Consider the following 115,343-nt stretch of genomic DNA (forward strand, 5'->3'; position numbering starts at 1 on the left):
GTTTGTCGCGTACGGGTATACTCCTTCCGCTAACGTTTCAATAAGCGTCGCTTATCCCACCGATGCCGACAGCCCCGTTTTTGTCGTCTATCATTTCAAGGGGGATAAAAAATATTTTATCTATCCGAACAATTCGGTAATAAGCGTGTCAATATAATCTGTTGTAATGTCAATGGCGGCAAAAGCCTGTTTTTGAACGCCGAATGTTAACGCCTCATTCATATCAAGGAGACTTTTAATGGTTAAGGAAATTTTTTATAACATCATAGATTTTTTACATCATATCTGGAGTCAGATAACAACTTCGATAAACGACGATTATGATAATGGTGGCTTGATCAATGCCGCCAAGAATAAATTTTCTATCGCATTGATTGTGATAGTAACAATTTCAATGTGGTTTGCATGGTCTGGTTCTCCGTCTGTCGCCATCCAGATGCAAGGCAATGCAAAAGATTCGCAACTGCCCGAAGAAACAATAAAAAGCGCGATCTATGTAAATGCGTTTTCAACAATGAACAAAGACGGCGACGTAACGATAGGCGAGATGAAAGTGAACGAAATTTCCAATAAGCAAATGGAAGGCGTTGATGCGAATGTGGTGAGCTACGAAATGAAGGTCGCCAAGAAGGGCGAAGGCAAGCGTACGCTTTCCGGAATCGTGGCGCTTGCGAAGAAGGGCGGCGCATGGGCGGTATTTAACGAAAACAGCAGGCAGTGGTCACCCATCAACTGAATCTTTCTGAAAAATTGCGTTTTTGGCTTGGATGCAAAAGAGCGCCGGATAATCAAATCCGGCGCTCTTTTATTTTTTACTGGCCCTTATGAATGCTGCCTTTATTGGAGAAAATGTCAGCCCAGAATGGCTTTAAGATCCTCGTCCGGGGTCTTGATGGGCATGATGTTGAAGTTTTCGACCAGCACGTTCAGCACGTTGGGGGTGATGAAGGCCGGAAGCGACGGCCCGAGACGGATGTCCTTTATTCCAAGGTGCAGAAGGGTCAAGAGAATCGCCACGGCCTTCTGCTCGTACCATGAAAGGATCATGGAAAGGGGCAGGTCGTTCACACCCACGCCGAAGGCGTTCGCAAGGGCCACGGCCACCTGGATGGCGGAATAGGCGTCGTTGCACTGGCCCACGTCCAGAAGGCGCGGCAAGCCTCCCAACTCGCCCATCTCCTTGTCGAAAAAGCGGAACTTGCCGCAGGCAAGGGTTAAAACGATGCAGTCAGAGGGCACCTTTTCCACGAACTCGGTGTAGTAGTTGCGTCCGGGCTTGGCCCCGTCGCAGCCGGCCACCAGGAAGATGTGCCGGAGGGCCTTGGCCTTCACGGCGTCTAGCACGGTTCCGGCCACGCTCATCACGGTGTTGCGGGCGAATCCCACCGTCACCACCTTGCCGTCCTCATCCTCGGCGAAGCCCGGAAGCGCCTGGGCCTTGGCGATCACCGCCGAAAAGTCGCGGTTTGAAATATGGGGCACGTTGGGCCAGCCAACCAGGCCGGAGGTGAAGATGTTGTCCTTGTACATTTCCTGGGGCTTCTGGATGCAGTTGGTGGTCATGAGAATCGCGCCCGGAAAGGCCGAGAACTCCTTGCCCTGGTTCATCCACGCCGTGCCGTAGTGTCCGTAAAAATGGGCGTACTTCTTCAGTTCCGGGTAGCCGTGGGTGGGCAGCATCTCTCCGTGGGTGTAGACGTTGATGCCCTTTCCCTCGGTCTGCTTCAGAAGCTCGGCCAGGTCCAGGAGGTCGTGACCTGAAACCAGAATGGCCTTGCCCTTTTTGTGTCCAAGGGGCACCTTGGTGGGGACCGGATGCCCGAAGGTTCCGGTGTTGCCCGCGTCAAGAAGCTCCATGGCCTTAAGGTTCACCTCACCAACCTTGAGGGCCAGCCCCACCCAGTCGCCCAAGGCCAGTGCCTTGTTGAAGGGCGCGATAAGGGCCTCGTGGATGAAGGCATAAACGCCGTTGTCGCTCTTGCCAAGGATATGGGCGTGATCCATGTAGGCGGCCACTCCCCTAAGCCCGAAAAGCACGATGTGCTGGAGGGACAAAATGTCCGGATCAACGCTGGTGTCGCTTTTGAGGCCCACTCCCTCCCCTTGGGCGATCATGCCCGCAAGGTCGCTGGCGGGGGTGAAGCTGGCCGCGCCTTCAAAGGAGCCGCCCGCCTTGGCTTTCAGGCCCTCGCGCAGGGTTACGGCCTTTTTGATGAATTCCACCAGGGCCGCATTGTCGAAATTGACGTTGGTCAAGGTGGAGAAAAGGGCCTCGCAGGTGAAGTGGTTCACCGCGTCATCCTCGATTCCCTTTTTCCTGGCGGCCACCGCCGCCTGGGCCAGGCCCCGCACCGCGTAGGTAAGAAGGTCCTGCAAAGCCGCCGTCTCGCCGGTTTTTCCGCACACGCCGATTTTGGTGCAGCCTTCACCCTTTGCCGTCTGCTCGCACTGGTAACAAAACATGGTGTTTCCTCCCTTTTGGTTTTTTATGAAGCGTTATTTTGGTTTTGCAGCACGTACCGCCTTGTTCGATCAATGAAACCGGCTCTGAGCCATTGCTTCGCCCGTTTCGGTCCTGAAGACCTTTGAAATGAATCGGGAAAGCTCCTCGCCCTTCTTGTCCGGGAACTCCTCCTTAAGGTTCACCAGCCAGTCCGCGTCCCACAGGATCCGGAATTCCTTCGTGTCGATGTCTTTCGCCGAATGATGGTTGGCGATTATCTTTTCAACGTGGTCCACGGTGTCGGGGTCCAGTTTCAAACCTTCCATTATGGGCCGGGCAATGGCCGGGCCTTCCATCTCCTGAAAGCGCCCCGCGTTCGACCCGTGCTTTTTTTCCGCCTCCTGGATGCCTATGTCGTGCAGAACCGCCGCCGCCACCACCACCTTGGGGTCGCCGCCCTCCTTCTTCAAAATGGCCTGGGCGTTTTCCAGCACCGTAAGGGCGTGGGTGATGCGCTTCTGGTCAGCGCCGAAAACCTTCTTCATTTCGGCTATCAGCCGGTCCACCAAAGATTCCTGGGCAGGGTCGGCAAGGCCCAGTTTTTCCTTGGGATCATATCCCAGGCACTCCTTGGCGTGCTCGCACCACATGGCGCAGCCAAGGTTGAGTTTCGGGTTTGCGATCAACTGGCCGCAGTTTCGACAGCGCCTGCGGGAATCGTCCTTGAAGAACTCCACCTCGGCGCCGCAGCCGCTGCATTCCACGTCGAAAACATCTCCGGCCCGCCAGAAGGCGGTATCTTGTCCGGGGCACATTGTTTTGCTCATTTTTGCCTCCATATTCCGTCGCGCAATCTAAAGGCCGCGAATCTCTCGTTCGGTTCGGCATTTTGAATGAAATCGTCCAGCATTTTTTCCATCACCACTATCATTGGCTCCGGCGAGGTGAAATTTCCCGCGAAATCGCCAAGATGCGGGTGGCGGCCAAGCTTTCCGCCCACGGTGAGCCTAACCCCGCGCTCGCCAAGAATAATGGCTCCTGCGGCGCAGGCCTTGGAGCAGGAAAGGCAGCCCTGGCAGGCGTCGGCGTTCCAGGCAACCGGCCCGTCTTCGGGAAGCGTTAGGGCCGAATCCGGGCAGGCTTTCACGCAGGCCCCGCAAGCGGTGCAGGCGTCGGCGTCGAAAACCGGCGTAACGCAGCCGGTAAGGCCGAAGTCGGCTATCTGGGGCCGCGAGCAGCCGTTGGGGCAGCCTGAAATTGACACCTTTATTTTATGGTGCATGAAAATCGTGTCGCCCGTGACGCGCTTACGAAGCCTTTCGCTCATGCCCGAATCCACCACCCATAAGCTTATGGCCGATTTCCAGATATCGGTGTCAACCAAGGGGTTCGGGCAGCCAGCCGCCTTGTTGTGGCAGGCGTTGACCAGAATCATGGAAACGCCTTCCCGGTTGGGGACGGGCATGGCCGATTCCAGGGCCGGCAGCATTCCGCTTTTGCCGGACGCGAAATTTGACCAGGCCGCAAGGACGTCCGCAGTGGATACGCTGGCCGCGCCGCGTTTTGCGGCGGCGTCGGCGATCTTCCTTTTGGCCACCGCCCGCACCGGTAGCGGAATGCGCTTGGCCGCAGCTTCGGCGTCGGCTTCCCAGGGAAGATCGGGGGATTTTGTCCACGGAAATTTCATCAAGGCCCCTCCCGGATCAGGCTATGGCCTTTTGTTCCAGAATTTCGCCGTTGCGGGCGATGGTGACGACCTTTGCGGGAACCGCAACGCCGCTCGCTTCAATGGCCTTCTGGGCCGCGAATCCAAACCCGCCGCAGCAGGGAACTTCCATGATGGCCACGGTGAGGCTCTTGGGCTGCGCCGCTTTTAATATGGAGGCGAGCTTTTCGATGTATTCCGCAGGGTCATCGAACTTGGGGCAGCCCATTACCACGGCCTTGCCGGGCAGAAGATCGGCGTGAAGGGCCGGGTAGGCGCAGGCCGCGCAATCCGCCAGAAGCAGAAGGTCCGCGCCGCGCAGAAATGGGGCCTGGGGCTGAACCAGCTTCAGCTTCACCGGCCAGTGGCCAAGGGCCGAGCCGCAGGAAGCAGCGCCGGGGACCGTGCGGGCCGGTTTCAGGGTTGTGGTCTGGGAGGACGGGCACCCGCACTCCATAAGCGGCACCAGGGGCTTTTTGCCCGCCTGGGCCTTTTTCTTTTCCAGCATGGCGTGGACCGCCGCCTCGTCGAAGTCGTCAGCCTCGCGCTCGGTAATGGTGAGCGCACCCGTCGGGCAGCCCGAAAGGCAGGCCCCAAGGCCGTCGCAGAAGATTTCGCCAACCAGCTTCGCCTTGCCGTCAATGATTTCTATGGCCCCTTCGGCGCAGTCCAGAACGCACTGGCCGCAGCCGTTGCATTTTTTCTCGTCTATGTTGATGATTTTTCTCATGATTTTTTTGGTCATGGCGTCCTCCCCTTAACAGGCTTATTAATCCGGTTTTTCCAACGGGCTGTTCCGTTGGCTTGTTTTAGCCTGACAGATTTTCAATCAGCCTGTTCGGCATCAGGCAGCGCGGCTGCCACGTCGCCCAGGTTCTTTTCGGCCAGAAACTCGCGGGCCTTCACGTCCACGTCACTTAAAAGAGATTGAAGCAGGCACTCGCCGCCGCACACGGGCTTGGACAAAAGGCACCGGGTTGGGGTGAGCGTGCCCTCTATGGCCTCGTAGACCTCAAGAAGGGTTATGCCCTTCGGGTTCTTGGTCATGACGAAGCCGCCCTTGGGTCCCCGCGTGGAGGATATGACCCCCGCCTTCACCAGCCTTTGCAGGGCCTTGGCAAGGGTGGCCTCGCTCACCGTCAGGAGCTCGGCCATATCGTGGGCCGTGTGGCTTTTTCCCGGAGCCTTGGCCATTAAAAGCGCCGCGTGAAGGGCCACCGAACTTGCTTCACTCATTTTCGCAAAATGTGACATGATCGCCTCGCTGTGTTAATCGTTATTTCGGTATTAAAATACCACAATAATTTTATGAGTCAAGAGATTTTTTTGCGCCGATTGAAAATAATTTTTCAAAAAGGGTCAGGTTTCCGGGTTGACTATGATTATTGCTGTGATTTCAGGGGGATTGAAAAAAATTGAGAGCTTTGAGAGGACCAGCGGAATGACTATAGCCTAAATGCCCCACCCGGTCAACAGGGGAGGAAGTCGGCAAGGGGCTGACGTAGGTTGGGTGGTTCTGCGCGCAACGCAGGTTCACCCAACACCATTCAGCCATGGGAAAAAAAATGTTGGGTGAACCCGGTCCTTCGGACCGGAACCACCCAACCTACGAATTACGAACTATCCCCCCGGAAAAATGTTTTCACATCTTGGCTTTCAGCTTCTCCAGCCCGTTGCGGGCGAATTCGATTGAAGGGTCGAGGGCAAGGGCGCGCTGGAAACTTTCCACGGCTTCGGCGCTGATCGGCGGCGCTTGGCTCACTGAAAGCTTAACAGGCTGTTTTAATGGGTTGTTACGGATCAAAGCCCGGAGCAATGCCGTCAACGGTCATGGCGTCAGGGTTTTCTTTTTTGCGGTTCTGCCATGCCAAATCAAGATCATAACCTCTATCCCTGGCGACTTCCTTGTAAGACCCGCTGGACAGCCGCACCGCGTCCTCGGATGTAACGCGTATCGCCGGTGTGGTTTTAACCGGGCAGGCGCTTTCACAGGCTCCACAGCCAGCGCAGGAACTTGATTTCACCCTGGGGACTGCAATGGGATGGCCCTTGGGATGAAAAAATTTGATGGCGTCGTAAGGGCATACTTCGTCACATGTCATGCACGCCTTTTTTCCTGCCCAGGCAAGACAGTTTTCCTTGGTGATTTTGGCGGTGCCGATCTTGACCCAGGGGCGCTCCTCATTACTCAAAGGCCGGATAGCCCCGGTGGGACAGGCATGTCCGCAGCGTGTGCATTTAGGGTCACAGCGCGCGATTTTTGTGTTAAGGCCCGGCGAGAAGAGTCCGGCCACCCCGGCTTCCAGCCACAGGGGCCTTAAGGTGTTGGTGGAACATGCGGCCATGCAGAGTCCGCACCGGGCGCACCTGGCCAGAAATTCATCCTCGGGAACCGATCCCGGCGGGCGAACCGGTATGTGGGAAGCTCCGGGCGCTCCAGCCTCGGAATTTGAAACAGCGGGAAGCACGGCAGCAGCAGTCCCTGCAACGGCAACGGCCAGTATCCTTCTTCGGGAGGGATTTTCCGGCTCCGCAGATTTTTTTTCCCCGGCCTTGAATCCGAAAGACACCGCATTGGTCGGACATAGCTTTTCGCATTTTCCGCACAAAATACAGTCATAATAAAGGGTCTTTGAAGGCTCTTTCACAGGAATTGCCGCCATGGGGCACGCCCTTGCGCACTTGCCGCAGCCGGTGCATGAATCTGCTATTCTGCGTGACAGCAGGGGCTTTCTTGCAAATATGGAAAACAGGGCCCCGGCGGGGCACAGGAACCGGCAGAAAAATCTGGTCCGGAAACGCGCAAGAAAAACAAGCCCTGCAAAAAACGCCACCAGAAAAAGTTGAGTGGGAAAAACCGGGGTGGCGACCTGGGCGAACACAGCGGACTGCCAGCCAAGCATTCGGGCCAGGGGCCGGAAAACATCCAGGGCCAAGCCTGAAATAAGAGCCGCCATAGGTAGAATGACAAGGCCATAGAAACGCGTGGACAGCGAAAGCGGAGACAATCCATAAGAAAAATTCATGCCGAAAACGGCCGATACGACAAGGGCCGCAAGAAACACGAATCGGACGGTTTTGGTGCGGGCGGAAAATGTGCCGGGCCGTTTGGCGACCCCCTTGTCGATAAAGTCAACGGTGGCGCCCATTGGACAGATGTGCCCGCAAAAAGCCCTGCCAAAAAGCAGCATGGACAACATGACAATTAATGCCGGAAAACCGAACACCTTGAAACTGCGGCCTGCTATGGCGGCTATTCCCATAAGCGCCGGATCAAGCCTGCTGAAGATATTCAGGGAAACTGGATCAGCCTGGGTAAAGGAAACAGACGACAACAATGCCAAAAACAATATGAAAGAAGCCGTTTGCGCGACTTTTTTGAAAGTGTTCATATGCGGATTTCTTTAATCATGAGATTTTCGATGTCCATTCTGCCAAGTCCCCGCTCATGGGCCAGACGCAGGTGGCGGACCTGTCGTGGCGCGTATTTTTTGCCGTACCAATCGAAGGACGCTGTAGTATAGGCGTCTGCGGCCACCATGTCGGCTGATGCGATGACCTTGCCGGGCCTTAGTATCTTGCCGGGACCGCCGGGTCCGTTGGACGACAGAACCCGCGTGGCGTCCACCACGGTAAGGTCCGCTTTTAATACGGTGTGAAGATCAACAATGCTTTCGTGGAGGCCATTGCGGTGGAATGCCTTTCGATCCAGGACAAGCCCCATCATCCCCTTCATGGAAAGGCTCACCCCTGCCCCGGTATGGGACTTGGCAACCGGCGCGGCAATGATCTTGTCGGCCAGAAGAACATCTTTCATCAACAATGTTGAATTAAGGACGCGCCCGCTCTGTATCCTTTTTTCCGAAAAAAAAGGCTCCTGATATAAAACCCGGACATTCACCCTGGGAAGGGAGGAGCATGCCTCTCTAATACGTGTGGTATCCAGACAGCCCAGGGGATTGAACAGCGGATTGTCCACCACAAGAACTGAAAAGGCGCCTGCTTCAAGACACAAAGCCGCCAACGCCGCCACCACCTCCGGGTGGGTGGTTGTCGCCGATTCCGGCGGCTCGGCAAAGCTCATATTGGGCTTGATGACCACCCTGTCGCCATTTTTGATGAATCTTCCCATGCCCCCCAAAACCTTGATCGCCGCCCGAACCGCCGCTCCCGGCGGGCCTTGGGCCACGGCGATGTCCGGAACGGCCGCCGACGAAACATCATCAGGAGAAAAAAGCCCGACTCCCGAAGCAGCAGCGGCGGCCATCAGGCCGAGTTTGGCCTGAAGTTTTAAAAATTCCCTTCTATCCATCACAATGCCCCTTATTGTTGATTATGCCTCCATCTGTATTTAGCTTGAGAGAAGCATATGTCAAGCAGTTTAGACAGCAATTTCCGGTTAGTAAGTTGCCTGCAAACTGTGACGATTCCGCAAAAGCCTTGCCGGGTTTCCTTAAGGCTCGCATGTCGCAGTTATTAAGTAAGCAAACATCAATATGTGGTGTGTCAAGCTCGCAGTCAGTGGGTTTTTACGAAGCCCTCAAAATTCTTCAGCCCTTTGCAGTCAGCTTCGAAAGCCCGTTGCGGGCGAATTCGATTGAAGGGTCGAGGGCAAGGGCGCGCTGGAAACTTTCGGCGGCTTCGGCGTTCTTGCCAAGGGCCGCCAGGTTCACGCCCAAGTTGGCGTGGTCCATGGCCGAGCCCGGGTCAAGGGCAAGAACCTTGGTGAAGGTTTCCGCCGCCGCCTCGTGGTCTTTTAGCTTGAACTGGCAGAAACCCAAAAGGTTCAGGCAGTCGGTGCGGTCGGGGTCCAGGGACGCCGCTTCCTCAAGGGTCTTTTGGGCCTCGTCGAAGCGTTCCATTTCCTTCAGGGCCATGCCCTTGTAAACAAGGATGCTCCCCAGGTCCTCGCCCTCCGGGTTGCGGGAAAGGGCCTCGTCAAAGGCGGAGAGGGCCGATTCCGGGTCTGAGAGGGCCAGATTCACGGTCCCCCGGTAAAAGGGCAGGTAATGGGTGGGGCCGAATTTCGCCTCCATTTTGCCGATAAGGCCCAGGGCCTCGAAGGGCCCGGCGTTCCGGCTTGCCATGCGGGCAAGGAAGAGTCCCACCGAAGCCTGCTGCGCCCGCTCCCGGAAGCGGGTTCCCGGAATCATGGTGTAAAAGGATGGGATTTGAAGGCCCTTATGGGTTGTCTCGACGGCGTAAATGCTGAAATTGCGGGATGAAAGCGCCCCAAGAAGATTTTCCACCTCAATTTTCACGTTGTCGTTTGAAAGATCGGGAAGATTTGAAACCGTGGAAAGCTCGGCGGGATTTATCACCGCCCCGATTTCCGCCATGCTCTTGGGCTTGGGAAGCCCGGAGGCCACGTAAACCCTGCCGGAATTGAAATCCCCGGCGAGCTGGGCCACTTCCGTCAAGGCGCGGTTAAGGGCCTTTTGGGGATGCGGGCAGGTCCCGGCGGTCCACACTATTTCGCTGGTGCGGCCAAGCGTTACGGGGTCGAAGCCAAGGGCCGCCACCGTGGGTATGCCCATATCAAAAGTGAAATCGGACAGATAGATCACAATTCCCGCCCCGTCGTAGCGGGAAAGAAGGTCGAGCGCCACGGGGTCGTCTATGCCTTCGCGGGTGAGGCCGGGAAAGGGCCGCCCAAGGGAGGCAAGGGCGCTTGTGTGGCGCTCCACGACCTCGCAGATGCCCTGGCACAGGGCCTCCTCGGTTCCGTTTCCTGCGCTCGTGCCGTTAAACTCGTTTATGGCGAAAAACCAGTCAAAGGGAACCAGCACGTTTTTTCCCGTGGATAGCTCTGTTGACCAGGCCCAGCGCTGGGGGTAGAGGCGGAAAAATTCCAGCGCCGCATCACGATCGCCCGATTCGTCGTTCACCGAGGCCGCCACTTGGTCAAGCGGCAGGGCGTCCGTTTCGAAATCCGCGTGGGTTCCGAAACGGAAATTGTCGGGGTCGTTCATAAAGGCGTAAAAGCTGAAGCGCTCGGAAAGCTCCATGACGGCGCTGGCGCGGGCCTGTAGGTCGGTTCCGCCTTTGCCCATCTGCTTTCTTATGCCGGTGAGAGCGCGGGCGTCCTTGCCGTAGATGGAAAAATAGACCGGAATCCCAAGCCTGCCGTTGTCAACCCGCACGACCTTATCGAAAACCGAGATTCCAAGGTTTTCCACCCGGCTCATGAAACGGGCAAGGGTTTCCTCCTGGGTGGCGGTCTTGTCCTGGTCCACCCGGCTCTTCTTGAACACGTCTTTAAGGACGATGGTTTTCATTGTGAATCCGATATGTTGTTGATGGAATCGATTGGCCGGTTGAGGCTTCCCGTGCGATAGCCTTTAAGATCGATGGCCGAATAAATAAATCCGACGGATTCCAGAAAGTCCGCCACGCAGGCCCGAAAGAGCGGATCTTTGAAGCGCGGAAAATCGGCCTCCGTAACCTCTATCCGGGCAGTGTCCCCGTGATGCCGCACCCTTAGCTGGCCGATTCCAAGATCATGCAGGAAATCCTCGGCCTTTTCAACGGCTGAGAGCTTTTCGGCGGTTATGGGGCTTCCGGTGGGGATTCGGGATGCAAGACAGGCGGAGGAGGGCTTGTTCCACGTGGAAAGCCCCATGGAGCGCGAGATTTCGCGGATTTCCGCCTTGGTAAGGCCCGCCTCCGCAAGGGGGGCGGCAATTCCCATCTCCTTTGCGGCCAAGAGGCCGGGCCGGTAATCCATCGAATCATCCGCGTTGGCCCCGTGGACAAGCGCCGGAAAGCCTTCTTTCCGACCCGCTTCCAGCATGGCCGCAAGGTGCGAGCGCTTGCAGAACCAGCACCTGTCGCGGGGGTTGGACGAAAATTCCGAAAGCTCCATCTCGCGTCCCGGAACCACTATGTGCCTTACCCCAAGGCTTGCGGCGAGAGCCTTGGCCGCTGCAAGCTCCCGGCGCGGCACGATGGGCGAATCGACGGTTATTCCCAGAACGCCTTCGCCGAGCGCCTCGCGGGCCAGGGCCAGGAGCAGGGACGAATCCGCCCCGCCGGAAAAGGCCACGGCCAAAGGCCCGGCTTTTTTAATTATGCTTTCGGCGAGCCTGCGCTTTTCCTCAAGGACGCTCACGGTCTTTTCCCGCAGTGTAGCGCGCCGCCCCGTTAAGGGTTTCGCCGCTTCTTATGGTTTCCATGCCCATCATAAACTCGTTTTCCATGGCCTGATCAAAGGGCAGTGAAAGCCCCTGCAGCATGGCCATGCGGTCGTTTCTCATGCAGGTCTGGGGCCAGCGGGAAATCTGCTCCGCAAGGGCTTCCGCCTCCTCGCGGGCCTTTCCCGTGGGAACCACGCGGTTGGCGAGCCCCATTGAAAGCGCCTCCTGGGCGGCCACGCTTCTGCCGGTGAGCACGAGGTCCATTGCGCGGGACAAGCCGATGAGCCGCGCAAGCCGCACGGTTCCGCCGTCGATCAAAGGCACCCCGTAGCGGCGGCAGAAAATCCCGAAAACGGCGTCTTCTTCCATCACGCGCAAATCGCACCAGATGGCGAGTTCAAGCCCCCCGGCCACTGCAAAGCCGGAAATTGCGGCGATGACGGGCTTAGATAGCACCATGCGGCTTGGTCCCATGGGCCCCACCGCGTTCATGTCTGCCTCCAGGGGGTTGGCGCGGGGAAGGCCGGGTTCGGACAGGGCCTTCAAATCCGCGCCCGCGCAGAAACATCCCCTCGCCCCCCACAAAACCGCCACCGAGGCCGAATCATCGGCGTCAAATTCCGTGAACGCCGCGAAAAGCTCGCGGGCGGTGGGTCCGTCCACGCCGTTTTTGACATCCGGGCGATTGATGATGACCGTCCACACCGGCCCGTTTTTTTCCACCAGCACGTTCATGGGAATCATCCTCGATTTTGGTCTGAAAACTGAAATCCGCCTTGATTCTTCAAATCTACGCAAAAAATCCAAAAACCGCAAACGGGATTTGACACGGACTTCAGCGGCTTTCATCCGCGTCATTTAACCCCCGAAAGCCTCGCCGTAACAAGGGCCGCTATGTACTCGGCCTCGGCCTGGGGAACCGGAATCGTGACCGATGCAACCTTCCTGTCGTTGCGGGCAATGAGGCAGCTGTGCGATTTGGCGAATTTTTTAAAAAGTCCCAGCATGTTTTTAAGGCTCTCCCGGCCATGGTCACGGGCTGATCGTTCCGTGAGCCATGCAGCAGCGAAGAATTCCTCCATCAGTTCCGCCTTCATTTTAACAACCGTGCGGGAAATCATGCCTTTTTTTCGAATCAAAAGGCCCTGTCTATCTGCGGTTATAATGGTTCGCTCAGACGCATGCTGGAAGACAAAGAAGATGCCCAGAAAAGAAATTATATTGACAGGGTCTATTAACGGTAAGAGCAGGGCATTGACACCGGGCGGATTGACGACAATTAAGGTGCCAGTAAGATATTGAAATAATGTTATTATTCCAAACACTCCCATAATAGCCAAAACGGCTATCTTATGAAAAACGATGAAGCCCATTAACGGGATCTCAATAACAAGCGTCCTGCCGTCGTCCTCAAGGCTGGAGAGCATTTCGGCGGGTGGCTCAGGCAGGGTATCCGGTTTTTCCCTCCTGTGTGATGCCTGCGCGGCCAGGGATTCATTCAAGCGGTCGGGTTCGCGCACCACAAGGGTTCCCTCCGAGCGGTCATGGAGGGGGACTTCCCAGAATCCGGCTATGGCCTCGGCAATACGGCGGGATTCGAGATATTGGAAGGATTTGCTGAACTCTATTTCTTCCGGCCCGCCGGCAAGTATAACCGGATAGCATGGGCGTCTTGACTTGGAACTGTCCTTGTATTTCAGGATGCGGTCTATCTCCACCCGCTCTACGCCTTTTAAAGCGAAGGTTTTGGACTTGAATTTGACGGAGGGCCACAGGCCCCACCAGATTTCACCCATTTCGTGGACGCGGTCGAATTCGGCATTTATCCGCCCCAAAAGCATTCCAAGCCCGATCAATAGAAAACCGCCGGCAGGAAAAAGCGAGGCGAATTTCTCTGAAAGGCCGGCAGGACCCACCCACTGTATGATTATGAAAGCCGCCGAAACCACCGCAATCAGAAAACCTGCAACCGCGAGCAACCCGCCCCCGCTTGTAAGCACCAACTCCTGCCTCGTTTCCCTGGTGACTCGCATGTAAGTCTCTCCTTATTCCGCCTTCTCGAAAAAAGGCAGAGGTTTCCCCGTCCGAAACGCCAGCGCCTGGCAGATGGCGATGAGCCCCCCGCCGTCCTCGGTCACCCTTATTTCATAGCTTGCGGTGCGCTTGGTGAGGCTGGTCTCTTTGGCGGTCGCGGTGAGATTCGCCCCCGGCTCCGGGCTTTTGACGTAGGTGGTGGAAACGTTCAACGCCACCGCCACCGTGCCGTGGGTCTGGCAGGCGGTCTCGAAGGCCTCGTCGATGAGGGCGAAAACCGCCCCGCCGTGGGCCCGGGAAAAGAGGTTGTCCATGCTTTCGGGTTTTAGAAGCATGGCGACCGTGGAGCATCCCTCCGAAAGCTCCACGAGTCTCAATCCCATGGTTTTTGCGAAGGGTTCCTTTTCCACTGCGGAAAATATGGCGGAACGAAGATTTTGATCCATGAAGCCCCCGTGTTGCGGTTTTATTCGGTTGACAACGTGAATATCCGTATTAGTTTCGGAGATTGATAATTGCGCGGATCAAGGGCGTTTGGGCCGGCACCGGCCAGTGAAGGCGCCGGACATTTTTCAAGGTCGTTTTCCGCCAACAAAGCGTATTGCAAACCATTTATCAAGCCCCAAGATTGAGCCATGAGCGAAAAACGCTGTTATTACGAAATACTGGAAGTCAGCCGCGAAGCCACGGACGACGAGATTAAATCAGCCTACCGGAAGCTGGCCTTGAAGTTCCACCCGGACAGGAACCCCGGCGACAAAAAGGCCGAGGACTGCTTCAAGGAAGCCGCCGAGGCCTATGAAGTCCTGCATGACAAGGAAAAGCGCGAAGTCTACGACCGCTACGGCCACGACGGCCTTTCCGGGCGAGGGTATTCGGGTTTTTCGGGCTTCGAGGACATCTTTTCCAACTTCGGCGACATCTTCGAGGAGTTCTTCGGCTTCGGCGGGGCCCGCCGCCGGGGCGGGCGAAGCGCGCGGGGCGCGGACCTTCGCTACGATCTCACCCTCTCCTTCATGGAAGCGGCCTTTGGCTGCGACAAGGAAATCGAGATTCGGAAGCGCGAAATCTGCGCGACCTGCAAGGGCAAGGGAAGCGCCGAGGGCAGCGAGCCTGCCACCTGCCGCCACTGCGGCGGAAGCGGCCAGATTTCCCAGAGCCGGGGCTTTTTCACCGTGCGCACCGGCTGCCCATACTGCCGGGGCGAGGGCCGGGTGATCACCAACCCCTGCCCCAAGTGCCACGGCCAGGGCATGATGGACACCCGGAAGAAGGTCACCGTGCGTGTTCCGGCGGGCGTTGACCGGGGCTCGCGGCTGCGGCTTTCCGGCGAGGGCGAGGCGGGACCCGCTGGCGGGGTTCCGGGCGACCTCTACGTGTTCCTCGACGTCAATCCCCACGAGTATTTCCAGCGCGACGGCAAAAACGTCATCTGCCGGGTCACCATCAGCTTCATCCAGGCGGCCCTTGGCGACGAGGTGATGGTTCCCACCATCAACGGCGAAAAGGCGCTCAAAATCCCCAAGGGCATTCAGCCGGGCGAGATTCTCACCTTCCACGGCGAGGGCATCCCCTCCCTTCGGGGCGGCACAAAGGGCGACCAGATAATGCAGGTTCTCATCAAGACCCCGGTGAACCTTTCAAAGGAGCAGGAAAGGCTCCTTGAGCAGTTCGCGGAGCTTGAGAAGAACAAGTTTACCTCGAAGATCAAGAAACTCTTCGGAAAAACCGCGTGAAGCCGGTCTAAAACGCGAACTGCTGTGTCAGGCATCACCAAAAAGTCGGTCACGTACAAAGGCGTACGCTCCCTCCTTTTTGGCTCGCCTTCCTTGCATTTCATCGTTTTATCCAGGCTTCACGTCGAGACTCTGCCGGAAAGTCGGGGCTGATCTTAACAGGCTTAAAAAACATTAGCAAAAAAGGTTAACGGAAAACTCCATGTACGAATTGAAGGTGAGAACAAGGTTCGCGGCTGCTCACAGGCTGGCCATGGTCGGGCATAAATGCGAAAATCTCCACGGCCACAACTGGACCATTGAAGTGGTGCTGAAGGGCGACAGCCTGGACGGCGGCGGTGTGCTCATGGATTTCGGCATAGCCAAAAAGCATCTTGCGGGCGTCATGGACTCGCTCGATCATAAATTTCTGAACGAGTTGCCCGCTTTCCTTTCCTGTCCGCCGTCTTCGGAAAACATCGCCAGGATCGTGGCGGTAAGCATGGCCGAAAGAATAGATTCGGACAGGGTAAAGGTCTATTCCGCCACCGCCTGGGAATCCGAAGACTCTGCGGCGACCTATATTGCCGCACCCTGACGGGATATCAGCCTGTCTAAAAACGCGAACTGCTTTGTTGCGCTTCAAAGCCAATTCCGTCACGTACATTAAGTACGCTTACTCATTGGCTTTTTGCGCGCCTTGCATTTCATCGTTTTTATACAGGCTTTGCATCTTGCCCTTTTTCAACAGACTGAGAACCACATGCTTCTAAGCGAAATGAAACAGGGCGACCGGGGGACCATAGTGAAGGTGGGCGGCGAGGGCTCCTTCCGCCGCAGGCTCCTTGAGATGGGCTTTCTGCGCGGCTCAATCCTCACCGTGGTGAAGTACGCGCCCCTCAAAGACCCCCTTGAGGTGATCGTGGGCCAAAGCCACGTTTCCCTCCGGGTGGAGGAGGCGGCGCAGATTGAGATGAAATCGGCCTGAAAGTTTTTTCCTGGCATTTTAAAGGCTGTCCACAAGCGATGAGATGCAAGGAAGACGAGCCGAAAGGGAAGGACGCGTACCCCAAGGTACGCGACGCCCCTTTTGGAGAAGTCTGACGCAGCAGGTCGCGCTTGTGGACAGCCGTAAAGGTTCACATGGCAAAACTCACTGTCGCCCTTACGGGCAACCCCAACTCCGGCAAAACCACCACCTTCAACAACCTTACGGGCACCCGCCAGAAGGTGGGCAACTGGCCGGGGGTGACGGTGGAAAAAAAGCTCGGCGCGGTTTCGCACAAGGGCGTTGACCTCACCGTTGTTGACCTTCCCGGCACCTACAGCTTAACCGCCTTTTCCATAGAAGAGATTGTGGCTAGGAACTTCATCCTTGAAGAAGCGCCCGATCTGGTCGTCGACATAATCGATTCCTCCAACCTTGAGCGCTCGCTCTTTCTGGCCACCCAGCTTCTCGATCTCGATTCGCCGGTGCTACTGGTTCTCAACATGTCCGACGTGGCCAAGAGCCGTGGACAGACAATCGACGCGGAAAAACTCTCCGAGCTTCTGGGCGTTCCGGTTGTCTCCACCGTGGGCAACAGGAACGAGGGCACAGAGGCCCTTCTGGACGCCATCGTGTCTGCGGCCAACAAGAACGCCTGCCCGGACCCCGGACGCCGGGTGCGCTACACCCGCGACCTGGAACAGGCCGTGGAAACGGTTCGGGAGCGCCTGGCTGCGGCGCTTTCCGCCGACTGCCCCTTTGATCTGCGCTGGACAGCGGCCAAGCTCATCGAGCATGACTCCATCGTGCGGGAAAACATCGAAAAGGCCCTTGGCGAAAACGCCCCGGCGGTGATGGCCACCCTGGACGCCGTGCGGGAGCGGCTGGCGGACCTTTTCGACGACGAGCCGGAAATAATCATGACCGAGGAGCGCTACGGCTTCATTTCCGGCATAATCCGGGAGGTGGTGAAAAACTCGGTCCAGAAAAAGGTGGACGTTTCCCGCAACATCGATCTCGTTCTCACCAACCGGTTTCTGGGTTTTCCCATTTTCATCTTCTTCATCTGGGCCATGTTCCAGCTTACCTTTACCATAGGGGCCTATCCCCAGGGCTGGCTGGAAAGCCTCATGAACCTCATCATCAGCCTCGCCAAGGACGCACTTCCGCCCGGCGTGGGCGCGGATCTTTTGACCGACGGCGTGCTCTCCGGCGTTGGCGCGGTGATCGTGTTTCTCCCGAACATCCTTATTCTTTTCTTCTGCATCGCGCTTTTCGAAGACACCGGCTACATGGCCCGCGCGGCCTTTTTGATGGACAGGATAATGCATCTTCTGGGCCTGCACGGAAAAAGCTTCATCCCGCTCCTGATGGGTTTTGGCTGCAACGTGCCAGCAATAATGGCGGCCCGCACCCTTGAAAGCGACCGCGACCGCATTTTGACCATACTCATAAACCCGCTGATGTCCTGCTCGGCCCGGCTTCCGGTTTACGTGCTGCTTGCAGGGGCCTTTTTTCCGGGCAGGGCCGGAAACGTGATTTTCGGCATTTATTTATTGGGAATCGTTCTTGCGGTTGTTATGGGCAGGATTTTTTCATCTACGATTTTAAAGGGTTGCGTGGCTCCCTTTGTGATGGAGCTTCCCCCCTACCGGATGCCCATGGCAAAGAGCCTGGCCATCCACATGTGGGACCGGGCCAAGATGTTTCTGAAAAAGATGGGCGGGGTTATCCTGGTGGGCTCCATCATCATCTGGTTTCTGGCCTCCTTCCCGAAACCCGACGCCCCGCCCCCCGGAACCGATCCCGCGCTTGCCGCCGCGCAAGCCGTTGAAACGTCCTTTCTTGGCCGCATGGGCCATGCAGTGGAGCCGGTTTTCGCGCCCCTTGGCCTTGACTGGAAATCGGGAGTGGCCCTCATCACCGGCGCGGTCGCCAAGGAGGTGGTCGTCAGCACCCTTGGGGTTCTCCACCAGTCCGATTCCGAAGGCGGGCTGTCGGAATCCCTGCAAAAATCCGGCATGACTCCCCTATCGGCCCTGGCCCTCATGGCCTTCGTCCTCCTCTACATGCCCTGCCTCGCCACCGTCGCCGCCATCCGCCACGAGACCGGAAGCCGCAAGTGGACCGTCTTCGCCGTAAGCTACTCCACCGCCCTTGCGTGGTTGGTCTCTTTTGGTATATACCAAGGCGGTAGATTGTTGGGCCTGGGGTAGCCGCTTCATCAGGCTCAAGGGTTGGCGCTTGCAAAAAGGAGTTTGGGACATGGCTATTTCACAGCAGTTCATTGTTGACGACAGCGGCAGGAAGACGGCGGTTTTGCTTCCGATAAGGCAATACCGCAAACTGATGGCCGATCTTCACGATCTGGCCGTGGTTGCGGAGAGAAAGGACGAAAAGCCGGTCAGCCTTGAAGAAATGAAAAAGAGGCTTGCCAGCGATGGCGCATTATAGCGTTACTTTCAAGCCTTCCGTGGAGAAGGATTTTCGTGCTCTTCCCAAGGCTGTCGCCCATCGGGTGTGGGCCGCCATCGAAAAGCTCGCCGAAGAGCCATTGCCGCGAGGGGCTTTGAAGCTGACAGGTTCGGAAAGCCTCTATCGCTTGCGTATTGGTGATTATCGGCTCATTTATGGCGTGGATAATGAAAAAAGCCAGGTATTGATTCACCATATCCGCCACAGGCGGGAAGTTTACAGGCAGTTTTAGCAACCTTGTGCCGACGTGCTCAGCGGCCGCCATCCGCCACGAGACCTGAAGCCGCAAGTGGACCGTCTTCGCAGTAAGCTACTCCACCGCTAATGAAATCCATAGGTAACGGAAGGGCTAAAGCTAAATGGATGAAACCCCGATAATGACATATAAGGATGCGTCTATAAGCAGAAAGCAAACGCTAACTTTAACGAACGAAAGTGTTAATGTAAAAGGTAAGGTGTTTTTTAAAGCAGAATATGAAGCCTCTTTTCCCTTGAACATGATTTCTCCTGAATACCATAAAATCTTTATGAGGTATAATATATTTTGGGCTTCTATTTTATTCGCCATTATCTCATTTATCGCTGCAAAAATTTATTATTCAATTCCAGGTGCAAGCATAGAAACTACCATTGGTAGACTGATTACTGTTATGCCTGTGCCTTTTATTGTAACGGCATTATTAACTTATAAAAAAATTAGAGTCGCAGTTTTTAATAACCGACAGGGGCAGGCACTTTTTGTCATTATTGAAGACAGGAAGAAAAAGGACACGTATGGGGATATTGTAGAAGCTATAGCAAGAACAATCAAGAAAAACGAACAAGATCAAGAAAATCTTGCCACCGCGCCTAGGGAGTCTGAAAGCGATGAAATGCAAGGAAGAGTGAAGCGGGCGGGAAGGAATAGTACTTGCCGTACATGACGACCCGCCCGCTTTGCTCTGACACAGCAGTTCGCGCTTTCAGGCACCCTGGATGACTTGCGTACACACCTGATCCAAGATATGCACCGCGAAAATAAGGCGGGCGAAGCGTTCGTCCTTGGTTTCGCCCTTGTGGAAGCGGTAGTAAATCTGCTGGGCGATGACCGCCAGGCGGAAAAGGCCGAAGCAGAAGTAGAAGGGCCAGTCGTCCACCTTACGGCCCGAAAGGGCCTCGTAGAGCGTCACAAGCTTGCTTCGGTTGAGGCAGCCCGGCATGTTGGTGGGCATCATGCGCATGGCCTCAAGCTCCGCCGGGTCCGAAGCCTCAACCCAGTAGCCAAGGGAGCTTCCAAGGTCCATTAAAGGATCGCCCACGGTGGCCATTTCCCAATCCAGCACGCCGATTATCTTCAAGGGGTCATTGGGGTCCAGCACCACGTTGTCGAACTTGTAGTCGCCATGTATTACGGCGGCCCGCGTCACGCCCTGGGGAATCCGGCCCGCCAGCCACTGCATGGCCTCCTCGAAATCCGGGGCGTCCGGGGTGCGGGCGGCGCGGTATCGCCTGCTCCAGCCTTCAACCTGCCTTGTTATGTAGCCCTCCGGTTTCCCGAAGTTTTCCAGGCCCAGGGCCTTGTAATCCAGGCCGTGCAGTTTTACGTGAAGATCGATCAGGTTCTCGCAGAGCTTTTTCGCCATAACGGGTGTGAAGTCTATCCCCTTTGGCGGGTCCTTGCGAAGGATTATGCCCTTTATGCGCTCCATCACGTAAAAGGGCGCGCCTATTATGGATTCGTCCTCTGTGTAGGCAAGGGGCTTGGGGCAGGGGAAATGGGGGGAGAGGGCTGAGAGGATTTTAAACTCCCGGCCCATGTCGTGGGCGGTCTTGGCCTTGGTGCCGAAGGGCGGGCGGCGCAGAACGAGCCCGGTGTCGCCCACCGTTATGAGATACGTCAGGTTCGAGTGGCCGGAAGGGAACTGGCCCACGGTGACGGGGCCGGAAAGGCCCGGTATGGAATCCTTCAGAAAGGGCTCGATCTTTTTGGCGTCAAGCTCCTCGCCCTGCCTTGTTTCCTTGGCCTTGTCCAGATTATCCATGATTTCCTCATTCTATCGGAAGCGGCTTTCCGGGGCAGACAACGGCCTCGATCCAGCCGATGACGAATTTTACGTATTCTTCGACGGTTACGTTCCGCGAGCGGTATTTCCAGCGTTTGACGTACCATTCCTGGAGCATGGCCTTTATGATGGCCGCCGTCATGTCCGGGTTTTCCACGGTAAAGACGCCTTCCGCCCGCCCCTTGACCAGGATTTCCGCAAGCACCTGCTCGGTGAAAATCTCGCTTGCGATGGCCTCCTTCATCTGCTTCTTGTCCAGGTTCCGGGCCTCCATGAAGGAGAAATAGAACCAGGGCTGCATGGCCTCCGAAAGATAGACGTGGGCGGTGATTCCGGCGCGCAGCTTTTCCCGCCAGCCGTCGGCGGCCTCAACCTGGGAGACCATTATGCGGGCGGTGAGGCGGCGGCCCTGGTCCTGGATCATGGCTAAAAGCTCGTCTTTTCCCGCGAAATACGAATAAAGCGCCCCCATTGAAAGGCCCGCGCCCTCGCTAAGATTGCGAAGGCTCATGGCGTGGAAACCCTTCTTGTTGCTGATCGCAAGGGTTGCGTCGAAGATTTTGGCCAGGTTCTTCACCACCCGGTCTTCCTTCTTCACCTTGATCTTGTCGGCGTTTTCCGCGTAAATCTCCTGGCAGATGTCCTTTTTGGACACAGAAACCAGGTTCTTGAATTCGGCAAGGGTTATCATGAGTGTTTCCCCGTAAGTGGTTAATTTTTAACGGGTGTATTAAAGCAGGATGAAAACCTCTTGTCAAACAAGGCCGCCCGGCTCTCGCCGATAGCGGTGTCAAACTTCGCCGGTCTCGGTGCTCACGTATCTCGATACGCTCCGCCCTCGCCCTGCTCGTTTTCCTTGCTCTCGACGATTCCGGGCGGCCTTGGCCTTAGCTGCCATGTATTTTATTACAGCCATTCCAGCCGTCGAGAGACAATATGCGAAGCCCTCAAACTGCGCGTAGCGTGCGCAGCACGCGAAGCGTAAACAAAGGGGGTCCGGGGGCCGTCGGCCCCCGGTCGCCGGAGGCATTCTTTTACTTTTTGTACCGGTCCAGAATCCTTCTTGCCAGCGCCGCCTTATGGACTTCGTCCGCGCCGTCGTAGATGCGGGCCGCGCGTTCGTGGCGGAAGAAGAAGGCTATGGGGGTGTCGTCGGTCATTCCAAGGCCGCCGTGGACCTGGAGGGCCCGGTCAACCACCCGGTTCATGGTGTTGGCCACCACGAATTTTATCATGGACACCTCGTCGCGGGCCTCCTTGTGGCCAAGGGTTTCCATTGCCCATGCGGCGTGGAGAACCATGAGGCGGGCGGCCTGGATTTCGGCGGCGGAGTCGGCGATCCACTGCTGTACGATCTGCTTGGAGGCAAGGTTTCTGTCCGGCCCCATCTTGCGGTAAACGGCGCGTTCGCACATCAGATCGAAACTGCGGGATGCCACGCCGAGCCAGCGCATGCAGTGGTGGATTCGTCCGGGTCCGAGTCTGTCCTGGGCGATGACGAAGCCCGTGCCTTCGGGGCCTAAAAGGTTCGATTGGGGCACCCGGCAGGACTGGTAGATGATCTCGCCGTGGGAAAAGTAGCCGTCGCCGCTGTGGCCCATGACCGGAATGTTGCGCACGAGGTTGAAGCCCGGAGTGTCGGTGGGCACGATTATCATGCTGGCCCTAAGATAGGGCGAGGGGTTTTCCGGGTTGGTGACCGCCATGATGATGGAGAATTTTGAGCCGTCCGCCGCCGTGGAGTACCACTTGTGGCCGTTAATTATGTAATCGTCGCCGTCCTTCACCGCCGTTGCGTCCATCATGACCGGGTTGGAGCCGGGCATGTCAACCTCGGTCATGGAAAAGCAGGAACGGATTTTTCCGTCGGCCAAAGGCTGAAGATACTTTTCCACCTGCTCCGGCGTTCCGTACTTGTGGAGGATTTCGGCGTTGCCCGCGTCCGGGGCCTGGCAGCCGAAAACGTAGTGGCCAAGGGGGCAGCGGCCCAGAACCTCGGAGACAAGGCCGTGTTCCATGAGATTCAAGCCCATGCCGCCGATGTCTTTGGGAAGGTTGGGGGCCCAAAGCTCCATTTTTTTCACCATGTCGCGCTTCTGGTTCAAAATGGGCTCGACCTCTGCGAAGGTCTTTCCCAGGAATTCGCGCTCAAGGGGAATGAGTTCCTTGTCAACGAACTCGCGGGCGAGCTGGCAGACTGCCTGCATCTTTTCTGAAACGGTGAAGTCCATTGTTTGTCCTTTTTCTATCGAAGGGTGAGAAGGTTTCTGTCGCCCGTTATTTCGAGATGCGCGGTGTCGTTGAAGCCCAGAAGGAAGAGGCCGCGCGGGGTGGCCTTTATGCGTGTGACCGAGGCGTTGCGTACGGCGAAGGCGAGCTCCATGGTCTTTTCTTCGGATAGCCCCAGAACCGCCTGCATGGCGGCGGACACCGGGCCTGCCGAGGTGAAGACCGCCACGTGGCGGGCATCCGCGTTTTCGTCGGCCACTTTTTGAAGCCCGTCGCGCACCCTTTGGGTGAAGGCCCGCCAGTTTTCGCCCACTCCGGGGTCGATCTCGCCCCTTGCCCAGGCCTTCATCATTTTCTCGAAAAGCCGGGCAAAGGCTTTTTTGTCGGTAAGGCACTTGGCCACGTCTGCGGCCACGTCGGGGTCTTCCCGGATCATGCGGCTTACCTCGTGATTCCACACCGTTCCCGCGTCGAACTCGTCGAACTCGGCCAGAACAGTCAGCGCCGGGGTTTCGGGCCGGGCCGAAAGGGGCTCGGCGGTCTGCCTGTGGCGCACCATGTTGCCGGTGTAGCAAGCATCAAACCGCATGGAAAGGCGCACCGCGTGGTCCGCGTAAAGGTCTGCCTGACGCCGGCCCACGGTTGATAAGAGGTCGTAGTTGGCGGCCCCGAAGGAGGCCTGGCCGTGGCGAATCAAATGGATTATGACGCTCAATGGACGGCTCCTGTAAATGATCTCAAGCTACCGAAGATTATTCCATAAATCCGGTTCCAGTGTCAAGAAAAAAAGCGAGCGGTCGTTATTTTTTATGGAAGGGGGAAAGACCGGTCCGGGCTTTTGGGGCAAGGAGGATGAAAGGAAGGCAAAAAGACCGGAAAGCGGAATGAATCCGTTTTCCGGATATCGGTCAGGACGGCTGGTTGTCGGAGGGTGCGGGGGAGGGATTTCCCGAAGGATTCCCGCCGGTTTTTCTGCGCCGCCTTCTTTTTGGCCTGGAATCGGCTCCCGGCGCGTCGGGCGAGGGAGTAGCCGGGCGCGGTTCGCTTTCGGCCCTGGGCTTGGGGGCAACGGCGCCGGAAGCCGGTCTCTCCGGCCTTTTGCCCGAAAGGGGCCTTCGGCTCCTGCCCCTGTCCGCTCCCTGGCTTCCCCTTCCGCCCGGCCTTGACGGCCCGGAATCCTTCTTGCGATAAGGACGCCCCGGCTTGGAGAGGTCCTCGCCGTACCAGTCGGGTTCGGGCCAGCATACCGGAATCTTGTGGCCAAGGGAGCTTTCCAGGCCTTCCAGGTAGAAAACCGTGCGGTCGCAGGCAAGGGTTATGGCTTTTCCGGTCTTGCCCGCGCGGGCCGTGCGGCCTATTCTGTGGATGTAGTTTTCAGGGTCCTGGGGTACGTCGTAGTTGATGACGTGGCTTATGTCCTCCACGTGGATGCCCCGTGAGGCCACGTCGGTTGCCACCAGGATGGAAAGCTCGCCGTTTTTAAAGGCTTGCATGAGCGCCAGCCGCTTTTTCTGCACAAGGTCGCCGGTTATGCCTTCCGCCGGAAAGCCGTTTTCGGAAAGACGCCTTGCAACCTCCTCCACAGTGCCCTTCATGTTGGCGAAGATGATGGCCCGTGTCCAGTCCTCGCGCCTCAAAAGCCCCAGAAGAAGGGAGAATTTTTCGTCCACCCCCACGTGGAAAAGGCTCTCTTCGACACCGGCCACCAGGACCGTGGCTTCGGGGGCGTCCAGAAACTCCGGGCAGTTCATGTATTCGTATGTCAGTTCCAGCACCCGGTAGCTCAAGGTGGCGGAAAAAAGCATGGTCTGGCGTCGGTTGTAGGGGGGGAGGTTTTTCAGAATATAGCGCATGTCCTTGGCGAAACCAAGGTCTAAAAGTCTGTCCGCCTCGTCTATCACCGCGATTTTTATGTCTTTTGTGAGAAAGATTTTCTGCTTGAAATAGTCGATCAGGCGCCCCGGAGTGCCGATTACGATGTCCACGCCCTTTTTCAGCTCGCCGGCCTGTTTGGCGTAATCCATGCCGCCCACAACGGCGCAGGAGGAAAAGCCGGTGTGCGCGCCAAGCAGCTGCGCATCGGCGAGTATCTGAAGGGCAAGCTCGCGGGTGGGGGCCACAACGAGGGCCGAGGGGCCGCCGCCTTCGATCTTGGGTTCGGACATAAGGCGCGTGAAGAGAGGAACAAGGAAGGCCGCTGTTTTTCCGGTTCCTGTCTGGGCCTGGCCCGCCACGTCCTTGCCTGTGAGGGCCACGGGGATGACAAGGGCCTGGATGGGGCTCAAGTTCACGAAGCCTGCGTCCGTTATGCCCTGGGCCACCTCCTTTGGAAGGCTGAAATCATCGAAGGTCTTCCGGGTGAGAAAGCCGGGCATGGGGCCCCGCTGCCACGCGGGATCGAAATCGTTCACGTCCTCATCTGTCATGGGAAAATCCTGAACCGTGCGCCGGAAGCGCCACGGCAAAATGTATTATTATCGGAAACAGCCCTGCTGCGGGCTGTACTTGGCGTTTCGGCATCGCATGTTACGGGGGGCTTGGATGGTTGCCGGACACGCGAACGCCGGAACCCGCGCAAAGAGAGGTCATACCATTCTCAATGTATCCTATAATATTTCCCATGTTGTCAACCTTCTTCCCGGAAAAACCCCGACAATAATTCCTGTGAACCTGGAAGGCCCCGTCCATCCGGGCGAAACCGGCCTTTTGCCGCCGCTTGACCGGCGCCGCGAGCGTTACTATATTAAGCGAAGCATGGTTCTTTTCCGTTTTTAAGGAAACCTGTCCGAAGGGCGAAATGCCGTAAGCCTGATCCTCCGCTGTTTTTGGGAGTGAGAAAGATGGAATTAAACCCTGCTCTTAATATTATAAAACTGAGAAGCCGCGCCCCTTTCGGGCCGGCCTCGTTACAGGGAGGGGAAAAAAATGCTGGAGCTGATTCTGGTGGGCGGCTTCATTGCCGCGTATCTTTTTCTGCAGCTTTACCTTCTGCCCAAAATGGGCGTCTCCACCTGAATGCGCGATTCCTGCCAGTTGGCGGGCCCTGAAAAAAAAGCGCCGGGAACGGATGGCGAAAAAGCCGTTGAAAAAAACTGACAAGCCCTCAAAAAGCCGCGCCGCCAGGGATCGCTGCGCGGCTTTTTAAGGCCCCCCGCGCCCAAATACAGGGGAAAACCTCTCGCGGCCTCCCCCAAGCCTTCCATTGAAGCCCCTTGCGAAAAGAGGCTCTGCGGTCTTGGCCGCCGCCAACTGTCCGTTCCTGGTACAACCTGCTAATTTACTTAAAAAATTTACAAAAAATGCCCCTTGACCCAAGGTGTTGTTACATGGTATTGTAACACCCGAATAGTGTGAAAGTTGCATAATCTCCGTCCGTATTTTGTACGACGCCGTCAAACCTTGCTTCCTCGGCATGGGCCAGCCCTTATCCCTCATTCTCCGGCCAAGACTGCGTTTACAGGGCAGTGCTTTTTCCTTTCGGCCCTGATTATCCGTGTATCATAATTCCTTACGATATCAAAGGTTACGGCCATGGTGGTCATTGCCCTCATAAGCAACCTTTCTCTGCTCGTGGCTTTGAGCGTGATTTCGGAATTCATCGGCCAGCGATGGAAAACCGGCGTCACGGCTGCGCTCTTGCAGGGGCTGGTCTTCGGAGGGGCGGCTGTCATCGGGATGCTGGAGCCGCTGGTGCTTGGGCCGGGCCTCATCTTTGACGGCAGAAGCGTCATGATTAGCCTGTGCGGCCTTTTTTTCGGGCCTCTCGCCGTGACAGTGGCCAGCGCCATGGCCTTCACCTGCCGGGTTCTCCTTGGCGGAGTGGGCGTTTACATGGGGGTTCTGGTCATAGCGTCCTCTGCGGTATTGGGAAACATCTATCACGGCAGGCGCATCCGCCAGGGCGGGCACTTGTCCACCCTTCAGATCTTCGAGTTCGGCCTCATAGTCCATCTGGCCATGCTCCTCCTGATGTTCGCCCTGCCCCTCAAGGAGGCGTTTGAAACGCTGAACCGCCTGGGGCTCGCCATCATGCTGACCTATCCTTTGGCCACCGTGGCCATAGGCAGGATTCTTTCCAACGGCATGGAGCGCGACAGTTTTTTCAAGGCCATGCAGGCCGGCAGGGAGGAGTTGGGCGCAACCCTTTACAGCATCGGCGACGCGGTGATCTCCACCGACGGCCATAACCGGGTCACGCGCATGAACCCTGTGGCCGAGCGCCTCACGGGATGGACCGAGGCCGAGGCAAGGGGCAGGGCCCTGGATGAGGTCTTCGCCATAGTCAACGAAAAGTCCCGCGAAAAGGTGGAAAACCCGGCCCGGAAGGTTCTCGCCGAAGGGCGGGTGGTGGGGCTTGCCAACCACACCCTTCTTTTGGCCAGAAACGGAACCGAGTATCCCATAGCCGATTCCGGCGCGCCCATAAGGGGAACGGACGGCAGGGTTTCGGGGGTTGTCCTGGTTTTCAGGGACCAGACCGAGGAGCGCCGGGCCGAGGAGGCGCTCCGCCATAGCGAGCGCAGGCTTTCAACCCTCATCGGCAACCTTCCGGGCATGGCCTACCGGTGCAACATGGACGCGGACTGGACCATGCAGTTCGTGTCCGAAGGAGCCGCCGCCCTTACAGGCTACGCGCCTGAAGACCTTCTTTTCAACAGGCGCATATCCTACGCTTCCATCATCCACCCGGACGACCGTCAAATGGTTTGGGACGAGGTTGTAGCCGCGCTGGACGAAGCCTCGCCCTTCACCCTGGAATACAGGATCGTCACCGCTAACGGCAAAACGAAATGGGTGTGGGAGCGGGGCTGCGCGCTCATGGGCCCGGACGGCGAAGTGGAGGCCCTGGAGGGCTTCATAAGCGACGTCACCTCGCTGAAAAAGGCCAGGGAGGAGGCCCTGAGGGCCAAAAGGGACTGGGAGGACATTTTCCAGGCCATAGGGCACCTTACCCTCATACTGGACAAGGAGCACAACATCCTCGATGCGAACAGGGCCGCGACCCGCATAACCGGCCTTTCCGCAAAAGAGCTCTGCGGCATGAAGTGTTACGAGGTGCTTCACATGTCAGACTCGCCTCCGGCCAACTGCCCCCTCACCAGGATGAGGCGCACCGGGCGGCTGGAAATCGAGGAAATGGAGGTTGAGGTTCTGAACCGATGGTTCCTGGTCTCCTGCACCCCGGTTTACGACGGTGACGGAAACCTCGACAAGATCATCCACATAGCCACGGACGTTACCGAGCGCAAGCAGGCCCTTCTGGCCCTCCGCCAGAGCGAGGAGCATTTCCGGGACCTTTTCCAGCGCGCACCATTGGGCTACCAGTCCCTGGACGCCGAGGGCCGCTTCCTGGAGATCAACGACACCTGGCTGGACATCATGGGCTATGCCCGCGAGGAGGTCGTGGGAAGGTGGTTCGGGGATTTCCTGGTTCCCGAACAGGTGGCGGCATTCCGGGAACGCTTTCCGCTCTTGAAGGAAAAGGGGAGGATTCATTCGGAGTTCCGGATGCTCCACAAGGACGGAAGCGTGCGCGCAATATCCTTTGAAGGCAGCGTGGCCACAACGCCGGACGGCGCTTTCAGCAAGACCCACTGCATCCTCTCCGACGTGACCCAGGCCAAACTTTTGGAAGAGGAAAAGGCCGCGCAGGAGGCCATAAGCGCCCAGATCAGCAAGGCCGAAAGCCTTGGCCGCATGGCCGGGGCCATTGCCCACCGGTTCAACAACCACCTGATGGCGGTCACCGGAAACCTGGAAGTGGCGCTTCTGGATCTGCCGAAAAACTCCAGCCCCGCCGAAAGCCTGTCCGACGCGCTGGATGCCGCCCGCAAGGCGGCGGAGCTATCAAGGCTCATGCTCACCTACCTGGGCCAGACCCCGGCCCGGCGCGAGCCGGTGGACATTTCCGACCTGTGCAAAAGAACCCTGGCCTTTCTGGCGGAATCCATTCCCAGGGACACGGTCCTGGAAGCCGACCTGCCATCGCCCGGCCCCGTCTTGAACGCCAATCCGGGCCAGATAGAGCAGATTGTCGCCAACCTGGTGGCCAACAGCCATGAATCCTTTCCCGATGGAAGGGGACATGTCAGGGTTTCGGTGAAAAACGTACGCTGCATGGATATACCAGTTGCCCACCGCTTTCCCGCCGAGTGGCGGCCCTCCGACGACACCTGCGCCTGCCTGGAGGTTTCGGACACGGGCTCCGGCATAAAGCGCGAGGACATCCCGAACCTCTTCGATCCCTTCTTTTCCAGCAAGTTCACCGGGCGCGGCCTGGGTCTTCCGGTGGTTCTGGGAATCGCCAGGGCGCACCGTGGGGCGGTCACAGTGGAAAGCGAACCCGGCAGGGGAAGCGTTTTCCGGGTCTATTTTCCCTTGTCCGGCGAGGAGATTGCCACCAAGTCGGAAAGGGCCGCCGTGTCAACCGGCGCATCCGAGGGAGGCAGAGTGCTTCTGGTGGAGGATGACGACCTTGTGCGTCAACTGACCTCCGACCTTTTGAAGCGCCTTCATTACGAGGTGGTGGAGGCCAGAAACGGGCAGCAGGCGCTGGAGCTTTTCCAGCAGAACATGGATGACATCCGCTGGGTTTTGTGCGACCTCACCATGCCCGGAATGGACGGCTGGGAGACCATGGCCGCCCTGCGAAGGCTTTCCCCCGGAATCCCCGTGATTCTGGTTTCAGGCTACGACGAGGCCAGGGTGATGATGGGGGACCATCCCGAATGGCCCCAGGCCTTTCTCAGCAAGCCCTACCACATAAAGCAGCTCAAAGACGCCATAGCCCACGCCCTTGCCCACAGGTGATCCGGCTTTCCGGTATTAGGCCCGCCGGAAAACCAGCCGCCCCCCTCCGCCCCAAATGCGTTCGCCCTCGAAAAAATGGTTTGAGACTGGCGAAATTCCGGGTATAGTCAGAAGACAGGAAAAAAGTCGCGGGCGGCCCGTTGCCGCCCCATCAATTTTGACAGCGGTGCGGTTTCGCAAGGAGGGCCTATGTTCATAAAAGACGTCATGACGGCGAACGTGGTGACAATTTCAAGCGACACGTCGCTTTCCGAGGCAAAGCGGGTGATGCAGGCCCACAGGTTCAAGCGCCTGCCGGTGGTGGACAAGGGGCGGCTCATGGGCGTGGTCACCGAAAACCGCCTGGAGCACATTTCCCCGGAAAAGGCCACCAGCCTCACTCTCTGGGAGGTGGGCTTTCTCCTGGAAAAAACCCCGGTGGCCCGGATCATGGAAAAAAACGTGGTCACCGTGGAGCCTGAGATGACGGTGGAGGAGGGCCTTGCCATCGCCCAGAAGAACCGGGTCGGGGCCCTGGTGGTGGTGGAGGGCGGAAAAAACGGGCAGGTGGTGGGAATAGCCACCACCAACGACTTTTTTTACAGCATCGCCAACAAGGTCCTTGGCATCGGCGAGCCTGGAAGCCGCGTTCACGTGGAAAAGGGCGGCGAGGCCGAGGCCCTGGAAAAAATCATGGCCGCCGTGGTTTCGTGCGGCATGAGCCTGACCACCGTCCACATAATCACCAACGCGCCGGGCGCGGACAAGGACGTGGTCATCCACCTTGCCGAAAACGAGCCCTCCTGCCTGGTGAAGGCCCTGGACGCCGCCGGCTTTTCCTCCGCCGTGCGCAAGAGGTGAATTTTCCGCAAGAGCCGCTCCGTCAGCCCGTTGAAAAAGGCTGGACATGAAGCCTGTCTAAAAACGATGAAGTGCAAGGAGTGCGAAAAGCCAATGAGCAAGCGTACTAAAAGTACGTGGCGGAATTGGCTTTGAAGCACGACACAGCAATTCGCGTTTTTAGACAGGCTGTCAGGCATCACCTGGAATACAACATGCGCCATCAGCCCTCCCTTTTGTCCGTCTACCGGGCTCTTACCCTGGCCGCGTCCATTGCGGCGTACCCGGCGGCAGGGAAAGGGCCGCCCGGCGGGGCGGCAAGCCGGTTCGGGCGCTACCCGAAGGTCTACGTTCCAGATACTGCGGGGCCGCGCCTGTGGCTCCACGCATCCTCGGTGGGTGAGGCCGAGGCCGCAAGGCCCCTTTTCGACGCCCTGGCGCTAAGGTTTCCCAGGGCCGCCTTTGTGGTTTCCACCGGCACGTCCCACGGCTTTGAAAGGGCGGAGGCCCTTTTTGAGGGGGCCGCAACGGTGGTGCCCGCGCCCCTGGATTTTCCCCGGTCGGTGAAAAACGCCCTCGATTCATTTCATCCCCACGCCCTCATACTTCTCGAAACCGAGCTTTGGCCCAACTGGATAATGGAGGCCGCAAAAAGGGGTTGCGCCGTGGCCCTCGTTAACGGGCGCATCTCGGCCCGGTCGGTGGGACGCTACGTGGCCCTAAAATCCCTCTTTGCCCCGGTTTTTGAGAGGATGTCCGTCTTTTCCATGATCGCCGCCGAGGACGCGGCCCGCATAAGAAAAATGGGCGCGCCCAAAAATCTAATACGGATTTCCGGCAACGCCAAGTACGACGCCCTGGACGAAAAGGCCCGGCGCGGCCCGGACGAGGGCGTGAAAAGGCTTCTTGGCGATTTGGGCGGCCCGGTCTTCGTGGCCGGAAGCACCCGTACCGGCGAGGAGGAGGCCGCCTGCTTCGCCTTTTCCCGGATGCTTGCGGAGTTCCCCGCCGCCCGGCTGATCCTGGCCCCAAGGCACGTGGAGCGCGCCTCTGCGGTCGAGTCGGTGCTTCACTCCTTCGGCCTTTCCTTTGACCGCTTGAGCGATCTTTCAGCGTCGGGACGCCCCTTTTCGGCCCCGGCGCTCCTGGTGGACCGCATGGGGCCGCTCTTTTCCCTCTACTGGGCAAGCGACTTCGCCTTTCTGGGCGGGAGCCTCGTTCCCAAGGGCGGCCACAACGTGCTTGAGCCCGCTGCCTGGGCAAAGCCCGTTCTCTTCGGACCCCATACCGAGGATTTTTCCGAGGCCGCAAGCCTTCTGGAAAAAACCGGCGGCGGAATAAGGGTGAAGAGCGCGGGGGAGCTGGCCTCTGCGGCCCTCGATCTTTGCAGGAATCCCCGCCACGCGGAACTCATGGGGCAGAAAGCCCGGAAGGCGCTTTTTGCCCACCAGGGCGCGGCGGACAGGCACGCCCAAGCGGTGGCTGACGTTCTTAACAAGCCTGTCTAAAAACGCGAATCGCTGTGTCAGACATCGCCGGGCGGGTCGAAATGTACGAAAAGTACTATTCCTCCCCGCCCGGCTTGTCTTCCTTGCGCTTCATCGTTTTTATCCAGGCTTTCGGGAACTTCAGCTTGCATAAAAATGAATTGGGGGCTTTTCCCCTGGGAGCGCGGGCGTCCCGCCCGCTTTTGCCTTTAATGCGGGCAAGATGCCCGCGCTCCCAGGGAAAACCATGCCATGCTGGGAACGGATTTCAAACGCCGGGGGGATGACATGAAGGGCGAAGCAGACGGAAAGAGCGGAAAAGCGGGAACCGACATGGACCGCAGGGACTTTCTCAAGCTGGCAGCCACAGCGGCGGGCACGGCGGTTCTTGCCGGATGCGGCCTGTCGAAGGACTCCAAAAAATTCGCCGTCCCTGAAAGCCCCGCCGCCCGGAGCGGGAAGCCCAGGGCCATCTTCATAGCCATCGATTCCCTGCACCCGGCCTATCTCAACTTGAACGCGCGCGGTTTCGCCGGAGGCCGGGAGGGCGACTTTCTGATGCCCAACGTAAACAGGTTCCTCAAAGACGCCGCCTTTTACCCAAGGGCCGCCTGCTATCTTCCCTCGGCCACGGACATGAACCACTTGAACGCCCTTTCCGGCGCGAATTCCGGGTCCACCGGGATTCTTGGGGTTTACTGCCAGCCCGTGGGCTGGGATTCAAACGGGAAAATCGCGCTTAGAAACCTCCATCTTTCAATGGCCCGCGACAATCGGGGGGAAAGGGTGGACACCCTTTTTTCCGCGTTCAAGAGAAGGTGGCCGGACTCGGTAACGGCAATGGTTTCGGGAAAATTCTGGATAAGCGACATGTTCCGCTCTACTCCGGATTTCGACACGGCGGTTGACTGGCCCATAAGCGCCATGAACTTTCCGGGCTTTATCGCACCCCCCAAAAAGGGCAGCTTCGCGGACCCGGCCACGGATTCGGACGCTGACTGCGACCCGGAATCCCCCAGCCCCTTTCTTATCGCCCCGGACAACAAGGCCTTTGACCTTCAGACCATGATAAACCGCCGTCTTTCGGGCCAGAAAAAGGGGCTTTCCAGGGTGATGGAAAAGCGCCCGGAACGCTTTCCCCACGACGAATGGGTGGTGGACGCGACGCTGGCCCTGTACGAACGCGAGAAGCCCGACATGGGCTACGTGCTTCTTGGCCAGGCCGACGACGCGGGCCACTGCCTTGGCGCGGCCTGGGACCCGACCGAATTCGCGCCCACGGCGGATATCAAACTCCCCAAGGGATGCCCGGAAAACCAGGATTACAGGCTCGCCAGCATAAGGAACTCCGATGTCTGGCGCGAGCCCGTGCTGGACGCCATGAGGGACGTGGACCACGAGTTCGGGCGGCTGGTGGACGGCCTCAACAAGCTGGGGGTGCTGGAGGACGCCACCGTGGTGGTGCTCTCCGATCATTCCATGGAAACCCATCGCAAGGTTTCCGCCCCGGACGCCACCGACGTCCTGGCCATTCTGAAAAACGCCGGGCTGGACGTCGCGCCCTACACAGCCGTTTTCACGGTGAGCTCGTGCGGGCTGATATACTTCCGGGAAAAAAAGGAAATCGCCGCACGGGTGAAAAAGGTCCTTTCCGATTACGCCATAACGGACCCCGTTACGGGAAAATCAGAACAGCCCTTTCGGGTGCTGGACAGGGCGGGCATGAAGGCGGGGGTTCCCGGAGTGTGCATGGCGGGCGAGCTTTTTCACGAGTTTCTGCTGGAAAAGGACATGGAAAAAAGCCTTCTGTGGCCCGATCTGGCCATTTTCTGCAGAAACGGCTGGCAGCTTCCGGTTTACGCGGGGGCCATAGCGAACATCGCCTTCAAGATTCCCAAATGGACCCCGCCCTTCCTGCCCTTTCTGGGCGGGCACGGCTCGGTGGAGACCCTTCCCATCCTGGCGGCCATCCGCTCTCCATTGGTTTCGCCCGGAGTCTTTCAGGATGATATCCGCATAGCCGACCTTGGGGTCACCGCAGCCGGGCTCTGCGGCCTCTCCTTAAGGTCCGCCGCCGTGGGCCAGAGTCTTTTTTAGGATTTTTTTTCGGCCCTTCCTGGCCGCCGGAGTATGCCCCGCCTGCCTTTGCCCTGGTTTTGCGGGCTTTTTGCCTTTTCCCATCAAAAAGGTCGGGTTTGCCTTTATCATTTTTTATGGTGTATGATGTTCCTATAAATTTGACATCCGCCGCGAGGCGAATTTTTCAAGGCCACCCAAGATGTAACCCGGCCTGCCGACTACAACGCACCCAGGAGTGAAAAGCGCCATGAAACGCACCCTTCCCGTGTCCCTCGCCTTTGTATTGGTGTTCACCCTGGCCGCGTTTTCCGTGGACGCCTTCCTCACGCCGACGCCGCTTCACGCCTGAGCGCCTCCCCATCTGCTGACCGTGATTGTCAGCCCCGCCAATTCAGGTGCTGTTGTGATCACCCCAGGGCCATTAGGGGGGCCGTGCCAGGCTTATCCCTGCTATCCTGCATTAAACGTAAGCGGCGACTACAGCTTTCAGGCGTATGCAAATTCGGGATACGTGTTTTCCCACTGGGCGATGGATCCCTACGAACCTGATACGCTTCCCGCTGATAATCCACATACTGTCAATATAACATGCAATGGAACGGTAACCGCGTATTTTACGGTTCCGGCCATAACAGGCGCGGTCTGGAACGACCTTGACAAGGACGGCATCCAGGACGGCGGCGGCGAGACTGGTCGAAGCGGCCTTGCGGTAAAGCTCAGGAAGGTCTCGGACGATTCCCTTGCGGGCGAGACAAACACCGACGCCAACGGGGCCTTCTCCTTCACCGGAAAGGCTGCGGCTGACTACTACATCGTTTTCCCCGAAACCGTGGGCTGGCTCTTTTCCCCCATGGACCAGGGCGGGAACGATGCGACGGATTCCGACGCGGACCCGGCCACCACACGCACCGCGAACTTCACCTGGAACGCTTCCGGCAACCTCGACCGCGACTGCGGCACATACCAGTTTCCGGGCAACGTGAGCGCGGCCACGGCAAAGACCATGACCGAGACCATCGACGGACTCGTAGTCATAGACGTCCGGGACAACTCATCCTATTGCGCGGGCCACGCGCCCTGCGCCGTCAACCGCCCCTGGGCGTCCGGGTCGCTCAATTTCACCGGGCTCACCAAGGCGGCGAAAACCCTGGTCGTGGGCGTGGACGGCATCGACTCCACCAGGGCCTCGGCCTATCTTGTGGAAAACGGCTTCACCGACGTATCCAACATGACCGCCCCCTGGTCCTCCTGGACCGGAACAAGCGTTGCCTGCGCCGACACCTACCCCGTGGCCGATCCAGGCCCGGACAGGGTAATCACCGAAGATACCCTGATTACGCTGAACGGTTCCGGCTCCACCCAGGCCGCCATCAAAAGTTACCTTTGGGAGCAGGTCTCCGGGCCAGTTGTCGCCATAAACAACGCCAACACCCTTTCTCCCTCATTCGTAACCCCAAGGGTGGACGCGCCAACCAACCTCGTTTTCCGCCTCACCGTCACCGCCATGTGCGGGTCGGTGGAACATAAGGACGTCACCGTAACAGTTACGGACACCGGCTTCACGGCCCACGCCAAGGGCATAGTGTGGAACGACCTTGACAAGGACGGCGTGCAGGACGAGGGCGAGCCGGGCTTAAGCGGGGTCACCGTTACCCTCTACCGGTCGGGAACCGGCGATTACGCCAACGAGACCACCACCGACTTGAACGGCCTGTGGGAAATGTCCGTGCCGGTTTCCGGCAACTACTACGTGGTTTTCGGGCGGCCCGCGAATATTCTTTTCTCGCCCATGGATCAGGGCGGCAACGACGCTCTCGATTCGGACGCCAACCCGGACACCGGCCAGAGCGCGGACCTTGCCTTCACCGTTGACGGAACGGACCTTGACATCGACGCGGGAACCTGGCTCTTCGAGTCGGTCTTCACTCCCGCCGAGGCCCTTTCCGCCACCAGCGCCAGGCCGGTTCCTGTGGTGATCGACATTCGGGACAACCCGGCCTATTGCGGCGGCCATATCTATTGCGCCTTCAATCTCACCTGGCCGGAGGCGCTCAAGGCTGGCATGGGCGGGATAGGCCTTGACTACGACATACTCATAGTGGACGCAGACGGAAGCCTTGCCGCAATGGCGGCGGCATGGCTGAAATCCCAGGGCTTTACCGACGTCACCATAATGAGCGGCGGCATGGCCGCCTGGACGGGCGGGACCCAGGCCTGCGCCGAGGTCTGGCCTGCGGCGGCGGCGGGAGGCTTCATTACCGTCACCGAGGGGGCTCCGGTGAATCTTTCCGGGGCCGGAAGCTCAACCCAGGGCATCCATTCCACATCCTGGACCCAGACATCCGGGCCTGCGGTTACCCTCACCGGCGCTGACGGGCTCACGCCCTCATTCACCGCGCCCCTTGTGACCGGCAACCAGACCCTCACCTTCCGGCTTTTCATAGAGGCCGCGTGCGGCCCGACGGCCCAGGACACCGCCACCGTTATCGTTTACGACGTGGGCTTTTCGGGCAGGGTTGCGGGAAAGGCCTGGAACGACCTTGACACCGACGGCGTCCAGGACGGCGGCGGCGAAACGGGCCTTGCCGGGGTTACTGTGAAACTCTACGAGGCCTCCAACAATAACCTCACCGGCTCCGCCACCACGGCGGCTGACGGTTCCTACAACTTCAACGTCACAAAGGACGTTGACTGGTACGTGAAGTTCACCCCGCCTGCCGGTTACGTGTTCTCGCTTCAGAACCAGGGCGGCGACGAAACGGATTCCGACGCGGACCGGGGCACGGGCGTGACGGATTCGGCCAACATTCCGGCTGACGGCGGCTCGGTGGCGCTTGACGCCGGTCTTTCCCTCTATCCCAATAACGTTGACATCGCCGGGGCCAAAAACCTCATCGACGCGAAACCGAACCTCGTGGTGATCGACGTGCGCGAGGCGGACACGGAATTCTGCGCCGCAGGCGGGCACATCCACTGCGCCGTAAACTACCCCTTGACCAGCGGCTACCTTGCGGCCCATTACGCCGAGCTTGACCCCAACGCCGAAACCCTGGTCATCTGCGCCGTTGGCGGCAGAAGCACCCAGGCCCTGAACTTCCTTCTCTCCAAGGGCTTCACGAACCTGTACAACACGGTTCCCGGCATGAACGCCTGGATATCCGGGGGCTATCCGGTAACCACCTGCGGAGCCCCCTTCCCGGTGGCCGCAGCAGGAGACGACCAGAGCGTGAACGAGGCGGCCCAGGTCACCTTAAACGGCTCGCTCTCATCCACGGCGGGTTTTTCCGCTTACACCTGGACCCAGAAGGCAGGGCCGGCGGTCGGCCTTTCCAACATCCACGCCCAAAGCCCCACCTTCACCGCGCCCCTTGTGAACGGGGCCACTGACCTCGTGTTCGAGATAAAGGTTTCCGCCAAGTGCGGGGCCGACGCCATGGACGAGGTAAAGGTCACCGTGAACGATCTCGGATTCACGGTGGCGGCGTCGGGCTTCGTGTGGAACGATCCCGACCATGACGGCTACCAGGACCCCGAAGAAACTGGTATCGACAACGTGACGGTTAAGCTCTACGACGCCTCCACCGACGCGGTGGCGGCCCAGGCAGCCACGGCTGGCGGCGGCTTCTACCAGATGGCGGTCCCCTCGCCCGGCAATTATTACGCCCGTTTCACCCCGCCCGCCGGGTACATGTTCACGCCCAAGGACATCAACGTCGATGATCTCGATTCCGACGCGGACCCCGCCCTTGGAAAGACCGATACGGCGGCCCTTTCCACGGACGGCGTGAACCAGGACTGGGATTGCGGGATGTACGCCTTTTCCGGCAACGTAAGCCCGGCCCAGGCCCTGGACCTTTTGAAGACCAGGCCGAATCTGGTCATCGTTGATGTTCGGGAAAACGCCACCGAATTCTGCGCCGCAGGCGGACACATCTACTGCGCGGTCAATTTCCCATGGACCAGCGGTTATCTTATTGCCAATTACGGCGAACTGGACCCCACAGCCGAAACCCTCGTCACCTGCGCGGTGGGCGGGCGCAGCACCCAGGCCGTGAACTTCCTTGCGGCCCACGGTTTCACGAATCTCTACAACATGGTTCCGGGCATGAACGACTGGATAACGGCTGCCTACCCGGTTGCCGTGTGCGGCCAGCCCTTCCCGGTGTCCGACGCCGGGATCGACTCGGTGATGGAGGAAGGCCGCACCGTCACCATAGGCGGGCCTAACACCAGCCGAATGGACGATTTCTTCCAGTACGAATGGACCCAGACGGCGGGGCCGGTCGTGGCGCTTTCCAACGCGAGCGCCATAACCGCAACCTTCGTGGCCCCCAAGGTCTCCATGCCCACGTCCGTCGTGTTCTCGCTCCGAACCTATACCGACCGCTGCGAGTCGGCCACCACCGACACCGTAACCGTAACAGTGGGCGACAACGGCCTGAACGAGGCGAATTATCCTGGGGCAGACGTCACCTTCAAGACCTGGGACGGCTCCGGCGGCCTTGGCATCGACGCGGAACTGGGCGAGCTGGTGGCTCTCGCCGCCGTTGACCCGGCCAGCATCGCGGCAACCGCCGGGCGTCCCGAAACCTTCCCCTTCGGCCTCGTAAGCCTCGGCATGAGGACAACGGTGGGCGGAACCGCTCGTTTCGTCATCATCCTTCCGAGCGCGGCCCCGGCCAACGCAAGCTGGTACAAGTACGGGCGCGCGGGCTGGAAGAACCTTGCGGCAACGGGAGCGGCGGTCTTCGACGCCACCCGCACCAGGGTCACCATAAGCATCGTGGACGGCGGGGCCGACGACGCCGACGGGCTCGCCAACGGCATGGTTCTCGATCCTTCCGGCCTTGGCACCGTAACCGCGCCCGCGCCCGACCAGGACAAGCCGAAAACCGATGCGGGAGGCGGAGGCGGCTGCTTCGTGGAGGCGCTTCCTAAGATCGGCGCGAGGTGCATGGGCAGGGCGGCCCTAAGCCTCGTGGTGCTGGCCCTGATACTCTTTCTTGCAATACCTTCAAAAAGAAGGTAGCTGAAAAAGGCCGGGCCGGGGGAAGCGCAAGCGCCCTCTTCCCGGCCTTTTTCCAGAGAGGGGTTTTTGGGTTTGGACGCGAAAAAAATTTCAGGGGCCATCCTGGCTGGCGGGGGAGCCTCCCGCATGGGAGGCGTCAACAAGGCCCTCTGCCCGGTGGGCGGCCGCCCCATGGTTTCCAGGGTGGCTGACGCCCTGGCCGGTGTTTTCGACGAGGTCTTCGTGGCGGCCAATGACGTGGCCTCGTTCATGTTTCTCGATCTTGCCGTTTTCTCCGACGTGGAAGGCGGGCTCTCGTCCCTCTCCGGCCTTCATACCGCGCTTTTTTACGCGAAGACCTCCCACGTTTTCGTGTCCCCCTGCGACGCGCCCTTTGTCTCCCCGGAAATGATAAGGCTCATCTGCGGCGCTGCCGACGAGAACGACGACGTGGTGGTGCCCCGCACCGGTCTTGGGTTCGAGCCCCTGTGCGCCCTTTATTCAAAGCGCTGCCTCAACCCGATTGCGGCGAGGCTTGCGGCGGGAAGGCTCAAGCTCACGGGCTTTTACAACAGCGTGCGGGTGAAGCAGATTTCCGAGGACGACTTGAGGCGGATCGACCCGCTTCTTCTGTCCTTCAGAAACGTCAACACGCCGGAAGACCTGGCCCAGGTTGAACAACTGGCCGCGCAGGGCGGCTGCACAGGGGGGAGCTGACCTTGGAAGATGAAAAAGGGCGGGGCGGACTGACCCACACCGATGGCGACGGCCGGGTGAGCATGGTGGACGTGACGGAAAAGCCCCCCACGGTACGCACGGCCCGGGCCGGGGCCGTGGTGCGCATGAAGCCGGAGACCTTGGCCCTTGTAATGGAGGGCCGGGTGAAAAAGGGAAGCGTCTGGGAAACCGCCAAAATCGCCGGGATCATGGCAGCCAAGAAAACCGGCGAGCTGATCCCCCTGTGCCATCCCTTGGCCATCACCCACGCGGGCGTGGAATTTTTTCCGGAGCCTTCAACCGGCCTTGTGCGCATAGAGGCCACGGCCACGGTCACCGGCCCCACCGGGGTGGAGATGGAGGCCCTCACCGCCGTTGCTGTGGCGGCTCTCACCCTTTACGACATGGTGAAGGCCGTGGACAGGGCCGTGGTGATAACGGATATAAGGCTCCTGGAAAAAAGCGGCGGCAGAAGCGGGCATTACCTTGCGGACAAGGACGCCTGAAAGGCCGCCGCCCGGCCTTCCGCAGCCCGTTGAAAAAGGCTGGATTTAAAGCCTGTCTGCCAGTCTCAATTTTGGCGATGAAGCGAGGGCACTGTCGATTCGCGTTTTTAGACAGGCTGTCAGAGGTTTCCGTACTTCGCGATAAAATCCTCCTCGCTCATCACCAGGAGCAGAATGGCTTCGATTATCCCCACCACAGCCGGAATCCCGGTCCAGAAAAAGGCGAGGTAGAGGATTCCCCAGCCGGTCTGGCCCAGGTAGAACTTGTGCGCGCCGATGACGCCCAGAAAAAAGGCGAAGAGTATCGCCGCCAGCCTGTTTTTGCCGTTGGGGGCCGTTTGCCCCAGGCCGCCCCCGAAGGGCGGCGGAAACTGCCGGACCCCGCACTTGGGGCAGATTTCGGCCCTGGCCTTGATTATCTCGCCACATTCCGTGCAGTATTTTTCGTCGCTTGCCTTGGGGATGGATGACATTTAAGGCTCCCTTTTTTACCGTTGACCCCCCGCGCGAAAATTTCACGGGGCGGATTTTTTCGGATCATCCGCAATCAAACCGAATGAAAACCATACCATATAATCTGCCCGTTCGGCAAGGCGGGCCGGAATTTTCGGAAGGCGGAAATTTTGCATGGGGCCGCGTTTGCGGCCTAGGACCGGCCTGAAGGGCTGTTTTCCGGCGGGTTGGGCGAGGCTTCGGGCAGGGAGTAGAAAACGAGCTCCCATTCCTGGGAGCCGGTGTCGTGGCGGAGAATGTAAAGGCCCCCGTCGTCTGCGAGAACCTTGAAGTAGCGGTGATCCGGCGCAAGCCAGGCATCCAGGATTTCAGCCACCGTGCGCCTTGCTCCCCCCAAGGAAAAGGAGACCGGCGTCTCCTCGCCCCTGGAATGGGCCGTGCAGGTTACGTTGACGATTTCCATCATCCGGTTTTCTTTCAGGAGCGGCTGTGAAATTCCAATCGGACACTATTTGTGTTTGAGCATTTCATCCAGTGCAATACCGATGTCTTTTGATATCTGGCGCAGCAGGATGGGGGAGATGTCGCGGCCCTGGTGAAACGGAACGGTTGTGGAGCGTCCCTGGGAGTCGCGGAACTGTTTGTGCGACCCCCTCTGGCGGACTTCGGTGAAGCCGAGTCTTAGAAGGATGGCGATGACTTCATGGGGTTTGAGAATCGGAACAGTTCCCATGAGTCATGCCATTACCACGTTCTGAACTCCGATAAACTCGCATTCCAGCACGGGTTCGCCGTCTTCGAGAAGCATTGAAATCACTTCGTGAAGGTTGCGGCGCAGCTCATCCAGGGATTCCCCCTGGGCGTGCGCGCCGGGAAATCCCGGCACAAAACCCACATAGAGGCCTGTTTGCGGGCAACGCTCGATTATCGCCGAGTAGTTTTTCATTTTGCCCTGCCAGGTTAAAAAGATATCGGTGTCATCATTTTGCCCCAAAAATCCGAATCGGAGACTGACGTTCAGTTCCGTTGATATTTTTTTACCACACATCAGGGCAGGGCGCAACGATCGGGCGGAAAAGCAGACAGGGGCGACCGGCTGGCCGCCCCTGCTTTTTTGACGCGGACATCACCTGCCCGTTAACACCTCGAACCGGCCTGCTCAGTAGTTTTCCTTCTCCTCCACCACGCCCTCGGCCTTGTCCAGGATTTCCGTGGCGATCTTGTCCACCTCGTTGTTGACCTTTCTTATGACGTCGTAGATGGCCCCTATGGTCTGATCCTGGAGCTTCCCGGCAGACTTGGCCGATGACTCCAGGGGCTCGATTTTTTCCAGGGCCGAAAAGGGGAGCTTCGCGATGGCCTTGTGGATTTCCTCAACAGAGGTCGCGCCCTTGTTCACAACGTCTATCACCAAATCCTTCAAGCCTCTCAAGCGGTTCATGGCTGCTCCTTATGGTGTTTACGGTTGGGGGTTCGATTCTTCCAGGCACCAGGCTTTTATCTGCTCATATACCTTGGGGTGGGCGGCCAGGGCGAAATGGTGAAGGCCCGGAAAGACCACCTGGTTTTCCGCCTCGAAAACCGGGGCGTTTTTGACTCCGGAGGCAGGCGGCACGGCGCTGGGTATGCGCACCAGAATGTCGCCTATGGCCTTGGTGACCGGGTGGTCCGGGTCGCGGTTCAGGGTCCCGGCCACGGTGTAGTGGCGGGCGTGGGGCAAAAGCTCAGCCTTTTGGCGGCGGTTCTTCAAAAGCTCGTCAGGATCGTGCCCCTTCCACTCCTCGTCTATCACGTATCCGAAGCGCAAATCCTTGATGGCGGCGCTTCTTAAGTTGATGAGGTCCGCAACCACCCAGGTGTAGGCGGTGGGCACGGCCTTTAAAAGCCACGTGAAGGTGTTGCCCACTTTTTCCAGGGGGGCTCCCAGGTGGGGCGAGCCCAGGTAGAAAACCCGGCTTACGGCGCGGGTCCAGGCCGAGCCCTTTTCGATTCCGTAATGGCAGGCGCTTCGAATTATAAGCCCGCCCATGCTGTGGCCTATCAGCACGATCTCGGAGATTTTTCCGGGCCAGACGGAGAAAAGCTCCTCCATCATGCGGTTGAACTCCCTGCCGTTTTCCGAGATGTGAAGACCCGTATTATACCTCAAATAAAAGGGAGTGTATCCCAAATCTTTTTTAAGAAGCGTTCCGTAGTCGGTTTCCGGCTCGCCTGGAAAACCGAACAGGACCTCGTTGCAGCAGAGGCCATGAACCATTACAACGACCTTTTCCCCGGCGTCCGGGTGGGCCGCGCGGACGCCGCGCCACGAAAGGGAAAGGGGCTCGCCCTTGTGGTAAAAGGCCATTTTCTGGGAAAGGCCGTTATTCCTGGCCGAGAGATAATCCCCCGCAATTCCATTCACCACCCCCTGGCCAAGGTCAGCCGAAGCCTTGAAAATGCCGCCCATCCTTTCGAAGAAGCGGTTCATTTTCCGCCACGGGCTTTCCACAGGCTCCGCACTCCGCCCGACCACACAGCATTGATCATCCATGATTCCATCTCCTTGCCCGCTGTGGCGTCCATCAAGGTGAAATCCCTCACAAAAAGCGCCGGTTGTGCGGTGAACCTGGTTCCGGCTGCTGCGGACCTTGTTTTTCTGGTTCTGCACGGTGTCATGGCGGCTCCTCCTTGTTGTTTTTCTCAAGGGCCAAATTTTCCGCCCTTTTGGAAAGACCATAAGACACGCAAATTTATTTGTCAAGAAAAATAATCAAAATATTTTGACATTAATTTTTGCGCAGAAAATTTATGCTCTTTTTTTATGCTCAAAATATTTGAGCATTAAATATTGACAAAAAGGATCGGGCGTTGTATTTTGTAATCAAGGAGGAAAAGAAAAATGGCGATAAGGCGAGCTGACGAAAACAAGGACGAGAAGACCACTATACTTCGGGTGACCATTCCCAAGAGGCTTTTGGACGAGATACGGGAAACCCGGAGGGCCTGCTCGAAACAGGGCTTTGTGTTCGACATAAAGCCCGACGTGGAACAGGCCCTGGAACGGGCGCTCTTCGAGGCCAAAAAGGCCCTGGGCGCGGCAGGCGGCTAGACGGGGAAGCCCCGGCGCTTTCCCAGCCGGGTTGTGATCAAAAACATGGACCACTATGCGCCATCCCCCTGGTTCCTTACCAGGGGGATGGCGCTGTTTGCCGACTTCATATTGTTAAGGAAAATATTATTGTTTCAAACTCCAATTTGGATGAAACATAATGAAAACAGCCAAAACAATTGTATATCTAACTGTTGTTTCTATTTTTGCTGTTATTGTTTCGGTTGCTTATTGCGATGAATATTCAAATAAGACAAGACAAGATGATAAAAAATTTGGCCTTACTATAGAACAAGATGTTGTTGAAACAGATAAAGAAGGCGATACATCTTCCAATGAAAGATGGGAGCACATACAAAATCAATTAAGATACGTAAAAATTGGAATGAAAAAAACTGAAGTTATTGAACTATTGGGATATCCAGATGGAATTGAATATACCCCGTCAAATATCATGCAATATTCAGCAGATGATAATATTTTAGGAAATCGACATCTATCTGTTCCAATGCATATTAATATTGTTTTAGATGACGATAACAAAGTAATTGAAATACGGAAAAACGCTTTTCTTTATGGCCCGCAGCCTGATTGTTGAAGTTTAAGAATTGCCAAGGCATTAATGCATGGAATGAGTCAAAAAGGTGAGAACTGTGAGAAAAAAAACTGTAAATCTAAAAATTGTATGTTATATTATAATGATAATGTTTATTTTTCAGTTGTCAAACTATAATATTGATATTGTAAATAGCGGTGAGCCACAAGCTAAGCCTGTAATTAAAAAAATGCCAACCAGCGAAATATTTAAAAAACTTGGTACTATTTTATCAGATAGTAATGTAATTGTTGAAATTTTTGATGCTAACTCAGTTATTTTAAACCAAGCCAACAAAAAAATTTTTATCACACAGCTTAAAAAAATTGCATTAATGAAAGATATTGAAATTATATTTGATCCGGTTGGACATTATGGTCCACCTCTTATTATGCCAGATACAGGCGTTAATATATATAAAAAGAATAATAAAGATAAGAAAATGATACAAATTTTATATTTTTCTGGACCGATTTCTAAAAATGAATCAGAAGAAGGAACAGAGTGTATTTTTTTCTCAACATTATACATTGATACAAAACAAATCCCAGGTTTTATTATTTCCATTTGGGGCAAGGATGCTCATAATTTCATTTCCGAAATTAGGGCAATCTATAACAAGCAGCAGGCCGCTTCATTAAAAAAGCGCTGAGTTTCCATATTTTATCGTAATGCAACAGGCCGTCATCTCACCTCGAAATCGACCTTGCGGTCTGCCGGGATGGCGGCTGAGATTTTTATGCCCGCTTTACAAATGCTCAATTTGGGTATAAATTGACCCAATATGGCCGAAAAAGTCCCGGATCGTCCTTTTTGCGACCCAATCCGGCAGGCCGTCCCTGTTCCCAACCCGTCTTCCCTTCCCGGAAAAGAGGCGTTCATGTCACCAACCGACCCCAAGTACGTCCTGGCCGAACACCTCAATATACTTGCCGAGCAAAAGGGGAAGCTCGAGGAGAAGAGCAGGTTCTTCGAGGCCCTTCTGCGCGGGCTTCCGGGCATCTTCTACGTTTTCGACGAGAAGCTGAAACTGGTCCTCTGGAACGAAAACGCAGAAGCCGTCACGGGCTACAGCCAGGACGATCTCAAGCAGGACGACCTTCTGGAAATGATCACCGAGGCCGACCGCCGCACGGTCCTCCGGGCCATAAGGGGGGCCTTCGCCACGGGTTTCGGGGTCACCGAGGCCCGCATGACCACCAAGGACGGGCGGGCCATTCCGTATTTTTTCACCGGCCAGAGCACCCGCATCGACGACAAGGCCTACCTTGTGGGCATGGGCCTGGATATGAGCCCGGTGAAGCAGGCCGAAAGCGCCTTGAAGGAAAGCGAGGCCCTTTATCATCTTTTCGCCGAGCGCATGACCGAGGGCGTGATGCTCTTCACCGGCCCGAAAATCCTTTTCGTGAACCGGGCCTTTTGCGACATGTGCGGCTATGAAAGCATGGAAGAGCTGATGAAGGTGAAGCCCCTGGACCTTGCCGCCGAAAGCTACACCATATACTTCCGGGAGCTTTACGACGCCCTGGCGGCGGGGCTTGCCCAGGAGCGCTTTTTCCAGGCCCGCTGGAAGAAAAAGGACGGCGCGGAAATCTGGGTGGAGGGCAGGGGAAACCGCATCTTCTGGAAGGAAAAGCCAAGCATCATCATAACCGTGCGGGACATCACCGAGGCCAAGGAAAAAGAGCTTTCCATGAAGGAGGAGGCCGAGCAGCTCCGGCGTGAAAACGTCAATCTGCGAAGCTCGATCAAGGACCGCTACAAGTTCGGCGACATAATCGGCAAAAGCCCCGCCATGCAGAAGGTTTACGAGCTGGTGCTTAACGCCGCAGCCACCTCCGCCAACGTCATAATATACGGTGAGTCCGGCACGGGCAAGGAGCTTGTGGCGCGCGCCATTCATCTCATGAGCAGCCGCAGCAAGAACGATTTCGTGCCCGTGAACTGCGCGGCCATTCCCGAAAACCTTCTGGAAAGCGAGTTTTTCGGCCACAAGAAGGGGGCCTTCACCGGCGCCCACACCGACAAGCACGGGTTTTTGGACCTTGCCGACGCGGGCACCCTTTTTCTGGACGAGGTGGGCGAGCTTACCCCGGTCCTCCAGGTGAAGCTCCTGCGGGCAATTGAGGGCGGCGGCTACACCCCGGTGGGGTCCAACGCCACCAAGACCTCCAATTTCAGGATCATCGCCGCCACCAACCGGAACCTCATGGACCTTTGCCGCAAGGGCCAGATGCGCGAGGACTTCTTCTTCAGAATCCACATAATCCCCATCACCATCCCGCCCCTTCGCCAGCGCAAGGACGACATACCGCTTCTGGTGGAGCATTTCCTTCGGGTCTACTCGCCCGATAAAAAATTCGTGCCCCTTCCGGGGCAGGTGATGGAGGCCCTTTCCAACTACGACTGGCCGGGCAACGTCCGGGAGCTTCAGAACGTGATCCAGCGCTACCTTACGGTGAAGCGCCTGGACTTCCTCACCCCCCAGGCCCTTGGCGGCCACTCCGGGCGGGGGGCCGAGCCTTCGCCAGCTCCTTCAGCATTCGCGCACAATCCTGCCGCCAACCCCGCGTACTCCGGCGAGGACGAGGAAGGCCAGGTGGGCCTTAGGGACGCCACCCAGAGTGTGGAAAAGAACGTGATCCAGGAGGCCCTGGACCAGAACCGCTGGAACAAGTCCAGGACCGCCCTGGCCCTTGGAATTTCCCGAAAAACCCTTTTCCGCAAGATGCAGCAGTTTGGGCTGATTTGACCCAAATTGGATACTTTGGGTCATCATGACCCAATTTGAGGCGTCCCGCCAATTATTTCAAGCTCTTAAGCCGTAGCGCGACCCGCTCCGGCCCCGTCTTTTTCGAATCATGAGTCAACTGCGCCCGCCTGCGCCCTGTCCGGGCGGGCGCGGGACGGTTTCCCGTCAAGGGCCTTTCCAGTTCAACATCCTGAAATAACAAGCATACCTTAAAAGCATCCTCCTTTGGCACTCATCTTGCTCTATCATGGATGAAAAGGACAATTGTCCATATTTTGCCGTTGCCCGAAAAGGGGCGCGCACATGGGAGGAACAAATGGAAGAGGGCGGAAAAATCCGGGTTCTGATCGCAAAACCGGGCCTGGACGGCCATGAACGCGGCGCGCGCATCATCGCATACGGCCTTAGGGACGCGGGCTTCGAGGTCATCTACACGGGCCTTCGCCAGACGCCCCAGGAAATAGCCAGGGCCGCAGTTGAGGAAGACGCCGACGTGGTGGGGCTTTCCATTCTTTCGGGCGCGCACCTTTCCCTCACCCAAAAGGTGCTGGACCGCCTGAAAGACGCCAATGCGGGCGACATAATGGTGATCGTGGGCGGGGTCATACCGGATGCCGACGTGGAACCCCTGGAGAAAATGGGCGTGGCGGGAGTCTTCACCGCAGGAACGCCCATAACGGCGGTGGCGGAATTCATCAAGACAGAAATCGCCAAGAAATCGAAATGATACGGGGATAATCCCGATAGGAGCTTACGCCCCCATGAGCGACATCGAAAAAATAAAAAAGGAAAAGGCCCGGTGGGAGGAGGAAGAGCTCACCCCCAGGCTGAAGAAATTCAACCTGGAAAAGCCCGTAACGAGCTTCTGCACCCCGGTGGACCTTCCGGAACACGATTTTCTTAATAAGGTAGGCTTTCCCGGCGAATACCCCTTCACAGCCGGAAACGCCTCGGTGGAGTTCTGGAAGGCGAATTCAAAGCTGGCGGCCCTTTTCGGGTTCCGGCCCGACTGGGGCGGCACGCGGGGCGTGGGCAAATACGGCGGCTTCGGCACAGCAGAGGATTACCGCGACTATCTGATCAGGATGCATTCCATGGGCCGCACGGGCGGGCCCAACATCGCCTTCGATCTGGCCACCCAGTGCGGCTATGATTCGGACTCCGAGTACGCCGAGGGTGAAATCGGCAAGGTGGGCGTGGCCATTGACACCTTCCGCGATCTGGCCGTGATCTACGAGCCCTACACCGGCGACAAGGAAATCGACAAACAGCCGTCCAATTTCACCATCAACGCGCCCTGCGTGGTGATCCTGGCCATGTATTATGTTTTGGCCAAAAAGCGCGGGGTAGACCCCGCCAAACTCCACGGCACGCCCCAGAACGACATTTTAAAGGAATTCATAGCGCGCGGCACCTACATCTATCCGCCGGGGCCGAGCCTTCGCCTGTTCAAGGACTCGCTGGTCTTCATGCGGCGGAACATGCCGAAATTCAACGTGAATTCCATCGGCGGCTACCACATGCGCGAGGCGGGCGCTACACGCGTGCAGGACCTGGCCTTCTCCATGGCCAACGCGGCGGCCTACTTGAAGGCGGGAATCGAGGCTGGGCTCGACATCAACGACTTCGCCCAGATGTTCACCTTCAACGCCTTCGGCGGCAGCATGGAGATTTATCACGAGATCGCCTTTCACAGGGCCTCCCGCCGCATCTATTCCAGGCTTTTGAAGGAGACCTTCGGGGCCACAAATCCCAAGGCCATGATCATCCGCCAGCCGGTTTCGGCCCACATCGGCTGCTCGTCAACAACCCTCCAGAGGCCCATCAACAACTGGGTGCGGGCCGCAGTTGGCGGGGTGGCGGCTGGCATGACGGGTTACATCCCGGCGGCCTTCCCGCCCTGGGACGAGCCTATGGGCCTTGGCCACAGCCAGGAAGCCACCCAGATGCAGTTCGACGCCACCCGGATCCTCATGTACGAAACCGGTCTCACCGACGTGCAGGACCCCTGGGCCGGGTCGTATTTCATGGAGAGCCTCACGGATCAGACCGAAGCCGAGGCCCTTGCGGAAATGGCGAAAATCGAGGCCATGGGCGGGGCGGTGGCGGCCATAGATTCCGGCTACATGCAGCGGGCCGTGGCGAAATCCGCCTATGAGAAGCAGAAGCGCATCGAGTCCCAGGAAGACCTTGTGGTGGGCGTCAACTGCTTCACCGGCCCCCTTGAGCAGGATGTGAGGGTCAACACCGCCGTGGAGCCGACTTATGACCCGGTGCGCATGGCCACAGCCGAGGAGCGCCAGGTGGCCAAACTTAAGGCGCTCAAGCGCGAGCGCGACAACAGGACCGTCGCCTCGCTCTTAAACACCCTGAAAGATCACGCGAAGGACGAAAACAAGAACCTCATGCCGGACATCTGCGAGGCTGTGGAAAACGACTGCACCTTGCAGGAAATCTGCGATGTCATGAGGGAAGTTTTTGGAGTCTATCAGCAGGTGAAGCTGTAGCGCTCAGAGACTGGCCGGGCGGGTTTGATCTTTCCTGGGAGCGCGGGCGTCCCGCCCGCCATTTCCGGCAAAAGCGGGCGGGACGCCCGCGCTCCCAGGGTTGAGACATAACTAATGCGATGCAGTTGAACGTCTTTAAGGAAAACCGTGGCGTGGCAAAGGCTTCCTGGAAAGAACTGACCGACGGGGTTTTAAAAGGCGACGTGCGGAGCCTTGCCCGGATCATCACCCGCGTGGAAAACCGCGAGCCCGGATGGCACGAGGCCATGAAGGCCCTGTATCCGGCATCCGGCGGGGCCGTGGTGGTGGGAATCACAGGCAGCCCCGGCGCGGGAAAAAGCACCCTCACCAACGCCATCGCAGGGGCCTTTGCCAAAGCGGGAAGAAAAATAGGCGTCATCGCTGTTGACCCAAGCTCTCCATTTTCGGGCGGGGCTCTTCTGGGCGACCGCCTGCGGATGCGGGAAAGTTCCACCCACCCGGATATCTTCATAAGATCGATGGCCACGCGCGGCGCGCTGGGCGGGCTCTGCCAGGGGGCGCGGGACGTGGCCCGGATAATGGCCGCCTTCGGCAAGGATTTGATCCTCATCGAAACCGTGGGGGTGGGCCAGGACGAGATAGAGGTGGTGAAAGCGGCGGACTGCGTGATGGTGGTTCTCACCCCCGGCCAGGGCGACGGAATCCAGGCCCTCAAGGCCGGAATCATGGAAATCGCCGACATCTACGTGGTGAACAAGGCGGACCGGGAAGGCGCTGATGAGGTTGTGGCGGACGTATTGGGGATGCTCTCCATAGCGGGCGGCGACCAGTCCCCGGTCTTGAAGGTTTCGGCCCTGAAAGGCCTTGGAATCGACGAGGTTGTGAAGGCTGTGGACGCCCACGCGGGCCGCTCCAGGAACCGAGAAACCTGGATGAGGGAGCGCATAAAGGCGGAAATACTGACGCTTCTGGAAGGCGAGATTTTAAACCGTCTCATCGCAAAATTCGGTAAAAACGGGGCTTTGGACAAGGCCGTGTCCCAAATTCTGGAACGCGAAAGCGACCCATATACGGCGGTTGAAACGCTTCTGCCCAGGATGGCGGAGGCGGCCTCAGGAGAAACGAAAAAATGACCCAGGAAAATCTCGGAATGACCCGGCGGCTGGCCCGCTTCATAGTGAACACCGAAGCGTCCGCGATTCCGGCTGAAATCTACGAGCACGCCAAGGTGGCCTTTCTGGACACCCTGGCCGTCACCTACGGCGGCAAGGACGACCCCCTGGTGGGCAAACTCGTGAAGTACGCGGACGTGATGGGCGGAAAGCCCTCGGCCACCCTCATCGGCCTTGGCCGCAAGGCGAGCCTGGAGCAGGCGGCCCTTATTAACGGCGCGGCGGCCCACGCCCTGGATTACGACGACACCCTGGTATCCTTTCTGGGCCATCCGTCCGTCACGCTCTTTCCGTCCCTCCTGGCCTTATCCGAAGACAGGGGATTGAGCGGCAGGGAATTTCTGGCGGCCTATCTCATCGGCCTTCAGACCGGCGGAACCATAGGGGCCTGCGCCGGGCTCGACCACTACCTGGGCGGCTGGCACGGAACATCCACCCTTGGGCACCTGGCCTCGGCGGCAGGCTGCGCGAAGCTCCTTGGGCTCGACGAGGAGCGCACCCTCTGGGCGCTAGGCATCGGCGGAACCCTGGCGTCGGGCCTGAAGCGCAACTTCGGAACAATGGTGAAGCCCTTTCACGCGGGCAGGGCCTCCAGCGCCGGGCTCACTGCGGCGCTTTTGGCCGAGGACGGTTTCACGGCGGCGGAGGACATACTTGAAGGCCCCCAGGGTTTTTTCGAGGCATTGAAGGGCAAGGTCAACCCGGACATCCTGGGTTTTCTGGGCTTGGGATGGGACGTGGTGAACCTGTCGCAGAAATATCACGCCTCCTGCCACGCCACCCATTCGCCCCTGGAAGCGGCCCGGGACTGCGTGAAGGAGCACGGAATCGCGGTCTCGGACATCGAAAAAATCCGCGTCTTCTGCTCGGAAGTCACCATGCAGGCGGCGGCGAAACTTACGCCACAGACGGGGCTTGAGGGCAAGTTCTCGGTTCCATACTGCGTGGCGAACGCCCTTTTGAGGGACGTCACCGGCATGGCGGCCTTCACCGACGAGATGGTGGCGGACCCGGCGGTAAAGGCCCTCACCGCCCGGGTGGAGCTTGTGAAGGACCCGGAAAAGACGGCGCTGGAAGCAAACGTCGAGATCACAACCAAGGCCGGTAAAACCGTGTCCGCCTTCTCTGACATTCTCCAGAAGATTCCGCCCCTTGACAAGAAACAGGTCAACGTGCGGGCGAAATTCCTCGATCTGGCCTCGCCCGTGATCGGATCCGCCAAGGCCCTCAAAGTCGCGGACATGGTGGCTGGCCTGGAAAATGTTACGGACATGAAGGAAGTAGCGGGGGGGCTGTAACCATGATGACTTTGAAATGCCCCCAGTGCGGCCACTGCGCGGCCAAGATCGATTTCCGGTTTCTCTCCCACGCCCACGCGGCGGGGGGCGACACATACCGGCAATGCCCCAAGTGTAACGGGCCTGTTTACTGCGAAGAGGCCGAAGACGCGGAAGACTACGCGAGCGGAAAAGTGTGGGGGACTTCAGCCCTTCGCGGAAAGACCTTCACCCGTGAAAACCGCCCCGGCAAGGGCGAAAAAAAGGACGGCGCAGATGCCTGAAACATGCCTTGTTACCGACATTCAGAAATTCGCGGTGAACGACGGGCCGGGCTTCCGCACCAACGTCTTTTTAAAGGGCTGCCCGCTTTCCTGCGCTTGGTGCCACAACCCGGAAACCATATCGCGGGAGCCTGAGATTTTCTGGAAGCGCCGCCTTTGCGTCCAGTGCGGGGCCTGCCTTACCGCCTGCCCGAAGGACGCCATAAATCCGCCCATAGACCCGGCCCTTTCACAGCCGCCGGAGTCGCGGTACCGGAAGATCGACCGGAAAAAGTGCGACCGCTGCATGGCCTGCGTGGACGCCTGCGCCTACGGGGCGCTGGTGATTACCGGAAAGCCCATGACCATCGACGAGATTTTGTACGAGGTGGAGCAGGACCGGCCCTTTTACGACAACTCGGGCGGAGGAATGACCCTCTCCGGCGGCGAGCCAACCGCCAACATGGAATTCGCCGAAGCCCTTCTGACGGAAGCCAAGAACCGTGGACTTCACGTCTGCCTCGACACCAACGGCTTCTCATCCTGGGAAAACCTGGAGCGGCTGGCCCGCCACGCCGACGTGATTCTTTACGACATCAAGCACCTGGACCCGGCGGCCCACAAGGAAAAGACCGGGGTGGACAACGGCATCATCCTGGAAAATTTGAAGCGCCTTACCAAAAGTGGCAAGGACGTGTGGGTGCGGATTCCGGTGGTCCCCGATTACAACGATTCCCTCGGCTTTCACAAGGAAGCCGCCGAATTTCTGGCGAATCTTCCGGGGAAAATTTCCCGGCTCGATCTTCTGCCTTATCACAACTGGTGCCAGGACAAGTACGACTGGCTGGGAATTGACTGGCCCATGGGGGAAATCCAGGCCATGGAGCCGTCCATGCTGGAAATTCCCGTGGACTTCTACCGGGAAAAAGGCATACCGGCGACGGTGGGGGGATCGGGCTTCGAGGATGGAAAGGCGGAGGAATAAGGCATGAGCCAGGACATCCAAATAAGCTGGGGCGTGGTGAACGACATCCAGCGCATGTGCGTGAACGACGGGCCCGGATACCGCACCACGGTCTTCCTCAAGGGGTGCCTCCTGGACTGCCGCTGGTGCCACAACCCGGAGGGCAAGCGCCGGTTCCCGGAGGTGATCCCCTACGTGAGTAACTGCAAGGTCTGCGGCGAGTGCCTGCCCGCCTGCCCCACGGGGGCCCTTCACATGAACGGCAACGGCTTTCCCCACGTGGCCCGCGCCCTGTGCTCGGACTGCATGCAGTGCGCGGCGGCCTGCGCCCACGACGCCCTGATCGTCTGGGGCCGGGTGATGTCATCAAGCGACGTGATGGTGGAGGTAATCAACGACAAGCCCTTCTACAAGACCTCCGGCGGCGGCATGACGGTTTCCGGCGGCGAGCCCATGAGTCAGCCGGCCTTCGTGGCCGCCCTCATGCGGGCGGCGAAATCCGACCCTGACCCCAACGAACGCGTCCACACGGCACTTGACACCTGCGGACACGCGGCCTGGGCCGACTACGAGAAGGTGCTGGAATACGTTGACATGGTGCTTCTGGACATAAAGCACATGGACCCAGCAGCCCACAAGTCCTACACGGGCCGGGACAACGCGCTCATTTTATCCAACGCCCGGAAAATGGCCGCGCGGGGCTTGAAGATGCGCCTCCGGGTCCCGGTGATCCCCAACGTTAACGACACGGAGGAGAACTTCACAGCAACCGCGAAGTTCGCGGCGGAGCTTGGGGAGGCCGTGAGCGGCGTGGACCTTCTGCCGTATCACCCTTACGCGGGCGGCAAGTACCGGGCCTTTGGCATGGATTACGAGTTTCCCACGGGCGAAGGCTACGACGATTCCATGCTTGAGCCCATCATCAACCTGTTTCTGGACTATGTGCCGGAAGTCACCATCGGCGGATAACACCTGTCTAAAAACGCGAACTGCTGTGTCAGATTGAAACGGTCGGGTCGTCATGTACGAAAAGTACTATTCCTCCCCGCCCGTTTCAATCTTCCTTGCATTTCATCGTTTTTATCCAGGCTTGGCACTGTGCCTGCAAAAAAATTAACGGGAATAATTTTAACAACCACACACAAGGCCGATGGAAAACGACGCGTGAATACTGCCGGATCGCGTTTTCCGACGGCCGCAATGGAGGCAATATGGGAAGACGTGATCAATGGAAGCAGGTCCAGGACAGCATGTACGGCGAAGTCACCAGGGCCCGCTCGGTGGAGGAGCGCGAGAACGTGCCGGCCACCGCCTGCGGCTTTTGCAAGAACTTCGCCGAAAACGCCTACGCCTCGGATGGCCGGGGCCTGTGCAAGATTCTCAAGATGGGATCGAACATTTTAAGCGCCCAGCCGGTTTTCGTCACAGAAGGCGAAGTGGGCCACCCAACCATGTTCAACACCGAAGCCGCCCGTTGCACGTACTTCGAGCGCATGGATTTCATTGACACAGACGGCAACGAGGTGGCGGACCCCAGCTACAGGCGGGTTCAACGGCAGATGGAAAGCAAGGGCAAGTAAGAGCTTTTTTCCGCAACCGAAAACTTACAGGAGGACAAGGCCATGAAGTACAAGGAATCGAAGAATTTTTTTCCGCACCAGGACAACCCCAATCGCGGCGACTACGTGGAGCGGGTGGTTGATCCCCGCCAGGCCTACTACAAGGTGAAACCCGTCAACGCCGAGGACGAAGTCCCCGAATCGGCGTCGGAGTTTTCCGCCAACAAATAGGCGGGCCAAAGAAATCGAGATCGCCCCGCGCCCCGGAATGGCGGGGGGCGACGCCTGGATAAAAACGCTCCAGCCGAGTGTCTGACGTTTTTATCCAGGCTCGAATAACCTGCACATAAGACGGGACAGGTAGTCTGCCCCCGTGCCCCGTACCTCGCCGTCGAGCTCAAAAGCCGGAGCGATTGCGAGTGATTAAAGCAGGTTGAGCGATAGTATCCATCGGGCGGACATCAAAAAGGAGTAACGAAAATGGCTGATGCGGCATTGACCCAGAGCGTTGAAGAGCTTGAGAAAAAACAGGAATGGTGGTGGATCGCCGAAAAGAAGCGCTCCAAACGCCTTGACTATCTAAGGAAGGCCGTGTGGAAAAAGGGCGCAATCGGCGGCAACTACGCCCCCGGAATCAAGGTTGACCTGGAAATCCCCACCCTCTTCACCCAGATGTACAACTGGTGGAAGTTCGATCCGCCCATGCTGCGCAGGGCCAAGGCCATGAGCCACGTTCTGGACAACATGACCATCTTCATAACCGACCACGCCCAGCTTGTGGGCTACATGGGCACCACCCCCAACACCCTGGCCTGGCGCATAGACGGAGCCTCAGTAGTCAACGAGGAGCTCTACAACGAGCCCGGCATCATGCCGGAGCCGGAGCAGGCATCATTAAAAAAGGTGGCTGACTTAAACGCAATCTGGGCGGGCAACACCGCCATTGACAAGGTGGCCCGGATTCTGGACCCGGAAGACGCCGTGAAGTTCCTTTCAGGGGCAATCGGCTGGGGCGCTCCCACGTCGGCCTACGGCTACTCCGGCAAGGACTACGAGTTTTTGTTCGCCCAGAGAAACGGCTTTTCGGACATCATCGAAAAAATCGATGAAAACATAGAAAAGGCCGAAGACAGAACCATGGGCAGGCCCGGACCGGACATCCTGCCGCTTTACGACAGGCTCCAGAACTGGGACGCCATGAAGATGATGCTGGAGGCGGCCATCCGCTACGCCAACCGCTTTGCCCGGCTGGCCCGGATCATCGCCGAAAACTACGAAACCGACCCCAAGCGCAAAGATGAGCTGATAAGGATCGCCGAAACCTGCGAGCACGTACCGGCCCATCCTCCGCGCAATCTTCAGGAATCATTGCAGTACGACCATTTCGTGCAGATGCTGGCCCGCCTGGAGGCACACGAGGGCGCGTGGCCGGCCCGGCCAGATTACTACCACTGGCCCATGTACGACAAGGACGTGAACGTCGAAAAGAACATCACCCGCGAGGAGGCGCTGGACCTCGTGGGCGAGTTCATGATCCGGGCCTACGAGGTGGGCGGCTTCGGCCCCCGCTGGGCGCGGGAGGGACTCCAGGGCATCACGGGAACCTGGGTGTGGACACTTGGCGGCGTCAATAAAGACGGCTCCGACGCCTGCAACGATCTCACCATAGCCTTTCTGCAGGCGGCCCGCATGGTTCGCGTGGCCAACCCCACCTTCGGTTTCCGCTGGCACCCCAAGGTGAAGGACGAGGTGATGCGCGAGGTCTTCGAGTGCATACGCCACGGCCTTGGCTATCCTTCCATCAGAAACGATCCTGTTCTTATCCAGAACGCCATGCACTGGCACGGCCACCCGCTGGAAGAAGCCCGCACCTGGGTGCACCAGGCCTGCATGAGCCCCTGCCCCACCACCAAGAACGGGGTTCAGCCCATGCGCATGGCTTCGGCCACGGCAAACTGCGCCAAGATGGTGGAATACGCCCTGCATAACGGTTTCGATCACGTGGTGCAGATGCAGATGGGACCCAAAACCGGAGACGCCTCAAAGTTCACGGACTTCGAACAGCTTTTCGCCGCCTGGGTGACCCAGATGGAATGGCTCACCAACACCCTGGTGCGCACGGTTAACCTTGGCCGTTACAAGGACCCGGAATTCTATGGCAGGCCCTTCCTTTCCGCCACCTACGAGCGGGCCGTGGAGTCCGGCCTGGACGCGGTAAGCCCTGTGGGCGACCGGGGCAACTGCTGGATAACCGGCTTCACCTGGGTTGAAAACATAGACAGCCTTGCGGCGGTGAAGAAGCTTGTTTTCGACGACAAAAAATACACCATGACCGAGCTTCTGGACGCCCTTCGCACCAACTGGGAAGGCCGGGAGCAGATGAGGCTCGATTTCGTGAACGCGCCCAAGTGGGGCAACGACGATGACTACGTCGACTCCATCATGGTGCGCTGCCTAAAGGAAGTGGCCCGGCACTCCAAGGTGATCAAGTGCCCCAGCGGCAACAACTGGCCGCTTCTGCCGGAAAACGTCTCAGGCAACATCCATTACTCCTCCATCGTGGGAGCCCTTCCCAACGGCAGGCGGCACGGCGACGCCCTTTACGACGGCGGCATTTCGCCCGGCCCCGGCCTGGACAAGAAAGGCCCCACGGCGGTTTTGAAATCCTGCGGCAAGATCGACCACGTGGGCGACGGGCGCGCCTTTCTTCTGAATCAGCGCCTCTCCCCAACCCAGCTCGCAGGCGAAAAGGGCTACCAGCTCTGGAGGGCCTACATCAAGACCTGGGCCGATCTTGGCCTGGATCACGTTCAGTTCAACATGGTCTCCGACGAGACCCTTCGCTCGGCCCAGAAGGATCCGGAAAAGTATCAGGAGGTCATCGTCCGGGTGGCGGGATACTCCGCGCACTTCGTGGATATCAGCCGTAAGACCCAGGACAATATTATACAACGCACCATCCAGGGAATCTGATCCACTAAAACCGGCGGCGGGGGGCGACAAGCCTCCGCTGCCGGAACCCAAACGGAAGGAAAACGAAAATGAAGTGCACCGAATGCAGCTTTGAAGCCCCGGTGGCCAAGTTCCGCTATCTTTACAACGCGCGGATCGACGCCTCCATCAGCCTTCGCCAGTGCCCCCAGTGCCAGGCGTGGCTGGCCATTGACGAGCTTGCCGGAAGCGTAAAGCAGAAGGTCGGCGCGGGCGACGCCCCCTGGGGAAAATCCGCCGGTATCGAGGGCTTGGCCCAGGATGCCCAGACCTCGGCCTGAATCTGTCCCTGTGTTTCCGTCTGACATGCTGACCTTGCGTATTGGCCGCATGTCGGACGGAAGACGGCAATAACGGGGCTATTCCCTTCCTGGGAGCGCGGGCGTCCCGCCCGCATTGAACGGCAAAAGCGGGCGGGACGCCCGCGCTCCCGGAGAAAAATTTCAGCGCCCCAAAACCCGGCCAAAATCTGGGGCCATTCGCGGAATGAAATGTCATTATCCAAAATTTGCTTGTAATCCGATAGGTTGACGACAGCACGACAAACGCTTTTCCGCGCGGACGCTTGAAGGCCCAGGGAAACAGGAAGCCTTCAGGTGATCTGTTTTCCGCTTTTTCGTCGCCGCACAAAAATCAGGAGGGCGCAAGCCATGACAGCCGAAGCCGCAGTTAAGGACGCCAGTGTTTCCGACTTGGAAAAAAAGCAGGAATGGTGGTGGGTGGCGGAAAAAAAGCGCTCCCGCCGGTTGGATTACCTAAGGAAGGCCATCTGGAAAAAAGGCGCGGTGGGCGGGCTCTACAACCCGGGCATAAAGGTGGACCTGGAAATGGGCAAGCTCTACATCGAGGCCCACAAGGCGTCCATGGTCTTTCCGGAGCCCCCGCCCATAAGGGTTGCCAAGCGCCTGGCCCATTACCTGGACAACAAGACCATCTTCATCACGGACCACGCCCAGCTTGTGGGCTACGTGGGCTCGTACCCCAACACCATTTTCTGGGACCCCTCCTTCGGCGAGATGCTGAACGAGGAAATCTACAACGATTCCACGGCGATCCCGGAGCCGGTGGACCAAAACCTCAAGGTGGTTGCGGAAATCTGCGATTACTGGGCCGGGAAAACCGACCAGAGCGTACTTTTGCAGTTCAACGACCTTGAAGACATGATGAAGGTGATGAGCGGGGCCATCGGCTGGGGCATCGCATCAACCAGGGGCGGCTATTCGGGCAAGGATTACGAGTACCTCATGACCGGCCAGCGGGGTTTCGCCGAGTGCCTGGAGGAAGTCAACAAAAAGCTCGACGAGACCGACGAAATCCTCCACACCACCACCCCCACAAACGAAACCCTTCCGCTTTATGAAAAAATAGCCAACTGGGAAGGAATGCGCATAATCCTGGAAGCCGCCATCCGCCACGCCGGGCGCTACGCCCGCCTTGCACGGACCCTTGCGGAAAACTACGAGGCCGACCCGAAACGCAAGGAAGAGCTTATCCGCATCGCCGAAACCTGCGAGCATGTTCCCGCCCACGCGCCCCGGAACCTCCAGGAGAGCTTCCAGTACGATCTTTTCATCCAGCTCTTCTCCCGCACCGAGGCCATTGAAGGCGCATGGCCGGCCCGGCCCGACTACTACCACTGGCCTCTGTACGACAAGGACGTGAACGTCGAGAAGAACCTGTCGAAAGAGGAGGCCCTCGATCTGGTGGGCGAGTTCCTCATCCGGGCCGCCGAAGTGGGCCAGTACAAGCCCCGTTGGACAAAGGAAGGGCTTCAGGGAATCGACGGAACCTGGGTGTGGACCATGGGCGGCGTGAACAAGGACGGAAGCGACGCCTGCAACGATCTCACCATAGCCTTCATGCAGGCCGCCCGCCTGGTTCGCGTGGCCAACCCCACCTTCGCCTTCCGCTGGCATCCGAAAGTCAAAGACGAGGTGATGCGCGAGGTCTTCGAGTGCATAAGGCACGGCCTTGGGTATCCGTCCATACGCAACGATCCTGTTCTCATCAGTAACGCAATGCACTGGCACGGCCACCCCCTTGAGGAGGCCCGGACCTGGGTCCATCAGGCCTGCATGAGCCCGGCCCCCACAACCAAGCACGGTTTCCAGCCCATGCGCATGGCATCGGCCACCGCAAACTGCGCGAAAATCGTGGAATACGTGTTCACGCGCGGCTTCGACAAGGTGGTCAACATCCAGATGGGCGCGAAAACCAAGGACCCCCTGGAATTTGCTGATTTCGAGGACGTGATGGAATCCTGGGTGGCCCAGATGAAGGCCATCTTCTCCCTTCTGGTGCGCACGGTGAACCTTGGCCGGTTCATTGGGCACAAGCTCGTTCCAAGGCCCTATCTTTCCTCCATCTCGTCGCGCTCCATAGACAGCGGCCTGGACGTCTGCGACCCCTCCATCTCGCGGGGAAACGCATGGATAACGGGCTTCACCTGGGTGGAGAACGCCGACAGCCTTGCAGCGGTCAAAAAGCTCGTGTTAAAAAACAAAAAATACACCATGGCACAGCTTGTGGAGGCCTTGAACGCCAACTGGGAGGGGTATGAGGCCATGCGCCTGGATTTCGTCAAGAATGCTCCCAAGTGGGGCAACGACGATGACTACGTGGACTCCATCATGGTGCGCTGCCTTCGTGAAGTGGCGAAGTTCTCCCACGAGCTCAAATGCCCCTGCGGCAACAACTGGCCGCTTCTGCCCGAAAACGTATCCGGCAACATCCATTACGCAAACGTGGTGGGGGCGCTCCCCTCAGGCCGCAGGCTCGGCGACGCCCTCTACGACGGCGGCATTTCCCCCGGCCCCGGCCTGGACAAGAAAGGCCCCACGGCGGTCCTGAAATCCTGCGGCAAGATCGACCACATCGCCGACGGACGGGCCTTCCTCTTGAACCAGAGGCTATCCCCCACCCAGCTTGCGGGGGAAAAGGGCTACCAGCTCTGGAAAGCCTACATCCGCACCTGGGCCGACCTGGGCCTCGATCACGTCCAGTTCAACATGGTCAGCGACGAAACCCTTCGCTCGGCCCAGAAGGACCCGGAAAAGTACCAGGAGGTCATCGTGCGTGTTGCGGGCTATTCGGCTCATTTCGTTGACATAAGCCGGAAGACGCAGGACAATATCATTCAACGCACCATCCAAGGAATCTAGGATTCGGCCGTCCAAAAACGCGATCTGCGGTGTCAGACTTCGCCGGGCGCGGTGCGCACGTATCCTTGATACGCTTGCGCCCGCACCCGGCTCGCCTTCCTTGCAGCTCATCGTTTTTGATCGGCCTGGATGCGGGGCGGATTGAAAGAAACGGAAAAAGCCGGTGATGGTTTTGAGGGCCGGGAAGATAAAAATATCCGGCCCTCTAAAGCCTGGATAAAAACGATGAAGCGCAAGGAACGCGAGAAGCCAATGAGCAAGCGTACTGAAAGTACGTGGCGGAATTGGCTTTGAAGCGTGACACAGCGATTCGCGTTTTTATCCAGGCTGTTACCCTTTTTGAAGGGAGGAAGAGATGTCAAGACGGGATGAGCTTAGACAGGCTTCCATGATGATGTACCAGAAACAGACCGCGCCCAAGAGCGAACAGAAACGGGCGGAAAAGGTCTGCGGGCTGTGCAGGAACTTCCGGGAAACGGCCTTTACCGGCGAGGGCAAGGGCGCGTGCACGGTTTTGAAGTTCGGATCGAACATCGAGGCCGACCCGCCCAAGTACGTGCTGGACCAGGAAAACGGCTACTTCACCATGAACCTCATGGACGCCACAAAATGCCAGTATTTCGAGAAAATGGACTTTGTGGACAAGGACGGCACCGAGTGCTCGGACCCCGTGTACCGCCGCTCCATGCGCCAGCTGCAGGACGGTTGATTCCATACGTCGCGCCAACTGGCCGGTTCGCATCAAAAAGGCCCGCCCCGCGCTTGATTGCGGGGCGGGCCTTTTTTTTAAAGGGCGGAAAGACATCGGGGGCGCGCCCGTGTGCCGGCGGGCGCGCCCCCGTGGAGGTAATTCCCTGGGAGGTATGGTCTTCCAGGAAGTCCCTCCGAAACATCACACACCCTATGGTGCGCAGTTTTTATCTATCCTTTTATGGATAATATGTCAAGGCGTATTTTGGTTTTACTGATATAATATGGTATTTTCATTGCCCTTGTATCCCTTTTTCTCCGCTATCAAGCAATTGGCGGCAAGCGCCGGATTTTCACTCTTCCATCATGGCCCTTATGCGCGGAACGTCCGAGGGCAGGTCAACCTCTGGCGAATCGTAGGCCGTCACAACCACGCGGATTTTAAGGCCGTGTTCCAGGGCCCTTAGCTGCTCCAGCTTTTCTATGTTTTCCAGGGGCCCTTCCGGCAGGGCCGCGAAACGCTCCAAAAATTCCCTGGTATAAGCGTATATCCCCAGATGCTTATAAGTGGGAAACCGGGTTCCGGGGTCGCGCCCGAAGGGGATGGGCGAGCGCGAAAAATAAAGGGCGAAGCCGAAGCTATCCATCACCACCTTGACGTCCTTGGGGTCGGTGATCTCACTTTCCCGCACTATTTCAAAGGCCAGGGTGCTCATGCCGACGGACGGGTCGGCAAGAAGCGGGGCCGTGACCTCGTCGAGGCTTGCGGGCTCGAAAACCGGCTGGTCGCCCTGAACGTTCACCACGATGTCGGTGGGATCGAGCCCCAGAAGCCGGGCGGTTTCGGCGGCCCGGTCGGTGCCGGAGCGGCACGAGGCCGAGGTCATGCGGACGTTTCCGCCGAAACTTTTCACCTCGTCGTAGACCCGCTGGTCGTCGGTGGCCACAACCACCTCGGTTACGGACAAAGCTCCGGCGGCCCTCTCGTACACGTGCCGTATCATGGATTTTCCGGCTATCAGCGCCAGGGGCTTTCCGGGAAAGCGGGTGGAGCCGTACCTGGATGGAATTACAACCGCTACGCGCATGTATTTTCTCCGCAAAAGGGAAACACCGTTAACAGCCTGTCTAAAAACGCGAATTGCTGTGTCGTGCTTCAAAGCCAATTCCGTCACGTACGAACATCCTGATTTAGCCCAAGAACTCTGCGATTTCTTGGGCAGGTACGCTTACTCATAGGCTTTTCGCACTCCTTGCACTTCATCGCCAATTTTCTAACTGGTATCCAGGCTTCATATCCAGCCTTTTTCAACGGGCCGTTAAAGGCGGTTCAGGCGCCCTTTATGGAGCGGGCGATTTCGCGCACCCGCTTAAGGGCCTCATGAAGATCGAAGGTTGTGATTTTTCCGTCTTTCACCACGATTTTTCCGTCAACCAGGACGTGGCGCACACAGGGGCCGGAGGCCGCGTAAACCAGGGCCGAAACCGGGTCATACACCGGGTTGAGCGCCGGAGCCTCCGGGTCCAGGACGATGATGTCCGCCCGCTTTCCCGGCTCGATGGAGCCGGTCACTTCCCCCAGGCCCATGGCGCGGGCCGCGCCCAAAGTGGCCATTAGAAGAGCCTGCCTTGCGGGAAGCGCCGTGGGGTCGAGGCTTGTAACCTTGTGGAGCTTGGCGGTCAGGTTCATTTCAAGGAACATGTCGAGGCTGTTGGACGAAGCCGCCCCGTCCGTCCCAAGGCCCACGGTGACGCCCGCAGCCAGGAATTTCGCCACAGGCGCGACGCCGCTCGCCAGCTTCATCTGGCTGGAGGTGCATACCGCCACCTTAGCCCCGGTATCGGCGATGATTTTTATATCCTCGTCGTCGCACCAAACGCAGTGGACCAGGAGGGTGTCCGGGTCCAGCAGGCCCAGGCCCGCAAGGTAAGCAATGGGGCTTTTCCCGTGCCGGGAGATTGACTCCTCGCGCTCGGCGCGGGTCTCGGCGGCGTGGGTCTGAAAGAGGATTCCCTGCCTCTTAGTCTCCCTCTTGGCCGCAACCAGGGTCTTTTCCGAGCAGGTGTAGGGGCTGTGGCAGAAGATGGAGGGCGAAATCCGGGGATTTTCGCCTTTAAGCTTTAAGGCGAAGGCCGCCGCTTCCTCCACGTTTTTCATGGGGTCCGTGCCGTCCACCGGGTCCAGCATCCCGAAACCGGCAACCGCCCTCATCCCGGAGTCCGCGAAGGCGCGGGCCACCTCGTCCTCGAAAAAATACCCGTCGCAGCAGGCCGTTGTTCCCGAAAGGAGCATCTCCGCCGCCGCAAGAAGGGTCCCGGCCCTGGCGTTTTCCGGGTTCATGTGCCGGGCCTCGGCGGGGAAAATGTGGTTGAAAAGCCAGTCAGAGAGTAGAAGATCGTCGGCAAGGCCCCGGAAAAGGGTCATGGGCGCGTGGCCGTGGGCGTTCACGAGGCCGGGGGCCACGATGGAGGACGATGCGTCGATGATCTCCCCTGACGGTGGCGCTGGCTCCGCCGATTCGGGCGTCAGCACCTTTTCGATCAGGCCGTCCTTCACGCAGACCAGGGCGTCCGAAAGGACTTCGCCCGAAGCGTTCATGGTGACCAGATGCCCGGCCTTTATGATGAGGTCGTAAGTCATTTTTTAAAATACTCTTGTGCGCAGGAGAGAAATTCCCTGGCCCATGAAATCATTTCTGCTGTTTCATGGCCTGTAATTGACTCGGTCAGGCCATAATCTCCGGTATTGCGCATATCCTGGGCGTTTATAAGATAGCGATGAAACTTTGGGTCCACTTTTCGGGTTTTCGAAAACTCCCTGCCAAAAGCACCAATTACGCCACCGTGACTTGAATAAGACTGGCCAAGAGACACAAGAAAAGCCTCTGCCACATAAAACATGGCATAATAAGCCCTGGAAGCTGAAAAACTTTGATAGCCGCTCTTTGAAAGAAGCTCTGCGGCATCCAGGCTTTCTTCGGCTTTGTTAAGGAGCATTTCAATTTCCGGAATCACAGCCTTATTCCCTCCCGGCGTACGTTCTGGAAGAAAGGAAGGTTGCAGTATAAGTATTCATCCTCCGAAACAAAGGCGCGGGAAAGGACCGCGTCGAAGTCTAGGCTGAGTGATGCAGTAAGTTCGCCGGTTTTTCGGATCATCTCACCATACTCGAAGGGTCCGTCCATCACGCATAACACGTCGATGTCCGATCCTGAATGCGAGTCCCCGCGCGCCCGCGACCCGAACAGGATAACGTTTTTCAGTTTTTCGCCGAAGATTGCGAAAAGTCCTTCCCGGTATTTGTCAAGAATCGCCTGGGCGTTTTTTGGTGGATTCATTCGAGCCTCCCTCATTTTTCCGCAGTTCGCGTTTTTATCCAGCCTTACCATCCGCCCACCTTAACCGTTCCATCCCAGGCCAGATACTCCCGAAGCCTTCTGCGGGTGGCCGGGGAGACGGCCTTGTCGCTTATGGCCCGGTCCAGGGGGAAAAAAGCGCATCGCTCGATCTCAAGGCTTGGAAAACGCCTTCCGTTCATGGTGAAGTCCCGGCTTAAAAACAGGGCCACGTGATCGCTCTTTCCCTCTCCGAAGGCCGTGTACACGCCCATGAGGACCAGGGGATCGCCCAGGATCGCGCCTGCCTCCTCGCGGGTCTCGCGCCGGGCCGCATCCACGAGGGTCTCCAGCCTTTTAACCCCGCCGCCGGGAAAACACCAGTATTTCTGGTAGGTTGGCTTGACCAGCAAAACCGCGTCGTTTTTCACCGCACAGACCCGCACCCCCACGGTGAGCGGGCCGGTCACCTGCCAGTAAAGCCTTGCGGCCCTGTAAAAAAGAGTGTTGACGAGCTTCATGCTTCCAGTTTCCAGACCTTATGCAAAAAATAGGCAGAACAGTCAGGGGACTTCCGCTGCAATTATTCCGCGCAAACCGCACGGGTTTCCAGAACCCTCTGAAAAAGGGAGGTAACCCTGGGGGCGGCCTGGCCAGCCACGGCGAGTATGTCCTTCAGGCTGGCGGAACTGGTCTTTCCGGGCGAGGTGGTGTTGGTTATCACCGCCACCCCAAGGACATCCATGCCCGCGTGGACGGCGGCTATGACCTCGTTCACCGTGGAAAAGCCCACTGCGTCGGCCCCGATGGTTGAAAGCCATCTTATTTCAGCCGGGGTTTCCAGGGAAGGCCCTTTCAGGCCCGCGTAAACGCCCTTTTTTACGCTAAGTCCAAGGCCCGCCCCCAGGGTAAGGGCCGTTTTCAGGAGGGCCGGGTCGTAGGCCGCGTTCATTTCGGGAAACCTTGGGCCCCAGTCATCCTCGTTCTTTCCGGCCAGGGGGTTTTCCCCGGTAAGGTTTATGTGATCGCTTATCAGCATGAGGTCCCCGGTTTCAAGGCCGGGATCGATTCCCCCAGCAGCGGTGGCGATGAAAAGGGTTTTCACCCCCATTGCCTGCATGACCCTTATGGGAAAGGCGACCTCGCGGGCCGAGTAGCCCTCGTAGAGGTGAAAGCGCCCCTGGAGGGCCATGACGGAGCGCCCGGCAATCTGGCCGAAAACAAGCCTGCCCTGGTGGCCCGCCACCGTGGAGACAGGAAAATGCGGAATTTCGGAATAGGAGAAGGATGCGGTTTTTCCGCCCTCAGCCGCGTTTCCGAGGCCGGTGCCCGTGATGAGGCCGATTTCGGGCAGGGCGCTTATCCTTCCCGAAAGCCACCTGGAAACCTCGTGAACTGTCTCGACGTATCCGCTCATGGCGCTTTCTCCTGCCTTGGAGTTTATTGAACAGACATAATCCAAGGCGCGTTTCGCGTCAAGGCGGCGTTGGGCCGGGCCTCCCGTCCCACAGCCGAAATTGTTCATCCTCCCGAATTTTTATCTTTACAATCGCCCTTCGAGAGATTAATTTTTACTACTTATATCAAGCCGACCGGATGGAGGCGCATTCTTTGCGGTCGGCGGGCGCAATGCCGCCCCTTACGGTTTCCAGGCTTACGAGATCGAAACCCCATCCTGCTCAAAAACCCTCCAGCCACGAGGTGACCATGAAAAAAAGAGACCTCGAAGAATTCAGGAACCTTTTGAACGCCCAGCTTCAGGATCTCCTGAGCCAGGCCGGCGACACCGTTTCCGGCATGTCGACCCAGAAGGAGAGCTTCCCCGACCCCACCGACCGCGCCTCGGCTGAGACCGACCGCAATTTCATGCTGCGCATAAGGGACCGGGAAAGTAAGCTCATCAAGAAGGTGAAAAAGGCCCTGGAACGCATTGACAACGGGACCTTCGGACTCTGCGAGGAGTGCGGCGAGGATATAAGCCTGGCGCGCCTTAGGGCCCGCCCGGTCACCACCCAGTGCATCGAATGCAAGACCCGGCAGGAGGCCATGGAGAAGGCCCTTGGCGTTTGAAGAAGCGGTTGGCGGGATCGATCTCCACGTCCACTCAACGGCTTCCGACGGATCGTTTTCGCCTGCCGAAATCATGGGGATGGCGGCTGAAGCGGGCCTGCGCGCGGTGGCCCTCACGGACCACGACACCGTTTCGGGCGTTAGCGCGGTGTTGGCGGCGGGCGTCCCCGACTCGCTAATATTCGTTCCCGGTCTTGAGATATCGGTGGAGGTTCCGCATCCTTTTCCCGATTCAGGGGTTTTTCACCTTCTGGGCTATTTCATAGACCCCGATTCCCCCCGGCTGGGCGAGACCCTGGCCCGGCTGCGAAACGCCCGCCGGGAGCGCAACCCGAAAATTCTCGCACGCCTGAACGACCTTGGCGTAAACTTAAGCTACGACGACGTGGCCCGCTTCGCCCCGGACGGGCAGGTGGGCCGTCCCCACTTCGCCCAGGCCCTGGTGAGCGCGGGAGCCGCCCTCGACTTTTCCGACGCTTTCAAAAAGTACCTTGCAAAGGGTTCGCCCGCCTACGTGTCCAAGTTCCGCCTTCCCGCAGACGAGGCCCTGGAGGCCGTCCTTGGGGCCGGGGGACTTGCCGTGCTGGCCCATCCCTCGTCTTTGGGAATGGACCCCTCAACCCTTGCGAGCTTCCTCCTTCACCTTAAGGGCCTGGGCCTTTCCGGGATCGAGGCCCTTTACCCCTCCCACAGCCCCGACTCCACCGAACGCTATATCTCTCTGGCCCGCGAGCTGGACCTTAGCGTAACCGGCGGAACCGACTTTCACGGCCTGGCCAAGCCGGACGTGGCCTTAGGCATCGGGCGCGGCGGGTTTTTCGTGCCCTTTTCCGCCTACGAGGAGCTTTTTGCCCGGCGTGGCCCCAGGGGCTTTGTAAGACCGCCCCACTCCCAGCTTGAGGCAAGGCTCGGGTACCGTTTCAACAGGCCGGAAATTCTCGCAGAGGCCCTTACCCACTCATCCCACCTTGGCGACGGCGCACCCTGCGGCACCCGCGACAACCAGCGCCTGGAGTTTCTGGGCGACGCGGTGCTTGGCCTGTGCGTGGCCATGCTTCTCATGGAGCGCCTGCCGGAGGCCGACGAGGGCCAGCTAACCCGCATGAGGGCCGCCCTGGTCTCGGAAAAGGCCCTTGCAGACCTTGCCCGCTCCCTGGAGCTAGGCCCGCACATAGTGCTTTCGAGAGGTGAGGCCGGGGCCAGGGGCTACGACAAGAACGGCATTCTGGCCGACTGCTTCGAGGCCGTCACAGGGGCCATGTTCCAGGACGGCGGGGCCGATGCATGCCAGGCCTTCGTCAACGAGTTCTTTTCACCCCTGGTCCCGGAAAACGGCCACTCCTGCCAGGCCGACCACAAGACCAGGCTCCAGGAAGTGAGCCAGCGGCTTTTTTCCGGCTCGCCCAGGTACGAGGACGTGGCGTCCTCAGGGCCAAGCCACAACCGCACTTTTGTCATGAGGGTCAACCTGCCCAACGGCATTTCCGCCCTGGGAACCGGGCGGAGCAAGAAGGCCGCCGAGCAGAACGCCGCAAAAAGCGTCCTTTCCCTGATGGAAAAACTGGGCGAATCCTGACAGGGCGGGCACAAGCGCGAACTGCGTGCGCCAGCACGTCGCCTCGTGGCTTGGTCACGTACAAAAATCCTGATTTAGCCCAAGAACTCTGCGATTTCTTGGGCGGGTGCGCTCCCTCCTTTTCAGCTCGCCAACCTTAGCATTTCATCGCTCTCAACCCGCCCTGTCCGCGCCGGTAGGGGGAGAGGGATGAAATGCAAACCAAGTCTTTGGTGAAGGGATAGGGAACGTGGGTGGCCCCGGCAACCTGCCGGGGTGTGAAGCACAAGAGGGGCGGCCCGGCAGGCTGTGAGACAGTCATTATGGCATCCTGCCTCTGCCGCACAGGCTGGCCGATTTTTCAGCAACCGGACAAACCCAATGCATTCAGCATCAAAAAAGGCCCGCCCCTTCATCGCTCCGGTCTTCCTGCCCCAGGAGGGCTGCCCCCACCGCTGCATTTTCTGCGACCAGAAAGGCGCAACCGGAATTACCCAGGCCCCGCCGCTCACCCCTTCGGGGGTCCGGGAGGCGGTGGAGGGCTTTCTGCCCTTCTGCGGCCCGGACCGGGGCAAAATCGAGATAGCCTTTTACGGCGGCAATTTTCTGGGCCTCGCGCCCGAAAGGGCCGAAGAGCTTCTGGCCGAGGCCGCCCGATACGTTTCTGAGGGCAGGGCCGACTGCATAAGGCTTTCCACCAGGCCGGACACCATTTCCGGCCAGAGCCTCGACCTTTGCGAAAAATACCCCGTGGCCGTGATTGAGGTGGGCGTACAGAGCATGGACGACGCCGTGCTTTCGGCCTGCAACCGGGGCCACTCGGCTGATTGCGCGCGAATCGCGGTGCAAAAGATCAAGGCGCGGGGCATTGGCGTGGGCGTCCACCTCATGGTGGGGCTTCCGGGCGAAACGGCGGATTCCCTGGCCGCCACGGCCAGGGCGGTGGCCGAAATGGCCCCGGATTTCGTGCGGATACATCCCACCCTGGTGGTTTCCGAAAGCCCCCTGGAAAAAATCTGGAGGACAGGCGGGTACAGGACCCTGAGCCTTGAACAGGCCGTGGCGCGCACCCTTATTGTTTACGAGGTGATGGAAGGGGCCGGGATAAAGGTGGCCCGCATGGGCCTTTTCACCCCCCAGGGCCAGGCTTGCGAGTCGATCCTGGCGGGCCCTGTCCACCCGGCCTTCGGGCACTTGGTGCAAAGCGAGAGCTTCCGCAAAAAAGCCGCCGCCCTCCTTGCGGCCCAAAATTCAAGGGGCCAAAAGCCGTCCTTCGGGGTCAATCCCAAAAGCGTGTCGCGGTTCCGGGGCATGAACAACGACAACGTGAGAAGGCTTTGCCTCGAATTCGGGCTTCTCGGCATGGATGTCGTCCCCGACCCCGCCCTTGAGCTTTCGGAGTTGGTTCTGATCGCTTATCCCACCTGATGGAAGTAGCCGGTTTCACAGGCCCAACCCCTGTTTGCCCTTGTTGTTCTCTTGTTTTTTATGGAAACACCTGTTATGATGACGCTTCGGATTGAAATGCGCCTTGGCGGCCTGTAAGGGTGAAAAGTCCATAAACACAGGGCTCAGCAGGGGATTTTTCCGTGTCCTACCGTTATCTGTTCGGTCCGGTCCCGTCCCGGAGGCTTGGGTTGTCACTGGGAGTGGACCTTCTGCCGCCCAAAACGTGCAGCCTAAACTGTGTTTACTGCGAGTGCGGCGGAACCACGCACCTTGCCATAAGGCGCGGCGAGCTGGTTCCGGTGGCGGACGTCTGCGCCGAGCTTTCGAGCCGGCTTTACGAGTCCCCCCTTCCCGACTGGGTCACCTTTGCCGGGTCCGGGGAGCCCACCCTGCACACGGGCCTTGGGGACGTGGCCGACCACATCAAAAAAATCGCGCCCGATCGCCGTATAGCCGTTCTCACCAACGGCACCCTGATGGATGACCCGTCGGTGAGGGCCGCCTGCAAAAAGGCCGACCTGGTGGCCGTATCGGTGGATGCGGCAAGCCCGGAGGCCTTTTCTTTGATCAACAGGCCCCATCCCGGCCTGGACCTTGCCCGGATATTTTCGGGAATCGAGACTTTCCGGCGGGAATATGCAGGCATTCTGTGGGCCGAGGTCTTTCTGGTTCCGGGAATCAACGATTCCGACGAAGAGCTTCTACTCATCAGGGACGCGCTTTTTCGGATCGCGCCAGATGAAATCCAGGTGAACTGCCTGGACAGGCCGGGCGCGGAAGACTGGGTGGGCCGCCCTTCGGAGGAAGGCCTTGCCCGCGCAGCCGGAATATTGAACGCGAAGATGATAGGCAGGGCCAGGGGCAGGGCGGACAACCCTCCGAAGGCCGCCGATCCCACGGCCCTGATACTGGAGGCCGCAAAAAGGCGTCCCCTCACAGAAGACGACGTAAGCCGGGTCATCTCAGCCTCTGTCCAAGACTCCGGCCTGCTTCTGGAAGGCTTGGTGAAAAAGGGGCTCCTGGTGGCCAAAAAAGGGGAGCGCGGCGTTTTTTACGGCGTGTCCTGAGGCGCAGCCGTACAGATTTGAGGATTGTCCTCGCAGGCCGAGGCCAGTTTTGAAGCCAACGGGCGTATCGAACCTTCGCCCATCAACCAAGGAGGCCCCCAATGGCGATATGGCTCTGGGAAGGCAAGAACCGGAAGAACGAGAACCAGAAGGGGCAGATCGACGCGCCGGACGAGGCCGCAGTACGGGTCCACCTGCGCAGGATGAGCATTACCCCGTCCAAGATCAAGAAAAAGCCCAAGGACATTTTTGAAAACATCGCGATGTTTCAGCCGAAGGTCAGCCAGACCGACGTCATCATCTTCGCGCGCCAGTTTTCCACAATGATCGACGCCGGCCTTCCCCTGATACAGTGCCTGGACATTCTTCAGAACCAGCAGGAAAACAAGACCTTTAAAAGGATCCTGGTGGATATTAAAAACTCCGTGGAAAGCGGCTCCACCCTGGCCGACACCTTAAGGAAGTATCCCAAGCTCTTTGACGACCTTTTCGTGAACATGGTGGCCGCAGGCGAAATCGGCGGTATTCTGGACACCATTCTCCAGCGCCTTGCCGCCTACATGGAAAAGGCGGCGGAATTGAAGGCCCGCGTCAAGGGCGCAATGACCTACCCCATCATCGTTCTTTGCGTCGCCGCCCTGGTGGTCGGCGTCATCCTGGTGTTCGTCATCCCGGTTTTCGAGAAGATGTTCGCCGATTTCGGCAGCGCCCTTCCTGTGCCAACCCAGATCGTCGTGGCCATGTCCAATTTCGTCAAGACAAACGTGCCTTTCATGATAGGCGGGCTCTTCGTGACGGGCTACGCGTTCAGAAGATTCCGGGGCACCAAGAAGGGCCAGCGCATCACCGACGAGCTGCTCCTCAAATCCCCGGTCTTCGGCTCCCTTCTGCGTAAGACCGCCGTGGCCAAGTTCACCCGCACCATGGGCACCATGCTTTCCTCCGGCGTCTCCATTCTGGAGTCCCTTGAAATAGTGGCCAAGACCGCAGGCAACATGGTCATCGAGGCCGCCGTTTACAAGGTCCGCTCCGGCATCTCCGAGGGCCGCACCATGAGCGAGCCCCTGAGCGAAACCGGCGTGTTCCCCTCAATGGTGGTCCAGATGATCTCCGTCGGCGAGCAGACGGGCGCACTGGACTCCATGCTGGAAAAAATCGCGGATTTCTACGACAAGGAAGTGGATCAGGCAGTCGACAACCTGACAGCCATGATCGAGCCCATAATGATGGTCTTTCTGGGTACGGTCATCGGCGGGCTCGTTGTCTCCATGTATCTTCCGATCTTCAAGATGGCGGGCGCAGTCGGGGGATAGGACGCCCACAAGCGCGAACTGCTGTGTCAGGCTTCACGGAAAAGTCGGTCACGTACAAAAGCGTACGCTCCCTCCTTTTCCGTTCGCATTCCTTGCATTTCATCGCTTGTGACCGCCCTATCCTGGGCGGCTGATTGAGGATATCTTGTGATAAGCCTAACCCGTGCCCGGCCTGGACGGCGAGCGGATTAAAGCCGGGGCACTGTCTGGGGCTCATATGGCGTTTTTCGGGGGGATCGATGAAAGCCGCTGGAAAAGCTGAAAAACAACGGCTCTGATGACAAACAGCATCCCCAGAAAGCGCCGCAGCCATCCGCCGGGCTCCGAGATCGAGGCGGGCCGTCGGTTGCTGTGGCTCATGCTGCTAAGGGTGGGTTTCACCACCCTGCTCCTGGGCGCAACCATCCTGGTTCAGTTCAGGGACCTGCCCTACGGGCTGGACAGCTCCCTTCGGCTTCTCTACGCCACCATCGGCGGCACCTTTCTCCTCACCGTAATCTACACCTTTCTTCTAAAGCGCATCGATTCCGGCTCCTTCGCCTTTCTGCAGATAATGGCGGACACCTTCCTGGTGAGCCTCATCATCTATCTCACCGGCGGCTACGAGAGCGTGTTCGCCTTTCTCTACCTCGTGGTGATCATATATTCGTCCATCTTCATAGGACGCCTGGAGATTCTCTTCATGGCGGCCCTGGCCTCGCTCCAGTACGGCGCTGTGCTTTTCATGGAATTCACCGACATGATCGTCTCCTTTGACGGCGCGTCTCAGTTTTCCGGCCAGGCTGACGCCGGGCACCTTGCCTACAAGATTTCCATGACAACCATGGCCTGTTTCCTGGTGGCCATGCTTTCGGGTCTTCTTTCGGAGAGGGAGCGGCGCACGCGTAGGGAGTTGTGGGCGGTTCGGGAGCACATGCGCCGGGTTCAGAAGATGGCCGCCATCGGGGAGATGTCGGCCCGGCTGGCCCATGAAATCAAAAACCCGCTGGCGGCGCTGGTGGGCTCGGTGCGCCTCCTTAGGGACGACATGGCACCCTGCGACTACCAGGAGCGGCTTTTTTCCATAGTTTTAAGGGAGGCGGACCGCCTCAATCACTTGGTGTCGGAATTTCTGGCCTTTGCCCGGCCCGTTTCCGCCTCCCCGGAACCCGCCTGTGTGGACGAGGTGGCGGCGGAGGTGATGGAGCTTTTCAGAAAGGACGAGGCGCGCCGGGGGGTGGTGATAGAAACCGACATAAGGCCGGACACCTGGATATCCATGAATCAGTCGCACTTGAAGCAGGTTCTGTGGAACCTTCTTGCAAACGCGGCTGACGCGGGCGGAGACCCTCCGGTTATAAGGATCACCACATTAAACGCACCGGAAGGGCTGGTTCTGTTAAGGGTGGCGGACAACGGAGTCGGCATGGACGAAAAGACCCTTCAATGCCTTTTCGAGCCTTTTTTCAGCACCAAGCCCGAAGGGTCGGGACTGGGCCTTTCAATAGTCTACAGGATTCTCACCGCCTACGACTGCCGCCTGGACGTGGAAAGCAGGCCCGGCCAGGGCTCCACCTTCACCATAGTGGCCAAAAAGGTGGCCCCGCCCGCCCGGAGCCATTAAGCATTAAACTGTTTCGGCAAGCCGCCTGCCCGCCACCTCCGCCATCCCCGGTACGGCCTCGGTCACGTGCCTGTGGGCCATGCCCCTTATCATGCCGTAGAGCTTCTGAATCCCAGGCTTTCCCGAATCCGCCATCACGGTGTCGGTTATGTCGAGAAGGTCTGCAGCCACTTCCCCTGCGCGGGGCCTTATCCAGCCGGAAAAGGCTTCGGGGTCATCGCCGCCGTCCGCAAGAAAATCCTCGTAATAGCGGTCCAGGACCTCCATGAAGCCCGGAAGAAGCAGTTCCACCGATTCCTCCACGTGGCCGTGCTTCATCTTTCTGAAAGCGGCGTAGGCCGTCCTCACCGCAAAGCCCCTCTCAGCCACGGTTTCGTGAATGAAGCGGGTGTAGTCGTCAATGACGCCATTTTTGTGTTCATCCGAAAGCATCACTTCGGCGAGATGTCCCATTGTTTCACGCTCCGAAATCTGTTAAGCCGGGCGGCATGGAAAACGTTCAAAAAACCTATCTGTGCCAGGTAAGTGAAGAATTGTCCTGCGGGGCCTGCTGCGGCCTCTACAACGTGCCCAACCTTTCCCGCGAGGGCCTTTTCGGGCTTCTTTCGGAGCGCACCGAAAAATTCGCCACGGTTCCGCGCACGGAAAAGGATATAGACGAGTTCGGACTGATGGAAAAAAACCGCGTGAACGACAGGCTCCGGCCCTGCCCGGAATTCCACCACTGCCCCTTTCTGGGGTTGGTTGGAGAGGGCCGTTCCCGCGTGGGCTGCCTTCTCCATCCCCTTGGGAGCGGAAACCACGGGGTGGACCATCGGGGGCTTTCCTGGTACGGGGCCTTTGCCTGCCAGACCTATTTCTGCCCCACCCATCGCGATCTTTACGACGAATACAAAAAAATCGTTCAGGCCGTCCGCCCCGACTGGTATCTCTACGGCTTAGTCATTACGGAAAAGGAGATGCTGGAAAATTTTTTCAGCGCAGCCAGCGCCCGGCTCGGAAAACCCCTCACCGCTGATTTCATTGCCGAGTCCCCCAAAAGGGTCGAAGCGGTGCTGGAATTCCTGCGTTTAAAGGAGTCCTGGCCCTTCCGCCCGAAAGATTCCCCAAGAATCTGCCACTATTTTTTCAGGGACGGACTCTATCCCGACACCCCCATTCCCTACGGGGAGATGGGGGCTGACCGGTCCTGCCTGGACCCGGTGCTTCGGGCCCTGGGATCGCGCATTTCCTCTGCCCTGGAGTTGGACCGGGCAGAGGAAATGATTTACGGAATTCTCGAGGCCGTCATTTCATGAGGCTCGGAAGATAAAGCGCTATCCGGGGAAAGGCGATCAAGAGGGCGCACAGGATAAGAAGCGGCACAACCATGGGCAGAACGCCCCTGAATATTTTTTCCAGCGGAACGTCCTTCGCTATTCCCGCCACAACGTAAACGTTCACCCCCACCGGCGGGGTTATGACCCCCATTTCGGTAACCAGGACGATTATGACCCCGAACCAGATGGGGTCAAAGCCCAGTTGCAGTATGACCGGGTAAAAAATCGGCACGGTGAGCATTATCATGGCCAGAGAGTCCATGAAGCAGCCTCCGGCCAGATAGATCATGATGATGAGGCTCATCACGGCCCAGGGCGGAATCGCAAGGTGGACGACCCATTCCGCCAGCCGGTTCGGCAGAAAGGTGACGTTCATGAAGTGCCCGAACACCGTGGCGCAGGCCACTATGGTCATCACCATGCAGGAGATGCGGGTGGTATCCAGAAGGCTCTTCACGAAATCCGCCCAGCTTATCTGCCTTCTGAGCACGGCGATGAGAAGCGTTAAGGCCGCGCCCACCGCCGCCGCCTCGGTGGGGGTGAATATCCCCAGAAACATGCCGCCGATCACCATGATGAAAAGGGCGAGGGTCTCCCCCACGCCCAAAAACGACATGGCCTTTTCCCGGATGCTGGTCTTTTCCCCGGCTGGCGCAAGCGCGGGATTGAGCCACACGCGAATTACGACGGTGGCCACGAACATGAGCGCAAGCAGTATGCCCGGAATGACCCCGGAGGCGAAGAGCTTGCCTATGGACTGCTCCGTGAGGATTCCGTAAACGATGAAGATCACCGAGGGCGGAATGAGGATTCCAAGGCTTCCCGCCGCCGCCACGGTGCCTGTGGCCAGCGCGTCGTCATAGCCGTAGCGCTTCATTTCCGGCAGCGTCACCACAGCCATGGTGGCCGCAGTTGCGTTTGTGGAGCCGCACACCGCCGAAAAGGCCGCGCAGGCCCCCACCGTGGCGATTGCAAGCCCGCCCCGCAGATGCCCCACCAGGACGTAGGCCGAGTCGTAAAGCCTTCGGCTTATGCCCGCGTAGTAGGCGATCTGGCCCATGAGGACGAAAAGGGGAATGACGGTTAAACCGTAATGGGAAAATTCCGTGTAAAGGTCGGTGGCCAGAAGGGCCGAGGCCGAGGGGAAATCCCTTAAATACGCGAAACCCGCCACCCCCAGAAAGGCCATGACAAAGGCCACGGGCATACGGGAAAACAGAAGAACCACCATTAAAATGATGCCGATGACGCCTACGGTTGTTGTGCTCATGATTTTTTCGCCGCCGCCTTTCCTGCGTGGGTGACAAAGTTGGCGAGAAGGACGGCGCAAAGCACGGCCGTTGAAAAGGCCATGACATAAAGAGTGAAATACATGGGAAAGCCCAGGGTCATGGACACCTGACCGTCAACCTGCTGGGCGACGCCCTTTAATAGCAGCTTCCAGGTGGCCAGGGCGAACAGGGCGAAACCAGCCAGGTCGGTCACCGCGTCTATGAGATTTTGGGAACGGGGGGAAAGGCGGTCCACGAAGAGGCTCACCGAAACGTGCCCCTTGGTGGACGTGGTGTGGGCGAGCGCAAAGCACACGGCCAGGGCCCCCAGCTGGGCCATTATCTCGTATGAACCGGGCAGGGGACGCCTGAAAAGCCGGAGGATCACGTCCGCGCAGGTGACAAGAACCATTGCGAAAACGGATCCCCCGGCCAGATACAGTAGGTGGGTCGCAAGGTCGCGGACCCCCTGGTCAATTTTCTTCATTGCCTACTTCTTCTTTGCTTTTGCCTTTGCCGGGGCCTTTGCGGGCTTGGCGGGCGCGGAGAATTTCTTTATCAGGCTTCTGATCTGGTTGACGTAGAGCTTGCCGCTGGGGGTATCGGTCTGGTAGGCGGAGATGACCGGCTCCACGGCCTTCTTCCACCGGGCGTTTTCAGCCGGGGAAAGCTCTATCACCTTGTTGCCCTTTTCCAGGGTGAACTTCTTGCCGTCTTCATCGGCCTTGTCCCATGCCGCGCCGTGAACCGCCACCCACTTGGCCGAAACATCGGTGAAAACCTTCTGGGCAGCCGGGGAAAGCGCGTCCCACTTGGCCTTGTTCATCACCACGAACATTGCGGTGGTGTAGCCCACGCCCTTGCAGTTGGTGGTGGACTTGATCACTTCGGCCTGTTTCCAGCCCTTCAGGGTCTCGATGGGGGTGAAGGTGCCTTCCACAACGCCGCTTTTAAGGGCCTCGTAGGCCTCGCCCTGGCTCATGGCCACGGGAACCGCTCCCAAGGCCGCCGCCACCTTGGCGGAAAAGCCGGTGGCGCGGATCTTCATCTTGGCAAGGTCTTCAAGGCGAGCAACGGGCTTTTGGGTGTGAAGAAGGCCGGGGCCGTGTGCGTGGATGTAAAGAACCTTCACGCCGCTAAGCTCGGAGGGGCTGGCCTGTCTTGCGAAGGCGTCCGCAACCTTGCTTGCAACCATACCGTTCGGGTAGCCCATGGGAAGGTCGAGGGCGCTCATGACCGGAAACTGCCCGGCGGTGTAAGCGAAGCAGCTCATGCCCAGGTCGGAGATGCCGTCCACCACGCCCTTGTAAACTTCCGGGGCCTTGGTGAGGGTTCCGCCCGCAACCACCTCGATCTTGATCTCGCCATTGGTGCCCTTTTCGATCTCCTTGGCCCATTCCACCGCAGCCTGGGCCTGGGGATGGGTGGGTGGAAAGAACACCGAGTAGGTGAGCGTAACCGGTGCGGCAAGAACCGCGCCCGCAAACACGCACAGAACAGCCGCCGCCAACATGCCGATGATAAAAGATTTTCTCATGTCCGCCTCCGATCGGGTTTTTTGAAACAAAATCGGCCGGAAAACAACCGCGCCAAAAACAGGTACTTCCGCAACAAGTGAATCCCCTTAACTCAAACAAAGTTCAAACACAACCAAAACTTGACAAAAACGTCAGTGATTTCCGAAGCTCACCTTCCGGCGCTAACCGGAAGTTTGATCCAGAAGAGCTTGGCGGTTCCGGGGCCGGGGTTCTCCCACTGGACCGGTATCTGGTCCGACAGGTAAATCAGGTCACCGGCGTCCGCTGTGTGGATGGAATCCGGAAAGACCATGCGAATGCTTCCCGCCACCATGAATCCCATCTCGGAGCCCTTGTGGCTCAGAAAATGCCCGGAAATCTCCTGGCCCGGATGAATCTCGATGCGGTAAGCCTCTGTTTTTTCGGGAAAATCAACGGGAGTCAGAAGCCGCGCCCCGGTTTCGTCCTTCATGTTGGCAAGGCGCACGCCCTGGGCCGCGCTGGCAGGAAAAACCACCGGGAGCCTCTTGTCCCGGCCAGGCGAGAAAAAATGGCCCACGTCCACCGAAAGGACCTCGGCCATCTTCAGAAGCCCCGGAATGGACGGGTAGATGGTGTTGGACTCCACCTGGCTTATGGTGCTTGCGGTGACGCCCACCCTCTTGGCAAGCTCGGCCTGGGAGAAGCCCCGGCGCACCCTGAGCTTCTTTATGCGGCCCCCAAGCTGGTCGTGGTCGAAAACGTCCTTTTCCCCGGCGAAGAAGACCTCGGCCCCGCGCGTCTGGTAGCGCTGGGGCTCCTGGACGGCCAGGGGCTCCCGGCCCTCGGCCTTTATCACCGAAACCGTGGAGGTGCCCCTTTTGATGGAAAGCTCAAGGGCCACCTGGGCTATCTGGTTGATCTGGCTTCTTAGCCTTCGGGAATGCGCGCCCTTTTCAGCCACCCAGTAGGCCACGGTATTCAGGTCGTAGAGCCGGGGGCAGGAATGGGAGTAGAAGCGGCCCACCTCGTCCTCGCCGCCCCAGAGCTCCTGCATTCCGGTGAGGCTTTCGAAAACCAGGTGCACCTGTCCCGAAAGCCTGCCCTGTAGCGCGTAGAGCCTCTCGGAAAACTCGGCGGGGTTCCTTGGGTTTTCCACCCTCTCCACCCGGTTTCTTATTTCGGGCGGGGCCTCTTCCAGAAATTTCTGAAAGGTTCCGATTCCGTTTCCCTTGCCGTGGGTGAAGCAGTCCAGAACCGTGAGAAGCGGGTTTTTGCCAAGGGGCCCAAGGCGCTCGAACAGGTTTTTCGGGGAGCGGTCGAAACTTGCGAAGATCACGGGCTTTTTGTCGGCAAGGGACGCCTGCACGAAGTGGTGCCAGAAAACCTGGGCAAGGTTGCCGCTCTCGTCGTACCAGACCACGTTGTCGCCTATGAACATGCCCCCCAGAATCCTGTCGAGGCGTGGGATGCCGGTGTTCACGGCTCCTTTTGTCTCAGGTGTGTTCACTTGAGGCTCCTTTGATCTCCGCTGTTGGCGGCAAAAAGAACGATGCCCAGAAAAAGAGCGAAAAAGGCCACCGCAAGCATTGCGGCAAGGGAATTTCCATAGCCTAAGGGGGCCAGGACCGCCACCACCAGCCAGTGATGGGCCACAATGCGGGGTGACCTTATATTTATAGGAAAATCGTCCTTTCGCGCAAGGGCGATGATGCCGGAAAGATTCCAGCCGTAAAGGGCCAGAAAAGCGTGGAACCGCATGAGGAACCTGTCCGAAAGCCCCGTTCCGATGGCCATTTCGATTATTATGTAGGCGATTCCCGTAAGCGCCGCGCCAAGAAGAAAGCAAAGGCCGGATAAAAGGATGATCCGGGGCTGGCCCTTTTCGCCCCTTTGCCAGAGGATTTTAAAAACCAGAAGCACCGCGAAATAAAGGGTAAAGGAGGCGAAAGCCTGCCCCCACACCGAACCCGCCAGAATGAAGAGGAAAAATATGATGACGCCCAGATTCAGAAGCCAGAAGGCCGCGTTATGGGCGATGGTATCGCTCCGTCCGCTGGCCTTGGGGACAAGCCTGAAAATGGCGTAAAAGCTGACCAGGGAAACCGGAAAGGAAAAGCCCAGGAAAAAGGTTTCCAGGCCGAACTTGGGGGAATTGAAAAGGTGAAGCCGGGAATGGTCCAAAATGGCCAGGGAGCATAAAAGAAGCCCGATGGAGAGGCAAAGGAGGGCCGCGTGCAGGAATTTTAACGCGGTGTCGCCCTCCGGCCTGAAAAATTCAAACGGGAAGAACGTAAAGCGCCTTATGCGCACCGATTCCACCAGAGCGAAAAGCCCCAGGCAGGCAATAACCGACAAATCGTGCCAGCCCTTGAAGGCGAAAAACGAAAAAGCCAGGGCGACCAGGAAATAGGCCGCAACCGTAGGCCCGGGCGATTTTTTTCCACGGGCGAAATAAAGAAGGCTGCTTCCGCCCGCAACGAGGTTGAACAAAAAGATGTGCAGCCTGCCGAAGTCCGCACCCATTGAAGGCCGCACATGATGAAAAAATCCGGCGGCAAGCCCTGCGGTCATCACCGCGCAAAGCAATGTTTTCACGCGAAAGCTCATGATCCGGGCTCTCCCCCTAAACCCCTGATAATCCTGCTGAAAGCGATTTTGAATGTGTCGGTCCGTATAAAAAGGATGGAAGGGAAATACAAAATCAATTGTGGCTCTTAACAATTTTCAGCTTATCAGTGAAATGGATAGAGGGCTTTCACCCTGGGAGCGCGGGCGTCCCGCCCGCATTGGACGGCAAAAGCGGGCGGGACGCCCGCGCTCCCAGGAAAAACCGCCTTGCTGAAAATTGTTCATGGCCACGAAATCAATTGTCGGGTGAACCACAGCCTTTCGGCCCGGAACCGCCCAACTTGCTAACTGGTTCAAAAAATATGGTAATAAATCAGTTCGTTGGGCTTCGTTCCTCAGCCCAACCTACGATATCCTCCCCGCTTAACTTCCTGCTAATTCTGCTGAAAGACGTATCTGGAGCCGAAGCCTGATCAAAAACGATGAAGTGCAAGGAACGCGAACAGCGCGGGGAGGAATAGTACTTGTCGTACATGACGACCCGCGCTGTGATGCGTGACACAGCAATTCGCGTTTTTGGACAGGCTTCTAGAAAAGCTTAAGATAACCTTCTATGATTTCCCTGTATTCGCTTTGATCCTTCCCCTCTTCCGGGTCGGCCACGCCCCGGCTTGTGAAATAACTGGCGGCGTTGGCGTAGTTGATCTTTGACAGGGCCTCCGGGTTGGTGATGTCGCCGCTTTTCAGAAGGGCCCGGCCCGTTGAGCGGAACTTCTTGTCGCGCTCCTTTTTGTCCAGGCTCCTGTGGTCGTGCTCGGAAAAGACCCTCACCACCACGAGGTAGGATTCGAGATAGGTCTTCACGAGCCTTGCCAGAACCACGAGCTTCTTGTAGCCGGAACCGGTGAGGTTGTAGGTGTCGGGAAGGGTCGGATGCGGGACCAGTATTGAATCCTCTATAAAGGTCTTCACGGCCTTTCTGACGTAATGCTCGGCTGAAAGGTCCGGGTCGTAGTGGAACTCGTTTTTGAAAAGGTCCTGGAAGAACCGGTAATGGTTGTGAAGGTCCCCGGACTGGAACTGGAAGGATTCCAGCGAAAGTATGGCAAGGGCGGTGAAGGACGAGGGGACCAGAAAGCTTATGCAGTTGTTTTTGTAATATTCAAGCCCACCCCGCCCGGCCTCGGTTATGGCGTAACGGAGGCTTTCGCTGCTTTCCTCCTCGTCGCCCAGGCCCTTTCCCTCCCGCGCCAGGAACTTGTCCGCCACGTAGGTGTCCAGCACCTTTTTCATCGCGGAAACCGGCTCCAGGAGGGTGTCCGAAAGCTCGGCCCTGTTCATGCGCAGATGGCTGAGGAAAAATTCCGCGCCTTCCATAAACTCCCCCTCGGTGAAGTTTTTCCGGAAGGAGTTCAGTATCACCGTGGCCGCCACGGCATGGGGGGAGACCACGGAAATGGCGTTGATGGACAAAATGATGCGATGCCCCAGGTTGCGCAGAAAGGCCTCCTGTTCCTCCGGGGTCATTTCGGAAAGCTCCACGGGAAAGCGGTCAAGGATGTCGGCAAGCCTTAAGGGCTCGTGGCAGCGCACGAAAATCCGCCCGTAGCGCTTGTTGAGGAATTTCCGGGCCTTGACGAGCTGTGAGAGGTCCTCGCTCTTTTTCTCGCCGCCCTCGATCTCGTGGAGATAGCTGCCCTCCTCGATCACCCGGTCGTAGCCTATGGCTATGGGGCAGAAGTAGAGGTCCTTCACGGCCCCGGCCTTGTAGGCCGACAATATTATGGACAAAAGCCCCAGCTTGGGCAGAACCGCCTTTCCCGTGCGGCTGCGGCCCCCTTCTATGAAAAATTCTATGTTGAAGCCCTCGGCGAGAACCGCCTGGACGTATTCGGCGAAAACCCTGGCGTAGAGGGGGGCTCCCTTGAAGGTGCGCCGAAGGAAAAAAGCCCCGCAGTTCCTGAAAATGGTGCCCATGGGCCAGAAGGAGAGGTTCTTCCCGGCGGCGATAAGCGGGCAGGGCAGGGAATTCAGATACAAAAGGTATGAAATGATGAGGTAGTCGATGTGGCTCTTGTGGCAGGGTACCAGGATCACCGGCCCCTTGCGCGCCGCGTTCTTGATGAGCTTCAAGTTTTCGACGTCGTAATCGACCCCGTCGAACATGTTGCTGGAAATCCATTTTACGATCCGTCCCAGAAAGGCGATGAAACGGGTGCTGTACTTGGCCGCTATTTCTTCGAGGTAGCGGTCGGCCTGCCTGTGAACGGCCTTTTCGGATTTTCCGTCCTGCTCGGCCTGGCTCCTTAAAAATTTCCGAAAATCCTCGTTCTGCAGGATGCCTTCCTTCAGTTCCTGCCGGGTTTTCAGAATCGGCCCCAAACGGCTCGTGCGCATGGAGTTGATGCGCTCTATGGCCTCGGTGCGCAGGACGTAGGACAGGTACTCCGTCTCCCTGCCCCGGTTTTCGGGCCGGGCCAGGAATTCGATGAGGTTGATGGGCTCCCCTGTGTCGGTGAGGGCCTTTTCGGGAATTGAGAAGATGCTGGCCCAGCGCCTGAACCAGCGCGGCTTTTCCTCGGTTCCGAAAACCGTCTCGGTTACCGAGGCGTTATAGCGCATGGGTTTTTTGCCGTAGAGGATGATCTGCGGCACCAGGAAAACCGGCCTGTCCGTGGTGGCCTGGAACTCCAGAAGGTGGGCCAGGGCGTCGTTTCCGGCGTTCACGAAGCGGCGGTAGAAGCCTTCGGCGTCCACGAGGGACACCAGCCCAGCCTTGCCGCTTTTAAGCTCCCTGTCGAAATAACCCGATGCATAAGGGTCGGGACGGCTGCGGAACCTTGCCAGATGGTCGAAAAAGGCCAGGATTATGCGGAACACCCTGGTCACGGGCTGCCACAGCCACAGGGGCAGATCAAAGCTCAACTGGGGGACCGGGGCCTTTAAGGTCTTCAGCCGCGAATGCAGAAACAGGAACTCGAAGGGGCTCTTGTATTTTGTGGCGTAAACCACATGCCCCCTTTTTCCCAGGTCGGCCAGCCGGGCCGCGTCTTCGGGGTCGAAGGGAATCCCGGAAAAAACCAGCCGGAAAAAGAGCCTGGCGAAAATGCCGATGCGCTCCGGCAGGAAATGGGGATGATGATCGAGGGTGTTCAAAAGGAGCATGTTCAAGAATTGACGCATCCTGCTGACCGGTTTTTCAGGAATAGCCATGCGATGTTCTCCGGCAGGGGGTGACGGGCGGCATGATCGGAATTAACGAGGCCTTGAAAGGCGGCCATGAAGGCCGACTCACAGGTCAGGAAGGCTACCAGAGGCGGCCAAGGTACGCAAGGCAATTTTGTCGCGGGCCGAATCCAGCGCTTTTTCATCGGGTTGCGTTTCAATGGCTTTTAGCGTTTTGGGGTTGACAAGGTTGAACGGCTACTATATTAAACTGTGCGTCGAAAATCGGGACGAAAGGCGGAACGCCGATTCGTGTAAAATAATCGCTCATAAGGAGGTTGTATCATGGCTGATGTTGAATTTGAAGGCACCAAGTTTTCGATTGACGAAGACGGTTTCATCGATTCCTTCGAAAACTGGTCCAAGGAGTGGGTGCAGTACGTGAAGAAGCAGGAAGGCATTGACGAACTTTCCGAAGAGCACTGGAACGTCATCAACGTCCTTCAGGATTACTACAGGAAAAACGGCATCGCCCCCATGGTGCGCGTGCTTTCCAAAGTCACCGGCTACAAGCTGAAGCACATCTACGAGCTTTTCCCGTCCGGACCCGGCAAGGGAGCCTGCAAGATGGCCGGCCTGCCCAAGCCCACCGGCTGCGTGTAAACGTTTAAACATGTAAAACAGATTCGGCCCAAGGCCGGCTGATGCAAAAACGGCCTTTCCGGCTGTGAATGAAAAAGGCCCAGTATCCGCATTCGGATTCTGGGCCTTTTTCTTTGACTGGTCGCTTTTTTGTCCCGGCTTCCCCCTTTTTTTGGAAAACACGTCATGCATCTTTCCGTAAGAACGTCCGGGCGCGAGGAGTTTTTGAACATCACCTCCGAAATCATTCGCGCCGTAAGCGAGAGCGGCGTCAAAACCGGCACGGTCATGGTGTTTTCCCCCCACACCACGGCGGGCCTCACCATAAACGAGGCGGCGGACCCGGACGTTAAGGCGGACATCCTCTCGGCCCTTTCGAAGATGGTCCCCGAAGGCCCCTTCCGCCACGCCGAGGGCAATTCTGCTGCCCACATCAAGGCGAGCCTCATGGGCAGCTCGGTCATGATGGCCATAAGGGACGGAAGGCCGGTTTTGGGCACCTGGCAGGGGGTGTTCTTCTGCGAATTCGACGGCCCGCGAAGCCGCACCGTGCATATAAACATAATGGCAGAGAGGACTTGACGGGCATGGACGAGACGGACAGAATCCTTTTGAACCGCATTCAGTCCGACCTGCCCCTTACGCCACGGCCTTTCGCGGCTGTCGGCGATGAGCTTGGAATCGGCGAGGATGAAGTGATCGCCCGCATAACCCGGCTTAAGAAAGAGGGAATCATAAGGCGCATCGGCGGCAACTTCGTGCCCCAGAAGATAGGCTACGTCTCGACTCTTTGCGCGGCGCAGGTTCCGCCCGAAAAGATGGACGGGTTCATCGAATGCGTCAACGCCCATCCCGGAGTCACCCATAACTACCGGCGCAGCCACCATTACAACGTGTGGTTCACCTTCATAGCCCCCGGAATGGAGGAGATTTCCGCGCATCTGGCTGAAATAGAACGCAAAACCGGGGTTACCGGCATTTTGAACCTTCCTGCTAAACGTGTCTTTAAAATCAAGGCCCACTTCAATCTTTAGAAGAGTACCGCCCGCGAGCACTTTCCCTATTCAAACGGACCAGTCCATGAGCATCTATCTCGATTATAACGCCACAACCCCCGTCTGCGCCGAGGCAAGGGAAGCCATCCTGCCCTTTCTGGACCGCGAGTTCGGCAATCCCTCGTCGGACTATCCCGCAGGACGCCGGTCCAAGGCCGCCATCGAGGAAGCCCGGAGCGCGGTGGCGGCGCTCATCGGTGCGCGGGATGACGAAATCGTCTTCACGGGCTGCGCCACCGAGAGCAACAACATGGCGGTAAAGGGCGTCGCATGGGCGCTGGCCGGAAAGGGCCGCCATATCGTGACAACTGCGGTTGAGCATCCATCCGTCACCAACGCGGTGCTCAATCTTCTGGAAAACGGCTTCACCGCCGATTTCGTCGGCGTGGACAAGGGCGGCATGGTGAGCCCGGAGGCCGTTTACGCGGCGATAAGGCCGGACACGGTGCTTGTTTCTGTGATGCTGGCCAACAACGAAACCGGATCTATGCAGCCGGTGGCCGGGATAGGGGTCGTCTGCCGCAAACTTGGCGTGCTTTTTCACGTGGACGCGGCCCAGGCCGTGGGAAAGATTCCCGTTGACGTGAACGGGATAAACGCCGATCTCTTGACGGTGGCCGGGCACAAGGTCTACGCGCCCAAGGGCGTGGGGGCGCTTTACGTGCGCAAGGGAGTCACCCTTGCCCCGCTTTTTCACGGGGGCGGCCAGGAGAGGGGCTTTCGGGCCGGAACCGAAAACGCGGCCTTCATAGCGGGACTGGGGGCCGCCTGCCGGGCGGCGTCGAACGGGCTGGAAGCCGAGACAACCAGAGTGTGCGGGTTAAGGGACCGCTTTCACGATTCCCTTTGCGCCGCCGTTCCGGGGCTTCATCTAAACGGCGACATCCTTTACCGCCTGCCCAACACGTTGAATGTCTCTTTTCCGAAGGTGTCCGGGGCCGAGCTTCTGGCCGCCGCGCCCGAAATCATGGCCTCCACCGGGGCCGCCTGCCACGTGGGCGGGGCCGTTTCCCACGTTCTTGCGGCGATGGGCCTTTCCCGCGAGAGGGCGATGGGTGCGGTCCGGCTTTCCCTGGGCCGCTACACCACGGAACCGGAGATCGACCGGGCTGCGGAAATTCTCGCCCGCGCGTGGCGGGTGCTCACGGAGTAGGGACTTTTGAAGCCCGTGCGCGGCGGGATTTTCGGATAATGCGGCTTGCCGTTTTAAGGCTTTCGGGCAATTGGAAAAGAAAAGCGCTTGCAAAAGGCGTGAACTTGATGCATAGAAAAATGCCGTTCGCGGTTCCGGCGTCTTCGTCGGCTGAAATTCAAAGAAGCACCTTGCGGAGAGATGGCCGAGTCGGCTGAAGGCGCTCGCCTGCTAAGCGAGTATGGGGCTTAAAACTCCATCATGGGTTCGAATCCCATTCTCTCCGCCAGTTCATTAACTTACAGCCTGCTGTACATCAACTGTCCTCATCGTTCCCGACCTTGTGTTGCCCCCCTGGTTGCCCCTTTGCCTCAAAAACCGAATCCAGAACTCCAGCCGATGCAGCCAATGTATAGATGCCATGCGTTGGAAAATAATTGGCTACCGATTTAGAATAGGCTGTTATTGAGCTACTAATGAAAGTCAAAGGCCGCCAATGCTGCCTCTTGACCCAAAAAACTGCCTGCAATGTCGCTTCCGGTAAGCACGGGCTGGCTTATCGGATCATGCATGGAGGCGCGGGGAAAGCAGGACCTCTGGATCAGACAAAAGCCGGCGGTTCCCTTTGCCGGGCGAACACCAAAAAGCCAACGGGGGTTTCCCCCCGCTGGCTTTTTTTTACAGATTGATGACTTATCACCTGGTCACCGTCAGGGTTTGACCGCCCTTACGGCAGAACGGTCGTGGGTTCGGAAGCACTTGCCTCGTAGGTGTGCGCGGGAACGACCAAGCCGTTCGACTCCCAGATGAAGCTCGTGGTGTAGAGCCTGTTGGTCGGGGTCCCGGCAGGGACATTGATCGTGTGCGCCACATAAAGAGCGGTACCCGGCTGCAGGGCAACACCGGTGGCCATTGTGATAATCTGCAGGCCCGAAGTGTTGTTGTTGAGAGTGTAGTCGGTGCCCAGGGTAAGAAGAACCGCCGTGGGGTTCGCCATATCCGATATCACAAGGCCCGTATTCGGATCGCGGACCGGAGCGCTATCGAGATATACCTGGGTCGCCACTTCGTCGAAGACGCCAGGAATCCCCAATACGAGCGGGCTGACCAGGCCGAAACTGTAGGTCAGGACGCTATTGTTCACGCCTTCGTTGGAAAGGGCCTCGACATAGAGAACCGAGAAGTACGTGAGGTTGGTTCCAACCCCGACCGGATCCTGCAGGTCAACGAGCTGGGTCTGGAGCGCCGAGAAAGCCGGCACGTCAACACAGTCCGAGGCCTGTTTCGTGGCGGCGTTGGTGCTGGTGACGGTGGCGGTGTTGCAGTAGGTGCCGTGGACCGCGCCAAGCGGAATACGGCTCACCACCAGGAACGTAACGCTTTCGCCTGCCAACAGATCGAACGTGTTGGCGGTCACCGTGTTGCCGGCCACCGTGCCGCTGAGACCCGCAAGGCTTGAGCTTACATAGATGGCCCGGACATTGGCAAGGGCGTTGAGGCCAAGCGTATCGCTTATGACGACGTTTTTGGCCGTGGATGTGCCGGTATTGCTCACGACTATCGTCGAGGTGTAGGATGAGCCCGGAAGAACACTTGCCGGAGCGTCAACCTTGGTGATGGTGAGGTTGGGCGTCGCCACTGTCAGACATGCGCTGTCAGAGCCGATGCCGATGGTTCCGGAGGTAGCCGAAACCGTGGCAGTGTCGCAGTATACGCCGTCAGCCGATCCCGAAACAGTAAGGAACATGGTGGCGGTGGCTCCTGCCGCGAGATTGCCGATGACGTAGTCAAAACCGCCGTTGGCGTTTATTACGCCGGATGAAACACTGGCTACATGATAATTGGCCAGGGTGCCGCTTGTAAGAATGTCGTGTACTTCAACTCCGGTTGCCGAGCCTGAACCGTTGTTGACAACGCGAACGCGCAGCCTGGCGGTCTCGTTGGCAGCCACGGTAATGGCTTTTCCGAGGCTTGTGGTGTCATCGCTCGCCACGAAATCCTTGACGATGGACAGGTTCGACTCAAGGGCCGTGAAGCACGCCCGGGCGTTAAGCTCGGCCGGAGTCCAGGTCTTGGTTCCTGCGCTGTAGGCGGTAACCTCGATTTCGTTGCAGTAGGTGCCTGCAGCAGTTACCGTGGCGGTGAAGCTGCGGCTCTTGGTTTCGCCCGCAAGGAGCGGGAAGGAAAGGGTGAAGCCGTCGTCGCCGACCGGGGCGGCTGCCAGGGGAAGCGCGCCAAGAGCGTAGGACGCCGCTGAGCCAGAGGCCAGAAAGTCTCTGACATCAACATTTGTCGCGTCGCCCAAGCCGACGTTCTTGACGGTGACGGTAAAGGTGACGGTGGCCGTGCCGCCGACAAGGTTTACAACCTCAGTGTTCACGGTCTTGGTGATCTGAAGTTCCGGCTGGGGGGAGAAGCTCTTGTACAGAATCTGCTTTCCGATCTCTTCCCCGTCTATGGTGGCCACGGCCACTATGCGGCCATCCGCAATGGCGTCAGGCGAAAAGAGCGTCACCCAGGTCAACCCGTCGATAAACGGAGTGTTGATACCTGTTAGATTGTAGAGCGGGTATCCGCCGGCGGAAGACGGGAACCGCTCGGCCTCCAGGCGGGCGTTGTTCGTGCGGGTATCGGCCTGATCATCATTGATTCCATAACCGAACGCGATCCTGTTGTCATCCGATGTGCCGAACTGCATGCTGTTGACTCGCAGGGACCAGGTCTGGTCTATTTCCCAGCGGACATCAGCTCCGATGACGGGCCTTACAACTCCCGTGCTGTCAACGAAACCCACCCAGGAGCAGGCAAGATTCTGGGTCAGGCTGGGTGCGGTTTCCCTCTGCTCGCTTAAAAGCGGCATTCCGGGATCGGTGACTGCGGGGGTGCCCAAATTTGCGGGGTTGAGCCCCAGGGGCTCGTTCTCCAACCATGCGTAAAAGACGAAATTGCCCGAGTCCATGTCGGCGCGGCTGATGGGAACGATGTTCCCGTCACCGTCGCGATAGGTCACCCGGGGCGCTTCGGTTATGATTGTGGTGGCCTTGAGGAATAATGAAAGATTGGAAGTATGGCCTGCGACGACGTTTATCTGCGCTGTCTCGCCCACGAAAGCAGGCGCGGTGGCGCTTACGGTGTATTGGCCGGGAGCCAGATCGATGAGCAGATGGTTCCCCGTAAAGGTCTGGGAAAAAGCCCCGGGGCCGGTCACGATAACGGTGGCCGAGGCCGGATTGACCTGAATGTTGAGGTCTCCCAGCGTCGCCGATCCGGTTACGGTTCCTGTCGTCGTGCAATTGGTGCACTTGGTAACAGGGTCGTCGCAATCGTCGCACCCGAAAAGCGCAAAAGCGCATAGGAGCGCCAGAAGTATAACTCCGATTCCACGGACGCGGCTAACGGAGGAGCCGCCAAGTGTGTGCGTAATTTTTTTCATTCCTTTTTCCTTCCCTGATTGTGGTGATGTTCTGCATGGAGCGTTCGGCCAAAATGCAAATCGTGTGTATTCTCCGTCTTGTTTTACGGCTCAAGGTCCCATGCATCCTCCTTTCTGTAAGAGTGCCGGTGTGTTCTCGGATCTTTCGGCCAACACACCGAAATGAACAAAAAAATTTATTTTGTGCTATATAATAAATATATGTTAGGGTATTTTTTACTTCCTTATAAATTTGTGGCTTCCGCCAACTTGTTATGGGCTCATATTAGGGGCTGTTTCCAAAAAAACTTCTGCATTCGGTTGCGCCTTCATCCCCGCCAACTTTGTTGCGCTCCCTGCGAAATACGTTAAGTATTCCTCGGTCGCGCGCCTTGTTGGCGGGGCGAATTCGCAACCTCGGTGCCACAAATTTTTTTTGGAAACAGCCCCTAAGCGGAGCATGATTCTTTTCCCTTTTTTAAGGGAATCCGGCCCGAAGAAGAAATGCCCCAATCTTCTGCCCCCACCCTTTTCGTGAAAGCGAAAAATGGAAATAAAAAGCGCTCCCGGTAATAATGAGGGGCTGTTTGGATGCGGCCTTCGGCGATGATTGATTATGCCCTGCCGCTGTGAAGCATTTGGGACCGGCAAGGCGATGGATGGCTTTGTCAACTTTTTCAGACAGCTGCACAGTGTGTACTGAGTGCTTTGAGTATGGAAATACTCACTTTTTCATATATGGATGTTAACCTTCACTAATCGTGCCAAGTTATTAACATATTGATTATTCAGGTAATTTTTGACATTAGTATTTTGCGAAAACCATGGCGCGGAACTGCCAGGTCCGATAGTTTGACTTAGGGGTGTTGGAAAGCACTGGAAAAGATGAGACGGGATGTGCCGGGCATCGCCCCATAAAGGAGAACATGCCGGAAACAATGGACAATTTTTTCGGTTTGAGGCAGCGGGATGGAGCGAAGGGCCTAAAACGGAATCGGGAAATCCGAAAAGGAGGGTTTGGTATTCAAAGTTCCGATTATTTGGTTTCAGGCTTTATGCGGGAGATTTTTTGGCTGCAGAAGAAGTTGCATGGAAATGTTGATAAATTTGGAAACAGCCCCTGATAGAAGCCTATTCCGTGTAAGTTTCATAGACATCGCGGAAAGATTCGTGGGTTTGCCCGAACGCCTTAAAAATGGCCGGGTCAAAATGCTCGGGCCGGGTGCGGCCATCGCCTTTCATTATTATGTCCACCGCCTTCGGATGATTCAGGGCGGGCTTGTAGGGCCTTTTGCTTCTAAGGGCGTCGTAGATGTCGCAGATGTTCATTATGCGCGCCGCAAGCGGAATAGCCTCGCCCTTTCTGCCATTGGGATATCCCCCGCCGTCCCATCGTTCGTGGTGGTTGAGGGCTATCTCTGCCCCCATTTTGAGATAGGGGGATTTGCTTTTGCCTAGAATTTTAGCCCCCATTGATGAGTGCCCCCTCATGATCTCCCATTCGTCATTCGTCAGGCCGCCCGGCTTCAAAAGGACGTTGTCCGGGATGCCGATTTTGCCTATGTCGTGCATCGGGCTCGCAAAAAAAATCCTGTCCGCGAATTCCTCGTCCTGGCCGAGCACCCTGGCAAGGTTGCGGCTGTAATAGCTGATGCGCTGCACGTGCGCGCCGGTGTCTTCATCCTTGTATTCCACGGCCCGCGTCATGGTGAAAATGGTTTCAAGGTTGCCTTCCAGAAGATCGGCTGTCCTTTCCAGCACCCGTTGTTCCAATACGTCGTTATAATTGTGCAATGCCTTGTGAAGCAGGCGAACTTCCAGCATGTTGGAAACGCGCGCCAGAACCTCCGGAAGCTCGAACGGCTTGCTGATAAAATCCTTGGCCCCGGCCTGGAGCGCGCGCATTTTATGCCCCGGTTCTGCGGTAATGACAAGCACGGGCAGGTAGCCTTCCTGCTCGATTTCCTTCAAGCCCTCCATAACCTGGAATCCGTCCATGACCGGCATTTTAAGGTCCAGGAGGATCAAATCGTGGCGTTTCCGGCGATAAAGTTCGCAGACCTCCGTAGGGTCCATGGTGGAGGTGATGTCGGTATATCCTGAAGAAGCCAGCATTCGGGTTAAAAGCTCCACATTGACTTTAAGATCGTCAACGATGAGGATGCTGGCGCTTGAGATGGCGGATGCTGTTATCATGCTGATTCTCCCCTTACAACAGGCTGTCAAGTGGCCTGGCCGACCACGCCTTGCGCACGTTTCAGCGCCAGATCCATGGCATCCATCAACTCGTTGATCTTGATGGGCTTGGTGATGTACTGGAAAAATCCGGCGTCCAGGCCTTTTTTGATATCGCTCGGCATTGCGTTCGCGCTTATGGCAATGACGGGAATGCCCGCCGTGGACGGGTCGGATCGCAGTATTTCCAGGGCTTCAAAGCCGTCAATTCCAGGCAGGTTTATATCCATCAGGATCACATCCGGCAAAGATGCCCGGGCAATTTCGATACCGCTGTTCCCGGTCACTGCGGTAAGCAGCCGGATAGCCGGCTGGCGCGATATGATTCGCTCCACCAGTTTCAGGTTCGCCGGGTTGTCCTCCACATAAAGCAACGTGTATGGCCGCGTTCCGCCGGGCGTATGCGTATGAGCCAGTAACGCGGCGGCGTCCACTTCAACGGAAAGGTTCGGTTCATCAACCGAGGCGAGTTCGAACCAGAACACGCTTCCCACGCCCACCGTGCTTTCCACGCCGATTTGGCCCCCCATCAGTTCCACCAGGCGCTTGGCCACCACAAGGCCTATGCCGGTGCCTTCCTCGCCGCCCGACTCCTGCCCCAGACGATTGAACGCCTGGAAAAGCTGTGAAAGCTGTTCGGAATCCAAGCCCGCGCCGGTATCCCAGATGCTTACGCGGATGCGCCCCGGCGTGCTTTCCGTGCAGTTGACCTCTATGGTTCCCTGCTTGTTGTTGTACTTGATGGCGTTTGAAAGAAGGTTGATGAGAACCTGCTTAACCCTTGTGCGATCGGCCATTACAAAAAACGGTATGTCGAACGGAGGGAAGGTAAGTTTGATGCCGCGCTGTTTTGCCTGCAATTCCACCATGCTCTGGCATTCCTGCATAACTTCGGCCAGGGACACCGGTTCCTGGGAAAGCGGGACCTGCCTGGATTCGACCTTTGCAAGATCGAGGATTTCGTCAATAAGCTTTAACAGATGCCAGCCCGCCTGAAGAATCTGGATTATGCTTTCCTTTTGACCGGCTGTGGGCGGCGGGGAATCGGACTCCATCAACTGGGCGAAACCCAATATGGCGTTCAAGGGGCTTCGCAACTCATGGCTCATACTGGAAAGGAATTCGGATTTCGCCAGATTGGCCCTTTCCGCCACGGATTTGGTTCTTTCCAGCTCGACATTCTTTTCCTGCAGCATCTGATCCAAAAGTTTGCGCTCGGTAACGTCACGTGCGGCGGCGAACACGCCCTGCAGCCTCCTGTCCCTGTCGTACAAGGTTGTGGCGTTAAGGGACACAACGGTTTCCCTGCCGTCCCAATCGCGGGCGGTGAGCTCGTAGTCTGTAACCTTCTTTTCATTCAGCACAAGTTTGATGCCCGCCTCGGCCCGGTCAGGATCGGTGAAGTAGCTCTTGAACGGAGCGCCTATCAATTCGTCGCGGGTGCTGCCGGTGAGCGCCTCCATCTGCTTGTTGACGTCGGTGATGATGCCAAGCGGATCGGTGGTCATGAGCGCGTCGATGTTGGATTCGAACAGGGAGCGGGTATAGAACTGATGGTCCCGGAGGCGCTGGGCGAGCAGCTTCTGATCGGCCTCAACCTGCTTTCGGGCGGTGTTGTCGGTGCCGATAAGAAGGTAGCCTATGATTGCGTTATCCGCGTCCCGCAGGGCCGTAACCGATACGATGGCCGGAAACCGGCTGCCGTCTTTTCGGATGTAGGTCAGCTCGTAAATATCTTCTATTCCGCGTGACGCCTTGAACACCAGGGCCTCGAAGCCTGGGTTTATGGGCGTGGAAAGCTCTGCGCTCAGGGCCTTGGCGCGCGCGATGACTTCCAAGGGATCTGAAATGTCGGCAGGGGTGATCCTGTTCAGAACGTCCGCCGCGTCATAGCCCAGCATGCGTTCCGCGCCGACGTTGAATATCTGAATGACGCCCTTGGCGTCGGTGGCGATGCTGGAAAAATTGGCGCTGTTGAAAATGGCGCTCTGCAAGGCTCCGGCCTTTTGCAGCGCTTCTTCCGCCTGCTTTCGGGCCGTGTTGTCGGTGCCGATGAGAAGGTAGCCGATGATTGCGTTTTCCGCGTCCCGAAGGGCCGTCACCGACACGATGGCCGGGAAGCGGCTGCCGTCCTTGCGGATGTAGGTCAGCTCGTAAATATCTTCTATGCCGCGCGAGGCCTTGAACACCAGGGCCTCGAAGCCAGGGGTGATGGGCGTGGAGAGCTCGTCGCTCAAGGCCTTTGCGCGGGCGATGACTTCCTGGGGATCTGAAATGTCCGCCGGGGTGATCCTGTTAAGCACGTCGGCTGCTTCATAGCCCAACATGCGCTCAGCGCCGACGTTGAATATCTGAATTACGCCCTTTTCGTCTGTGGCTATGCTGGAAAAATTGGCGCTGTTGAAAATGGCGTCCTGCAAGGCCCCGGTTTTGAGTATGGCCTCCTGGCGGCGCACCTCGGTGATGCCCGGCGAAACAACTGCGGCGGGACTTTCTGCTGCTCGATTCCGTATCTTTCTGGCCATGGCGGCTCATTTCCTGCTTAGGGCGCTCTTTTTGTTCTTCTTCGGTATGGTCAAAGCCCCCAGTGCGGCTCACATCCGGGAAGCTAATTTTTGTCAAGAGCCTTTCGCACTGCGGCTGAGAGGTCTTTTAAGGTGAAAGGCTTCTGTATGAAATTCACCCCTTCTTCGATTATGCCCTGGTTTGCTATGATATCGGCGGTGTAGCCCGACATGAACATGCATCTTATATCGGGATAGAGGGACATCAGGTTTCTTGCCAGGTCCCGGCCATTCATTTCAGGCATCACAACGTCGGTGAGGACGAGGTGAATTTCTCCGGCATGTTCCCTGGCCAAACGGATGGCCTCGCCCGGAGTGCCAGCCTCGATCACCGAGTAGCCCTGATTTTTGAGCATCATGCTGGTGATTTTTAAGATGCCGGGTTCATCTTCCACTAAAAGTATCGTTTCTTGGCCGCGCTGCGCTGGTATTGACGGGACTTCCTTTTGCACCTGCGAGGCCTTGCCCGTGTACCGGGGAAGATAAATTCTGAAAATCGTTCCATGGCCCGGCTCGCTGTAGACGTTGATGAAGCCTTCGTTTTGCCGGATTATGCCGTAAACCGTGGCCAGGCCCAGGCCGGTGCCCTGGCCCACGTCCTTGGTGGTGAAAAAAGGCTCGAAAATGTGGAGCTTTGTTTCCTTATCCATGCCGCAGCCGTTGTCGCTTACGGTTAACATAACGAATTCGCCGCAAAGAAACCCTGCGTTTTGCGTGCAATAGGCCTCATCGAAATGAATTTTTCCCGTTTCTATGGTTACCCTGCCTATGCCGTTTATGGCGTCGCGGGCGTTGACGCACAGGTTGGCCAATATCTGGTCGATCTGCGACGGATCGATTTTCACCTGCCAAAGACTCGCTTGCGGCAGCCATGCGAGGTCTATGTTTTCTCCGATCAGCCGCCGGAGCATTTTGAGCGTACCCTCCACGGTCTCGTTGAGATCAAGCACCTTGGGGGCCACCGTCTGCTTGCGGGCAAAGGCGAGCAGCTGCCGGGTGAGGTCGGCGGAGCGTTCGGCGGCCTTGCGGATTTCAATAAGATCGGCAAAGAGGGGTTGCGTTGGGTCCACCTGCTCCATGGCCATTTCCGTGTGGCCAAGTATCACGCCCAGCATGTTGTTGAAATCGTGGGCCACCCCGCCGGCCAGCCGGCCCACCGATTCCATCTTCTGGGCCTGCTGGAACTGGCTTTCGAGTTTGGCCCTTTCCTCCCCGGCCCGCTTGTGTTCGGTGATATCGAGGCAATGGCCTATGTAGCCGATGAACTCGCCACGGCTGTCGTAGCGCGGGCAGCCGTCATCGAGCAGCCACCGGAATTCGCCGTCGCGCCGCCGCAGACGGTACTCCATGGAAAATTTTTCCCGCCGGTCAAACGCGCCGGTATAAATATCCAGGCATTTTTCAAGGTCATCGGGATGAACGCCTTCGGCCCACCCGTTTCCCATTTCCTGGTCAATGGTCCGCCCGGTGAAATCAAGCCATACGGTGTTGAAATAATTGCAGAGCTTATCCGTGCCAGCAGTCCAGACAAGAGCCTGGCCGGAATTGGCCAGGGTTCTGTAATTCTGCTCGTTTTCCCTTAATAATTCTTCAGCCTGCTTGCGTGTGGTTATGTCTCTCATAATGACGCGGCACAGGGTTTTCTCGCCCTCGGCCTGGCCGGCGGTGGACGCCAGATGCGACCAGAATGTCGATACGTCATTTTTCAGCAACCTAAGTATATATATATAACAAGCAGTTCGTGCATCGCCAGCCGGGCTTCTTCAGGCGACATGGCATCCACCGTTTCCGGCGATTGGGCCGCGTTTTTAAGGGCCATCTCTTCGGCCCGCCTGCGAAGAAGAACTGCGTCATCGGGGCTGCTGTCATTGCCTGTCATGGTTAATTTCCTTAATCCATCTATCCAAGATATCGAGTATGGTTCTTTGCCTGCCGGTTCCGTTTCATCCAACCGGGCCATTATCCTCTATCCAGCCTTGTTGATGCCGGTGATGTCGATTCCAGCGCCAGCAAGAAAGGTCTGTCCGGCAAGTTCCATCTTTACAAGGCTTATGACAAAAGGAATCGAACGTCCGTTTTTGGTCAACAGGGACGATGAAAAGGTATGCTGTCCGTTTTTCATTACAGCTTCCACAGCGTCAAGGACCGTTGCCTTGTCTTCGGGCATGTGCCATTCGAAAAGCGAGCGGCCTTTCATCTCTTCGGGGCTGAATCCCAAAAGGGCCGCATAATTACTGTTCCAACGGACAAGACGAAGCGCGGGGTGGGAGCAAAGAAAAAAAATGCCCGGAAGATGCGTCAGAAGTTTTTTGGAGAGCTGCTGCTCGCGCAACAATTCATCTTCGGCGTGCTTGCGTTTGGTGAAGTCCCGTATGACAAGGCGGCATACCGGTTCGCCGCCCTCGTCCCGCGCAAGGGCTGCGGAAAGATGCGCCCAGAACAGCACTCCGTCATTGTTGAACATACGAAGTTCGCAGGTTTGGGGGCTGCCTGTCTTGAAAAGCTCTTTGCGGTGAAGATAGTAGGCGTCCTGATCGTCCTTATAGACGAACCGGGTCAGGGGCTTTCTCACAAGGGCGACGCGGGTCATCCCCAGCATGGTGGCTGCGGTGAGGTTGGTTTCCAGTATCAGCCCTTTTTCGCTGACGGAAACATAACCCACCGGCGCAAGATCGTAGAGATCGAAATAGTGCATCCGGGCTGTGTCCAGTTTTTCCTGGGTGCGGCGCAGCTCGTCGTTCAGCATCTCTATCTCTATCTGATGAAGCCGCAGTTCGTGGATGGTCCGCCGGGCTTCTTCGAAAGACATGGCTTCAGACTTGTCCTCATCGGCCGCCGCTTTTTTCCGGGGAGTATTCCCGGCGCGCCGCCGCGTTTTGGATGCGGAATCGGTTTTTTCATCCTTGCCGGTCATGGTGGGCTTCCTTTATTTCAAAAATGCCGCATGGTCCGAAAAAGGCCCTTGCGTTAATGCTGATACCCCTATCGACCTTGAAAAACGTCAAACGTCTTCTTCGGCTTCGGCTTCGGCTTCGACTTCGACTTCGGAAACAATATCCCTCCAGATTCGCGGCAGCTCGAACCAGAAGGAGCTTCCTTTTCCAACCTCGCTTGCAAGGCCGATAATGCCGCCGTGGGCTTCTATGGCCAACCTGCAAAACGTGAGGCCAAGACCTGTGGAAGAGTCTCCGTCCTGTTTTCGCATTCCCAGCTGGAAGAACTTGTCGAATACCTTGCCACGATATTCCAGAGGGATACCGGGGCCGTTATCATTGACTGAAACGAGCAGGCCGCCTTCCACCGTGTTGTTGATGCCAATTTTGATGGCGCCCGACTCGTTGTCGGTGAACTTTATGGCGTTGCTTATGAGATTTTGAAGCACCCGCCGAATCAGGTTTTCGTCGCACTGGATGTCATCCATTTCAACGGGTGACGTTAAGGTGAGCTTGCGCTGGCCTATGATGGGCTGAACCATGCGGATTATTTCGCCAGCCAGAATCTTTAGATCAACTTTCGAAAACTCGAGCTTCATCTGCCCCGCCTCCAGCCTGCTTACGTCCAGGAGGGAGGAGACCATCGCCATAAGCGCATTGGCGGAGTTCAAGGCTTCGCTCATGTAAAGGGCGGCATCGGGCGGCAAAAGCTCCGACATGGACATCTCCAGGTTGCCGATGACGACCGTCAGGGGCGAGCGCATGTCGTGGACGATCATGTGCACCAGATTGTCCCGAAGGCTTTCAAGGTCTCTTAGTTTGTCGTAGGCCTCATGCAGTTCGCGTCTTTTGCGGTTAAGTTCCAGGTGAGACTTCACGCGGGCGTGAACCTCCTCGAAATGGATGGGCTTGGTGACGTAATCCGCGCATCCCATGGAAAAGGCCTTGACCTTGTCGCTGGTTTCAATCATGGCGCTTATGAAGATGACCGGTATCTCCCGAAGCGCCGGATCGGCCTTAAGTTGCCGGCAGACATCGAAGCCGTTCATCTCCGGCATTTCCGCGTCGAGCAAAATGAGATCGGGCGGGCTGTTTGACGCAGCTTCCAATGCCACGGAGCCGCGGGTAAAGGTAACAACGCTGTAGCCTTGCGACTGAAGCATTTTTTCCATAAGCTTCAGATTGGCCGGATTGTCATCCACCACCATTATGGCTGCTTGGCTCAAGCTCATCGGAAGATACTCCTTGTCTTTGAATAGTCGGTAAAAGCTGGTAAGGCGCATGAAAACAAGGTTCAGTCTGCTGCGCCGTCATTTGATAAATAGTCATGTTTTTCAGGAGCATCGCCCATTGTCCCCGCCGGGCGCTCCGTTGTGGCAATGGCGTACATCAGCCCTGCTTCATTAAGAAGAGCCGTGGATGTCATCCAAACTTCCAGCACGGAGCCATCCCTGGCGACCCTCTGGGTTCGGTAAGGCGTCAGTATTTCTGATCTGCTTAACTGCTGCGTCTTTGACAGGGCTTCTTCGCGCATATTTTTCGGAATAATCTCGCCGATGTTCATTAGAAGGGCTTCGGCTTCACTGAAGCCGTATATCCTTTGCGCCGCAGGATTCCAGGCCAGGATGCGGCCGTCCATATCCTGGACCGTCATGGCGTCCTGGGAATCGCGCGCCGCCACAGCCAAACGGGCTATGGCATTGGCCTTTGCCAGCTCCTCGCGGGTCTTCTGCATCTCGGTGATGTCGAAAAAGGTGATTACCGCGCCCTCTATCACGTTTTCCAGGGTGCGGTAGGGCATGATGCGCATGGAGTACCATTTGCCATCGGTGGTCTTTACTTCCACCTCTTTGGGAACCAGGGAATCCAGAACCGCCTGGGCGTCGGCCACAAGGCTGTCATACCCCAAAAGGTTCGAGACAATGTGGCCCACGGGCCTGCCTACGTCGCTCAAGATAAGGTTTATGATCCGGGTCGCGGCGGGTGTGAAGCGCAGGATTCGAAGTGCGTGGTCGATAAATACGGTGGCTATGCTGGTTCCGGCCAGAAGGTTGTTCATGTCGTTGTTGGCCCGGGACAGGTCCGCCACCTTGGTCTGCAGTTCGGAGTTGACCGTGGCCAGCTCCTCGTTCACCGACTGCAGTTCCTCCTTGGATGTCTCAAGCTCCTCGTTGGTGGATTGCAGTTCCTCGTTCACGGACTGCATTTCCTCGTTTGAGGATTTCAGCTCTTCGTTGGTGGTCTCCAGTTCCTCGTTGGCGGCCTGCAGGTACTCTTCCTTGGCCCTCAGCTCCTGCATGAGAGATGCGATGTGCCGGTCGGTGTCCGATGCCTCGCTATTGCCCGCCGATGCCTGACAAACGCCCGACGCGTCCGGCGTCGGTGGCGCCTCCTCAAGAATGACAAGGTACAACGGGGCCTCGGAACTGACTGCGGGGCCTGCCTCAACCGGTCGGATTGTAAGGTTTACTATGGTGAAATCGCCGTTGGTTTTGACCTTGAGGCCACTAACCCGAACGATCTCCTTTGTTCCGGCGGCCTTGTGCAGGGCCGTGGAAAGATCGCGCCGCAAGCCTTCCCTGGCCATCTTGAGGATGTTGTTGATGCCGGTCTCCCCGGGGGCAGGTTCAAGATACAAACCCGTGCGGCCATGAAGGTAAAGAATGTCGCCCTGGCTGTTCACTAGCGCGCCGGCAGGAGCCACCTGCTTTAAAAGCGCCTGCTCGGTAAGCTCCCGCAAGGGCATTTTTACCGGAAAGGCGGACTTTGCCGGAATTTTATGATGCGCCCCGTCCCGCGCTGCGGCCGGCGGAAGAAAGCGGCCAAGGGCTGCGCGCTGGGCCCCGTGAAAGTCGTCCTTGCGCTGATAAAGCTTTGCCTTCCGGTCAATCGTTGAAAAAAGATCTGCGTACTCACCCACGGTTTCCGAGGTGCCCAAGAAAAGATACCCGCTACGGTTCAAGGCATAATGGTAAACGGGTATTACCTTCTTCTGCAAATCACCGCCCATATAGATGAGCAAATTGCGGCAACTGATCAGGTCGAGCTTGGAAAATGGCGGGTCCTTGATAACGTCGTGCTCGGAAAAGACAAGCATGTCGCGGATGTTTTTGTGAATGCGGTAGGCGCTGCCACCGGACTCCACCGTAAAAAAGCGGGCAAGCCTCTCCGGCGTTATGTCTGCGGCGATGCTTGCCGGATAAAGTCCGGGCCGGGCCGTGGCTATGGCCTGGCTGTCAATGTCCGTGGCAAACACCTGCACCTTGTATGCAAGTTTCACATCCTCCATCCGCTCCTTCAAAAGGATTGCGATGGAATAGGCCTCCTCGCCGGTGGAGCATCCGGGCGACCACACCCGGATCACGCCGTCTGCTGATTTGCCTTCAAAAAGCCTTGGGATGACCTGTTCCTCTAATGCTTTGAAGGCTTCGGGATCGCGGAAAAAACTGGTGACTCCTATAAGAAGGTCCCGGAAAAGCGCCTCGACCTCGGCTGGCGTCTGCTGCAGGTATTTGACGTACCCGTCGATGTTTTCGATCTGATGCACCGCCATGCGCCTTTCTATCCGGCGATTGATGGTGCTGGGCTTGTAGAGGGAAAAATCGTGGCCGGTCTGGGCCCGCAGCAGGATGAAGATTCTTTTCAGCGCGTTATGGCTCTTGGGCTCCGGCAGGGACGCCGCACGGGGGGGATGGCTGAAGGCGTGAGCCGAGTAGGCCACGAGTTGGGACGGCATCTCGGCTGGCGGAAGCACGTAGTCCACAAGGCCCGTGGCGATGGCGCTCCGAGGCATTCCGTCGTATTCGGTGGATTCGGGATTCTGGGCCATCACCATGCCGCCCTCGCCCTTGATGGCCCGGACGCCCTGGGTGCCGTCGCTGCCGGTGCCGGAAAGCACTATGCAGATTGCCCGCTCGCGCTGGTCCTGGGCAAGGGAGCGAAAGAAGAAGTCTATGGGCAGGCGCTGGCCCCTAGGGGCCGAAGGCTCCATAAGCTCTAGCGCGCCGTTCAGAAACGCCATGTCCCGGTTGGGCGGAATTATGTAGGCGCAGTTGGGGTTCACCTTCATGCCGTCCTCGACCTCGAAGACCTGCATCCGGGTGTAGCGTCTTATAAGCTCGGTCAGGATGCTCTTGTGATCCGGGGCCAGGTGCTGCACCAGCACAAAGGCCATGCCCGGATCGGTGTCAACGGGCATGGCTGAAAAAAAGGCTTCAAAGGCCGCAAGCCCGCCTGCGGACGCGCCGATTCCCACTATGGGAAATCCCCCGGATTCCTTTGCTTCGGCCTCTTTGGATTCCGTTGGCGCGGAAGCGGGAATTTCATCGGGTTTTGATTTTTTGCCTTTTTTGGGCTTGGCCATGAAAGCCTCCTGTAAAATAAACCGGAAATATTCGGACAGCCTCCGGGTTTGGGAGGCAAATCAGGTTTGTTGAGCCGTTTTCAAATGGAGTAATTTGCAGGCATTGTTTATGATGTAACAAAAAATACCTGCAAATAGACGATGCGCGGCTAAAGAAACTGACAAGAAAGGCATATTGCGCCATGTCATGCACAGAGATGGCGATAGCGTAAAATAATCGCCAGTCTGGCTGCATTTGTCGGCAGATGACCTCAACATGGTTGTTGTTCCTTAATTTACCACATTCAGGGGAGCAAAGCAATCGCCCTGAGTTATCGTGTTAGATGTGTTGCTCATTCAATCAACGCGAAGACTTTCCTCAGTCGCTGGTCCGCCTCATCTGCAATGGAAGCGATCGCAACATTATCCACCATCATGAACATCGCCCGTGGGTCTGCCATCGAAACCAATACACCTCCCTTGGGCGCTTCCTGCACTACGACGTTGCAGGGAAGGAGCAAGCCGATATGAGGCTCAAACTCAAGCGCCCGATGCGCAAGGTCCGGGTTGCAGGCTCCCAGGATCACGTAGCGGCGGAAGTCGACCCCCATCTTTTTTTTGAGAGTTTCCTTGATGTTTATTTCGGCAAGGACGCCGAAGCCCTCGCTTTTAAGCGCGGCTGTGACTTTTTCGATCGCTTGCTCGAAAGTGGTCCCAACCAGGCTCTTCTCGAATCCGTAGCGCATCTTTCTCATTTTTCCGCTCTCATTCAGTCTTTGAGATCCTCAAGCATTCGCCGGTATGTCTCCTGATCGACTTCGCCGCCGGCGTATCGGCGTTTCAGGATATCAACAGGTGTTTCGTTCGGGCGCCCGACCTGCTTTCGCGCCGATCTGAGCAGCATCCAGACGGCCACCGCAATCAAGGCCACCACCAGTATCAACAGTATAGGCATCCAGCCTGTGCCGCCCATCCAGCCCATGTGATCGTATCCGTTCCACCTGTACATGGCCGTTTCTCCTTTTTGAGATCAATTGCGTCATTTGCCTGACCACAAAGAATCATGTGTTTTAGCCGTTCCCGGCGATCGCTGACGGCACCCTTACCTCGGCCCGGTGTTCCCTGTGATCGTCAACAAGGGGGATGGTCAACTCGAGTTGCATCACGCCATCCAGGCTCACGCTCATTTCGCCATTTCCCGGGGGCGTCTGAAAAACCTCGATGTGATAGACCGTCTCCCGATAGCGGTAATGCACCTTAAACCCCTCCCAATCCGCCGGAAGGCAGGGCGTAAAGCTCAATTTGTCCACTTCAAGTTTCAGCCCCAGAAGCGATTCCAGAATCAGCCGGTACATCCAGGCGGCGGAACCGGTGTACCATGACCAGCCGCCGCAGCCTGTGTGGGGCGGCACCGCATAGACATCGGCTGCCGCAACATAAGGCTCAACCTTGTAGGTGGCGGTTTCCTCTGCGGTTTTCGCGTGGTTTACCGGATTTATCATTCCGAATATTTCCCAGGCCCTCTTGTTGTCTTTAAGGCGGGCAAAAGCCATTGCCGCCCAGATGGCCGCATGGGTGTACTGTCCGCCGTTTTCACGCACTCCCGGAACGTAGCCTTTTATGTAGCCCGGATTTAAGGCCGACTTGTCGAATGGCGGATCAAGAAGCTGTACAAGCCCGTGCTCGCGGCGGACAAGGCGCTTGTCCACGGCCTCCATGGCCATGCGGGACCGCAGAATGTCCCCGGCCCCCGAAAGAACCGACCAGCTTTGGGCAATGGAATCAATACGGCATTCGAGGTTCAGTTTTGATCCAAGGGGTGAGCCGTCGTCGAAATAGGCCCTGCGGTACCATTCGCCGTCCCATCCGTTTGCGGCGATGTTGCGCTTGAGCAACTCGGCTTCGCTCGCGCAGCGCCCGGCAAAAGCATGATCGGCGCGCATATCGGCGATACCGGAAAATTCACCCAGAACGTGGTGCAGAAAAAATCCAAGCCACACGCTTTCGCCTTTTCCGTGTTCGCCCACAAGGTTCATGCCGTCGTTCCAGTCGCCGGAACCGATGAGCGGCAAACCGTGCAGGCCGAATTTAAGGCCGTAAACTATGGCCCGGACACAGTGTTCGTATAGGCTCGCCGATTCTTCGGAATGTCCCGGCAGATCGTAATAGGAGTCTTCGTCCGCGTTTAAAAGGCGTCCCTGAATGAAGTGTACGGATTTCTCCAGAACACCGGTGTCGCCGGTGGCCCTTACGTAACGACAGACCGCGAGCGGCAGCCAGAGATAATCGTCCGAACAGTGGGTGCGCACTCCCCTTCCCGTTGGAGGATGCCACCAGTGCTCCACGTCGCCCTCGGTAAATTGGCGGGACGCGCACAAGAGAAGATGCTCGCGCACCAGATGGGGCCTTGCGTGTATAAGAGCCATTACGTCCTGCAACTGATCGCGGAAACCGAAAGCGCCGCCCGATTGGTAGGATGCGCTTCGCGCCCAGAGGCGGCACGAAATTGTCTGGTACAAAAGCCAGCCGTTGGCCAGCACGTTAAGGGCCTGATCGGGAGTTTCAACATTTACTGCGCCCAGGGTATGGGTCCAGTGCTGCCACACCGTTTCCAGGGCGTCGCTGGAGGCGGTTGTTCCCCTAAAGCGGCTTATCAGATTTCTTGCGTCTTCGGCGTCCCGCCCGAGGCCGAGCCTGAAAACGACCTCGACCCCAACCCTGCCTGAAAGGCGGGTGCGCTTCATGGCGGCGGGAGCGCCCAGCGTTCCGTTGCGTCCCAAAAATTCAGCCCTATCGCCGCTTACGGTGCGAGCCATATCGTCCACGTGAAAAAACGCGGTCAGATCGCGGAACTCGGTATTGTACGGGTTTCTCGCAAAGATCGCCCCGCTTGCCGGGTCAATTTCAGTGACTACGTGCATGGAAGATTTCGACCTAAGATCGCCAAGCACCCATTCCGCGTACCCGGTGGCGGAAATCCGGCGGGGCCGGTCCGACTCGTTGCGCACTTTGAGGACCGTGAACTTTATTGCTGCGTCCATGGCCACATAAACCCACATCTCGGAACGAATGCCGCGCTCGGTGTGCTCGAAAACGCTGTAGCCGAATCCGTGCCGGGTCACGTAAGGAGTTGCCCCCATAGAGGGCAAGGGAGCCGGCGACCAGAAGTGGCCGCGCTCTTCATCACGCAGGTAAAAGGCCTCTCCCCTCGAATCGCCCACAGAATCGTTGGACCAGGGAGTGAGCCGAAACTCGTGGGCGTTTTCGCCGAATGTGCAGGCAAGGCCGCTTTCGGAGATTACGGAACCGAACATGGGGTTGGCCAGCACGTTCACCCATGGAGCCGGGGTAAGCTGTCCCCTGGCTGTTGTGATGACATACTCCCGCCCGTCCTGGGTGAATCCGCCAAGCCCGTTGTAAAACATGAGGTCGGGGCGCGGCAGCGGGGCTACCGGTATCTGCTCAGCGCGGTGGGTTCGGGTGGGGGCGAGCAGGGGCGCGAGAGCTTCGGGCAGGCTGCGTCCGCCGATCTGGTCCGCCAGCGTCCCCCGGCTGTCTGATATTATGACCCGCGCCACCGACTGGATCAGGATTCGGTCTTCCTCCGATATCTGGTCCACGGGTTTTATGAAAATGCCTCCTGGGCGGTCGGTCACGCTGGTTTCGTTGCCTGCCGCAATAAGCCCCATGATCTGGTCGTGAAGCAGCTGCCTGTAACCGGCCTGATCCTCGTTCCAGATCATGAGGTCCACCGCAAGGCCCTTAAGACGCCAGTATGCGTGGGCCTGAACAAGCTGGCGGGCCAGATCGAGATTGGCCGGGTATTCGATTTTTAAGAGCACGATGGGCAAATCGCCGGAAATGGCGTAGCCCCAAAGGCCCGATTGCCCACGGCGGTTCTTTATTAGAATTCTCGGATCGGCCCGAAGTGACGCGTTGGCGTAGATTATCGAACCGGCAAGTCGTCCGTAAAGCTGGGCATCGGCTTCTGAGGCGTTTATCTGGCGAAGGAGCACCTGGCTGTGGGTCCATGTCAGATCAAAGACGCGGTCCGCAAGACGCCGGTCCTGGTATTTCTCCACCAGGCTCAAAGCCGCCTCACGGGTTTCACCCACGCCCGTGACCATATTTATGGTGGCCGATTCCTCAGGCTCTAAGGTTATCCGGTAGCGGATGGCCACAATGGGGTCCAGGACCGGGCCTTGGCTGCCCGAAAGCCCCCCCTGATAAAAGCCGGGCCCGCCGCTCATGGCCTTTGGATTGGCGACGGTGTTTCCCCGGCCAATAAACTGCGTCCGGTCTGTTTCGTATGATACATCCCCAACCTTCGACCCGTGCACGGCCATAAGGTGGAACATAAAAGGAGACTTTTCGTCTTGCGAGCGTGGCCTGCGGGAGCAGAGTATCGCATGTTGCCGGTTGATTATTTCCGTTTCCACGAACAAATTGCTGAACGCGGGATGCAGTTCATCTGCGGCGTGAGGGGCGAGAACCACTTCAGCGTAACTGGTGACATCTATTGTGCGTCGTGTGCGGGCGCGATTTATGATGCTGACGCGGCGCAGCTCCATGTCAACTTCGGGGGAAACGGCGATTTCGGTATGCGTGTCGTAATCGTGGCTGCGGTTTCTGAATTCGGCGCGGCCTTCCGAGAAAATCGCCTCGAAATTGTCCGATTGGCCCAACGTTGGCTGATACGCAGTTGACCAGTAATCTCCGGTTGTAACGTCACGGAGATAGCAGAACGATCCCCAGTTGTCGCAGGTGCGGTCTTCGCGCCAGCGGGTGACGTCCAAATCCTTGAACCGGCTGTAACCGCCCCCGGCATTGGTGACCATAACGTGGTACCGCCCGTTTGAGAGCAACTGCACTTCCGGGTTTAACGTATCGGGATTTTTGAAAATGCGGATGGGCGTCTCAGGAGACCTGGAAGCGGTATGGTGCTCGGCAAGCCTTGTGGTATGAGCGTAAAACGCGCTCGCCTTGGGGATTCGCTCCTGAAGCAGCAGCATTGCTGACCTGAATATGGGATTGGACTCGAACCTTTTCTGCATAGGGCGGTTCAAAAGAAGATGCGACAGGGACAAAAGGCTCATTCCCTGGTGATGGGCCATGAAGGAGCGGACCACGTCGCTGGTTTTTCCGCGCGGCAGGCGGGAGGGTGTGTAGTCTATGGCTTCAAAGAAGCCGTAACGGGTTTCATAGCCTTCGGCGGAGAGCCGTTCAAGGTTCATGCAGGCCTGGACGGGAGCAACCATAAGAGCCAGCGCCGAGGCGTAGGGAGCAATAACCAGGTCCTCGGCAAGCCCGCGTTTCAGCCCCAGGCCGGGTACTCCGAAAGCCCGGTACTGGTAGTTCTGATTGACGTCAATGGCGTTGTAGCCGCATTCCGAAACGCCCCAGGGCACATCGCGCTTTTTTCCGTAGGCTATCTGCCAGGCCACAGCCGCCTTGCAGGTCTGATCCAGCAAGGTGTGCTCAAAGGTGGGCATAACCAGAAGCGGCATGAGGTATTCGAACATGGAGCCGCTCCACGAAAGAAGAATCGGCTCTCCGGCGGCGGTTGTGAGCAGACGCCCCAGGGCGAACCAGCTTTCCTGGGGCAGCTGTCCCTGGGCAATGGCCACGAAACTGGCAAATCTCGCCTCCGATGCCAGAAGATCGTAAAAGCTGGCGTCACGCCTGTATTCGCCCGCGTTGTAGCCGATGGCCAGCAGATGGCGGGTTTCGTCATACAAAAAGCCGTATTCCATTTGGGCCAGTGTCTCGCATTGAAAGGCGAGCCCTTTGATGGCCTCGATCCTTGTTGCGGCGTTCCGGCAGGCTGTTGTTATGAAAAGTTCGAGTTTATCCAGCCATTCTTTTTCGCTGGGCGTGGCGGCCAGGCTCTGCCTGCCCGCGAGTTTGGGCGCAAGCCTTTCCATAAGGGTGGATAGCCCCCCCAGCGTGGGTATTTCATCAAGCTCTGAAAGGTCTTTCATGCCGTGCCTGGAAGACAGAAGCTCTATCCAGGGAGCCAGGTCGCTCAACTCGGAAAACGCGTCCCGGCATTGACCGGCAAAGGCGCGGGTCCACCACCTCAATTGGCTTTCCGGGTCGGCATCAAAAGTTTCCACTTCGGCTGAGGCCTTTTGGGCTGCCATATTCAGCCGGTTAAGGCAGAGCCATGCGGATTTCAGCGTTAAAGGCGGGTAAAGGATGGCTGCGTTAAGATCATGCGCAAGGCCTGCGAACATCGCCGGGGCGAAGGCTTTTATCGGGGTTTTCGCCTTGGCGTCCGATGCGGCGTCCATTATGATTTTTAAGGTGTCGAAAAGGCCCTCGAAGAATCGTTCCCCCAGGATGCTGTTATCGATAAGCGCCAGAAGGCCCGGCTTCAGCGTTAAAAGGTGGCCTGCCAGATTTCCGCTGTCCACCGATGAAATGTAGAGCGGCTGCATGGGCTTTAAGGTGCGCGTATCGTACCAGTTGTAGAAATGTCCCTGGTATCGTTCCAGGGATTCCATGGTTTTAAACGTCCTGCCTGTAAGTTCGAGCAGTTTTCCCGCCGAAATATATCCGAAATCGAAGGCGGACAAGTTGGCCAAGAGAGCCAGGCCGATATTGGTGGGCGATGTGCGGTGGGCAATGACGGCAATGGGATGCTCCTGATAATTGTCAGGGGGCAGCCAATTATCAGAAGGACCGGTGAAGGTCTCGAAGAATGCCCAGATTTTTCGGGACAGCTTGCGCAAAAAGACGGTCTGATCCTCCGAGAGCCTTTCCTTTTTTCGGGCCAGCGGCAGGCTGATCCACCAGGCGATTACGGGGGAGGCGAACCACAGGCCCAGTATGGGCAAGGCATAGGCCAAAGCCGCCGGATGAAATCGGATAATCGAAATTACTGCGGCAATTGCCGCAGCCGGGCCGATCCACATGGCTCTAAGCGAAAAGACGAGGTCAGTGCGACTTCTTGCACCCGACCCGCTTGCCGGATTCCATAAGAGCAGCTTTTTATGGGAGAAAAGCATCCGCCAGGAGGAGCGGATCATTGCGTCCAGGCTGAAAAATGCCTCGTATGGAAGGCATACGATGGTGAACAGATCAATCACCAGATGTCTTCGGGCCGAACTTACAGCGGCGGCAAGGTGCTGACCCAAAGTAACGTCAAAAGGCTTATTTAGGATATGGAGGAATGATGCGATCAGGGAAGGAATAAGGATTGCGCCCATAACCGCAAGGGTCCAGAACCAGGCCGACGGAGACAGCAGCCAGCCGGAAAGCAAAAGAAGCGTAAACGCGGCGGCTGTAAGGCTGCGGCGCAGGTTGTCGAAAATTTTCCATTGGGAGAGCTTCGAGACGGGATTTTTCCTCAGGCGTCCGTCAGGCCCGAAAACCCGCGACCGGAGCCAACGCGCAATCTGCCAGTCGCCGCGTATCCAGCGATGCCTTCGCGCCACATCCTCGCTGTAAGTGGAAGGGTATGCCTCGTACAGCTCAACGTCGCTCAGAAGGCCCGACCGGGCGTAACAGCCTTCCAGAAGATCGTGGCTCAAAAGCAGGTTTTCGGGGAAACTGTCGCCGCAGGCCTTTTCCACCGCGTCAACATCATAAATGCCCTTGCCGATATAAGAGCCTTCGTGAAAAAGGTCCTGGTAAACATCGGAAACTGCCCTCGTATAAGGATCAATGCCCACCTCGCTTACGCACATGCGGGCATAGCGCGACCGGTTGGCGCCGGAAAGGCTGGCCGCAATTCGCGGCTGAAGAATGCCGTATCCCGAAACGACCCGTTGCCGGGCCTCGTCGTAGCAGGCGCAATTTAGCGGGTGCGCCATGGCTCCCACGAACCGCCACGCCGAATCGCGGGCCAGTTCCGTATCTGTATCCAGGCTTATCACGTACTTCACGCCCGGAAGTACCGATTTTTCACCCACGAGAAGCGAGAAGCGGTCGCCCGGCTCACCCCGCAGAAGCCTGTTCAAATCCGCAAGCTTTCCGCGCTTGCGCTCGTAACCCATCCATATCCGCTCCAGCGGATTCCATTTGCGCGGGCGATGAAACAGGAAGAAGGTGTCGCCCTCCGCTCCCCGGTACTTTTCGTTCAAGTTCTCAATTTTTTGCTGGCATAACCGTAAAAGCGCATCGTCCTGCGGCATTGCCTGTTCTTTGGCGTCGTTAAAATCGGTGAGCAGGCCGAAATGAAGATGGCTGTCCCGGTTTCCCAGAAACCGGACTTCCAGAGCCTCGATCAGATCCTCGATGTTTTGCTCGCCCGTTATCATGGTGGGGATCACAACCAGGGTACGCAGAACCTGCGGAATCCCCTTGGAAAAATCCATGCGCGGCAGAGGTCGCGGGCTGGCCAGCAGGGTCGCAAGCCAGTTGACCAGGCATGAGGCCAGATGCGATGCGCAAACAAGCGACAAAATCCCTATCAGCCCCAGGGGCCAGGCCCGCAACCCGTCGGCCCAGGCCCTGGCCGTCAGGCCCCCGGCTAACATCACCGTAAGAATCACGATTCCGCCGCCATAAAGCAGAAAGGGAATCCGGCGGCCAAGCCTGGCCAGAATTTCCACGGGGGACAGGTGTACGTCCGCCATTCGTTCGAGCCTTGGGAGTCCCTCATCCACAAGATAATATCCGACGTGGGCCTCGCGGTGGCCGCCGCCTTTCCGGGAAGCTCCGTCATGGGATAGTGAAATGGCCTTGCGCGCCACATCGATCTCGGATAACGGGCTGGCCTTTGCGGCCTTTTCCACCGCGTGGCGGTAGCTGTCGCGGGTGGCAAAATCCATTTTGCCGTAAACGTCTCCAGGGTCTTCACCCAGCACCAGATCCACTATGCTCATTTTCTCGACGAATTCACGCCAGTCCATGGCGCCCAGAAAACGAAGGCTGCCGATGCTGTTTCCGATGGAGACCTGATCGGCGGCCTGCTGCTGGAACTCCAGGCGCACCGACTGTTCGATGGAAAGGCCGGATTCTGAAAGCTGCTGTTCAAGCCAGGTAAGCGGAAGCGCCAGGGACGGCCCCTGGCCCTGCAGGCGGCGGGTAAGCTCCGCGACAAAGGAGCCCGACGTGGGTGGGGTGGACCGGGCCATGTCGGCGATCATCAGAATAAGGCTTTTGGGATCGGAGGCGGCGATCTCCGTCATCCGGTCGGCCCATTGCCCGGCGCTGTTTCGACCGACCCTGTCGGCGGCTATCCGGGCGGCCACGCGCCTTAAATTTTCAATCAAGGCCAGGCGCAGCATTATGGGAATGGCCCAAAGCTCGCCCAATTTCAGGGGGGTCACCGACTGGTAGGATGCCGTAAAGCTGCCGAGATTTTCAGGGTCCACCCGTCCATCGCCGTGTGAGATCGTTTCCAGCGCGATGTCATAAACCCTGGGAAGCCCTGCGGACGGACCATCAAGCAAATGAGGCAGCTCGCGGCTGTAGCGCTTCGGCAGGTGCCGTCTGGCCGTTCGGATTTGTTCCTCGATCAGATAGAAATTGTCCAGCAACCATTCACCGGCAGGCGTAATCCTGCGATCCGCCTTTACATCATCCGTTAGCAGGCCAAGAACTTCCAGCAAAAGGGCTTCGTTTTCCGCAAGCCGCCCCAAAAGGCGGTTTCGGGTGCGTCCGGGCTTTACCCTGTGCGAACCGGCAAGAATTTTGCCGTGCTGCTCCATCTGATAGGAACTGAAAAGTTCCGACCGGAGAGGCAGTTCGTCGTTGTCATACTTCCGGAAATTGCCGCCCCCGTCAGGGTGCGCCAAGACGCGGGAAATGACTTCGCGAACGGTATTGATGCCGACCTCCATTTTTAAATCTTTCGGGTCAAAAATTCTTTTTTGCTGACTTCGCAGGTCACATAAAGACCAGGCCGCCATAATTTGCGGGCCCTGTAAAAAACAAGGCGACCTTTAAATCAAAAAGCACCCGATACACACCATGGGCCATATTTATGCCAAAAAGGCTGTTGCCTGCCCTTTTACCAGCTTCGGTTAAAGCAGATGCCCAAACATGAACTGTCCGCCAGGGGCTTGATATCCCAACCTTTATAGGGCCTTGTGAACAGATACCCGCTTGCGATTCCCATGGCAGCTCCGGCTATGACGTCAATTGGGTGATGTTTATCCGCCTCAACCCGGCTGTAGGCCACGAAGCCTGCCAGGGCGTAGGCAGGCAGGCCATACTCCCAACCATAACGCTTGCGCATGAACTCGGCGGTGGTAAAGGAAAAGGCGGCGTGGCCGGATGGAAACGACCGGTCATCTCCATTGGGACGGGTCGTTTCGACGGTGGATTGAAGGACCCAAGCCGTTCCCATCGAAAGCGCCGCCGCTTCGCCAAATTCCAGGGCGCCCTGGCCGTCCTTCAGGCCGATGACAAGCCCGACTGCTGCCACAGGCAGTGCGATCAGCAACACATCCCCCGCCAGCTCGATACTGTCCTTGGCTTTAACGTCGGCAGCAGCCGCAAGGCTTGCCAGCGTTACAAGAATCGAAATGGCGATATAATAAATTCGAGGTTTCATTGGCTCTCCATTCGGCGAATCAGCCCGTTCCAATCAGAGGCATAAGAAGTTAACTTCACTCCACAACCCCGAACCCCTCCTTGCCAAGCAGGGTATAGACAAGGCTTAAGGTTCCGGTTGTCTGGTGCGCGTCGGTCCGGTCGGGGTAATAGGCGTCCCGGCTGGATGCTATGTACTGAATTCCGGCGGCGTGCCTTCCGTAAACGCGGACTGTGAGCCCGGAGTTCCAGCGCACAATGTTTTCCCTTCCGGGCTCGGTGCCGCCAAGGTCGCTTATGTAATAGGCGCGGCCTGTGGCGTCCAGCATGGCCCGGTCGCCCAGGATGAGCCTAAGCGCAACCAGCCCCTGGGGGGCCACGCCATAATGGTAGTTGCGCTCGCCCGCCCCGGCGATGGTGCCCGCAGCGCCGTAGCCGACGCCGCCCAGGACCGAGCCCTGGAGCGTCAGCGATTGTGCGGGCCGCCACCGGAAGGTGGTTCCCAGGGAAAAGGCCGTGCTTGATACCCGGAAGATTTCCGGCGATATGTAGTCATAGCCGCCGTAAAGCCCCCAAATCCCTTTATAGGAGTCACCGGCTTCGTATTTTCTTCCCGCCAGGAGGCCGCGAACCATGACGTTTTCCACGGGGTTGTCGGTATTGCCGGAGGCCGTGACCTCAAAATGGAAGTAATCGAAGGGGCGCTTGTATTCGTATCCGGGCTTTCCCGGAAGTCCGTAGGCCATGGAAAAGTCCAGGGTGGCGTCCGTTCTTTCAACAGGGATCGATCCGTTCTGATCAAAAAAGCGGCCCAGGCTCGCGCCTAAACGCAGGCGCCATAAGGTGGCCGGATTGCGGCTTGCAAAGACGGGTTTGAAGCGATCACCGAACATGAGGCGGTTGAAACCCAAGGGAGGAGAAATGCCTGCGGCGAAAAACTCGCGCCAGACACTTGGCTTTTCTCCTTCGAGCAAATGGCTGGCCATGCGATGGAGCGGCTCTCCGAAAAAACTTCCTGCAATGCCGGAAGCGATCTGGTCATTGAAGGAGGGCGACGTGGTCTCGCCCCCGGTTTCCCAGAGGAAACTGCCCACGAAGGTATAAGCGGCTGATTCCCAATAGCCAAGGCCAGCCGATCGGGCCAAATTGTGGTAAACGGCCCCCTGGTAAGGATGCATGAACTGGTTCGTGGAAAAGTCGTCCAGGTCGAACCCCCAGGGGCCTTCCGCAACATGCTCCGTAAAGTTCGAAAAGCTGGTGTCGTAGACTTTTTTCCCGTTTTCCTCATCATCGGGGCTGATTATTCTGGCGCAACCGTTCAAAAGGAGGATGAAGCCGGGTATTTCAAGGGCCGGGATAATGTAGCTTTTGCCGCCGCCTGCGACATCTCTGCCCGCAACGGAGGAATCTGCCATCAGGCCGGGGGAAACATTTGCGGATGATTCCGCAGGCAGGGCCATGACAGGCGTGCCGCTTTCAAATGAGTCCGCCAAAGACGGGAAAAACGGAACGAGGCAGGCAAGAACCAGGAGGAGGAAAAAGCGGAAAGCCTTTCCCGACTTTGCATATATGTTTTTTGTCAGGATCATGGCTTGTGTCATCCTTTTAAAGTCTTAATGGCGGAGGTCTGCAGGTTGCAGGCATGAATTATTTCGCCTCGTTATAAAAATTTTTCGCGGCCAAGGTTGTTGAAAACCCCTTAAATCAGGGGAAATTGTATGGTTGGACCACGCCAAAGGCTCGGCCCAACATCCTGATAAACCAAGTACTTTGTTGGGTCGCGCTGCGTTTGGACCAACCTGTGCGAGGTTTTGCAATTACCCTGGCCAAAAATCAGTTTCAGCAAAGCGGTTTTTCCTTGGAGCGCGGGCGGGCCGCGATACGAAAACGGCCCGCCCGGTTTTGAAGAAAAACGCCTATCCTGCGTACCCGCTTTTTTCCAGGTCCGACAGAACGCGCTCGATCTGGTTCGGGGTTTCCGAGCCCAGGGTCTTCATGCTGGCGTTGTCAAGCTCGACGGCAAGGCCGGTTTGCTCATGGATGATCCGTTCAAGGGCCTCGTCGCTCATGTTCTTCGGGTCGGCCATGACCACGGCGATCTTGTCATTGTCCAGGGACGAACGCCCGCCCGGCAGGTAAATGGTGCCGGAGCTGAAGTCCACGGCAAAGGCGATGATGCCGGGAACAACGAACAGTATCAGGCATACTCCGTCCATTATCGCCACGGCGGGGTCAACCCGCCCTCTCGTCTGCCCACGGCGCTCGGGGTAGACAAAATACCCGCATGCCGCCGTCTGCAGCAGGAAGAACGCCACTACCAACAGACAGATGACTCTTTTCCAGCTTCTTGTTTTACACATGGGAAAGACTCCTTCCTTGTTTTATGAATTGCGGGGCAAAGCCTCGGCTGATCCGATCACTTCTCAGATCGGCGGCCGCCCCTTGATAACCCTGATCAGCACGACGATAACCGCGATGACCAACAGCACGTGAATGAGCCCGCCCACCGTGACATGGGTCAGAAGCCCCAAAAGCCATAGCATTACCAGTATTACGACAATGGTCCATATCATCTTGTTCTCCTTCCGGGCCGCCCCTGCCGCGTGGCGACAAATGCCTTACCTGCCGCGTCCCTGGCCTCCGTCTTCACGTTCCTCATCTTCCCCGTACTGTTTCCGA

The 115,343-nt window shown here is 57.8% G+C and carries 99 protein-coding genes and 1 tRNA gene (2 of these 100 cut by a window edge); 47 read left to right on the forward strand and 53 right to left on the reverse strand.

Annotation, left to right across the window (positions count from 1 at the left end):
* Both HZB23_00225 and HZB23_00230 read left to right on the forward strand, forming a co-directional pair.
* Positions 1-157: the 3' end of a type II secretion system protein gene (locus HZB23_00225; protein MBI5843075.1), read on the forward strand. It extends 227 nt beyond the left edge of the window; 157 of the gene's 384 nt are visible here — the last part of the coding sequence; its start codon lies beyond the left edge, outside the window; it ends in the stop codon at positions 155-157.
* Between the two features lie 81 nt (positions 158-238).
* Positions 239-736, forward strand: a complete 498-nt coding sequence (locus HZB23_00230) for a hypothetical protein (protein MBI5843076.1) — start codon at positions 239-241, stop codon at positions 734-736.
* 116 nt (positions 737-852) lie between these two features.
* Here HZB23_00230 and hcp read toward each other — a convergent pair whose 3' ends face one another.
* The 12 genes from hcp to HZB23_00290 all read right to left on the reverse strand — a co-directional run bounded on the left by hcp (position 853) and on the right by HZB23_00290 (position 13,764).
* On the reverse strand, positions 853-2,463 hold the full coding sequence (gene hcp, locus HZB23_00235; GenBank protein MBI5843077.1) for a hydroxylamine reductase: 1,611 nt from the start codon (positions 2,461-2,463) through the stop codon (positions 853-855).
* A 69-nt stretch (positions 2,464-2,532) separates the two neighbouring features.
* Positions 2,533-3,270 (reverse strand): HD domain-containing protein, encoded by a 738-nt coding sequence (locus HZB23_00240; protein ID MBI5843078.1) that lies wholly within the window; start codon positions 3,268-3,270, stop codon positions 2,533-2,535.
* Entirely contained in the window at positions 3,267-4,130 is an 864-nt protein-coding gene (locus HZB23_00245; protein ID MBI5843079.1) for a 4Fe-4S binding protein, read from the reverse strand. The genes HZB23_00240 and HZB23_00245 overlap by 4 nt, the downstream gene beginning before the upstream one ends.
* Before the next feature lie 16 nt (positions 4,131-4,146).
* The gene (locus tag HZB23_00250) at positions 4,147-4,893 is read right to left on the reverse strand and encodes a 4Fe-4S ferredoxin (GenBank protein MBI5843080.1); all 747 of its coding nucleotides are present in this window, start codon (positions 4,891-4,893) and stop codon (positions 4,147-4,149) included.
* Positions 4,894-4,973: 80 nt separating this feature from the next.
* Entirely contained in the window at positions 4,974-5,384 is a 411-nt protein-coding gene (locus HZB23_00255; protein ID MBI5843081.1) for an Rrf2 family transcriptional regulator, read from the reverse strand.
* Between the two features lie 557 nt (positions 5,385-5,941).
* Positions 5,942-7,411, reverse strand: a complete 1,470-nt coding sequence (locus HZB23_00260; GenBank protein ID MBI5843082.1) for a 4Fe-4S binding protein — start codon at positions 7,409-7,411, stop codon at positions 5,942-5,944.
* 125 nt (positions 7,412-7,536) lie between these two features.
* The gene (locus HZB23_00265) at positions 7,537-8,460 is read right to left on the reverse strand and encodes a DUF362 domain-containing protein (protein MBI5843083.1); all 924 of its coding nucleotides are present in this window, start codon (positions 8,458-8,460) and stop codon (positions 7,537-7,539) included.
* Between the two features lie 238 nt (positions 8,461-8,698).
* Entirely contained in the window at positions 8,699-10,426 is a 1,728-nt protein-coding gene (locus HZB23_00270; GenBank protein MBI5843084.1) for a YcaO-like family protein, read from the reverse strand.
* Complete coding sequence (gene larE, locus HZB23_00275) at positions 10,423-11,259, reverse strand: ATP-dependent sacrificial sulfur transferase LarE (protein MBI5843085.1); 837 nt, start codon at positions 11,257-11,259, stop codon at positions 10,423-10,425. The genes HZB23_00270 and larE overlap by 4 nt, the downstream gene beginning before the upstream one ends.
* A complete protein-coding gene (locus HZB23_00280; GenBank protein ID MBI5843086.1) occupies positions 11,246-12,019 on the reverse strand; it encodes a crotonase/enoyl-CoA hydratase family protein in 774 nt (257 codons plus the stop codon). The genes larE and HZB23_00280 overlap by 14 nt, the downstream gene beginning before the upstream one ends.
* A gap of 119 nt (positions 12,020-12,138) precedes the next feature.
* A complete protein-coding gene (locus HZB23_00285; protein ID MBI5843087.1) occupies positions 12,139-13,080 on the reverse strand; it encodes a hypothetical protein in 942 nt (313 codons plus the stop codon).
* 249 nt (positions 13,081-13,329) lie between these two features.
* Positions 13,330-13,764, reverse strand: coding sequence for a hotdog fold thioesterase (locus HZB23_00290; GenBank protein ID MBI5843088.1), 435 nt, complete (start codon positions 13,762-13,764; stop codon positions 13,330-13,332).
* Positions 13,765-13,953: 189 nt separating this feature from the next.
* Between HZB23_00290 and dnaJ the strand changes: the two genes are divergently transcribed.
* The 7 genes from dnaJ to HZB23_00325 all read left to right on the forward strand — a co-directional run bounded on the left by dnaJ (position 13,954) and on the right by HZB23_00325 (position 19,419).
* Complete coding sequence (gene dnaJ / locus HZB23_00295) at positions 13,954-15,054, forward strand: molecular chaperone DnaJ (protein MBI5843089.1); 1,101 nt, start codon at positions 13,954-13,956, stop codon at positions 15,052-15,054.
* 202 nt (positions 15,055-15,256) lie between these two features.
* Positions 15,257-15,631: a 6-carboxytetrahydropterin synthase gene (locus tag HZB23_00300; protein ID MBI5843090.1), complete on the forward strand. Its 375-nt coding sequence runs from the start codon at positions 15,257-15,259 to the stop codon at positions 15,629-15,631.
* 165 nt (positions 15,632-15,796) lie between these two features.
* Positions 15,797-16,021: a ferrous iron transport protein A gene (locus HZB23_00305; GenBank protein MBI5843091.1), complete on the forward strand. Its 225-nt coding sequence runs from the start codon at positions 15,797-15,799 to the stop codon at positions 16,019-16,021.
* A 155-nt stretch (positions 16,022-16,176) separates the two neighbouring features.
* Positions 16,177-18,237, forward strand: a complete 2,061-nt coding sequence (gene feoB / locus HZB23_00310) for a ferrous iron transport protein B (protein MBI5843092.1) — start codon at positions 16,177-16,179, stop codon at positions 18,235-18,237.
* 49 nt (positions 18,238-18,286) lie between these two features.
* Entirely contained in the window at positions 18,287-18,475 is a 189-nt protein-coding gene (locus tag HZB23_00315) for a hypothetical protein (protein ID MBI5843093.1), read from the forward strand.
* Complete coding sequence (locus tag HZB23_00320) at positions 18,462-18,728, forward strand: type II toxin-antitoxin system RelE/ParE family toxin (protein ID MBI5843094.1); 267 nt, start codon at positions 18,462-18,464, stop codon at positions 18,726-18,728. Before HZB23_00315 ends, HZB23_00320 begins: the two co-directional genes overlap by 14 nt.
* A 127-nt stretch (positions 18,729-18,855) precedes the next feature.
* Entirely contained in the window at positions 18,856-19,419 is a 564-nt protein-coding gene (locus tag HZB23_00325) for a hypothetical protein (protein ID MBI5843095.1), read from the forward strand.
* A 39-nt stretch (positions 19,420-19,458) separates the two neighbouring features.
* On the opposite strand, the gene HZB23_00330 is transcribed toward HZB23_00325, so the two are convergent.
* The 5 genes from HZB23_00330 to HZB23_00350 all read right to left on the reverse strand — a co-directional run bounded on the left by HZB23_00330 (position 19,459) and on the right by HZB23_00350 (position 25,193).
* Complete coding sequence (locus HZB23_00330) at positions 19,459-20,517, reverse strand: phosphotransferase family protein (protein ID MBI5843096.1); 1,059 nt, start codon at positions 20,515-20,517, stop codon at positions 19,459-19,461.
* Positions 20,518-20,524: 7 nt separating this feature from the next.
* The gene (locus HZB23_00335) at positions 20,525-21,229 is read right to left on the reverse strand and encodes a TetR/AcrR family transcriptional regulator (GenBank protein MBI5843097.1); all 705 of its coding nucleotides are present in this window, start codon (positions 21,227-21,229) and stop codon (positions 20,525-20,527) included.
* Positions 21,230-21,572: 343 nt separating this feature from the next.
* Entirely contained in the window at positions 21,573-22,769 is a 1,197-nt protein-coding gene (locus HZB23_00340; GenBank protein MBI5843098.1) for an acyl-CoA dehydrogenase family protein, read from the reverse strand.
* A gap of 14 nt (positions 22,770-22,783) precedes the next feature.
* Positions 22,784-23,482 (reverse strand): histidine phosphatase family protein, encoded by a 699-nt coding sequence (locus HZB23_00345; protein MBI5843099.1) that lies wholly within the window; start codon positions 23,480-23,482, stop codon positions 22,784-22,786.
* A 193-nt stretch (positions 23,483-23,675) separates the two neighbouring features.
* Complete coding sequence (locus tag HZB23_00350) at positions 23,676-25,193, reverse strand: DEAD/DEAH box helicase (GenBank protein ID MBI5843100.1); 1,518 nt, start codon at positions 25,191-25,193, stop codon at positions 23,676-23,678.
* A gap of 1,105 nt (positions 25,194-26,298) precedes the next feature.
* Here HZB23_00350 and HZB23_00355 point away from each other — a divergent pair.
* From HZB23_00355 to moaC, 7 genes are all read left to right on the forward strand, one after another.
* Positions 26,299-29,577 carry a PAS domain S-box protein gene (locus HZB23_00355; protein ID MBI5843101.1) on the forward strand — a complete coding sequence of 1,093 codons (3,279 nt, stop codon included), beginning with the start codon at positions 26,299-26,301 and terminating at the stop codon, positions 29,575-29,577.
* A gap of 189 nt (positions 29,578-29,766) precedes the next feature.
* On the forward strand, positions 29,767-30,417 hold the full coding sequence (locus HZB23_00360; protein MBI5843102.1) for a CBS domain-containing protein: 651 nt from the start codon (positions 29,767-29,769) through the stop codon (positions 30,415-30,417).
* Positions 30,418-30,611: 194 nt separating this feature from the next.
* On the forward strand, positions 30,612-31,904 hold the full coding sequence (locus HZB23_00365) for a 3-deoxy-D-manno-octulosonic acid transferase (GenBank protein MBI5843103.1): 1,293 nt from the start codon (positions 30,612-30,614) through the stop codon (positions 31,902-31,904).
* Between the two features lie 231 nt (positions 31,905-32,135).
* Entirely contained in the window at positions 32,136-33,980 is a 1,845-nt protein-coding gene (locus tag HZB23_00370; GenBank protein ID MBI5843104.1) for an alkaline phosphatase family protein, read from the forward strand.
* A gap of 511 nt (positions 33,981-34,491) precedes the next feature.
* Positions 34,492-38,991: a hypothetical protein gene (locus tag HZB23_00375; protein MBI5843105.1), complete on the forward strand. Its 4,500-nt coding sequence runs from the start codon at positions 34,492-34,494 to the stop codon at positions 38,989-38,991.
* 72 nt (positions 38,992-39,063) lie between these two features.
* Positions 39,064-39,687, forward strand: a complete 624-nt coding sequence (locus tag HZB23_00380) for a molybdenum cofactor guanylyltransferase (protein ID MBI5843106.1) — start codon at positions 39,064-39,066, stop codon at positions 39,685-39,687.
* A 62-nt stretch (positions 39,688-39,749) separates the two neighbouring features.
* Positions 39,750-40,193 (forward strand): cyclic pyranopterin monophosphate synthase MoaC, encoded by a 444-nt coding sequence (moaC, locus tag HZB23_00385; GenBank protein MBI5843107.1) that lies wholly within the window; start codon positions 39,750-39,752, stop codon positions 40,191-40,193.
* A 119-nt stretch (positions 40,194-40,312) separates the two neighbouring features.
* Here moaC and HZB23_00390 read toward each other — a convergent pair whose 3' ends face one another.
* The 7 genes from HZB23_00390 to HZB23_00420 form a co-directional block, all read right to left on the reverse strand.
* The gene (locus HZB23_00390; GenBank protein ID MBI5843108.1) at positions 40,313-40,666 is read right to left on the reverse strand and encodes an NINE protein; all 354 of its coding nucleotides are present in this window, start codon (positions 40,664-40,666) and stop codon (positions 40,313-40,315) included.
* Between the two features lie 173 nt (positions 40,667-40,839).
* Positions 40,840-41,109, reverse strand: a complete 270-nt coding sequence (locus tag HZB23_00395) for a hypothetical protein (protein MBI5843109.1) — start codon at positions 41,107-41,109, stop codon at positions 40,840-40,842.
* A 45-nt stretch (positions 41,110-41,154) separates the two neighbouring features.
* Positions 41,155-41,379, reverse strand: a complete 225-nt coding sequence (locus HZB23_00400) for a type II toxin-antitoxin system HicA family toxin (GenBank protein ID MBI5843110.1) — start codon at positions 41,377-41,379, stop codon at positions 41,155-41,157.
* Positions 41,380-41,382: 3 nt separating this feature from the next.
* Complete coding sequence (locus HZB23_00405) at positions 41,383-41,592, reverse strand: type II toxin-antitoxin system HicB family antitoxin (protein MBI5843111.1); 210 nt, start codon at positions 41,590-41,592, stop codon at positions 41,383-41,385.
* Positions 41,593-41,805: 213 nt separating this feature from the next.
* A complete protein-coding gene (locus HZB23_00410) occupies positions 41,806-42,087 on the reverse strand; it encodes a hypothetical protein (GenBank protein ID MBI5843112.1) in 282 nt (93 codons plus the stop codon).
* Positions 42,088-42,105: 18 nt separating this feature from the next.
* Complete coding sequence (locus HZB23_00415) at positions 42,106-43,116, reverse strand: alpha/beta hydrolase (protein ID MBI5843113.1); 1,011 nt, start codon at positions 43,114-43,116, stop codon at positions 42,106-42,108.
* Positions 43,113-43,304, reverse strand: coding sequence for a hypothetical protein (locus HZB23_00420; protein MBI5843114.1), 192 nt, complete (start codon positions 43,302-43,304; stop codon positions 43,113-43,115). Before HZB23_00420 ends, HZB23_00415 begins: the two co-directional genes overlap by 4 nt.
* Before the next feature lie 223 nt (positions 43,305-43,527).
* On the opposite strand from HZB23_00420, the gene HZB23_00425 reads away from it, so the two are divergent.
* The 17 genes from HZB23_00425 to HZB23_00505 all read left to right on the forward strand — a co-directional run bounded on the left by HZB23_00425 (position 43,528) and on the right by HZB23_00505 (position 61,669).
* Complete coding sequence (locus tag HZB23_00425) at positions 43,528-43,737, forward strand: hypothetical protein (GenBank protein MBI5843115.1); 210 nt, start codon at positions 43,528-43,530, stop codon at positions 43,735-43,737.
* A gap of 160 nt (positions 43,738-43,897) precedes the next feature.
* Complete coding sequence (locus HZB23_00430; GenBank protein MBI5843116.1) at positions 43,898-44,335, forward strand: hypothetical protein; 438 nt, start codon at positions 43,898-43,900, stop codon at positions 44,333-44,335.
* A gap of 55 nt (positions 44,336-44,390) precedes the next feature.
* Entirely contained in the window at positions 44,391-44,984 is a 594-nt protein-coding gene (locus HZB23_00435) for a hypothetical protein (protein MBI5843117.1), read from the forward strand.
* A gap of 228 nt (positions 44,985-45,212) precedes the next feature.
* Positions 45,213-47,084 carry a sigma-54-dependent Fis family transcriptional regulator gene (locus HZB23_00440; protein MBI5843118.1) on the forward strand — a complete coding sequence of 624 codons (1,872 nt, stop codon included), beginning with the start codon at positions 45,213-45,215 and terminating at the stop codon, positions 47,082-47,084.
* A gap of 316 nt (positions 47,085-47,400) precedes the next feature.
* Positions 47,401-47,811: a cobalamin B12-binding domain-containing protein gene (locus tag HZB23_00445; protein ID MBI5843119.1), complete on the forward strand. Its 411-nt coding sequence runs from the start codon at positions 47,401-47,403 to the stop codon at positions 47,809-47,811.
* A 34-nt stretch (positions 47,812-47,845) separates the two neighbouring features.
* Positions 47,846-49,591: a methylmalonyl-CoA mutase gene (locus HZB23_00450; protein ID MBI5843120.1), complete on the forward strand. Its 1,746-nt coding sequence runs from the start codon at positions 47,846-47,848 to the stop codon at positions 49,589-49,591.
* Positions 49,592-49,710: 119 nt separating this feature from the next.
* Complete coding sequence (gene meaB / locus HZB23_00455; protein MBI5843121.1) at positions 49,711-50,706, forward strand: methylmalonyl Co-A mutase-associated GTPase MeaB; 996 nt, start codon at positions 49,711-49,713, stop codon at positions 50,704-50,706.
* Positions 50,703-52,043 (forward strand): MmgE/PrpD family protein, encoded by a 1,341-nt coding sequence (locus HZB23_00460; protein MBI5843122.1) that lies wholly within the window; start codon positions 50,703-50,705, stop codon positions 52,041-52,043. Before meaB ends, HZB23_00460 begins: the two co-directional genes overlap by 4 nt.
* Positions 52,044-52,045: 2 nt before the next feature.
* Entirely contained in the window at positions 52,046-52,306 is a 261-nt protein-coding gene (locus tag HZB23_00465) for a hypothetical protein (GenBank protein ID MBI5843123.1), read from the forward strand.
* A complete protein-coding gene (locus HZB23_00470) occupies positions 52,299-53,270 on the forward strand; it encodes a glycyl-radical enzyme activating protein (protein ID MBI5843124.1) in 972 nt (323 codons plus the stop codon). The genes HZB23_00465 and HZB23_00470 overlap by 8 nt, the downstream gene beginning before the upstream one ends.
* A gap of 3 nt (positions 53,271-53,273) precedes the next feature.
* On the forward strand, positions 53,274-54,218 hold the full coding sequence (locus HZB23_00475) for a glycyl-radical enzyme activating protein (protein ID MBI5843125.1): 945 nt from the start codon (positions 53,274-53,276) through the stop codon (positions 54,216-54,218).
* A gap of 242 nt (positions 54,219-54,460) precedes the next feature.
* Positions 54,461-54,829 (forward strand): hypothetical protein, encoded by a 369-nt coding sequence (locus tag HZB23_00480; protein ID MBI5843126.1) that lies wholly within the window; start codon positions 54,461-54,463, stop codon positions 54,827-54,829.
* 42 nt (positions 54,830-54,871) lie between these two features.
* Entirely contained in the window at positions 54,872-55,039 is a 168-nt protein-coding gene (locus tag HZB23_00485; protein MBI5843127.1) for a benzylsuccinate synthase gamma subunit family protein, read from the forward strand.
* Between the two features lie 249 nt (positions 55,040-55,288).
* Positions 55,289-57,781: a formate acetyltransferase gene (locus tag HZB23_00490; GenBank protein ID MBI5843128.1), complete on the forward strand. Its 2,493-nt coding sequence runs from the start codon at positions 55,289-55,291 to the stop codon at positions 57,779-57,781.
* Positions 57,782-57,849: 68 nt separating this feature from the next.
* Entirely contained in the window at positions 57,850-58,080 is a 231-nt protein-coding gene (locus tag HZB23_00495) for a hypothetical protein (GenBank protein ID MBI5843129.1), read from the forward strand.
* 369 nt (positions 58,081-58,449) lie between these two features.
* The gene (locus HZB23_00500; protein ID MBI5843130.1) at positions 58,450-60,960 is read left to right on the forward strand and encodes a formate acetyltransferase; all 2,511 of its coding nucleotides are present in this window, start codon (positions 58,450-58,452) and stop codon (positions 60,958-60,960) included.
* Positions 60,961-61,315: 355 nt separating this feature from the next.
* Entirely contained in the window at positions 61,316-61,669 is a 354-nt protein-coding gene (locus HZB23_00505; GenBank protein ID MBI5843131.1) for a hypothetical protein, read from the forward strand.
* A 334-nt stretch (positions 61,670-62,003) separates the two neighbouring features.
* Here HZB23_00505 and kdsB read toward each other — a convergent pair whose 3' ends face one another.
* The 6 genes from kdsB to HZB23_00535 all read right to left on the reverse strand — a co-directional run bounded on the left by kdsB (position 62,004) and on the right by HZB23_00535 (position 66,402).
* Entirely contained in the window at positions 62,004-62,738 is a 735-nt protein-coding gene (gene kdsB / locus HZB23_00510) for a 3-deoxy-manno-octulosonate cytidylyltransferase (GenBank protein ID MBI5843132.1), read from the reverse strand.
* A gap of 242 nt (positions 62,739-62,980) precedes the next feature.
* Positions 62,981-64,291 (reverse strand): amidohydrolase, encoded by a 1,311-nt coding sequence (locus HZB23_00515; GenBank protein MBI5843133.1) that lies wholly within the window; start codon positions 64,289-64,291, stop codon positions 62,981-62,983.
* Complete coding sequence (locus HZB23_00520) at positions 64,288-64,665, reverse strand: HEPN domain-containing protein (GenBank protein MBI5843134.1); 378 nt, start codon at positions 64,663-64,665, stop codon at positions 64,288-64,290. The genes HZB23_00515 and HZB23_00520 overlap by 4 nt, the downstream gene beginning before the upstream one ends.
* Positions 64,662-64,988, reverse strand: coding sequence for a nucleotidyltransferase domain-containing protein (locus HZB23_00525; protein MBI5843135.1), 327 nt, complete (start codon positions 64,986-64,988; stop codon positions 64,662-64,664). The genes HZB23_00520 and HZB23_00525 overlap by 4 nt, the downstream gene beginning before the upstream one ends.
* A 44-nt stretch (positions 64,989-65,032) precedes the next feature.
* Positions 65,033-65,506: an NUDIX domain-containing protein gene (locus HZB23_00530; protein ID MBI5843136.1), complete on the reverse strand. Its 474-nt coding sequence runs from the start codon at positions 65,504-65,506 to the stop codon at positions 65,033-65,035.
* Positions 65,507-65,568: 62 nt separating this feature from the next.
* Positions 65,569-66,402: a purine-nucleoside phosphorylase gene (locus tag HZB23_00535; protein MBI5843137.1), complete on the reverse strand. Its 834-nt coding sequence runs from the start codon at positions 66,400-66,402 to the stop codon at positions 65,569-65,571.
* Between the two features lie 290 nt (positions 66,403-66,692).
* Here HZB23_00535 and dksA point away from each other — a divergent pair, with 290 nt between their 5' ends.
* Entirely contained in the window at positions 66,693-67,055 is a 363-nt protein-coding gene (dksA, locus tag HZB23_00540; GenBank protein ID MBI5843138.1) for an RNA polymerase-binding protein DksA, read from the forward strand.
* Positions 67,045-68,631 carry a ribonuclease III gene (gene rnc / locus HZB23_00545; GenBank protein ID MBI5843139.1) on the forward strand — a complete coding sequence of 529 codons (1,587 nt, stop codon included), beginning with the start codon at positions 67,045-67,047 and terminating at the stop codon, positions 68,629-68,631. Before dksA ends, rnc begins: the two co-directional genes overlap by 11 nt.
* A gap of 136 nt (positions 68,632-68,767) precedes the next feature.
* On the opposite strand, the gene HZB23_00550 is transcribed toward rnc, so the two are convergent.
* Positions 68,768-68,932 carry a hypothetical protein gene (locus tag HZB23_00550; GenBank protein ID MBI5843140.1) on the reverse strand — a complete coding sequence of 55 codons (165 nt, stop codon included), beginning with the start codon at positions 68,930-68,932 and terminating at the stop codon, positions 68,768-68,770.
* Positions 68,933-68,991: 59 nt separating this feature from the next.
* On the opposite strand from HZB23_00550, the gene HZB23_00555 reads away from it, so the two are divergent.
* The 4 genes from HZB23_00555 to HZB23_00570 all read left to right on the forward strand — a co-directional run bounded on the left by HZB23_00555 (position 68,992) and on the right by HZB23_00570 (position 74,042).
* Positions 68,992-70,038 carry a radical SAM protein gene (locus HZB23_00555; GenBank protein ID MBI5843141.1) on the forward strand — a complete coding sequence of 349 codons (1,047 nt, stop codon included), beginning with the start codon at positions 68,992-68,994 and terminating at the stop codon, positions 70,036-70,038.
* A gap of 161 nt (positions 70,039-70,199) precedes the next feature.
* Positions 70,200-71,126, forward strand: coding sequence for a radical SAM protein (locus tag HZB23_00560; protein MBI5843142.1), 927 nt, complete (start codon positions 70,200-70,202; stop codon positions 71,124-71,126).
* Between the two features lie 101 nt (positions 71,127-71,227).
* Positions 71,228-72,439 (forward strand): type II secretion system F family protein, encoded by a 1,212-nt coding sequence (locus tag HZB23_00565; protein ID MBI5843143.1) that lies wholly within the window; start codon positions 71,228-71,230, stop codon positions 72,437-72,439.
* Positions 72,440-72,716: 277 nt separating this feature from the next.
* Positions 72,717-74,042: a hypothetical protein gene (locus HZB23_00570; GenBank protein MBI5843144.1), complete on the forward strand. Its 1,326-nt coding sequence runs from the start codon at positions 72,717-72,719 to the stop codon at positions 74,040-74,042.
* Between the two features lie 3 nt (positions 74,043-74,045).
* On the opposite strand, the gene HZB23_00575 is transcribed toward HZB23_00570, so the two are convergent.
* A complete protein-coding gene (locus HZB23_00575; protein ID MBI5843145.1) occupies positions 74,046-74,495 on the reverse strand; it encodes a hypothetical protein in 450 nt (149 codons plus the stop codon).
* 35 nt (positions 74,496-74,530) lie between these two features.
* On the opposite strand from HZB23_00575, the gene HZB23_00580 reads away from it, so the two are divergent.
* Positions 74,531-75,340, forward strand: a complete 810-nt coding sequence (locus tag HZB23_00580) for a hypothetical protein (GenBank protein MBI5843146.1) — start codon at positions 74,531-74,533, stop codon at positions 75,338-75,340.
* On the opposite strand, the gene HZB23_00585 is transcribed toward HZB23_00580, so the two are convergent.
* The 6 genes from HZB23_00585 to HZB23_00610 all read right to left on the reverse strand — a co-directional run bounded on the left by HZB23_00585 (position 75,330) and on the right by HZB23_00610 (position 83,912).
* Positions 75,330-76,631, reverse strand: a complete 1,302-nt coding sequence (locus tag HZB23_00585; GenBank protein MBI5843147.1) for a TRAP transporter large permease — start codon at positions 76,629-76,631, stop codon at positions 75,330-75,332. The two genes, HZB23_00580 and HZB23_00585, sit on opposite strands and share 11 nt — an antisense overlap.
* On the reverse strand, positions 76,628-77,119 hold the full coding sequence (locus HZB23_00590) for a TRAP transporter small permease (GenBank protein ID MBI5843148.1): 492 nt from the start codon (positions 77,117-77,119) through the stop codon (positions 76,628-76,630). Before HZB23_00590 ends, HZB23_00585 begins: the two co-directional genes overlap by 4 nt.
* Positions 77,120-77,122: 3 nt before the next feature.
* Complete coding sequence (locus HZB23_00595; protein MBI5843149.1) at positions 77,123-78,169, reverse strand: TRAP transporter substrate-binding protein; 1,047 nt, start codon at positions 78,167-78,169, stop codon at positions 77,123-77,125.
* 149 nt (positions 78,170-78,318) lie between these two features.
* Positions 78,319-79,569 carry a helix-turn-helix transcriptional regulator gene (locus tag HZB23_00600; protein MBI5843150.1) on the reverse strand — a complete coding sequence of 417 codons (1,251 nt, stop codon included), beginning with the start codon at positions 79,567-79,569 and terminating at the stop codon, positions 78,319-78,321.
* A 65-nt stretch (positions 79,570-79,634) separates the two neighbouring features.
* On the reverse strand, positions 79,635-80,738 hold the full coding sequence (locus HZB23_00605; protein ID MBI5843151.1) for a hypothetical protein: 1,104 nt from the start codon (positions 80,736-80,738) through the stop codon (positions 79,635-79,637).
* A gap of 549 nt (positions 80,739-81,287) precedes the next feature.
* Complete coding sequence (locus HZB23_00610; GenBank protein MBI5843152.1) at positions 81,288-83,912, reverse strand: 1-acyl-sn-glycerol-3-phosphate acyltransferase; 2,625 nt, start codon at positions 83,910-83,912, stop codon at positions 81,288-81,290.
* Between the two features lie 297 nt (positions 83,913-84,209).
* Here HZB23_00610 and HZB23_00615 point away from each other — a divergent pair, with 297 nt between their 5' ends.
* From HZB23_00615 to HZB23_00635, 5 genes are all read left to right on the forward strand, one after another.
* Positions 84,210-84,527 (forward strand): TusE/DsrC/DsvC family sulfur relay protein, encoded by a 318-nt coding sequence (locus tag HZB23_00615; GenBank protein ID MBI5843153.1) that lies wholly within the window; start codon positions 84,210-84,212, stop codon positions 84,525-84,527.
* A 165-nt stretch (positions 84,528-84,692) separates the two neighbouring features.
* Complete coding sequence (locus tag HZB23_00620; protein MBI5843154.1) at positions 84,693-85,088, forward strand: YjbQ family protein; 396 nt, start codon at positions 84,693-84,695, stop codon at positions 85,086-85,088.
* A gap of 5 nt (positions 85,089-85,093) precedes the next feature.
* Complete coding sequence (locus HZB23_00625) at positions 85,094-85,540, forward strand: Lrp/AsnC family transcriptional regulator (GenBank protein MBI5843155.1); 447 nt, start codon at positions 85,094-85,096, stop codon at positions 85,538-85,540.
* A gap of 46 nt (positions 85,541-85,586) precedes the next feature.
* Entirely contained in the window at positions 85,587-86,714 is a 1,128-nt protein-coding gene (locus tag HZB23_00630) for a cysteine desulfurase (GenBank protein ID MBI5843156.1), read from the forward strand.
* A gap of 174 nt (positions 86,715-86,888) precedes the next feature.
* A tRNA-Ser gene (locus HZB23_00635) sits at positions 86,889-86,982 on the forward strand.
* A gap of 438 nt (positions 86,983-87,420) precedes the next feature.
* Here the strand turns inward: HZB23_00635 and HZB23_00640 are convergent.
* Positions 87,421-90,126 (reverse strand): DUF11 domain-containing protein, encoded by a 2,706-nt coding sequence (locus HZB23_00640; protein ID MBI5843157.1) that lies wholly within the window; start codon positions 90,124-90,126, stop codon positions 87,421-87,423.
* Positions 90,127-91,031: 905 nt separating this feature from the next.
* On the opposite strand from HZB23_00640, the gene HZB23_00645 reads away from it, so the two are divergent.
* On the forward strand, positions 91,032-91,229 hold the full coding sequence (locus HZB23_00645) for a hypothetical protein (GenBank protein MBI5843158.1): 198 nt from the start codon (positions 91,032-91,034) through the stop codon (positions 91,227-91,229).
* A 7-nt stretch (positions 91,230-91,236) separates the two neighbouring features.
* On the opposite strand, the gene HZB23_00650 is transcribed toward HZB23_00645, so the two are convergent.
* From HZB23_00650 to HZB23_00715, 14 genes are all read right to left on the reverse strand, one after another.
* Positions 91,237-92,301 (reverse strand): response regulator, encoded by a 1,065-nt coding sequence (locus tag HZB23_00650; GenBank protein ID MBI5843159.1) that lies wholly within the window; start codon positions 92,299-92,301, stop codon positions 91,237-91,239.
* Between the two features lie 26 nt (positions 92,302-92,327).
* On the reverse strand, positions 92,328-94,865 hold the full coding sequence (locus HZB23_00655) for a PAS domain S-box protein (protein MBI5843160.1): 2,538 nt from the start codon (positions 94,863-94,865) through the stop codon (positions 92,328-92,330).
* Positions 94,866-94,948: 83 nt separating this feature from the next.
* Positions 94,949-96,526 carry a response regulator gene (locus tag HZB23_00660; protein ID MBI5843161.1) on the reverse strand — a complete coding sequence of 526 codons (1,578 nt, stop codon included), beginning with the start codon at positions 96,524-96,526 and terminating at the stop codon, positions 94,949-94,951.
* Between the two features lie 83 nt (positions 96,527-96,609).
* Complete coding sequence (locus HZB23_00665; GenBank protein MBI5843162.1) at positions 96,610-96,783, reverse strand: hypothetical protein; 174 nt, start codon at positions 96,781-96,783, stop codon at positions 96,610-96,612.
* A gap of 87 nt (positions 96,784-96,870) precedes the next feature.
* Positions 96,871-97,818 carry a PAS domain S-box protein gene (locus HZB23_00670; protein MBI5843163.1) on the reverse strand — a complete coding sequence of 316 codons (948 nt, stop codon included), beginning with the start codon at positions 97,816-97,818 and terminating at the stop codon, positions 96,871-96,873.
* Between the two features lie 87 nt (positions 97,819-97,905).
* Positions 97,906-99,069, reverse strand: coding sequence for a hybrid sensor histidine kinase/response regulator (locus HZB23_00675; protein ID MBI5843164.1), 1,164 nt, complete (start codon positions 99,067-99,069; stop codon positions 97,906-97,908).
* A 62-nt stretch (positions 99,070-99,131) separates the two neighbouring features.
* Entirely contained in the window at positions 99,132-102,200 is a 3,069-nt protein-coding gene (locus HZB23_00680) for a PAS domain-containing protein (GenBank protein MBI5843165.1), read from the reverse strand.
* A gap of 332 nt (positions 102,201-102,532) precedes the next feature.
* Positions 102,533-102,925, reverse strand: coding sequence for a DUF302 domain-containing protein (locus HZB23_00685; GenBank protein ID MBI5843166.1), 393 nt, complete (start codon positions 102,923-102,925; stop codon positions 102,533-102,535).
* A gap of 23 nt (positions 102,926-102,948) precedes the next feature.
* Positions 102,949-103,188 carry an SHOCT domain-containing protein gene (locus HZB23_00690; protein MBI5843167.1) on the reverse strand — a complete coding sequence of 80 codons (240 nt, stop codon included), beginning with the start codon at positions 103,186-103,188 and terminating at the stop codon, positions 102,949-102,951.
* Positions 103,189-103,249: 61 nt separating this feature from the next.
* Positions 103,250-111,970: a cyclic beta 1-2 glucan synthetase gene (locus tag HZB23_00695; GenBank protein MBI5843168.1), complete on the reverse strand. Its 8,721-nt coding sequence runs from the start codon at positions 111,968-111,970 to the stop codon at positions 103,250-103,252.
* A gap of 170 nt (positions 111,971-112,140) precedes the next feature.
* Entirely contained in the window at positions 112,141-112,686 is a 546-nt protein-coding gene (locus tag HZB23_00700) for a phosphatase PAP2 family protein (GenBank protein MBI5843169.1), read from the reverse strand.
* A gap of 55 nt (positions 112,687-112,741) precedes the next feature.
* Positions 112,742-114,253 (reverse strand): DUF3943 domain-containing protein, encoded by a 1,512-nt coding sequence (locus HZB23_00705; GenBank protein ID MBI5843170.1) that lies wholly within the window; start codon positions 114,251-114,253, stop codon positions 112,742-112,744.
* 327 nt (positions 114,254-114,580) lie between these two features.
* Entirely contained in the window at positions 114,581-115,024 is a 444-nt protein-coding gene (locus tag HZB23_00710; GenBank protein MBI5843171.1) for a hypothetical protein, read from the reverse strand.
* 63 nt (positions 115,025-115,087) lie between these two features.
* Positions 115,088-115,237: a lmo0937 family membrane protein gene (locus HZB23_00715; protein MBI5843172.1), complete on the reverse strand. Its 150-nt coding sequence runs from the start codon at positions 115,235-115,237 to the stop codon at positions 115,088-115,090.
* A gap of 30 nt (positions 115,238-115,267) precedes the next feature.
* On the opposite strand from HZB23_00715, the gene HZB23_00720 reads away from it, so the two are divergent.
* Positions 115,268-115,343, forward strand: the 5' portion of a protein-coding gene (locus HZB23_00720; GenBank protein ID MBI5843173.1) for a hypothetical protein. 524 nt of this gene lie beyond the right edge of the window; the window shows 76 of its 600 coding nt (coding positions 1-76); the start codon lies at positions 115,268-115,270; its stop codon lies off the right edge, out of view.

This window comes from Deltaproteobacteria bacterium (assembly GCA_016235345.1).
Classification (GTDB): Bacteria; Desulfobacterota; Desulfobacteria; order Desulfobacterales; family Desulfatibacillaceae; genus JACRLG01.

Bases quoted from the DNA above. Each gene is read 5' to 3' on its own strand.
- HZB23_00405 (MBI5843111.1), bottom strand. From the start codon at position 41,592: ATGAAAAACTACTCGGCGATAATCGAGCGTTGCCCGCAAACAGGCCTC.
- HZB23_00575 (MBI5843145.1), bottom strand. From the start codon at position 74,495: ATGGGACATCTCGCCGAAGTGATGCTTTCGGATGAACACAAAAATGGC.
- HZB23_00450 (MBI5843120.1), top strand. From the start codon at position 47,846: ATGAGCGACATCGAAAAAATAAAAAAGGAAAAGGCCCGGTGGGAGGAG.
- HZB23_00680 (MBI5843165.1), bottom strand. From the start codon at position 102,200: ATGGCCAAGCCCAAAAAAGGCAAAAAATCAAAACCCGATGAAATTCCC.
- HZB23_00615 (MBI5843153.1), top strand. From the start codon at position 84,210: ATGGCTGATGTTGAATTTGAAGGCACCAAGTTTTCGATTGACGAAGAC.
- HZB23_00280 (MBI5843086.1), bottom strand. From the start codon at position 12,019: ATGAACGTGCTGGTGGAAAAAAACGGGCCGGTGTGGACGGTCATCATC.
- HZB23_00270 (MBI5843084.1), bottom strand. From the start codon at position 10,426: ATGAAAACCATCGTCCTTAAAGACGTGTTCAAGAAGAGCCGGGTGGAC.
- HZB23_00445 (MBI5843119.1), top strand. From the start codon at position 47,401: ATGGAAGAGGGCGGAAAAATCCGGGTTCTGATCGCAAAACCGGGCCTG.
- HZB23_00255 (MBI5843081.1), bottom strand. From the start codon at position 5,384: ATGAGTGAAGCAAGTTCGGTGGCCCTTCACGCGGCGCTTTTAATGGCC.
- HZB23_00670 (MBI5843163.1), bottom strand. From the start codon at position 97,818: ATGACCGGCAAGGATGAAAAAACCGATTCCGCATCCAAAACGCGGCGG.
- moaC (MBI5843107.1), top strand. From the start codon at position 39,750: ATGGTGGACGTGACGGAAAAGCCCCCCACGGTACGCACGGCCCGGGCC.
- HZB23_00355 (MBI5843101.1), top strand. From the start codon at position 26,299: ATGGTGGTCATTGCCCTCATAAGCAACCTTTCTCTGCTCGTGGCTTTG.
- HZB23_00590 (MBI5843148.1), bottom strand. From the start codon at position 77,119: ATGAAGAAAATTGACCAGGGGGTCCGCGACCTTGCGACCCACCTACTG.
- HZB23_00565 (MBI5843143.1), top strand. From the start codon at position 71,228: ATGGCGATATGGCTCTGGGAAGGCAAGAACCGGAAGAACGAGAACCAG.
- HZB23_00650 (MBI5843159.1), bottom strand. From the start codon at position 92,301: ATGATAACAGCATCCGCCATCTCAAGCGCCAGCATCCTCATCGTTGAC.
- HZB23_00375 (MBI5843105.1), top strand. From the start codon at position 34,492: ATGGATCCCTACGAACCTGATACGCTTCCCGCTGATAATCCACATACT.
- HZB23_00660 (MBI5843161.1), bottom strand. From the start codon at position 96,526: ATGAGAGACATAACCACACGCAAGCAGGCTGAAGAATTATTAAGGGAA.
- HZB23_00420 (MBI5843114.1), bottom strand. From the start codon at position 43,304: ATGACACCGTGCAGAACCAGAAAAACAAGGTCCGCAGCAGCCGGAACC.
- HZB23_00715 (MBI5843172.1), bottom strand. From the start codon at position 115,237: ATGATATGGACCATTGTCGTAATACTGGTAATGCTATGGCTTTTGGGG.
- HZB23_00690 (MBI5843167.1), bottom strand. From the start codon at position 103,188: ATGTACAGGTGGAACGGATACGATCACATGGGCTGGATGGGCGGCACA.
- HZB23_00360 (MBI5843102.1), top strand. From the start codon at position 29,767: ATGTTCATAAAAGACGTCATGACGGCGAACGTGGTGACAATTTCAAGC.
- HZB23_00685 (MBI5843166.1), bottom strand. From the start codon at position 102,925: ATGCGCTACGGATTCGAGAAGAGCCTGGTTGGGACCACTTTCGAGCAA.
- HZB23_00475 (MBI5843125.1), top strand. From the start codon at position 53,274: ATGAGCCAGGACATCCAAATAAGCTGGGGCGTGGTGAACGACATCCAG.
- HZB23_00260 (MBI5843082.1), bottom strand. From the start codon at position 7,411: ATGGGAATAGCCGCCATAGCAGGCCGCAGTTTCAAGGTGTTCGGTTTT.
- HZB23_00265 (MBI5843083.1), bottom strand. From the start codon at position 8,460: ATGGATAGAAGGGAATTTTTAAAACTTCAGGCCAAACTCGGCCTGATG.
- dksA (MBI5843138.1), top strand. From the start codon at position 66,693: ATGAAAAAAAGAGACCTCGAAGAATTCAGGAACCTTTTGAACGCCCAG.
- HZB23_00535 (MBI5843137.1), bottom strand. From the start codon at position 66,402: ATGAGCGGATACGTCGAGACAGTTCACGAGGTTTCCAGGTGGCTTTCG.
- HZB23_00505 (MBI5843131.1), top strand. From the start codon at position 61,316: ATGTCAAGACGGGATGAGCTTAGACAGGCTTCCATGATGATGTACCAG.
- HZB23_00285 (MBI5843087.1), bottom strand. From the start codon at position 13,080: ATGGGTGAAATCTGGTGGGGCCTGTGGCCCTCCGTCAAATTCAAGTCC.
- HZB23_00340 (MBI5843098.1), bottom strand. From the start codon at position 22,769: ATGGACTTCACCGTTTCAGAAAAGATGCAGGCAGTCTGCCAGCTCGCC.
- HZB23_00465 (MBI5843123.1), top strand. From the start codon at position 52,046: ATGATGACTTTGAAATGCCCCCAGTGCGGCCACTGCGCGGCCAAGATC.
- HZB23_00495 (MBI5843129.1), top strand. From the start codon at position 57,850: ATGAAGTGCACCGAATGCAGCTTTGAAGCCCCGGTGGCCAAGTTCCGC.
- HZB23_00600 (MBI5843150.1), bottom strand. From the start codon at position 79,569: ATGTTCATAGGCGACAACGTGGTCTGGTACGACGAGAGCGGCAACCTT.
- HZB23_00470 (MBI5843124.1), top strand. From the start codon at position 52,299: ATGCCTGAAACATGCCTTGTTACCGACATTCAGAAATTCGCGGTGAAC.
- HZB23_00705 (MBI5843170.1), bottom strand. From the start codon at position 114,253: ATGATCCTGACAAAAAACATATATGCAAAGTCGGGAAAGGCTTTCCGC.
- HZB23_00240 (MBI5843078.1), bottom strand. From the start codon at position 3,270: ATGAGCAAAACAATGTGCCCCGGACAAGATACCGCCTTCTGGCGGGCC.
- HZB23_00570 (MBI5843144.1), top strand. From the start codon at position 72,717: ATGACAAACAGCATCCCCAGAAAGCGCCGCAGCCATCCGCCGGGCTCC.
- HZB23_00350 (MBI5843100.1), bottom strand. From the start codon at position 25,193: ATGACAGATGAGGACGTGAACGATTTCGATCCCGCGTGGCAGCGGGGC.
- HZB23_00630 (MBI5843156.1), top strand. From the start codon at position 85,587: ATGAGCATCTATCTCGATTATAACGCCACAACCCCCGTCTGCGCCGAG.
- HZB23_00330 (MBI5843096.1), bottom strand. From the start codon at position 20,517: ATGGATAATCTGGACAAGGCCAAGGAAACAAGGCAGGGCGAGGAGCTT.
- HZB23_00695 (MBI5843168.1), bottom strand. From the start codon at position 111,970: ATGGAGGTCGGCATCAATACCGTTCGCGAAGTCATTTCCCGCGTCTTG.
- HZB23_00525 (MBI5843135.1), bottom strand. From the start codon at position 64,988: ATGAATCCACCAAAAAACGCCCAGGCGATTCTTGACAAATACCGGGAA.
- HZB23_00480 (MBI5843126.1), top strand. From the start codon at position 54,461: ATGGGAAGACGTGATCAATGGAAGCAGGTCCAGGACAGCATGTACGGC.
- HZB23_00580 (MBI5843146.1), top strand. From the start codon at position 74,531: ATGGAAAACGTTCAAAAAACCTATCTGTGCCAGGTAAGTGAAGAATTG.
- HZB23_00365 (MBI5843103.1), top strand. From the start codon at position 30,612: ATGCGCCATCAGCCCTCCCTTTTGTCCGTCTACCGGGCTCTTACCCTG.
- HZB23_00315 (MBI5843093.1), top strand. From the start codon at position 18,287: ATGGCTATTTCACAGCAGTTCATTGTTGACGACAGCGGCAGGAAGACG.
- HZB23_00710 (MBI5843171.1), bottom strand. From the start codon at position 115,024: ATGTGTAAAACAAGAAGCTGGAAAAGAGTCATCTGTCTGTTGGTAGTG.
- HZB23_00460 (MBI5843122.1), top strand. From the start codon at position 50,703: ATGACCCAGGAAAATCTCGGAATGACCCGGCGGCTGGCCCGCTTCATA.
- HZB23_00700 (MBI5843169.1), bottom strand. From the start codon at position 112,686: ATGAAACCTCGAATTTATTATATCGCCATTTCGATTCTTGTAACGCTG.
- HZB23_00625 (MBI5843155.1), top strand. From the start codon at position 85,094: ATGGACGAGACGGACAGAATCCTTTTGAACCGCATTCAGTCCGACCTG.
- HZB23_00675 (MBI5843164.1), bottom strand. From the start codon at position 99,069: ATGAGCTTGAGCCAAGCAGCCATAATGGTGGTGGATGACAATCCGGCC.
- HZB23_00440 (MBI5843118.1), top strand. From the start codon at position 45,213: ATGTCACCAACCGACCCCAAGTACGTCCTGGCCGAACACCTCAATATA.
- HZB23_00410 (MBI5843112.1), bottom strand. From the start codon at position 42,087: ATGAACCGCTTGAGAGGCTTGAAGGATTTGGTGATAGACGTTGTGAAC.
- HZB23_00530 (MBI5843136.1), bottom strand. From the start codon at position 65,506: ATGAAGCTCGTCAACACTCTTTTTTACAGGGCCGCAAGGCTTTACTGG.
- HZB23_00230 (MBI5843076.1), top strand. From the start codon at position 239: ATGGTTAAGGAAATTTTTTATAACATCATAGATTTTTTACATCATATC.
- HZB23_00585 (MBI5843147.1), bottom strand. From the start codon at position 76,631: ATGAGCACAACAACCGTAGGCGTCATCGGCATCATTTTAATGGTGGTT.
- HZB23_00555 (MBI5843141.1), top strand. From the start codon at position 68,992: ATGCATTCAGCATCAAAAAAGGCCCGCCCCTTCATCGCTCCGGTCTTC.
- HZB23_00415 (MBI5843113.1), bottom strand. From the start codon at position 43,116: ATGAACCGCTTCTTCGAAAGGATGGGCGGCATTTTCAAGGCTTCGGCT.
- HZB23_00640 (MBI5843157.1), bottom strand. From the start codon at position 90,126: ATGAAAAAAATTACGCACACACTTGGCGGCTCCTCCGTTAGCCGCGTC.
- HZB23_00645 (MBI5843158.1), top strand. From the start codon at position 91,032: ATGCCGGAAACAATGGACAATTTTTTCGGTTTGAGGCAGCGGGATGGA.
- meaB (MBI5843121.1), top strand. From the start codon at position 49,711: ATGCAGTTGAACGTCTTTAAGGAAAACCGTGGCGTGGCAAAGGCTTCC.
- HZB23_00400 (MBI5843110.1), bottom strand. From the start codon at position 41,379: ATGGGAACTGTTCCGATTCTCAAACCCCATGAAGTCATCGCCATCCTT.
- dnaJ (MBI5843089.1), top strand. From the start codon at position 13,954: ATGAGCGAAAAACGCTGTTATTACGAAATACTGGAAGTCAGCCGCGAA.
- HZB23_00500 (MBI5843130.1), top strand. From the start codon at position 58,450: ATGACAGCCGAAGCCGCAGTTAAGGACGCCAGTGTTTCCGACTTGGAA.
- HZB23_00665 (MBI5843162.1), bottom strand. From the start codon at position 96,783: ATGACAGGCAATGACAGCAGCCCCGATGACGCAGTTCTTCTTCGCAGG.
- HZB23_00320 (MBI5843094.1), top strand. From the start codon at position 18,462: ATGGCGCATTATAGCGTTACTTTCAAGCCTTCCGTGGAGAAGGATTTT.
- HZB23_00390 (MBI5843108.1), bottom strand. From the start codon at position 40,666: ATGTCATCCATCCCCAAGGCAAGCGACGAAAAATACTGCACGGAATGT.
- feoB (MBI5843092.1), top strand. From the start codon at position 16,177: ATGGCAAAACTCACTGTCGCCCTTACGGGCAACCCCAACTCCGGCAAA.
- HZB23_00395 (MBI5843109.1), bottom strand. From the start codon at position 41,109: ATGGAAATCGTCAACGTAACCTGCACGGCCCATTCCAGGGGCGAGGAG.
- HZB23_00245 (MBI5843079.1), bottom strand. From the start codon at position 4,130: ATGAAATTTCCGTGGACAAAATCCCCCGATCTTCCCTGGGAAGCCGAC.
- HZB23_00655 (MBI5843160.1), bottom strand. From the start codon at position 94,865: ATGGCCAGAAAGATACGGAATCGAGCAGCAGAAAGTCCCGCCGCAGTT.
- HZB23_00485 (MBI5843127.1), top strand. From the start codon at position 54,872: ATGAAGTACAAGGAATCGAAGAATTTTTTTCCGCACCAGGACAACCCC.
- HZB23_00335 (MBI5843097.1), bottom strand. From the start codon at position 21,229: ATGATAACCCTTGCCGAATTCAAGAACCTGGTTTCTGTGTCCAAAAAG.
- HZB23_00305 (MBI5843091.1), top strand. From the start codon at position 15,797: ATGCTTCTAAGCGAAATGAAACAGGGCGACCGGGGGACCATAGTGAAG.
- HZB23_00425 (MBI5843115.1), top strand. From the start codon at position 43,528: ATGGCGATAAGGCGAGCTGACGAAAACAAGGACGAGAAGACCACTATA.
- HZB23_00515 (MBI5843133.1), bottom strand. From the start codon at position 64,291: ATGACTTACGACCTCATCATAAAGGCCGGGCATCTGGTCACCATGAAC.
- HZB23_00370 (MBI5843104.1), top strand. From the start codon at position 32,136: ATGCTGGGAACGGATTTCAAACGCCGGGGGGATGACATGAAGGGCGAA.
- HZB23_00430 (MBI5843116.1), top strand. From the start codon at position 43,898: ATGAAAACAGCCAAAACAATTGTATATCTAACTGTTGTTTCTATTTTT.
- HZB23_00550 (MBI5843140.1), bottom strand. From the start codon at position 68,932: ATGACTGTCTCACAGCCTGCCGGGCCGCCCCTCTTGTGCTTCACACCC.
- hcp (MBI5843077.1), bottom strand. From the start codon at position 2,463: ATGTTTTGTTACCAGTGCGAGCAGACGGCAAAGGGTGAAGGCTGCACC.
- HZB23_00300 (MBI5843090.1), top strand. From the start codon at position 15,257: ATGTACGAATTGAAGGTGAGAACAAGGTTCGCGGCTGCTCACAGGCTG.
- HZB23_00605 (MBI5843151.1), bottom strand. From the start codon at position 80,738: ATGAGCTTTCGCGTGAAAACATTGCTTTGCGCGGTGATGACCGCAGGG.
- HZB23_00620 (MBI5843154.1), top strand. From the start codon at position 84,693: ATGCATCTTTCCGTAAGAACGTCCGGGCGCGAGGAGTTTTTGAACATC.
- HZB23_00490 (MBI5843128.1), top strand. From the start codon at position 55,289: ATGGCTGATGCGGCATTGACCCAGAGCGTTGAAGAGCTTGAGAAAAAA.
- HZB23_00325 (MBI5843095.1), top strand. From the start codon at position 18,856: ATGGATGAAACCCCGATAATGACATATAAGGATGCGTCTATAAGCAGA.
- HZB23_00250 (MBI5843080.1), bottom strand. From the start codon at position 4,893: ATGACCAAAAAAATCATGAGAAAAATCATCAACATAGACGAGAAAAAA.
- HZB23_00290 (MBI5843088.1), bottom strand. From the start codon at position 13,764: ATGGATCAAAATCTTCGTTCCGCCATATTTTCCGCAGTGGAAAAGGAA.
- kdsB (MBI5843132.1), bottom strand. From the start codon at position 62,738: ATGCGCGTAGCGGTTGTAATTCCATCCAGGTACGGCTCCACCCGCTTT.
- HZB23_00610 (MBI5843152.1), bottom strand. From the start codon at position 83,912: ATGGCTATTCCTGAAAAACCGGTCAGCAGGATGCGTCAATTCTTGAAC.
- HZB23_00595 (MBI5843149.1), bottom strand. From the start codon at position 78,169: ATGAGAAAATCTTTTATCATCGGCATGTTGGCGGCGGCTGTTCTGTGC.